This window comes from Pseudoalteromonas distincta (assembly GCF_005877035.1).
GTDB classification, from domain to species: Bacteria; Pseudomonadota; Gammaproteobacteria; order Enterobacterales; family Alteromonadaceae; genus Pseudoalteromonas; species Pseudoalteromonas distincta.
Map to the genome: position 1 here is coordinate 3,344,948 of NZ_CP040558.1, position 115,343 is coordinate 3,460,290.

Annotated in this window: 89 protein-coding genes and 3 rRNA genes (2 of these 92 running past the window's edge); 38 read left to right on the plus strand and 54 right to left on the minus strand. The window is 40.6% G+C overall.

Going from position 1 to position 115,343, the window contains the following annotated elements; all coding sequences use genetic code 11:
• On the minus strand, positions 1 to 2,924 hold the 5' portion of the coding sequence (locus FFU37_RS15050) for a S8 family serine peptidase (RefSeq protein WP_039486930.1). It extends 547 nt beyond the left edge of the window; only the first 2,924 of its 3,471 coding nucleotides appear in the window; its start codon is at positions 2,922 to 2,924; its stop codon lies beyond the left edge, outside the window.
• A 236-nt stretch (positions 2,925 to 3,160) separates the two neighbouring features.
• On the opposite strand from FFU37_RS15050, the gene FFU37_RS15055 reads away from it, so the two are divergent.
• On the plus strand, positions 3,161 to 3,631 hold the full coding sequence (locus tag FFU37_RS15055; RefSeq protein ID WP_007377300.1) for a DUF2721 domain-containing protein: 471 nt from the start codon (positions 3,161 to 3,163) through the stop codon (positions 3,629 to 3,631).
• 92 nt (positions 3,632 to 3,723) lie between these two features.
• Positions 3,724 to 4,176 (plus strand): c-type cytochrome, encoded by a 453-nt coding sequence (locus FFU37_RS15060; RefSeq protein ID WP_024595584.1) that lies wholly within the window; start codon positions 3,724 to 3,726, stop codon positions 4,174 to 4,176.
• An 88-nt stretch (positions 4,177 to 4,264) separates the two neighbouring features.
• Here the strand turns inward: FFU37_RS15060 and FFU37_RS15065 are convergent, their stop codons facing one another.
• Together FFU37_RS15065 and FFU37_RS15070 are read right to left on the minus strand one after the other, a co-directional pair.
• Entirely contained in the window at positions 4,265 to 7,387 is a 3,123-nt protein-coding gene (locus FFU37_RS15065; RefSeq protein ID WP_138489828.1) for an efflux RND transporter permease subunit, read from the minus strand.
• A 12-nt stretch (positions 7,388 to 7,399) separates the two neighbouring features.
• A complete protein-coding gene (locus FFU37_RS15070; RefSeq protein ID WP_039486935.1) occupies positions 7,400 to 8,578 on the minus strand; it encodes an efflux RND transporter periplasmic adaptor subunit in 1,179 nt (392 codons plus the stop codon).
• Between the two features lie 288 nt (positions 8,579 to 8,866).
• Between FFU37_RS15070 and FFU37_RS15075 the strand changes: the two genes are divergently transcribed.
• Positions 8,867 to 11,374: a zinc-dependent metalloprotease gene (locus tag FFU37_RS15075; protein ID WP_138489829.1), complete on the plus strand. Its 2,508-nt coding sequence runs from the start codon at positions 8,867 to 8,869 to the stop codon at positions 11,372 to 11,374.
• Between the two features lie 69 nt (positions 11,375 to 11,443).
• Here the strand turns inward: FFU37_RS15075 and FFU37_RS15080 are convergent, their stop codons facing one another.
• The 4 genes from FFU37_RS15080 to FFU37_RS15095 all read right to left on the minus strand — a co-directional run bounded on the left by FFU37_RS15080 (position 11,444) and on the right by FFU37_RS15095 (position 14,231).
• Entirely contained in the window at positions 11,444 to 12,232 is a 789-nt protein-coding gene (locus FFU37_RS15080) for a PhzF family phenazine biosynthesis protein (RefSeq protein ID WP_138489830.1), read from the minus strand.
• A 19-nt stretch (positions 12,233 to 12,251) separates the two neighbouring features.
• Positions 12,252 to 12,725 carry a pilin gene (locus FFU37_RS15085; protein WP_010554538.1) on the minus strand — a complete coding sequence of 158 codons (474 nt, stop codon included), beginning with the start codon at positions 12,723 to 12,725 and terminating at the stop codon, positions 12,252 to 12,254.
• Positions 12,722 to 13,546 (minus strand): hypothetical protein, encoded by an 825-nt coding sequence (locus FFU37_RS15090; RefSeq protein ID WP_138489831.1) that lies wholly within the window; start codon positions 13,544 to 13,546, stop codon positions 12,722 to 12,724. The genes FFU37_RS15085 and FFU37_RS15090 overlap by 4 nt, the downstream gene beginning before the upstream one ends.
• A 70-nt stretch (positions 13,547 to 13,616) precedes the next feature.
• Entirely contained in the window at positions 13,617 to 14,231 is a 615-nt protein-coding gene (locus tag FFU37_RS15095) for a PQ-loop repeat-containing protein (protein WP_039487033.1), read from the minus strand.
• Positions 14,232 to 14,520: 289 nt separating this feature from the next.
• Here FFU37_RS15095 and FFU37_RS15100 point away from each other — a divergent pair, with 289 nt between their 5' ends.
• Both FFU37_RS15100 and FFU37_RS15105 read left to right on the plus strand, forming a co-directional pair.
• Positions 14,521 to 15,654 (plus strand): PepSY-associated TM helix domain-containing protein, encoded by a 1,134-nt coding sequence (locus FFU37_RS15100; RefSeq protein WP_039486942.1) that lies wholly within the window; start codon positions 14,521 to 14,523, stop codon positions 15,652 to 15,654.
• Positions 15,655 to 15,703: 49 nt separating this feature from the next.
• Entirely contained in the window at positions 15,704 to 16,864 is a 1,161-nt protein-coding gene (locus FFU37_RS15105; RefSeq protein ID WP_138489832.1) for a tetratricopeptide repeat protein, read from the plus strand.
• Positions 16,865 to 16,893: 29 nt separating this feature from the next.
• Here FFU37_RS15105 and FFU37_RS15110 read toward each other — a convergent pair whose 3' ends face one another.
• The 4 genes from FFU37_RS15110 to FFU37_RS15125 form a co-directional block, all read right to left on the minus strand.
• The gene (locus tag FFU37_RS15110) at positions 16,894 to 19,710 is read right to left on the minus strand and encodes a TolB family protein (RefSeq protein ID WP_039486947.1); all 2,817 of its coding nucleotides are present in this window, start codon (positions 19,708 to 19,710) and stop codon (positions 16,894 to 16,896) included.
• A 122-nt stretch (positions 19,711 to 19,832) separates the two neighbouring features.
• Complete coding sequence (locus FFU37_RS15115) at positions 19,833 to 21,380, minus strand: PH domain-containing protein (RefSeq protein ID WP_039486950.1); 1,548 nt, start codon at positions 21,378 to 21,380, stop codon at positions 19,833 to 19,835.
• Complete coding sequence (locus tag FFU37_RS15120; RefSeq protein ID WP_039486952.1) at positions 21,373 to 21,906, minus strand: PH domain-containing protein; 534 nt, start codon at positions 21,904 to 21,906, stop codon at positions 21,373 to 21,375. Before FFU37_RS15120 ends, FFU37_RS15115 begins: the two co-directional genes overlap by 8 nt.
• A 36-nt stretch (positions 21,907 to 21,942) precedes the next feature.
• A complete protein-coding gene (locus FFU37_RS15125) occupies positions 21,943 to 22,791 on the minus strand; it encodes a D-hexose-6-phosphate mutarotase (protein WP_039486955.1) in 849 nt (282 codons plus the stop codon).
• Between the two features lie 427 nt (positions 22,792 to 23,218).
• Here FFU37_RS15125 and FFU37_RS15130 point away from each other — a divergent pair, with 427 nt between their 5' ends.
• From FFU37_RS15130 to FFU37_RS15170, 9 genes are all read left to right on the plus strand, one after another.
• Entirely contained in the window at positions 23,219 to 23,701 is a 483-nt protein-coding gene (locus tag FFU37_RS15130; protein WP_002960189.1) for a MarR family winged helix-turn-helix transcriptional regulator, read from the plus strand.
• A gap of 100 nt (positions 23,702 to 23,801) precedes the next feature.
• Positions 23,802 to 25,124, plus strand: a complete 1,323-nt coding sequence (locus FFU37_RS15135) for a porin family protein (RefSeq protein WP_002960190.1) — start codon at positions 23,802 to 23,804, stop codon at positions 25,122 to 25,124.
• A gap of 129 nt (positions 25,125 to 25,253) precedes the next feature.
• Positions 25,254 to 25,649, plus strand: a complete 396-nt coding sequence (locus FFU37_RS15140) for a YbaN family protein (RefSeq protein ID WP_002960192.1) — start codon at positions 25,254 to 25,256, stop codon at positions 25,647 to 25,649.
• A 124-nt stretch (positions 25,650 to 25,773) separates the two neighbouring features.
• Complete coding sequence (locus FFU37_RS15145) at positions 25,774 to 26,406, plus strand: PepSY-associated TM helix domain-containing protein (RefSeq protein ID WP_024596097.1); 633 nt, start codon at positions 25,774 to 25,776, stop codon at positions 26,404 to 26,406.
• On the plus strand, positions 26,406 to 26,915 hold the full coding sequence (locus FFU37_RS15150) for a DUF2271 domain-containing protein (RefSeq protein WP_024596098.1): 510 nt from the start codon (positions 26,406 to 26,408) through the stop codon (positions 26,913 to 26,915). Before FFU37_RS15145 ends, FFU37_RS15150 begins: the two co-directional genes overlap by 1 nt.
• Before the next feature lie 34 nt (positions 26,916 to 26,949).
• A complete protein-coding gene (locus FFU37_RS15155; RefSeq protein WP_002960196.1) occupies positions 26,950 to 27,795 on the plus strand; it encodes a DUF4198 domain-containing protein in 846 nt (281 codons plus the stop codon).
• 280 nt (positions 27,796 to 28,075) lie between these two features.
• Positions 28,076 to 30,604 carry a TonB-dependent receptor plug domain-containing protein gene (locus tag FFU37_RS15160; protein WP_370659856.1) on the plus strand — a complete coding sequence of 843 codons (2,529 nt, stop codon included), beginning with the start codon at positions 28,076 to 28,078 and terminating at the stop codon, positions 30,602 to 30,604.
• A gap of 204 nt (positions 30,605 to 30,808) precedes the next feature.
• Entirely contained in the window at positions 30,809 to 31,702 is an 894-nt protein-coding gene (locus tag FFU37_RS15165) for a DUF4097 family beta strand repeat-containing protein (protein WP_138489834.1), read from the plus strand.
• A gap of 121 nt (positions 31,703 to 31,823) precedes the next feature.
• The gene (locus FFU37_RS15170) at positions 31,824 to 33,713 is read left to right on the plus strand and encodes a monovalent cation:proton antiporter-2 (CPA2) family protein (protein WP_138489835.1); all 1,890 of its coding nucleotides are present in this window, start codon (positions 31,824 to 31,826) and stop codon (positions 33,711 to 33,713) included.
• A 128-nt stretch (positions 33,714 to 33,841) separates the two neighbouring features.
• On the opposite strand, the gene FFU37_RS15175 is transcribed toward FFU37_RS15170, so the two are convergent.
• The 8 genes from FFU37_RS15175 to FFU37_RS15210 form a co-directional block, all read right to left on the minus strand.
• Positions 33,842 to 34,426 (minus strand): hypothetical protein, encoded by a 585-nt coding sequence (locus tag FFU37_RS15175; RefSeq protein ID WP_138489836.1) that lies wholly within the window; start codon positions 34,424 to 34,426, stop codon positions 33,842 to 33,844.
• A gap of 469 nt (positions 34,427 to 34,895) precedes the next feature.
• The gene (locus FFU37_RS15180; RefSeq protein ID WP_138489837.1) at positions 34,896 to 35,609 is read right to left on the minus strand and encodes a hypothetical protein; all 714 of its coding nucleotides are present in this window, start codon (positions 35,607 to 35,609) and stop codon (positions 34,896 to 34,898) included.
• 139 nt (positions 35,610 to 35,748) lie between these two features.
• On the minus strand, positions 35,749 to 37,539 hold the full coding sequence (locus FFU37_RS15185) for an alkaline phosphatase (protein ID WP_138489838.1): 1,791 nt from the start codon (positions 37,537 to 37,539) through the stop codon (positions 35,749 to 35,751).
• Between the two features lie 11 nt (positions 37,540 to 37,550).
• Entirely contained in the window at positions 37,551 to 39,140 is a 1,590-nt protein-coding gene (locus FFU37_RS15190) for an alkaline phosphatase (protein ID WP_039486975.1), read from the minus strand.
• Positions 39,141 to 39,349: 209 nt separating this feature from the next.
• On the minus strand, positions 39,350 to 41,785 hold the full coding sequence (locus tag FFU37_RS15195) for a TonB-dependent receptor (RefSeq protein ID WP_033021164.1): 2,436 nt from the start codon (positions 41,783 to 41,785) through the stop codon (positions 39,350 to 39,352).
• A gap of 208 nt (positions 41,786 to 41,993) precedes the next feature.
• On the minus strand, positions 41,994 to 43,733 hold the full coding sequence (locus FFU37_RS15200) for a solute:sodium symporter family transporter (RefSeq protein WP_175413911.1): 1,740 nt from the start codon (positions 43,731 to 43,733) through the stop codon (positions 41,994 to 41,996).
• Positions 43,734 to 43,822: 89 nt separating this feature from the next.
• Positions 43,823 to 45,883 (minus strand): glycoside hydrolase family 31 protein, encoded by a 2,061-nt coding sequence (locus tag FFU37_RS15205; protein ID WP_138489839.1) that lies wholly within the window; start codon positions 45,881 to 45,883, stop codon positions 43,823 to 43,825.
• A gap of 107 nt (positions 45,884 to 45,990) precedes the next feature.
• Entirely contained in the window at positions 45,991 to 46,758 is a 768-nt protein-coding gene (locus tag FFU37_RS15210; protein ID WP_239022705.1) for a sulfite exporter TauE/SafE family protein, read from the minus strand.
• 180 nt (positions 46,759 to 46,938) lie between these two features.
• Here FFU37_RS15210 and FFU37_RS15215 point away from each other — a divergent pair, with 180 nt between their 5' ends.
• From FFU37_RS15215 to FFU37_RS15265, 11 genes are all read left to right on the plus strand, one after another.
• Positions 46,939 to 47,688, plus strand: coding sequence for a GntR family transcriptional regulator (locus tag FFU37_RS15215; protein WP_138489840.1), 750 nt, complete (start codon positions 46,939 to 46,941; stop codon positions 47,686 to 47,688).
• Positions 47,689 to 47,904: 216 nt separating this feature from the next.
• Positions 47,905 to 48,867: an aldo/keto reductase gene (locus FFU37_RS15220; RefSeq protein ID WP_138489841.1), complete on the plus strand. Its 963-nt coding sequence runs from the start codon at positions 47,905 to 47,907 to the stop codon at positions 48,865 to 48,867.
• Between the two features lie 9 nt (positions 48,868 to 48,876).
• Complete coding sequence (locus tag FFU37_RS15225) at positions 48,877 to 49,872, plus strand: TauD/TfdA family dioxygenase (protein ID WP_138489842.1); 996 nt, start codon at positions 48,877 to 48,879, stop codon at positions 49,870 to 49,872.
• A complete protein-coding gene (locus FFU37_RS15230) occupies positions 49,872 to 50,876 on the plus strand; it encodes a YeiH family protein (RefSeq protein ID WP_002960225.1) in 1,005 nt (334 codons plus the stop codon). Before FFU37_RS15225 ends, FFU37_RS15230 begins: the two co-directional genes overlap by 1 nt.
• 426 nt (positions 50,877 to 51,302) lie before the next feature.
• Positions 51,303 to 51,512: a cold-shock protein gene (locus FFU37_RS15235; RefSeq protein ID WP_024595869.1), complete on the plus strand. Its 210-nt coding sequence runs from the start codon at positions 51,303 to 51,305 to the stop codon at positions 51,510 to 51,512.
• Positions 51,513 to 51,697: 185 nt separating this feature from the next.
• Positions 51,698 to 51,907: a cold-shock protein gene (locus FFU37_RS15240; protein WP_007580429.1), complete on the plus strand. Its 210-nt coding sequence runs from the start codon at positions 51,698 to 51,700 to the stop codon at positions 51,905 to 51,907.
• A gap of 187 nt (positions 51,908 to 52,094) precedes the next feature.
• On the plus strand, positions 52,095 to 52,304 hold the full coding sequence (locus FFU37_RS15245) for a cold-shock protein (RefSeq protein ID WP_007580429.1): 210 nt from the start codon (positions 52,095 to 52,097) through the stop codon (positions 52,302 to 52,304).
• Between the two features lie 188 nt (positions 52,305 to 52,492).
• On the plus strand, positions 52,493 to 52,702 hold the full coding sequence (locus FFU37_RS15250; RefSeq protein ID WP_007580429.1) for a cold-shock protein: 210 nt from the start codon (positions 52,493 to 52,495) through the stop codon (positions 52,700 to 52,702).
• A 231-nt stretch (positions 52,703 to 52,933) separates the two neighbouring features.
• Positions 52,934 to 53,182 (plus strand): DUF3297 family protein, encoded by a 249-nt coding sequence (locus FFU37_RS15255; protein WP_002963088.1) that lies wholly within the window; start codon positions 52,934 to 52,936, stop codon positions 53,180 to 53,182.
• A gap of 168 nt (positions 53,183 to 53,350) precedes the next feature.
• On the plus strand, positions 53,351 to 54,256 hold the full coding sequence (locus tag FFU37_RS15260; RefSeq protein ID WP_138489843.1) for a homocysteine S-methyltransferase family protein: 906 nt from the start codon (positions 53,351 to 53,353) through the stop codon (positions 54,254 to 54,256).
• Positions 54,243 to 55,784: a BCCT family transporter gene (locus FFU37_RS15265; protein WP_138489844.1), complete on the plus strand. Its 1,542-nt coding sequence runs from the start codon at positions 54,243 to 54,245 to the stop codon at positions 55,782 to 55,784. The genes FFU37_RS15260 and FFU37_RS15265 overlap by 14 nt, the downstream gene beginning before the upstream one ends.
• A 162-nt stretch (positions 55,785 to 55,946) precedes the next feature.
• Here FFU37_RS15265 and FFU37_RS15270 read toward each other — a convergent pair whose 3' ends face one another.
• The gene (locus FFU37_RS15270; protein ID WP_138490047.1) at positions 55,947 to 56,363 is read right to left on the minus strand and encodes a MerC domain-containing protein; all 417 of its coding nucleotides are present in this window, start codon (positions 56,361 to 56,363) and stop codon (positions 55,947 to 55,949) included.
• A gap of 141 nt (positions 56,364 to 56,504) precedes the next feature.
• Between FFU37_RS15270 and FFU37_RS15275 the strand changes: the two genes are divergently transcribed.
• Together FFU37_RS15275 and FFU37_RS15280 are read left to right on the plus strand one after the other, a co-directional pair.
• Positions 56,505 to 58,916 carry a TonB-dependent receptor gene (locus FFU37_RS15275; RefSeq protein WP_138489845.1) on the plus strand — a complete coding sequence of 804 codons (2,412 nt, stop codon included), beginning with the start codon at positions 56,505 to 56,507 and terminating at the stop codon, positions 58,914 to 58,916.
• A 32-nt stretch (positions 58,917 to 58,948) separates the two neighbouring features.
• Entirely contained in the window at positions 58,949 to 60,349 is a 1,401-nt protein-coding gene (locus FFU37_RS15280; RefSeq protein ID WP_138489846.1) for a 5-methyltetrahydrofolate--homocysteine methyltransferase, read from the plus strand.
• Positions 60,350 to 60,472: 123 nt separating this feature from the next.
• On the opposite strand, the gene FFU37_RS15285 is transcribed toward FFU37_RS15280, so the two are convergent.
• The 5 genes from FFU37_RS15285 to FFU37_RS15305 all read right to left on the minus strand — a co-directional run bounded on the left by FFU37_RS15285 (position 60,473) and on the right by FFU37_RS15305 (position 66,818).
• Entirely contained in the window at positions 60,473 to 61,312 is an 840-nt protein-coding gene (locus tag FFU37_RS15285; protein ID WP_138489847.1) for an alpha/beta hydrolase, read from the minus strand.
• 104 nt (positions 61,313 to 61,416) lie between these two features.
• Entirely contained in the window at positions 61,417 to 62,724 is a 1,308-nt protein-coding gene (locus FFU37_RS15290; RefSeq protein WP_138489848.1) for a DEAD/DEAH box helicase, read from the minus strand.
• A gap of 159 nt (positions 62,725 to 62,883) precedes the next feature.
• On the minus strand, positions 62,884 to 64,074 hold the full coding sequence (locus FFU37_RS15295) for an alpha/beta hydrolase-fold protein (RefSeq protein WP_138489849.1): 1,191 nt from the start codon (positions 64,072 to 64,074) through the stop codon (positions 62,884 to 62,886).
• Positions 64,075 to 64,186: 112 nt separating this feature from the next.
• Positions 64,187 to 66,007 (minus strand): glutamine--fructose-6-phosphate transaminase (isomerizing), encoded by a 1,821-nt coding sequence (gene glmS / locus FFU37_RS15300; RefSeq protein ID WP_138489850.1) that lies wholly within the window; start codon positions 66,005 to 66,007, stop codon positions 64,187 to 64,189.
• 46 nt (positions 66,008 to 66,053) lie between these two features.
• Entirely contained in the window at positions 66,054 to 66,818 is a 765-nt protein-coding gene (locus FFU37_RS15305; RefSeq protein WP_138489851.1) for a DeoR/GlpR family DNA-binding transcription regulator, read from the minus strand.
• A gap of 153 nt (positions 66,819 to 66,971) precedes the next feature.
• On the opposite strand from FFU37_RS15305, the gene FFU37_RS15310 reads away from it, so the two are divergent.
• Positions 66,972 to 67,499, plus strand: coding sequence for a sugar O-acetyltransferase (locus tag FFU37_RS15310; protein ID WP_138489852.1), 528 nt, complete (start codon positions 66,972 to 66,974; stop codon positions 67,497 to 67,499).
• A gap of 297 nt (positions 67,500 to 67,796) precedes the next feature.
• Here the strand turns inward: FFU37_RS15310 and rrf are convergent.
• From rrf to FFU37_RS15335, 5 genes are all read right to left on the minus strand, one after another.
• A 5S ribosomal RNA gene (gene rrf, locus FFU37_RS15315) occupies positions 67,797 to 67,911 on the minus strand.
• A 150-nt stretch (positions 67,912 to 68,061) separates the two neighbouring features.
• Positions 68,062 to 70,951 (minus strand): 23S ribosomal RNA (locus tag FFU37_RS15320).
• A 299-nt stretch (positions 70,952 to 71,250) separates the two neighbouring features.
• Positions 71,251 to 72,786: ribosomal RNA gene (locus FFU37_RS15325) — 16S ribosomal RNA — on the minus strand.
• The 16S, 23S and 5S rRNA genes sit together here, the layout of an rRNA operon.
• A 611-nt stretch (positions 72,787 to 73,397) precedes the next feature.
• On the minus strand, positions 73,398 to 75,191 hold the full coding sequence (locus tag FFU37_RS15330; protein ID WP_138489853.1) for a choice-of-anchor I family protein: 1,794 nt from the start codon (positions 75,189 to 75,191) through the stop codon (positions 73,398 to 73,400).
• 83 nt (positions 75,192 to 75,274) lie between these two features.
• Positions 75,275 to 76,504, minus strand: coding sequence for an acyltransferase family protein (locus FFU37_RS15335; RefSeq protein WP_138489854.1), 1,230 nt, complete (start codon positions 76,502 to 76,504; stop codon positions 75,275 to 75,277).
• A 144-nt stretch (positions 76,505 to 76,648) separates the two neighbouring features.
• On the opposite strand from FFU37_RS15335, the gene FFU37_RS15340 reads away from it, so the two are divergent.
• Complete coding sequence (locus FFU37_RS15340; RefSeq protein WP_138489855.1) at positions 76,649 to 77,491, plus strand: LytR/AlgR family response regulator transcription factor; 843 nt, start codon at positions 76,649 to 76,651, stop codon at positions 77,489 to 77,491.
• Between the two features lie 28 nt (positions 77,492 to 77,519).
• On the opposite strand, the gene glmU is transcribed toward FFU37_RS15340, so the two are convergent.
• The 20 genes from glmU to rpmH form a co-directional block, all read right to left on the minus strand.
• Positions 77,520 to 78,878, minus strand: coding sequence for a bifunctional UDP-N-acetylglucosamine diphosphorylase/glucosamine-1-phosphate N-acetyltransferase GlmU (gene glmU, locus FFU37_RS15345; protein WP_138489856.1), 1,359 nt, complete (start codon positions 78,876 to 78,878; stop codon positions 77,520 to 77,522).
• Positions 78,879 to 79,182: 304 nt separating this feature from the next.
• The gene (locus FFU37_RS15350; RefSeq protein WP_004335277.1) at positions 79,183 to 79,605 is read right to left on the minus strand and encodes a F0F1 ATP synthase subunit epsilon; all 423 of its coding nucleotides are present in this window, start codon (positions 79,603 to 79,605) and stop codon (positions 79,183 to 79,185) included.
• A gap of 13 nt (positions 79,606 to 79,618) precedes the next feature.
• Positions 79,619 to 81,004: a F0F1 ATP synthase subunit beta gene (gene atpD / locus FFU37_RS15355; RefSeq protein ID WP_004335274.1), complete on the minus strand. Its 1,386-nt coding sequence runs from the start codon at positions 81,002 to 81,004 to the stop codon at positions 79,619 to 79,621.
• Positions 81,005 to 81,037: 33 nt separating this feature from the next.
• The gene (atpG, locus tag FFU37_RS15360; RefSeq protein ID WP_024597176.1) at positions 81,038 to 81,898 is read right to left on the minus strand and encodes a F0F1 ATP synthase subunit gamma; all 861 of its coding nucleotides are present in this window, start codon (positions 81,896 to 81,898) and stop codon (positions 81,038 to 81,040) included.
• 60 nt (positions 81,899 to 81,958) lie between these two features.
• Positions 81,959 to 83,500: a F0F1 ATP synthase subunit alpha gene (gene atpA, locus FFU37_RS15365; RefSeq protein WP_024597177.1), complete on the minus strand. Its 1,542-nt coding sequence runs from the start codon at positions 83,498 to 83,500 to the stop codon at positions 81,959 to 81,961.
• Positions 83,501 to 83,514: 14 nt separating this feature from the next.
• Entirely contained in the window at positions 83,515 to 84,048 is a 534-nt protein-coding gene (gene atpH / locus FFU37_RS15370) for a F0F1 ATP synthase subunit delta (RefSeq protein WP_004335267.1), read from the minus strand.
• Positions 84,049 to 84,064: 16 nt separating this feature from the next.
• Entirely contained in the window at positions 84,065 to 84,535 is a 471-nt protein-coding gene (gene atpF / locus FFU37_RS15375) for a F0F1 ATP synthase subunit B (RefSeq protein ID WP_004335264.1), read from the minus strand.
• A gap of 41 nt (positions 84,536 to 84,576) precedes the next feature.
• Positions 84,577 to 84,819 carry a F0F1 ATP synthase subunit C gene (gene atpE, locus FFU37_RS15380; RefSeq protein WP_008112128.1) on the minus strand — a complete coding sequence of 81 codons (243 nt, stop codon included), beginning with the start codon at positions 84,817 to 84,819 and terminating at the stop codon, positions 84,577 to 84,579.
• 60 nt (positions 84,820 to 84,879) lie between these two features.
• Positions 84,880 to 85,737 (minus strand): F0F1 ATP synthase subunit A, encoded by an 858-nt coding sequence (atpB, locus tag FFU37_RS15385; protein ID WP_024597178.1) that lies wholly within the window; start codon positions 85,735 to 85,737, stop codon positions 84,880 to 84,882.
• Between the two features lie 14 nt (positions 85,738 to 85,751).
• Positions 85,752 to 86,132 carry an ATP synthase subunit I gene (locus FFU37_RS15390; RefSeq protein WP_004335240.1) on the minus strand — a complete coding sequence of 127 codons (381 nt, stop codon included), beginning with the start codon at positions 86,130 to 86,132 and terminating at the stop codon, positions 85,752 to 85,754.
• A gap of 142 nt (positions 86,133 to 86,274) precedes the next feature.
• The gene (locus FFU37_RS15395; RefSeq protein ID WP_039488567.1) at positions 86,275 to 87,201 is read right to left on the minus strand and encodes a ParB/RepB/Spo0J family partition protein; all 927 of its coding nucleotides are present in this window, start codon (positions 87,199 to 87,201) and stop codon (positions 86,275 to 86,277) included.
• Positions 87,202 to 87,220: 19 nt separating this feature from the next.
• Complete coding sequence (locus FFU37_RS15400) at positions 87,221 to 88,006, minus strand: ParA family protein (RefSeq protein ID WP_004335235.1); 786 nt, start codon at positions 88,004 to 88,006, stop codon at positions 87,221 to 87,223.
• A 14-nt stretch (positions 88,007 to 88,020) separates the two neighbouring features.
• The gene (rsmG, locus tag FFU37_RS15405; protein WP_004335232.1) at positions 88,021 to 88,641 is read right to left on the minus strand and encodes a 16S rRNA (guanine(527)-N(7))-methyltransferase RsmG; all 621 of its coding nucleotides are present in this window, start codon (positions 88,639 to 88,641) and stop codon (positions 88,021 to 88,023) included.
• Positions 88,642 to 88,656: 15 nt separating this feature from the next.
• Positions 88,657 to 90,546 carry a tRNA uridine-5-carboxymethylaminomethyl(34) synthesis enzyme MnmG gene (mnmG, locus tag FFU37_RS15410; RefSeq protein WP_138489857.1) on the minus strand — a complete coding sequence of 630 codons (1,890 nt, stop codon included), beginning with the start codon at positions 90,544 to 90,546 and terminating at the stop codon, positions 88,657 to 88,659.
• 428 nt (positions 90,547 to 90,974) lie between these two features.
• Positions 90,975 to 91,424, minus strand: a complete 450-nt coding sequence (gene mioC, locus FFU37_RS15415) for an FMN-binding protein MioC (protein ID WP_024604761.1) — start codon at positions 91,422 to 91,424, stop codon at positions 90,975 to 90,977.
• 1,060 nt (positions 91,425 to 92,484) lie between these two features.
• Positions 92,485 to 93,849 carry a tRNA uridine-5-carboxymethylaminomethyl(34) synthesis GTPase MnmE gene (mnmE, locus tag FFU37_RS15420; RefSeq protein WP_138489858.1) on the minus strand — a complete coding sequence of 455 codons (1,365 nt, stop codon included), beginning with the start codon at positions 93,847 to 93,849 and terminating at the stop codon, positions 92,485 to 92,487.
• A gap of 395 nt (positions 93,850 to 94,244) precedes the next feature.
• Positions 94,245 to 95,882 carry a membrane protein insertase YidC gene (yidC, locus tag FFU37_RS15425; protein WP_024597181.1) on the minus strand — a complete coding sequence of 546 codons (1,638 nt, stop codon included), beginning with the start codon at positions 95,880 to 95,882 and terminating at the stop codon, positions 94,245 to 94,247.
• 8 nt (positions 95,883 to 95,890) lie between these two features.
• Entirely contained in the window at positions 95,891 to 96,166 is a 276-nt protein-coding gene (gene yidD, locus FFU37_RS15430) for a membrane protein insertion efficiency factor YidD (protein WP_004335219.1), read from the minus strand.
• A gap of 129 nt (positions 96,167 to 96,295) precedes the next feature.
• On the minus strand, positions 96,296 to 96,718 hold the full coding sequence (rnpA, locus tag FFU37_RS15435) for a ribonuclease P protein component (protein WP_004335217.1): 423 nt from the start codon (positions 96,716 to 96,718) through the stop codon (positions 96,296 to 96,298).
• A 7-nt stretch (positions 96,719 to 96,725) separates the two neighbouring features.
• Positions 96,726 to 96,860 (minus strand): 50S ribosomal protein L34, encoded by a 135-nt coding sequence (gene rpmH / locus FFU37_RS15440; protein WP_004335215.1) that lies wholly within the window; start codon positions 96,858 to 96,860, stop codon positions 96,726 to 96,728.
• Positions 96,861 to 97,378: 518 nt separating this feature from the next.
• On the opposite strand from rpmH, the gene dnaA reads away from it, so the two are divergent.
• From dnaA to gyrB, 4 genes are read left to right on the plus strand one after another with little or no spacing between them, the layout of a single operon-like run.
• Complete coding sequence (gene dnaA, locus FFU37_RS15445; protein WP_004335207.1) at positions 97,379 to 98,761, plus strand: chromosomal replication initiator protein DnaA; 1,383 nt, start codon at positions 97,379 to 97,381, stop codon at positions 98,759 to 98,761.
• 13 nt (positions 98,762 to 98,774) lie between these two features.
• Positions 98,775 to 99,878 (plus strand): DNA polymerase III subunit beta, encoded by a 1,104-nt coding sequence (gene dnaN, locus FFU37_RS15450; RefSeq protein ID WP_004335206.1) that lies wholly within the window; start codon positions 98,775 to 98,777, stop codon positions 99,876 to 99,878.
• A 15-nt stretch (positions 99,879 to 99,893) separates the two neighbouring features.
• Complete coding sequence (gene recF / locus FFU37_RS15455) at positions 99,894 to 100,988, plus strand: DNA replication/repair protein RecF (RefSeq protein WP_138489859.1); 1,095 nt, start codon at positions 99,894 to 99,896, stop codon at positions 100,986 to 100,988.
• Between the two features lie 12 nt (positions 100,989 to 101,000).
• On the plus strand, positions 101,001 to 103,427 hold the full coding sequence (gene gyrB / locus FFU37_RS15460; protein ID WP_024597183.1) for a DNA topoisomerase (ATP-hydrolyzing) subunit B: 2,427 nt from the start codon (positions 101,001 to 101,003) through the stop codon (positions 103,425 to 103,427).
• A gap of 44 nt (positions 103,428 to 103,471) precedes the next feature.
• Here the strand turns inward: gyrB and FFU37_RS15465 are convergent, their stop codons facing one another.
• Positions 103,472 to 104,800, minus strand: coding sequence for an IS4 family transposase (locus FFU37_RS15465; protein ID WP_039588252.1), 1,329 nt, complete (start codon positions 104,798 to 104,800; stop codon positions 103,472 to 103,474).
• Positions 104,801 to 105,004: 204 nt separating this feature from the next.
• On the opposite strand from FFU37_RS15465, the gene glyQ reads away from it, so the two are divergent.
• The 3 genes from glyQ (at position 105,005) to FFU37_RS15480 (ending at position 108,502) form a co-directional block, all read left to right on the plus strand.
• Positions 105,005 to 105,907: a glycine--tRNA ligase subunit alpha gene (glyQ, locus tag FFU37_RS15470; protein ID WP_004335201.1), complete on the plus strand. Its 903-nt coding sequence runs from the start codon at positions 105,005 to 105,007 to the stop codon at positions 105,905 to 105,907.
• A 1-nt stretch (position 105,908) separates the two neighbouring features.
• Positions 105,909 to 107,978, plus strand: coding sequence for a glycine--tRNA ligase subunit beta (gene glyS / locus FFU37_RS15475; protein WP_138489860.1), 2,070 nt, complete (start codon positions 105,909 to 105,911; stop codon positions 107,976 to 107,978).
• A 74-nt stretch (positions 107,979 to 108,052) separates the two neighbouring features.
• Complete coding sequence (locus tag FFU37_RS15480; protein WP_138489861.1) at positions 108,053 to 108,502, plus strand: early set domain-containing protein; 450 nt, start codon at positions 108,053 to 108,055, stop codon at positions 108,500 to 108,502.
• Positions 108,503 to 108,699: 197 nt separating this feature from the next.
• Here the strand turns inward: FFU37_RS15480 and tusA are convergent, their stop codons facing one another.
• The 3 genes from tusA to fadB form a co-directional block, all read right to left on the minus strand.
• Entirely contained in the window at positions 108,700 to 108,939 is a 240-nt protein-coding gene (tusA, locus tag FFU37_RS15485; protein WP_004335190.1) for a sulfurtransferase TusA, read from the minus strand.
• A 293-nt stretch (positions 108,940 to 109,232) separates the two neighbouring features.
• The gene (gene fadA / locus FFU37_RS15490) at positions 109,233 to 110,402 is read right to left on the minus strand and encodes an acetyl-CoA C-acyltransferase FadA (protein ID WP_024597185.1); all 1,170 of its coding nucleotides are present in this window, start codon (positions 110,400 to 110,402) and stop codon (positions 109,233 to 109,235) included.
• A gap of 4 nt (positions 110,403 to 110,406) precedes the next feature.
• Positions 110,407 to 112,566, minus strand: coding sequence for a fatty acid oxidation complex subunit alpha FadB (gene fadB, locus FFU37_RS15495; protein ID WP_138489862.1), 2,160 nt, complete (start codon positions 112,564 to 112,566; stop codon positions 110,407 to 110,409).
• Between the two features lie 192 nt (positions 112,567 to 112,758).
• Between fadB and FFU37_RS15500 the strand changes: the two genes are divergently transcribed.
• Together FFU37_RS15500 and pepQ are read left to right on the plus strand one after the other, a co-directional pair.
• Complete coding sequence (locus FFU37_RS15500; RefSeq protein WP_138489863.1) at positions 112,759 to 114,645, plus strand: transglycosylase SLT domain-containing protein; 1,887 nt, start codon at positions 112,759 to 112,761, stop codon at positions 114,643 to 114,645.
• 310 nt (positions 114,646 to 114,955) lie between these two features.
• Positions 114,956 to 115,343, plus strand: the 5' portion of a protein-coding gene (pepQ, locus tag FFU37_RS15505; protein WP_004335183.1) for a Xaa-Pro dipeptidase. Its footprint extends 935 nt past the window's final position; only the first 388 of its 1,323 coding nucleotides appear in the window; the start codon lies at positions 114,956 to 114,958; its stop codon lies beyond the right edge, outside the window.

The following is a 115,343-nucleotide window of genomic DNA, read 5'->3' on the forward strand; positions in this document are numbered from 1 at the left end:
GTTTCCATAGAAGTAAGCGTTACACTTGGAGATGCTCCAAATGTAGTTGAGCCTTCAATACTATCTGTCTGAGTGAATACACCTGTAACATATGAAGGGTAACCTACAGATGCTTTAAAGTTCATGTTTTCACCAAGTAATGAACCATCAACGTTTAGTAGCTCACTACAAGTTGAGAAGGTAATAGTATCTTCACCGGCTGAGTGATAAAGCGGAGTAACCCATGCTAACGAATCGTTACCAGCGCCATCAGTTTCACCAATTACTGTACGGCTACGGCCAGGGAATGCTGTTTCACGACCGCGGTCGTTATAGTTTTGCATAACTTGATCATAAACACCGTCATTATCAGTATCAACTTCTAATCTGTAGCCTGCTTGGAATACATGCGTTAATGGGTCGCGCAATTGGATAGACGATGTTACAAAAATACCAGAGTCACAAGAGCTATCTGCAAATGCAGAGAAAGTAGTCGCTAAAATATTAAACTCAGCTTCTTCTCGTGTTTTCTCTGTGCCTGTTGCAACAATGCTTTCTGCAAAAGGAGTAATGTCTGTTTGGCCGCTATTTTCAACAATAAGTGCCATTTCGTTATCAATGATTTGAGACGAAACGCTTAATTCTGTCGCAGCTTTTGGCATTGCATGATATACAACGTGTAAATCGTGGTCTGTATCAGTGCTTGCGTCATTAAATACCAATGCACCATCAAACTCTACTGAAGTAAGAGCAGCGCTTCTTGCAGCAATGTCGTCTGCACTAAATGGGTTTTCTAATTCCCACGCTGGTAGTTTTGTTGGATCAACAGTTAGCGTCACATCAAAGTTAATTGACTGACCTGCAGGGATTGTTACCGACTCAGGGAAATCCCAGCTAATTGCAGCTGTATCGTCATCATTTTGGTAGCGAGCTTCAGTACGCAGCGCATACGTTTTAGCATCTGATGAGAAGTTCTTAACAGTCACTGTTTTAGTTAGAGACTCTGTTCCAGCCATTGACACAAGGCCGAATGAAAGAGCCGCTTGTTTAGTATTAAACTGTGTATTATTAACCCATGCAGCAACTGGTAAGTTGACTGCTTTAGTTACATCAACCAAGCCTGAACCAATCATACTAATTGGAGCCAGTTCTGAGTCAGGACTGCTTGCTAAAGGCTCATTTGTTACATTTAAGTCAGCTGCATTCATTATTGTAGCTTTAATCTCAAATGCATTACGTTCAGGATGAGCTTCACGTACCATTGCAACAGCACCGGCTGTAATAGGGCCTGAAAAAGATGTTCCAGATACAGGAGCTAGCTGATCTTGCGTGCCTGCTGCTGCAACTAATATACTAGTACCAGGAGCAGTAATTTCTGGTTTTAATAAACCATCCATCGAAGGGCCACGAGAAGAGAACGTAGCTACTGCACCTGCTGTAGTTTTAATTTTTACATCAATATCAAATGTTGCCGTATCGCCTGCAGCTAATTGAGCTTTTAAAGCAGCACCTGCAGCAAAATTAATGCCTACACTTTTAATAGTTACATTGTCATCACTGCCACCCATTGGTGCAGGAGTGCCATCATCTGTGTTATTTGCAATCAGTACAAATTCAGCACCTTTCTTCTGTGCACTAAGTACTTTAACTGTAAATGCACATGCACCACGGTCAATTAAAACCGCTTTACCAGTAAAATCAACATCATCAGCAAAATCAACACAACCATCTTGGTTTGTGTCAGGGTACACTAAATCGATATCTGCACCTGTAATTACAAAGTCAGTTTGCGGGCCAAAGCCTGATGCTTGAATATTACCTTCAATACCAGCAACAGTACCTGTAGCAGTACCAACTTCAGTTGTAGGATGAGTCATTGCGCCTACTGATAACGCATTTGGTGTCGTGCTTGGGCCACCAATACGAAATGGATGATCACCATCATTACCGGCTGAAATAACCATATTCACACCTAAATCAACAGCACGTTGAATTAGGTATTGCGCACCACCACCTGTATATGTATCGCCAAACTCGCCACCTAATGACATGTTCATAACATCTACGCGGTCTGAAATATCACCATCGCCATTTGGATCCATTGCAGCTTCTAATGCCGCAGCTTGAGCGGCACTTGGACAGCCACCACCACAAACAGAGTAAACATATAATTCAACATCTGGTGCAATACCATTTACTGAGTTTGAAGAAGACGTACCATGATTCGTTGCATCACCTGTAGAAGGAGAATTTGCAGCATCATTTTCAATTGGATCAGCATCGTCACGAATAAAATCGTAACCGCCTTGTATAATACCTTGTGGCCAATCAACCGTTGTAGGATCAGCTTGAGCAGCCTCGTATGCTTCTACAGTACCCTCACCACCAAATGCTTTGTGGGTATAGTCAATACCAGTATCTAGAACAGCCACACGCTGACCTTTACCAGTTACAATACCATCAACAATTAAAGGCTTAGCATTAATATATTCAGACGTTGCAGCTACATGTAATTCGTAGTCAAACATCGGTAATACTTTAGCCACTCGTGAATCTTTAGCTATTTTAGCTAAGGCTTCTGGTGTCGCTTGCACAATTAATGTTGGTGCTAATATTTTTGTTTTACCAATTATTTTTGCATCAAAGTCTAAGCTACTAAGCTCGTTGGCCATCGTGTTTTGAAGCAGCTCAACGTTAGCAATCATTTCACGACTGCTTGACGCTTCATAAGTGCCAGAAGCCACAGCATCAACAGAAGTTGCTGCACGTAAAACAATCATATGTGCTGAAGGCTGTTTTTGCTCAGATGCTAACTCTTTCACCTGTTCAGCAGCTTGAGGTGCAATCGTTGCATTAGGTAAAGTTGCCGCATTAACAAAAGTAGCAAGAAATGCACTTGAGACTGCCGTAGCTATAGCAGTTTTTTTTATTATATTTTTAGCCATGAGTTCCCCTTGGATAGGTTATGTATTATTGTATTTGTATTAATCAAAATGATTATATTGTTGTACTGAATATAAAACTTTTGGTACAACCCAAGCAACACCTTGGTTACAAACACATGACATCAAATCCAAAAAACAAGAAAACATCACCCCAGCAAATTGATTTAAAACAATAAAGTTAAAAAATCATATTTGTGAACTAATGTAAACAACTCTAACTTTTTCTTGAGAAATGAATGAATAACGAAGTAATTAACATTTTAACCATGGCTAAAGTAATTCAAACGGCCGTTGCCCCTGTATTCTTAATCACGGGTATTGCTGCTACTTTAGGTGTTTTATCTAATCGTTTAGCACGAATTACCGATAGGGCACGTCAGCTAGAACGCAGACTAAAAGTAAGTACTGACGAGGACTTTAATAAATCACTCGCTACAGAGCTGCGCGCCCTTTTAAAGCGTTCTCGATGTATACATATTGCTTTTAGTTTAAGTGTATTAAGCGCACTACTTGTATGCGCTGTGGTTATGTTGTTATTTTTATCGCATATTCAATCTATAAACTTAGGCGTTACAATTGCCTGTTGTTTTGTAGCAGCAATGGCATTACTTATATGTGCATTTATGTCGTTACTTGGTGAGGTATTCTTAGCAACTAGAAGCATGCGTCGCGGGATGATATTTGCAGATATTGATATAAACGATTAAGTTTTAGTTAAATCTATCGTATTCACTTGAATAAATACGATGTTAGATACAAGATACCGAATTAAGAATTACAATTTTCAACAGGGGCAAACATGAAATTAAAAAAAGTATTAGCAACAATAGCACTGGCAACGTGTGCATTTAGCGTATCGGCAAATTCTGCATTTAAAGAGCCAAGTGACGCGATTGAATACCGCCAAGCAGCGTTTTCAATGATCTCAGTACAAATTGGTGACATGGGCGCAATGCTAAAAGGTAAAGTACCTTTTGACGCAGAGCAATTTAAAAAGCGTGCTAACAACGCAGCTGCACTTTCAAAAATGCCATGGGAAGCGTTTTACGAAGGAACAGATAAAGGCGACACAGCTGCACTTGCTGCTGTTTGGTCTGAAAACGATACTTTTATGAAAAAAGCAACTGCATTCCAACAATACGCAGATGAGCTAGCAGTAGCGGCTCAATCAGGCGATAAGGCCGTAATTGGTAAAGCTTTTGGCGCATGGGCTAAAGGCTGTAAAGATTGCCATAAGCAATTTAAAGATTAATTATTGTTGTAGCCAGTTTAACAACAATAATTAGATAATAAAAAGCACTGAGCGTTAATAACGGTCAGTGCTTTTTTATGTTTTTTATCTACGAGACTTTCACAGCTCGGCTTTTAAATGGGCGTTTAAATACGGCACCAATATCACCTAAAATAATATATAAACACGGTACTAATATAAGCGTTATTAACGTTGCAAACATAACAGCAAAGCCAAGTGCTACTGCCATAGGTATTACAAACTTAGCCTGCAGGCTTGTTTCAAACATAATGGGCAATACACCAGCAAAGGTAGTGATTGATGTTAATAAGATTGCTCTAAAGCGGGCACAACCTGCTTCTATTACTGCATGTTTAACGCTAACACCCTCGCGGCGAACTTGGTTTACGTAATCGGTCATTACTAGGGAGTCGTTTATAACAACGCCTGCAGCAGCAATTAAGCCAAAGCCCGACATTAAGCTCATATCTAAATCAAACCAGTAATGACCCCAAATAGCGCCAGTTAAGCTAAACGGAATAACCGACATTACAATAAGCGGTTGTGAATAGCTTTTAAGCGGAACAGCTAGCAGTATGTATACTAAAATCATTCCGCCAATAAAAAACATTATTTGCTCATTAGCTTGAGCTTGCTGCTCTTCAATGGCGCCACCAAGCTCTGATTTAACACTTGGGAATTCTTCAATTAGCTGTGGCAGTAAGTTTTCTTTTACTTGCTTAACCACTTCGCCTGGCTCAATTTGCTCTTCATCAATATTGCCATAAACATACACGGTACGGTAACCACCTTCGCGGCGTATATAGCTAATACCTGGCGTTTCTGTTAGCTCTACTACATCACCAAGAAGCACTTCTCGACCTTGCGGAGTAGTAACAATGGTGTGTTTAAGCGATGAAAATGCCTCTCGAGTCAGTTTAGGATAACGTACCATTACGCGTACTTCTTCGCCGTTTCGGATTACGCGCTGTGCTTCGCCACCATAAAAACTAGCACCCACTTGATTTGCAATACCTGCCAAATCTAAGCCTAAATCGTATGCAACTGGTTTAAGGCTCATTTGCACTTCTTTGCTTGCAGGATCTATGGTTGAACTTATATCAAACAACCCTTTTTGCTGTTGAAGTAATTGAATAAAACGACGACCCGCTTGATTTAAAGTATCTATGTCTGAACCATACAATAAATAGCCAAACTCGCCGCCACCATTACCACCGCCGCCACCAACATCGTCTTGAATAGTTAACGACTTAATACCAGCAATAGTCGGCATAGCCTCACGCCACCGTCGCGAAAGCTCAAATGCATTGTATGGACGTGAGTCTTCGTCAACCAATGGCGCAAGTAACTGCGACTCGGTTCTGCCTTGATTAAATACCAATACATCACGAATAATTTTTTGACCAAACTCACGTTCTGTTTCTTCATCGACTCTAAGTACCATAGCCTCTATTTCACGAATAGCGGCAATGGTTTGTAAGTCAGAAACGTTGTCGTTCATTTCAACTTGTATTTGTGGAAAGTCGTGCGGCACTTTAGGAGTTGGAACTGTACGTACTTTATTAGACGTAATAAGTGCAATACTGATTATAAACATTGCAATAAAAGCAAACAAAACAGTCCAGCGCCAATCAACACACTTAGCAATAAAACGTTTGTATGGGCCATTTACGAAACCAAAAAAGCGTGTATTGAAGCGATCGCGCCAGCCACCTTTTTTAATCGGCGAAAAGTGCGTATGAGCAATGTGAGCTGGCAGTATCAGCTTTGATTCAATCAAACTAAATACTAAACACAGCATTACTACAACAGCTATACCATAAAAGAAGGCACTTTCTGGCCCGCTCGACATTGTGAATGGTGCAAATACAGCAATCGTTGTTAACACACCAAAGGTTGCAGGGGTCGCGACTCGGTTAGCGCCACGCACAACATTTTCTACACCACCGCCGCTTTTTTCAACTTCGGTGTAGGCAGCTTCCCCTATCACTATGGCATCATCCACCACGATGCCGAGCACCATTATAAAAGCGAATAACGAAATAATATTAATGCTAATGCCAAATAGCGGCATCATCATCATGGCCCCTAAAAAACATACAGGTAAGCCAATCATTACCCAAAGCGCTAGTTTAAAACGCAAGAATAACGACAACATAATTGCCACCAAAATGGCACCTTGAAACAGGTTAGCTTTCATCATATCTAGGCGAGCATTCAGGTAGTAGGTCATATCCATTAATGGCTCTAATCGAATACCTGGCGGTAGCTGCTTATTTTTTTGATCAATATATGCTTTAACCGAATCCGCAACGGGAATCATGTTTTGCTCTTGCGTTGCTTTAACCGATAAATACACCGCGTTTTCGCCATTAAACTTAAAGTAGCGCTCACCTTCGATAAATTGATCTTTAATAACTGCAATATCTTGCAGTAAAACTTTAGCGCCATACTCGCCAATTTTTACCGGAATTTGCCTAAACTCTTCACCTGAGTAAAACTGATTCTCGACGCGAACAGAAATAACACCTGCGTCTGTTTTTAGCTGCCCCGCCGAAAAGTTAGCTGAGTAACGGCGTACCGCATTCATCACATCACTAAGGGTTAGATTATATTGGCGCAGCGTATCGGGCTCTATTTCAATTGCTATTTCATCTAGAGGAACATCGTTTACCACTAACGACACGTTAGATAACTGTAGTAACTCATCCTCTATTTGGTTTGCTATAGGCTTAAGCTCTGTAAGTGGTAAGTCAGCAACGAGCGTCATACCTATTACGTCTTGCCTAAACTCAACTTGACTTATGGTGACCGGTTCCATACCCGCCGGAAAAGTCGCAATACCATCAACACGCAACTTTACTTTATCAAGCACATCGGTAAGTTTTGCATCGGTGTTTATTTCCAGGCTGGCTGTACCGCCATTTCTAAATGCGCGATACACGCCTTTTTTAATTTCGGTTATATCTTTAAGTGACTCTTCAACTTTTATAAGAATACTTTCTTCTATTTCCTGAGGAGAGGCACCTGGGTAATTAGCCTCAATATTAATGTAGTTAATCTCTACATTAGGAAACATTTGACGCTGAATCGTAAAGTAACTTATAGCCCCCATAATAATGATAAAAAACATCATTAAATTAGCGGCTACTGAATTATTAGCAAAGTAGGCAATTAGCCCTGTTTGTTTTTGTTGTATTGACTCGCTCATAACTATTACACCCTACAGCTGTTGCGTGTTTGAAGTGCTCGTTTCTGAGCTTTCAGGTTTTGTAGCTACACCTGCAATTTTAACCTGCATTCCTTTTTGCGGGTATTCAGGTAGAGTAATAACAAGTTTATCATCGGCATTTAAACCACTGCTAATGTAAAAATACTCCCCCTCTTCACGAATAACCGTTACTTTACGTGGCTCTAGTTCTTGGTTTTCGTTTACTACCCACACAGTTTGGTTGTTAACTAAAGCTTGCGGTAAGCGGTAAATATTATTAAGCATTGCACCTGCAAAATTTACCTGTACGTAGCTGCCAAACTTAATGGCTGGTTGTATGTTTTTAAGACCGTATGGGTCTTCTATACGCACTACTAAACTACTCATACGCGTAGCGTTATCAACAATCCCTAGGTCGCGGTCAATTACACCTTCACGGGTGAAGCTGTTTAGGCCTTTTTGAATAATCGTTGCGGTAATACCTTTAATACGTTCTGGCAAAAAAACGCTATCGAACCCTGCGATAGGAATAATCACTTCAGCGGTCTCAATATTATTGAGTTCAGCAACTTGCGAACCCATAGTGACAAACTGTCCTACACCTATATTTCGGCTAATCACCAATGCGTCGTAAGGGGCTGTAACATCACAATTATCCAAATCACGTTGCGCGCGCTTTAATGCAGCTTGCGCCGACTTAACAGATGCTTGTGCACTGAGCACTTGAGGTTTACGTAAAAATAAATCTGTGCGCGCTTTACTTGGGAAGCGCTTGGCTTCGTCTTCGGCTACTTGAGCTTGAGCTTGTTCCTCTATTAAACCCGCTTGTGCGCGAGCAAGCTCGGCCTCTGCAACAAGTACTGCTGCTTCATAGTTGTCTTTTTCGATAGTGAATAAGGTTTCACCGCGAGCAACTATGCCACCGGCTACAAAATTAGGATGCCAACTTAACACCTCGCCCGACACCTGCGCCGAGAGCAGTGTATTTTCAAGAGGCTTTACTTCACCGTAGCTATTAATAATAACTTGATGATCGTTTGCAGCCACTGGCTCAACTTGCACTGTTGGACGAGTATCAATTACTTCTTTTTTTTCTGGCTCTTGTGCAATGGCATTTATTCCCATAAAGCCAACAACACCAACAATGAGCGCCACAAATGGAAAAACCCATCTAAGTGAATTTGTTTGCATATCCTATTATCCCCAAAATTCTATTAACGCCATAATACCAGAGCCATATGAAACATTAAGGTGACATTTGTAAGCAACTGTTACAAATGAATATATGCCACTGCTATTTAGTGCTATAGAATATAACTTCACATGCAGCTCACCTCATTCGTTATATTTTGTTACAAACTTTTATTCATTAATATCAGTTAATTAGCGTTAAACACTTAAATTTCATCGCGAAGATGTGCGAAATTAAATTAATTTACGTACAGTCCAATTAAATTAACAAATATTAAAAGTCTCAAAATGAAATTAACGACCATCACCCTTGCGCTTAGCTTAGCGTTTGGCAGCCATGCATTTGCAGCCGATAAAAAAGACGAAAAAGAGTCAAAAACACTTAGCGAAATGATCAAAGGACAAACCGAATTTGCCGGTATATTTAGCCTTTATCAAGACGAAAAAACCGGTAAGCACCTTATGGTGATTAACGAATCCCAACTCAATACGCCGTTTGTGTATTTTGCGCACACTGTCGATGGCGTTACAGATGCAGGCCATTATCGTGGTTCTTACCGCGAAACTAAGTTAATTGAATTTAGAAAATACTTTGACCGTATCGATATTATTAGCAAAACACCTCGCTACAAATTTGACGAACGCAGTGCAATTTCAAAAGCAAGTGATGCCAATATTAGTGAAGCGGTACTTGCGAGCATTAAAATAGAAAAAGAAGAAGACGGTAAAATAGCATTTAATGTAAATAAGTTATTTTTAAGCGAAGCACTTCATAAAGTATCACCTACACCAAATCCAGCAGATAAAAACGCTAAAAAACGCTTTAAAGTAGGTAAACTAGACGATAAAAAATCACGCATTATTAAACAACGTCCATATCCTAATAACTTAGACGTGGTTGTTGATTACGTATTTACTAACCCAAGCCCAACGGTACGTGGCTCAAATGCAGTAAGCGACCCGCGTAGCGTATCGGTAAAAGTTCAGCACTCGTTTGTCGCTCTACCTAGCAATAACTACGCACCACGTATGGATGATGCGCGCATTGGTTATTTTACAAATCAATTTGATCAAATGACATCTACCGATTGGGCACCTTATCAAGATGTTATAAAACGCTGGGACTTACAAAAGAAAGACCCAAGTGCAGCGCTTTCAGAGCCAGTAAAACCAATTACTTGGTGGATAGAAAACACCACACCCATTGAATGGCGCGATACTATTCGTGACGCTGTTTTAACGTGGAATACCTCTTTTGAAAAAGCCGGCTTTAAAAATGCCTTAGAGGTAAAAGTACAACCAGACGATGCAGACTGGGATGCGGGCGATATCAATTACAACGTACTGCGTTGGACTTCGTCACCTAAGCCTCCATTTGGCGGATACGGGCCAGCACTTGCTAACCCATTAACAGGCGAAATACTGGGCTCAGATATTATGCTTGAGTTTGTATTTATGAAAAACCGCTGGATTTACGACACACTTTTCACACAAGGAACAATGAGCCACGGTGAAACAACAAATACCGGCGAGCTAAATTGCTCTCTTGGGCATGAGATTCAACAAAATCTAATGCTTGCCAAAGGCCTTGCTAGCGGCGACAAAATTGAAGATAAAGAAATGCTTCGCCAAGGTCTAACGCAATTGGTACTTCACGAAGTTGGCCATACTTTAGGTCTTAACCATAATATGAAATCATCAATTTTGTGGGATGAAAAAGAAGTACACGACAAAAACAAAACCCAAGGCATAGTAACCGGTTCTGTTATGGATTATGCACCCGCTAACATTGCCCCAATTGGTGTGCAGCAAGGTGATATTTTTCAAACAAAACCTGGTCCTTACGATGATTGGGCAATTAACTATGGCTACAGCGTAGCGCTTGCAGATGAAACTGCTGAGCAAGCTCGACTTGAAAAAATACTTGCTCGTTCAAGTGAACATGCCCTTGCCTTTGGTAACGATGCAGACGATATGCGCGCACCAGGTCGCCATATCGATCCACGTGTAATGATTGGTGATTTGTCGTCCAACCCTGCTGCCTATGGCGCAGATCGTATGGCACTAATTAATAAACTATTTACTGAGCTAAAAGATAAAGCAACGGTTAAAGGTGAGTCTTACCAACAGCTTGTTACCTCTGCTAATAGCTTATTTGGTCAGTACCGAGCTCAAGCAGGTGTGGTTTCTCGCCAAATTGGTGGTGTGTACGTTGAGCGTGCTGTAGTGGGTGATGCAAACGCAGATAAACCATTTACACCGGTATCGCTTGAGCGTCAAACACAAGCAATGGATATACTCGCCAAGTTTGTATTTGCACCAGACGTACTACAAAACATGCAACCTCTTTATAGCTACTTACAGCTGCAACGTCGTGGCTTTAATCACTTTGGCAAAAATGAAGACCCTAAAGCACACCAAATGATTTTAGGAATGCAAAAGTCTGTACTTGCACAGCTATTACACCCAGCGGTATTACTGCGTATTTCTGACACAGCTCTGTACGGTAACGAATATAGCCTAACTCAGTTTATGGAAGATTTAACTGCCAGCATTTTTGTGAAAAGCAAAGACGCAAACTCTATTAGCCACAACTTACAAATTGAGTATGTTAACCAGCTAATCGCGATTGCAGGCCTTGGTAAAGCAAGCAAATACGATAACTTAGCTAAAACAGCAGCGTTATATCAGCTAACTCAAATAGCCGATATCAGTGTTGCTTGGGGTGCAGATACAGCAACTAAAGCGCATAAGAAATATATTGATCGCTTAATTGCAAAAGCGCTAGAAGCATAAAACACCTCTACTAATTGAGTAAACCAAGGCCACGATTTACGTGGCCTTTTTTATAACTTAATTCACAGTTCAAATATAAATAGTGCCTTTTAAATACCTTACAGCATGCCCGGTCAAAGTGACGGTTGTATCATCCACTTTGCAAATTAAATGCCCGCCTCTGCTTGAAGCCTGATAAGCGCTTAACGTAGTTTTACCCAATTGCTGCGCCCAGTAAGGTGCCAAGCCAGTATGAATTGAGCCCGTTACATAATCTTCGTCGCCACCGCTTGCAGGCCAAAAATAACGAGATATAAAATCATATTCAGCACTTGGAGCAGTGGCCACTACATCAAGTGGATAAAGCGTTTTTAAAAGCTCGGAGTTAGTTTTTAATTCAAGTATTTGATCGGCATTTTCATAAATAGCAAAGTAAGCTTGGCGATTTTTAAGCACTTTACTCGGTTGTATAGACAAGCCATCAAGTAATTGCTGCGGCACATTTTGTACCTCAATCGGTGCTTGCTTAGGAAAGGTCATTGCAAAGCTGCCATCAGCGTTTCTATTAACGATTAGCTCGCCCACCGCATCAGCAACAAAGCGAATTTTCGATATATTATGCTCTTCACATAAAACATAGGCAGCCGCGAGTGTGGCGTGACCACAAAAGTCGATTTCCATCAACGGCGAAAACCAGCGAATAACAAAACTTCCATCGTCTTGCAGGCAGGTAAAAGCAGTTTCAGATACGTTATTCTCAGCACCAATTTTTAGCATTAAATCGTCACTTAACCACGATTCTAGTGGGATCACTGCCGCATAGTTACCTTTAAATAACTCATTCGTAAACGCATCAATTTGATGAATAGCTAATTGCATTTTAATTCCCCAAACTATTTTATATACACGCTGAAGGTAAAATTTCTTTTGGTACTGTTGTTTTATTTTCGCCAACCGCTTGCATGCCAGTTACCGGCTCGTCAAACCCACATAACCACGCAATTGGGCTTGTAGGGCTTCCCGTTACAACAGCCGGTCTGAATGTTAAAACTGTATTTTGCAAAAGCTGTGAAGCTTTATTACCCAAGCTAATATGAATAGCACCATTATCAACTGTAATACCTGTTACTCGATTGCCAATCAAAAATTTACTTGCTGGTACACCTGCTTGTTCATTACTTGCTGGAAAACGCCTGTTTTCAAGATAATAAACCGTAACGTCTTCTCTAATGGCAGCTGCCATTGCAAGTGGGTCAACAAGTTCTGCTCGTTGTATATACTTACTGTATTGAGGTAGCGCAACCGCAGCTAAAATACCAATAATAGACACCACCACCATCAACTCTATTAACGTAAATCCTTTTGTTCTCATAGCACTTCTCCTAGCATAAATAGTGGTTGATAAGCTGCTTTCACAAATAAGCAAATAGACACAACAATGACCAAACCATAAACAATAACGAGCTTACTTATAAAGCTTTTAATATGTGTATTAAGTAACTTTAGCTGCTGCTTTAATAACGCTTTAAATTCTTCTTGGGTTTCTAAACCTAGCAGCTCGCATTGAGCTAAGTGCTGGGTTTGAGGTGTAGAGGCTTTAACACCCTTTTTATGATTACTTGGAAATAATAGCGTGGTAATTAAAGAGTTATGCTCATTAATTAATTGACGAGGAATAAGAAATTTAAATAAACCCGAAAAAGGCTTTAGCTCTGTGAGAGCACTTACATTTTTTAGCTTTAAAATAACGGTAAAAATAACACTCAGCAATAAAACGAGTAAAATAATTGGCACATACCAGTACGTAAAATAATCATCAAATACATGATTTAAAGAAACAGTATGCTTGCTATATATCTCAATAAAAGTAGGCACAACAAAAGACTGATACAACAAAGAGGATAAAACATAAATAACAAATACAATGGTTAAGTAACTAAGCCAGCCCTTGTTCTCAAACTTAAATTCGTTAACTAATTCCGGTAAACATTGATAATACGCAGCTTGCTTTTGCGATGTTGCTTCATCTTGAGATGCAATTTGCGCCACCAGATTATGCGCTAATTTACTATGCGACCCGCTATTGGCATACATATTTAAATGGGACTGTGTACTTAGCTTATCTTTTTGCTCTGTACTTAGTGTTTTAGAGCTATTAACACGGCAAATATAGCCAAACTGATTCCAATTCATACTTCATCCTTTTATTAGATAAAGTAATTTGCCATAAATTAGGCTAAATAGGAACTTAAGTAGCTTGTTTTTAAGCCATTACAGGTCGCATTCTATAGTATTGCATACAACCAAATTGCACAGCATTGGTAAGCAATAGCATAATAAACATAAGTAAGTGCGCCGTGCTTGGAGCAACTGTTGTAAGCTCAACAACTAAGCCGCAAATACCAGCAATAAACTGCAAGCTAAAGTAGCGCGCGCTTAAATTACTCACATTACCCGTACGCAATGTTTTATAAGTTTGCGGCATAACACGTACCGAACTCATCACAAGGCCAACATACGTTAAAGCGCTTAATACCGTTGCAGTATCAAGGCTTGAATTTAAAAGCAGTGAAAAAGGCAGTAACGAAAAACCTAGCATAGTAACCAGCTGTACACGTTCTCGTTTAGCTGCGTTGAAACGTGCAAAAAAATATAAAATAAGCCCGCTTAACACACCGGTTACAATAAATGGTAACGCAATATAATAGCGCTCAAAGAAAATGTTGTAGGTTATAAAATAAAGGCTTTGTGCTAATCCAAATGTCATCATTAATAGTGACAAACCAGAGACACTACGATTTTTTCGAATTTTGTTTAGTAATGGTAAAAAACTAAAAACCAAAATAAATGAAGACAATATAGGCAAATAATGCGCCAAAGCAACCTCGCTCGTTACATAAATGTTAATTAAAAACAGAAATAAAAACATTTAATAAACATCTGTTTTAAAAGGCTTTTACTATGAGCGCGGCATTGTAGAGCCGCGTAAATTTAACTCAACTAAATAAGATATTCTTATTTTAGGTACTGGCAAGCTAGGTATACAAAAACCGTAGAATTAAGTTCACGGTTTACCTATTTAAGGGGAAACCTACTCACAAACTATCAAATGAAAATGATAGTTGTTATCATGCGCAAGTCATTAGCTGCCATATATAAAACTATCTATGAGAAAAACTCTTTTTAAAATTCACAGTTGGATCGCTCTTATAGCTCTCATTCCCTTGATTGTTATTAGTATTACAGGAAGCGTATTAGTTTTTAAAAGTGAAATAGATGGCTTACTTATGCCAAGCAGTCACTATGTTGTAAAAGCACTGCCAGAGCGCATGCCAATCGACAAATTAATCGCAAAAACAGAGCTTGCTTACCCTGAGTATGTAGTAGGTAGTTGGGAGATATTTAACGATGATACTGCTGATCGGGTTTACTTAGTTAAACGCGGGACAGAGCAATGGTATAAGTTTCATTTAAACCAGTATACGGGTGACATTTTGTCAGAGCCTGTTGGTACCAGCCATTATTTTACTGATTGGTTTTTAGAACTGCATTACACCTTTTTACTTAACGACTTTAAAAACCTGCCAGGGCAAACAGGCACAGTACTAGGCTTCTTTTTTGCTCTGTTTTTATTGGTATTAGGTATTACAGGACTTATTATTTATCGTAAATTTTGGCAGCGCCTATTTAGTGTGCGCTGGCGTGCAACACTGCAAATTGTACTTAGCGACATTCATAAAATGACGGGGGTGATAGGGTCGCCCATCATTATTATTTTAGCTATCACAGGTGGCTACTTTAACTGGGCGGTGTGGTATCACGAAGTTATTGAACACGCTGAGGAAGAGCACTTTGTACTAACCAAAAACTTGCACAGTAGCGATATTTCGTTTCAACACATACTCGATGACAGTAAAAAGCAAATACCCACTTTTAATGGTACGTTTTTAGTTATGCCACTCGAGCCTGACGAAAATATCACCTTATTCGGCGAAGTCGATACAAATAACCCACTTGCAAGCGAATATGCCAATACGGTTAGCTACGATAAGCAAACAGGCGAACATTTAACTAACTGGGATATTCGCGAAGTTGGCGTTGGCTGGCAAGTAATTGATAGCTTTAGAAAGCTTCATTTTGGCTACTTTGCAGGGCTAATAAGTAAAATACTGTGGTGCGTAATTGGTTTAAGCCCAGTGTGGCTAGCAGGTACTGGTTTTTACTTGTGGTTTACCCGCCGTAAACGTAAAAAACAATCACAAAAAAATCGCTCAAGTAAACGCAGTACAGCAAGTGCTTGATTAATAACCCACCACATTGTAATGTAAAATTTAACAATGGAGTGGGTTTATGATGTTTTATAAAATAGCAGTCTGTATTACTTTTTTATATTTAGTTGGATGTAACACAACCAAGGTTCAGCAAGTAGAACAACAAATAGAGCTTGAACAACTATTAAACCATTCTTTGTTTAATAAACTCGACACTCCTTCTGAGTACAGTATTTTCGAGCTGCCAAATGCTGAAAAAGAAACGTTTTTAGCTTACGCCGAAAAACAAAAACAGTCTGAAATCCGTCATGACCGCATTATTTACAACTACCTCGAAAGCAACTTAGCTAACTTTAAATACCACGGCGATACACTTACTTCAGCCCAAGCCTTAAAACTTTCGCAAGGCAACTGCATTAGCTTAGCTGTTTTAACACAAAGCTATGCACAAGCTCTCGGATTAGAAACGAGCTTTCAAGAAGTAACAAGTCAGCCTGTATACGCAAAAGAAAATAATGTTGTTTATGTAGCAAGCCACTTTAGAACAAGAGTATACGCCCCAAAAGTAGAGAAAAAAGATGATAATATTGTTGAATTTTTCAGAGCGAGCACCTTAATCGACTACTTTCCTACCCGTCGCAGCTTTTATTCAAGCAGTGCAGATTATAACGATTTAGTTTCTAAGTTTTACAGTAACTTAGCTGCAACAGCGCTAGCAGACAAACAGCTGGATATTGCGTACTCACTTATTCTACAAGCAAACAAATACACTCCCAATGATCCTGAATTATTTAATATAGCGGGCATTTTGCATCGTCGGGCTGGTGATTTACAAAGCGCTAAAAACATCTATCAAACAGCACTTAGTAATAATGAAATAAGCATTAATTTAATCAGCAACTATCAGCTTTTAGCTAAAAAATTAGGCGACAAAGAGCTTGTTAAAGAGCTCACCTCACAATTAGTTAATAAAGAAAAAGACCCATACGAATTACTAGTAATCGCTAAAAACGACTTACAAGCTGGCCACGCTCATCAGGCTAAAGCGCACCTTGAGCAAGCTATTACTAAAGCGCCTTACATTGCTGAGTTATACTTGGAACTCGCAAAAGTTCGCTATCAACAAGGTAATATTAAACAAACACAAACCTTACTTGAGAAAGCTATTGAACTAGAACGTGATAACCAAAAAATCGATGTATATCAAGCTAAGTTACTGTCGTTACAAATGGACAAATAACTTAGCCAAACCGTGGTTAACTTTAAACGCTAAAGGGAGTAATAAAAGCTTAGCCACGCTCGCATTTCATCTTCAAAACTATCGCCTTCTACTCGCGACAGTCCCATATTAAATGTTAAGTCATTTATACCAGCAGGCCCCATTCCAAAACTAAAATCACCTTGGTGTTTTATCCCGTAACTTTGTGCATATACGGTGCCGTCGAGTTGATGTTGCTTATAATAAAGCCACGGCATGCCTTCTTTAAAGCTAAAGCCGCCACCGTAACCTTGATAGCGCTTTGCAGTTGCGCTATAAAAAGGCAGCTCAGATGAAAGTACATATTCACTATTTTGCTGCTGATTAATAAGATTTGAGCTAAAGCCACCTAATGCAAGGCTGCTGTCATCACGTTGCTTTAGAGAAAAATTTGCATAAAGAGGAATACCAAACGCTTTACCAAAAATTTTGGCGGCTAAATCGTAACCTTGCCAACTATTATTTTTACTACTGCCATCGTACCAACTCGCATAAAGGCTTTGGCCTATTACAAAGTCTTGACGATCATATTGCCAATTTTGGGCAACGCCTAAACGCGTCCAATTTTTATGGCTTTGTTTATAATCAGTGTAATTGTAGGCAAGCTCTGGCGTTAAACTTAACTGCCCAAATTTAACGGGGTAACTTATTGCAGCAAAACCACCACGGGCATCCATATCTGCATTTAGGCTTTGTTGATACTGCCGCGATGTATTTAAATTATAGTCAAATAGTGCAAGTTTCAGTTTTACATCAAGCGCATTATATTTTGCCTGCACATAACCACCGTGCAGTGCTCCATCGTGTAAATCAGTGCTATATCCCGCTTGCAAGTCGAGCTGTTTTAGTAAGTCGCTACTTTTAATGCTTAAATCTAACAAACTGGTAGAAGCCGAATAATACTGCGTTCCTAGTGCAAAAGTAGCGTGCTGTTCGAGCACGTTGTAATTTGTTTGCTGCGTTGTTTGGTGCGTATATATTTTAGCTTTTGGAAGCGTATGTTCGTTTACAATGAGCAGCGGTGCTTTTTTATTAGCTGAAAGTTCAGTAACTACACTGCTGTTTATAGCTTTTGGCAGTGTTTTTACATTTGGCCCATCTGCGGTTATCGAAAAATAGAGTAACGAGCCATCAGCCATTTCAATCGGGTGGGCAACTGCCTCTTGCCCCTGAGTTAACTTGCTGAGTGTTTTACTCTCTATGTTGTAGTTATAAATATCAGTAGCGCTATTTAAACCTGCAACTAAGTAAAGTGACTCGCCATTATGGCTAAAGCTAGGCTGACTTAAATATTGATACCCGTTTGGCATAGGTACTAATTGCTGCTTATTACCACCTACATCTTGTATATACAATTGCCAGTTTTCATTTAATGACGTTGATAAATAAGCTAATTTAGTTTCATCAGGACTGAGTATTGGGTAATCGTAAGTTGTCTCAAGGCTTTTTGTAAATAATGGTGTGATGGTTTGCGTATTGAGATCAACCTTCACTAATTCAGAGTAGCCATCTCTTATTTGCTCGCCATACAAGGTTTCACCGTTACTGGTTACGCTAAATCGTCGTATACCAGCAAGTTCGGTAAGCTGTGTAATATTTCCAGTGTCAGTGTTATAGCTAAATATATCAGACACTTTGTTATAAATACCCGACTCTTCATTGCTGTACGCATTAAAGTATAACGTTGTGCTATTTACCCATTGCGGGTTTGCAATACCGGCTCGGTTAATTTGATTAAGCACTTGTTTTTGTTCGCGCTTAAACACACTTGGCGCTGTATCGGGGATGTCCTGTGCATCGTTTTCGAGTAGCTCTTTTTGCGCTTTAGTAAACTCTTCTTGCGCCTTTATGTTGTCATCCGTGCTATAAATTATAAGCTTGGTATTACTCTCTTTATCTCGCTCAACAATCGCAATCTTACTACCATCTTTTGAAAGTGCTGGGTTACTTGCATATAAGTTAAGCTCAAGCCAGAGTTCACTATTAAGTAACACCTCCCCTTGCTCTATTTGCATTGCTTTATAGGTATATTCAGCTATAAATCGGCGATATAGCTTGGCTGCACTTTGCCCAAACACACCGCTAAATGCCTCATCAAAATCACGCGTTTTTACGCCTTGCATTCGCGTCCAAACACTATCGAGTGTTTGTTCTGAATAATTTTGCTCTAACCAATTTAAAAAGCGACTACCCATTAAATACGCCATTGAGCCGCCCATAAAGCCCTGCTCGCCATTTAATTGCCCATAGGTTGGCAAAGCACCTTGCTGAGCAAATTCTCGCAGTATTGACTCTGAGTAGTTATCAAATAAACGCCCACGGCCCGTCATTTTAGACTCAATCAATGTGGCATAACCTTCGGCTACCCAGCGCGGTGTATCACTGTAAGTTAAGTCGTATAAATCCCATATGCCACGTACTTTTTGCTGCCAGTCATTGCGTGTAGGCTGTGCTAAGTGCACTAAGTGAATATATTCATGCAGTACAAGTAACTGCTGCCAGCCAGCGCTGTTTGATATAACGGTGTCGGATTGTGGTGGGGTTGTAAAAAGTGCCATTACAGGATTATTTGAGGTAGGTAGCGCAAAGCCATTTGCCGCATTTAGGGGATCAAACACCACTACATCAACTGTTTTATCAAGTGCTCGGTTTTGCTGCTCAAGCACTTTGTTGCGTACTATTTCAAGCTCTGCTGCAGTTGATTTAGCAAAATCAGCATGCTCAACACTGTAGTGAATGTTGAAATGTTCGGTATGAATAGTTTGCCAATCGGCTGCAAAGCTCGGTGCTGCTAGTAATAAAGCTGATGCGATAAGTGTTCTTTTCATGAGCGTCCCTAAAATAATTCCTTAATACCATCTAGGGTATTATTAAATGTCTTTCATGGGCAGTAAGAAAGTGTAATAAAACATGTGAAAATGGGTATTTACACATGCTTTATTAGGGTAATTTACATCCAGCTGCGAGTATCTGACTCAATCTGCTTAATTGTAAAATCAATAATAAAGTCAGCATCTTGCTGCTTTATGTAGGGCATAAATGCAAAGCCTGAAGCAAGTTGTATATACAGGCTTTTTAAGCCAGATTTTCTCATTAAGTACGTACTTATACTGCGCGCACTTTGCGCTTTATAAAGCTCAAAAACACGGTAATGAACGCCAATCATACCTTTGCGTACAACCATGTAAAATCGGCCATTATCCTCATGCATGTAATAACCATGACGCTGATACGACAAAGTAACTAAGCCAGAAAACACCACCAAAACACCAAGGCTTATCAAAGTATTAATATCAGCAATAAAACAAAAGCCAAACACGAGTGCACTCGGTAGCAATGAATAAAAGCCTAAATTTTTATACAAAAGCGCTCGCTCTGCGCGCTTAAAAGCGAGTTTTTTACTATTAAACCACGGGTAAATCCATTGGCATACACTATCAACTTGTTCGCTATTTAATACAGGTAATACTAACGTTTGTTTATTTTTCTTAGCTGCAACACCTGCTGCTATTCCGCCGCTACTTGCTTGTAAACACTCAACGGTAAATCGCTTTAGTAATCGCCCCATTAGGTTTTGTTTAATAACAATAGATTGCACTTTATCCATGCTCATAGAAAGCTGATGGCGCTCTAACAAGCCAGCAATACGTTTAAACTTTTGACCTTTGAAATAAAGCTCAAAGTTATAAAAACGAATAAGCGACATAGTCACCGATAGCATTACAGCCACCACAACTAGCAAAACAATTAAGGTGATCATCGCAAAAGCAGCAGCACTTGCCAGCATACCAAGCTCTTGTTGGTAAAAGCCTTCTACTTTCGCAATAATTTGCTTCTCTAAAAAATCGATAATCAAGTTTATAAAAGGAGCAAAAGCAGCGATTGCTAAAATAGCCATATTCGACATCAAACCAAATTTGGCTATTTCTTTATTGCTAATGCTTAGGCTGTTTTCGATAGTGTCTGTTTCGCTTTGTTCAGTATTTGGTGCTTCTTGCTGTTGCTGCGCTTTAAAATCAAATATTTGTTTACGCATTTGCTGTGCATAATCTTTAGTGACACCTGGTAAAACAACTTCTTGCGACACACTGCCAGCGGCATCAAAAATACAATTAACTAAGTTTACGGGGGTAAAATAAAACGGCTCGGCAATATTAACGTTTTGCACACGGCCAAATTTAAGCGTAAGTCGCTCTTTTTTAAATACACCTTTGTTAAGCAATATTTCGTTGTCGCTACTAATACTAAACTTAAAATTTAAATAATATAAAAATGAGTAAACAAGTAGCAAAATTAGTGCAATACCGCCTGCAACCTGCGCCCAAAACAATTTATTTTCTACTTGAGTAACAAATACAACTAGCATGGGCAGTAAGTTTAAAAGGCCATCTTTTACAAAGCGCACACTAAAGTGCACAACAAAATATAAAAGTGCCCAGGGCGATACTTTTTGCCAGTAAATAGGGCTGGCTTTATCTTCGATAGTTGTATTACTCATCTACTAAAGCTGCCTGAGTAGTTGCGTCGTCTTGGCGGTAGTTTTGTACAAATTGGCGCATGTTTTTACAATCATCATGGGTTAGCCCGCTAATTTGTAAATCGGCACTTACACCGCCAGCGCTAAATAATTTAATGCTCGCAAGGCTAAGTTTTCGCTCTATTGGCCCTTGGTGTATTTCCATATGCTGTACACGCGCTAAAGGTAATACCGTTACTTGTTGCCAAATAACGCCTTTTTTAAAAGCAATGTCATGATTTCGCACTGCAAAACCTCGCAACCTCACACTTATTATGTTGTACGCCATAGATACGGCCACCAAAATTGGCATACCAATTAGCAAATATGTTTGTGCGTTATTAGCAAAGGCTTCATTAAAATAACAAACAGCAATAAGTGCTCCAATTAGCGGTATATAAAACAGAAGCGAGCTAAGCTGTGTATGTAATAAGGCTTTATCAGCCAATGGCTTAAAGCTAATATCACTATGCTTTGGTAAATCCATTATTTGTTGATTGTTAAACACTATTTGTCCCTATTCCTGCTTTTAATTATGGCTAGCTTACCAACTAATGGTGGTTATTAAGGTGTGGCTTTGTTTTGGCTCAAGCGTTACTTTATCTGTCAGAACATTAGCAGCCTCTAGACACAGCATTGTTTTATATTCATCGTCAGCAAAGTTAGATAAGCGTTTTGATTTTTCTATCCATGGGTTCCACAGCACACACGAACTTGAGTTTTCGCGGCTCACATTAATAACACCTTCTGGCGTATTAATGGCTTGTACTGCATTTGCTTGTGTATAAACCATGTCGGTTTCGCGATTAAAGCTTACAACATCATTTTGTACAAATGGCCCTTCACTAAACTCAATATATTGCGCGCCTTGCAAACCATCTACATGGGTATTTGTAATATCTGAGGTTGGAAAATAGGTATGCAATGCTTGAGTAAAGCTAAATGGCACACTTCCTAAGTTAGTGGTCGTTAAGCGAACCTGTAATTTATCGCTTAATATAAACTCAACTTTTAATGCGCACTGATGCGGCCAATACGTTGTATTAACAAGTTTCATGGGGAGCTTTAAACTAACTGTAATTTGCTCATCAGATTCGTGTACTTCATCAGCTTGCCACACACTTGTGCGCGCAAAACCATGGGCAGGCCAGCCATCATTAGCGTGTGTGCCAAACCACGGCCAACAAATAGGAATACCACCTCGAATACTTGCCCCTTCTTGATAAGTTTCGTCTTGTGATACCCATATAAGTGGCTTGTTATTTTTAGGGATAAACTCGGTAATTTGCCCACCTTGCAAAAATATTTTTGCGTCGCACTTTTCACTAGCTATTTTAATAAACTCAAGACCGGTTTCGCTTTGCTCAATGCTAACTGATGGCGATAATTTCATACCTTCCCCTATAATACTGATACTAAAGATTTTTAATATTTGTGCAGAAACAATAATGCATGCTTAAAGTATACGCTATTGATATTAAATATTGATTGCTGAATTTGTTCATTGCCGATTAATACATATACAGTAAACTCACAAACAATTACTTTGTACTAACAGCTGTAAATGAATAATACTAAAGTCTATACAATAAGACTTGCCAATTATTCACAACATACGTACTGTGCGCAACTTAATGCACACAAGGTGCTAAGAAAATTTACCAATATTTAAACAATATAATTTTACATTAGTTACTGCTCTAACTATTAAAAACCAATAAAAGCGGGCTAAAGTACAATATATTATTTGAATTCAATTTATTTGATGTGTAACATTTCGCGATTACGGCAAACTACCGCCCCATCGACGAGATAAGCAAATGCAAAAATATGACGAGTTATTGGTTTCTTTACGTAAAGTTATCCGCGCGATTGACTTACATTCTAAGCAGCTAAATAAAACTTCGGGTTTAACTGGCCCACAATTGCTTATAATGCAAGAAGTGCAAAAAACCGATGGAATAACGGCGAGCCGTATTGCTCAAAATGTAAATTTAAGCCCAGCAACGGTCACCAATATTCTCGACAGAATAGAAAGCAGAAACTTAGTAACACGCGTACGCAGTCAAATGGATAAACGCAGAGTGAGCTTATACCTCACCGATAAAGGAAAAGAGTTACTTGATAAAGCACCTCAGCCATTGCAAGAACACTTTATTGAAAAGTTTTCTGCACTTGCTGAATGGGAACAGAGCCTTTTACTCTCATCAATGCAGCGTGTAGCCGCAATGATGGATGCAGATAAATTAGATGCATCGCCCCTTCTAGAAGTTGGTGCGCTTACTCAAGCTCCTAAAGAATAAATAATAAAAAAAATACATAGTTTTTGTACTTACCCTAAACGTAAGGCGTTTTTTTACGTCTTGAATTTTTTATTTTTTAATCAAAATCTGAGCGGCAATTATGACTAAACTCTCAAAATTAACACTAGCACTAGTTCTAGGTGGTGTTACAAGTACTTCTTATGCGTCTGATGATCTAGACACGTTACAAAGCCAACTTAAGCAGTTAAAGCAACAAATGCAACTGCTTGAAAATAAGTTAGCTGATGAAAAAACAAAACAGCAAAAAATTAATGAGCAACACAAGCAAGAAGTTGCAAAAATTAGTAAAAAAGCTGATAACAAAGAAGTTGTTGTTGCTGCCGCCGAATCTGAGAAAAAAGACGAAGGCGTTAAAATTGGTGGCGCAGTGCGTTTTAATTACAGCACTAATTCATACGATGAAGACACTCAAGATCGTAGCGGCGACTTAGATTTCGAAGTATTTCGCATTAACTTATCTGGCGAAATAAACGATATTTCTGTTAATGGTGATTTTCGCTTTTACGATTACATGACCATTGTTAAGTATGCATACTTAGGTTACGAATTTACTGATGGCTGGGAAGCACAAGCTGGTATTGCACCTGTCCCTTTTGGTAATGGCCCATACAACTCACACAGCTACTTTTTTAGCACTAACTACTATGTTGGCCTAGAAGACGACTTTGATTTGGGTGTAACAGTAAACCGTAAACTAAAAGATAACTGGAAACTAGACCTAGGCTTTTTCAAAAATGATGAAGTAGGCGGCGTTGATGGCAGCTCTGAAGTTAACGAGCGTTACTCTTTTGATATAGTTGGTAGCCGTGCAACAACCGAAGGCACATACGATGCACCTGGCTCTCGCCTTGGTGAATACAACACATTTGCAGCTCGTACAGTGTACCAAATTGAGCATGGCGAAAACGCTAAAACCGATGTGGGTGTATCACTATTAAGCGGTGGCTTACATGATGGTAACGACCGTGCAGGTAACTACGGCGCATGGGCGTTCCACGTAAACAGCCAAATTAATAATTGGAATATTCAATTTCAGCACGGTGAGTACGACTACGACCTAGACGACAACAGCAACCGCTTTGTTGTAGGTGCGTTTGACTACTACGACACCGTATCAAGCGAAGCTACCATGACTAACTTTAACGTAGCTTACGATCTATCGGTTGATTTAGGCCCTATAACAGGCGTACAGTTTTACAACGATTACGGCATCATTTACGACAAATCTGACGACAGTGCAGATACATGGATGAACGTAACAGGTATGAGCGTATCAGCAGGCCCGTTATTTACGTACTTTGACTTTATTCAAGCACGTAACCAGCCATTTATTGGCGGAACAATTATTGGTGATGGCGATACAGAGCGTCGCTTTAACATTAACGTAGGTTACTACTTCTAGATAAGTAAAACCTATTTTATAAATTTAAAAGGGCAAACTTAGTTTGCCCTTTTTTATGTTTTTACACTTCGATTTTATAACTATTTGGCCTACAATCCAAAGTATCAGCCATTACTAAAAAGAGCCTAAGTGAATATAAAAGCAGTGTTTATTTGTTATAAAAACTTATGGTTTAAAGCACTTGGCTTAATACTTGTAGCCTTGGGCATTATTGGCATTGTGCTGCCGGTCATGCCTACCACTATATTTTTTATTTTAGCGCTCACTTGCTTTACTCGCTCATCACCCGCGCTTGAACAATGGCTGTTAAACCACCCTCGTTACGGTGTAACTTTGCAGCAATGGCAAGCCCATAAAGTAGTGCCTGTAAAAGCCAAATGCTACGCCGCCATTGGCATGTTAATTGGATTTACATTTTTACTGTATTCAGCCGCCCCTATTTGGGTTATTTATCTCGTTGCAGTAATAGAAGTATTGGTAATGATTTACCTTATTTTAAGACCTTCCAGCCCTCCTAAGCATTAAATATTCATTTTTTACCTGCTTACCGCCTTTGTTTTAAAGTTTTTATGTAAAGATAAGTAAGTAAATTTGTAATAGCTAATGCAAATCATTATCATGTTGTAAATTTAATTTATTTACTGTTTTTATGTCGTTTATTAACAAGCGGGCTTTGTATAGCACAAGCCGTGCTCTACATATTTATATTTCTACAGCTTTGTTTTTTTTGCTTATTTTATTTTGCGTTAGCGGCATTGTGCTCAACCATATTGATTGGCTTAAAAACGATAAAAATAATGGCCAAGTAACGGCGGTAATTCCAGCAGAGCTAGTTACCAAAGCGAATGAGCAGCTAAATACGCTGCCAACGCTTTACCCTGAAATAGAAGCTTACCTAGCCGAGCAATATGCACTTACAAAAGTAAAAAGCATTGAGTGGGAAAAAGAAGACGCGCTTGTCATGCTCGACTACCCACTGCCTGCTGGGTTTGCCTACGCAGAGCTTGATTTTACAACTGGCGAGCTAAATCTTGATTACCAAACAGGTGGCTTTTTAAGCCTTATTGGCGACTTACATAAAGGCCGCCACAGCGGTGAAGTATGGAGTTGGGTAATTGATATATCTGCCGTACTAATGATTTTATTTGCCATCACCGGCATGATTATTTTGTTTCAAAATAGAAAAAAACGCTTAGCAGGAATATGGATAACCGTACTAGGAGTGGCAACTCCACTGGTTATTTATTTATGTTGGGTTCCACAAATAAAAGGAGTGTCTTAATGGTTAAATTTAAATTATTTATAAGCGCCGCATTACTGCTCGTAGCTGCGTTTTTTCAAACAACGGCGCATGCAAAAACACCACAGCTAGAGGTTGAATTAACGCTTCCTGACTTAGAAGTACAACCGTATCACCGCCCATACGTTGCAGTTTGGCTTGAAACACCAGAGCGCAAACACGTTACAACGCTTGCACTTTGGGTGCAAAAAGCAGAATGGTTTAAAGACTTACGTCAATGGTGGCGTAAAGCTGGTAAAAGCGATGCCAACTTTGACGGCATTAGCGGCGCAACCAAGCGCGCGGGTACTTACACCATAAATTGGCAAGGTAATGATTTAGACGGTAACCCAGTAAAACCAGGTAAATACTTACTAAATATTGAAGTTGTACGCGAAGAAGGCGGCAGAGACTACACCCGCGTTGAGCTCGATTTAACTAAATCAGGCAAACTAACAATTGATGGTAAAAACGAGTTTTCTAAAAGCTTCGTCACTGTAAGCACTAAGTAGCTGCTACTTAATCATTTGAATTTAAGGAAATACAATGAAAATTAATTTATTAAAAACGGCATTAATCGGCGCATTGAGCTTATCTGCTTTAGTGTCAACTTCAGCAAGTGCACACGGACGTTGGTTACTACCTTCGCATACATCTTTATCAGGCGATAAAGCGCATTACGTAATGATTGACGCTAGTATCTCTAACGAAATGTTTGCACCAGACAAAGCCTTTAAGCCTAAAGAAAAAGGCGCCGAGTACGACGACACATTATTAATGGCACTTGCGCCTAATGGTGAGCCAGTAAGCGACACCATTCGTGCTTATTACTTAAAGCGTAAAAGCTCAGCTGCGGTAAGCTTAACAGAGCAAGGCACTTACCACATTGCAATGACCCAAAAGCCAATGTACATGACCTTCTATAAAAACGAAGAAGGTAAGCGCAAGCGTGTATTTGGTAAAAAAACAGAAGCCGAGTTACCTAGCAATGCAAAAGATGTAACCACAACGAAGGTTGTTTCAACAGTAGATACATTTGTAAGCCGAAATGGCACCTCAAAACCTGCACAGCTAGGTTTAGGCTTAGAGCTTAGCGGTCCAACGCATCCAAACGATTTATTTGTAGGTGAACAAGCACGTTTTCAGTTACTACAAGATGGTAAATCTGCTGGTGAAGGCGTTGAAGTAAGTATTTTAAAAGGCGACACACGCTACCGTAACGAGCGTGGCGAAGTAAAAGTAACGACCGATAAAGACGGTATGTTTACAATTACGTGGAAAGAGCCAGGCCTATACCTAATCGAAACCTCTAACAAGGTTACCGTAAATGAAGAAGGCGTAGATGCAGGACGTTATGCATTATTTACAACGCTTGAAGTTGCCCCTGAGTAATTTAAATTACTAAATTTAAAAAATTGAAAGGCCAAGCATTTGCTTGGCCTTTTTACGTCTTACTAACTTTTATCTAAAATCCCCTTGAATTCGCAACCATTCGACACAAGATTGCAACTACAACGATCCAAACGCCTATATCGCGCGTAAACAGTGACCTTACTTGTTAACAACTTAGAATATCTTAGATAGTTTTCATCTTTGCACTAGGGTAGTCGCTTCTATATGATGCGCTCCTTTTTAAAATCAATAGTCAGCAGCCCTCAAGGGAATCAACATCATGTTAAAGCCATTATCAGCCAAAAAAGTAGCACTTAGCCTGGCCGTTTCTTCTGCACTTAGTGCACCCTATTCTTCTGTATTTGCTGCAGAACAAGATGTTCAAGCCGAAAAAAGCATTGAAGTGATTTCAGTAACAGGTACTCGCCGTAGCTTACGCAGTATTGCCGAAAGCTCAGTACCTGTAGATATTATTACCAGCAGTGATATGCAAAGTACGGGTCAGCTAGAAATAAGCCAAATACTAGCAAACCAAGTACCTAGCTTTAACTACCCAAGTGCCACTATGGGTGATGGTACTGACCATGCAAAACCAGCTGTTTTACGTGGATTAGCACCCGATCACACATTAGTACTTATAAACGGTAAGCGCCGCCATGCCGGTGCGCTATTAAACTTAGCAGGTGTTGTTGGTCGAGGCTCTACCGCTGTTGATTTGAACATGATCCCAACCTCTGCAATTAAACGTGTTGAAGTACTTCGTGATGGCGCAGCCGCACAGTACGGTTCTGATGCAATTGCTGGGGTAATTAACATTGTACTTAAAGATGCCTCAGAAGGCGGCAGCGTTAGCGTAACGTACGGTAAATACGATACTCAAATGGCTGGCGTACCTCAGCTAGAAAGCACCTATGCAGATGCTAACGGCGACTTAGCGTTTAATACCGGTGGCGACAGAGAAGTAAACGACGGTGCAACACGCACTGTTAGTGCAAACTCTGGTTTTGCGTTATCTGATAACGGCTTTGTAAACGTATCAATTGAATACCGCGATAACGACTCAACGCAGCGCTCAGGCTTTGACCCACGCGAACAATACAGCCGTCTTGATGATGGCAGCCTAGACCCACGCGAATTTACTATCGATCGTTACAATCACCGTTTTGGTAAAGCTGACCTTGAAGATTACGCGTTGTTTTACAACATGGGTTACGATTTAGATAACGGCTTAAACCTTTATTCATTTGGTAGCTACTCAAAGCGTCAAGGTAATTCAGGTGGTTTTTACCGCCGAGCAAAAGACAGCCGTAACGTTTTAGAAGTGTACCCAGATGGCTTTTTGCCGCAAATTGAAACAGACGTACAAGACTACTCATTTGCACTGGGCTTAAAAGGCGAAACTAACGACTGGACATGGGATGTAAGTACCAACTACGGCCGCAACGACTTTGGTTTCGGCGTTGTAAATAGTATTAACACATCACTAGGTGCCGACAGCCCAACTGAATTTGATAACGGTGCACTGGTTTACGATCAGTTTTTAGTAAACGCAACGGCCAACACCACACTCGATTTAGGCTTACCCGATGACGTATTTTTTACCATAGGTACTGAATACCGCCACGAGAGTTACAAAATAGAAGAAGGCGAAGAAGCGTCTTACATCACCGCACTTGATAGCGACGGCAACCCAATTGCAGCCGGTGGCGCGCAAGTACTTGCTGGTTTTGGACCAGAAAGTGCGACTGACGAAAGCCGTCATAACATCGCTTTATTTGTTGAGTTTGATACCTACTTAACAGAAAAATGGAACGTCGTTTTAGCGGGTCGTTATGAAGATTACAGCGACTTTGGCGACACATTTACCTCTAAACTTGCTTCGCGTTACAGCATTACAGAAAACCTATCGCTGCGCGGTGCAATTAGCACAGGTTTCCGCGCGCCATCTTTAGCGCAAAGCTCGTACCGCCAAATCTCTACTGTACTTGAAAACAACCAACCATTTGAAGTTGGTTTATTCCCAACCGATTCAGCCGCAGCGCAAGCACTCGGTGCTCAGCCGTTAGATGCAGAAGAGTCAGTAAACGTTACTGCGGGCTTTATGTACACGCAAGGCAGCTTTAGCTTAACCGTTGATGCGTACCGTATTGATATTGATGACCGTATTGTATTGTCTGAAAACTTAGAGGGCGATGCCGTAGTAGAAATACTACAAAATGCCGGTGAGCTAAACACCGAAAGCGTACGTTACTTTACCAACGCTATCGACTCACGCACGCAAGGTGTAGATATAGTTGCCACTTATAACCTAGATTTAGACAACTTAGGTGATTTACGCCTAAACGTAGCAGCTAATTTTAACGATACCGAAGTAACACACGTAAACGACAACCCAAGCGAACTAAACTCACTAGGTGACGACTACGTAGTATTTGCACGTCGTGAAGTAGGTCGCTTTGAAGAAGGCACGCCAGATAGCAAATGGAACCTATCAGCAGTGTGGAACTTTAACGAATGGCAAACAACGCTTCGTGCCACACGTTATGGTGAAGTCGCTGATATTTCAACTACAGCTGATCGCGATGAATACCTAGACCCTAAATGGATCACCGACTTAGAAGTGGCATACCGTCCAGACGAATATTGGAAATTTGCCGTTGGTGCAAACAACTTATTCGATCAATACCCACAAGCCACCGTGGATAACATTGGTTACTCTGACTTTGGCCAAATATTCCCGTACACACCGTATGCACCTTATGGATTAGACGGACGTTTCTTATACGGTAATATTACTTACAGCTTTTAATTAGTTTACTAATAAAAGCAGAGCAATTATAAAAGGATGCATCACGCATCCTTTTATATTAATAATTAGTTATTTTAACCACTTATTAGTATTTCAACTTTCATAAAAAACCACCACCCTATATAAAACAACAACTTACATTTCGGCCTCATTTTTGCTCTATATTGTTTATATAAATACAAACAAAAATACAAAGGACTAAACATGAGCTCATCAACTGTATCTAACATTACAAAACCACTTTCGCTTATTGGCGGCATTTTATTATTAAGTGGCTGTGTATTTCATATATCGCCAAGCGTTGCCTCAGTAAAGCAAACTCAACAGCTATCACTGCCAAGCAATAATCTTGAATATTTAAATGTATTAAGCGGTGCAGGTAGCCTTGAAATAAAAGGCTCAAAAACGGCCACCAGCATCAGTGTTGATGCCACTATTTACACAGCCGACATTGAAGACGAATACGAGCTAACGCTGGAGCAAGACGGTAAACAGGCAAAGCTTGTTGCCCAAAATAAAAGCCGTAATGGTATTAGCTTTTACAGTGGTCAATCTCCAAGTATTAATTTAGTGGTTACTGTGCCAAGTAATCTAACTTTAGATATTGATGATGGCTCTGGCGACATTTTTATAAGTGCTATGCAAAGCAATATTGATGTAAAAGACGGCTCAGGAAATTTAACAATAAGCGGGGCTAAAAACCTAACTGTTGACGATGGATCAGGTGAAGTAACCCTTGAAAACATCGCAGGTAATTTAGAATTAACCGATGGATCTGGCAGTATTCACATTAACAACGTAAGCGGCAATGCAACTATTGACGATGGTTCTGGCGAAATGCACGTGAGCAACATAAGCGGTTCGCTAAACGTTGAAGATGGATCGGGTGATTTAGTGATAAGCCATATTAGCGGTGCAGTTAATGTTGATGATAACTCTGGTGACCTGCTTATTGAGCATATTGGTTCAAACGTAACAATTGAAGACGGTTCGGGTGATATTCGCGTTAATCATGCAAAGGGGCTGAGCATTACTGAGTCGGGCTCAGGCGATGTAAGTATCGATAATATTAGCGGTTCAGTAAAAGTAGCTGACTAACAGTATGAGCTAAAAATAACGTATTTTCAGCCACATGAATTATTGTATTTTATAAGAACCTAAGTCATTCTATTTATGCTCAAATACCTTGAGCATAAATAGAATGACTTAGGATAAACGCGTGTTAGAAATTGCTTTAATTTACTTAGCAGCAGCCATTGTAGCTGTCCCTATTGCTAAACGAGTCGGACTTGGCTCTGTGTTAGGTTATTTAATTGCCGGCATACTCATTGGCCCTTATGCGCTGGGTGTTGTGGGCGATCAAACCGATGTAATGCACTTCGCTGAATTTGGCGTAGTAATGATGCTGTTTTTAGTGGGCCTTGAACTACAACCTTCGCGTTTATGGACATTACGCCACTCTATTTTAGGGCTTGGCGGCTTACAGGTTGTGTTATCGGCAGCGGCTATATTTGCATTTTGTTATTGGTTTTTTGCCATGCATTGGCAAACCGCACTCGCCATTGGTTTAATGCTCGCACTCTCCTCTACCGCTATTGTACTGCAAAGCCTTGAAGAAAAAGGCTGGCTAAAGCAAGAAGCCGGACAAAACGCATTTTCAGTATTGCTGTTTCAAGACATCGCAATTATTCCTATTTTAGCCCTATTGCCACTGCTTGCATTTGCCCCGCAAACTAGCACAAAAGAAATCAGCGATTCAATTATTGCAAGCTGGCCTGTATGGCAACAAGTATGTGTATCGGTTGCGGTTATTGCCGCTATTATTGCAGGCGGTAAATATGTATCGGCCCCGTTATTTAGATACATTGCCCAAACACACATGCGTGAAATATTTACTATTTTTGCACTCTTTTTAGTAGTCGCTATTGCACTGGTTATGCAAAGTATTGGTTTATCGCCTGCTTTGGGCACATTTTTAGCGGGCGTTGTACTTGCCGAGAGTGAATTTAGACACGAATTAGAAGCCGATATAGAACCCTTTAAAGGCTTACTGTTAGGATTGTTTTTTATAACTGTTGGCGCATCAATTAACTTTGAACTGCTATTTAACGAGTTTAGTACCGTTATTGGCTTAGTGGTTTTACTTATTGTAGTTAAAGCCTGCATTTTATTTGCCCTTGCAGTTACCTTTAAAATTAACAGTAAACAGCAGTTATTATTTGCCCTAGCCCTTGCCCAAGGGGGTGAGTTTGCGTTTGTACTTTTAAGCGTTACCACCACCTTAAGTATTTTAACGCCCGAGCAAACCAGCCTTGTTACCTTAGTTGTGGCGGTATCAATGCTAATAGCGCCGTTATTACTTATGGTTTATGAGCAAATACAAAAACGCAGCAGCAGTGCTTTACCTGAGTTTGATAAGCCAGAGCAAATTAGCACCGCTAAGCACGTAATTATTGCGGGCTACGGACGTTTTGGTCAAATTATGGGGCGTTTACTGCACGCGCAAGGCTACGAAATTACCGTACTTGATCACAGCCCTAGCCAAATAGAATTACTACGCCGTTTTGGCAATACTGTATTTTATGGCGATGCAGCACGCCAAGAACTCCTTGAAGCCGCAGGCGCGCACACAGCGCAAATGCTGGTAATTGCAATTGATAACCCCGATAAAACTATTGAGATAATTAAGCTCGCGCATAAAAACTACCCGCAGTTAAAAATTGTTGCTCGCGCAATCGATCGCCGCCATGCGTATCAGTTACTTAATTTAAAAGTAGATGCGTTTAACCGCGAAACAGTCGACTCAGCTATTAACCTTGCCGTAGAAGCACTCGAGTTACTAGGTAACACTAAGCAAGATGCAGAACGTGCTGGTAAGCTATTTAGAGACCACGACCGCGCTGCAGTACTGCAACTTGCTGCATTATGGGGCGACGACGCCAGCTACGGCGTAGCCGTGCGCCAACGCATGGAAGATTTAAAACAAGTGCTGCAACAAGATAAACAAGCACAAAGCGATTTAAATACCTGCGACAGCGGCGATTGCGAAAACGGCTTAACAGAAGTAACGAGTAAACCTAAAAAGCCTGATGATGCTCATTTGGAGTAGTTTAAGGCTTTTATAGTTGTGCTGTTGGCAATAGCTGGCAGCACATAAACTTGAGGTTTGATTGCTAAACACTCTATTATGCCTATAGCTGTCACTGCGACGAACATTCAATTCCTAAATAATTTTTACTAATATTTTTGTTTTTTTAAATCCTCTTTCCAACGACGATAACCTCTTAAGAAGCTTTCAACATCAGTATTTTCACCGAATGAGTTATTATCTTTTTCTGAGTATTCTAGTAAGTATCGTTCCGCAACGGCCTGCAATGATTCCTTTTTATCTACAACCCATTTTAATTCAAAATCCATATACTTAGTAATCTTAGACACGTTTATACAATGATCGAACTGCTTATCTTTTCCGAAGAAATCTTCAGATAAATTAGTTTTCCCTCCGCTAATCATATGAGCTCTAAAACAACTTGCGACAACAATTAATAACTCAGGAGGTGGATAAAGCCCAGATTCTATGAGGTATAAAAAGCTGTTTAATGGATTACTTTCTACTTGTTCACGCTCAATTATATTATGTGATGAGTTTTCCCTAAGCATATTCCAGCTATGTTCAAACTCTGAATAGTATGGAAACTCATTATGTTTGTAAGAAGCTTTTAAAATTTCTCGCACTTCCTCCACATCTTCAAATGTATTTTTATAAGCGCCTTCAAAAAGAGCTTTCCCTTTCACTAATTCAGTTAACTCATCAATATCCATTTTTCACCCTAGTTTAAACACTAATAAAACAAGACAAATACAAACAGTAACTGTTGAAACATTCTCAACTCTCACTACGCTTAATAGTTTCATAATCAACTTTTCCATAAATAATTAACCTCTTTATTGGATTAGTTTCCATTATGATGTTTGGCTAAATATAGTCACGGACACGATACTAAATGATTGTCCGTTTAAGGAAGCAAAGAGCCATTAACTCCACTTAATATCATTGATGAATAAGGCTCTAGTCTTTTTTAGTATAAAGAGACTTTAAATCTTGGTCGTGTTCCGATATTAAGTAACCTATGTTTTATCAAAAAATAACCTTCGGCGGTAGGTTAACTTTGAAAATACGAGAAAAGGTATTTGATTAGGTTATAACTGTGGTAATAATTTAGGGGAGACCTTTATGTTTTGCTTGTAGCCCAGCACGGCTGGGCTAACTATGGACTACAACATTTAAAAACTAGTGGTGATGCCCGCCTTGAATAGCCTCGCCCTGCTGGTTATAAAAGCCAGTTGCGCCGTGTTCAATAAAACCAAGGTTTATCATTTTAGCTAAAAATGGGTCGCCTTCGTTATCGCCAATGTCGGCGTAATCGGTGGTTTGAAAGCGATCCCACTGTGCAAATTGAGCACTAATTAATGGCACATCAGTGCTTACATTATTAAGGCTAAGTAAGGTAGTTGTTTGGCTTTTTTTATTACTAATACTAAATGTTTTAACTAATTTTGAATGCGTAATAAAGGCAAGGTTAAAGTCGTTGCCATTTTCGCTCAGTGTATAGTTTTTTACTTCACCGCAGCCTGTGCCTTGTGTGCTTACTAGGGTCATTTTTTCGATTAAGTGGTTATCCACCAGCTGACTTTTAGCACTCCAATTTTGTACGCCGCGTACCTCAGATGGTTGGTATTCTATACCGCGTTGCTGGGCGTTAAAGTAACGTATTGGTCGTATTTGATTATTGGCTAAGTGCTGCCAAAGCTCGGTTATTACTTCACTTTGATGCGCTACTTGCTGATTGTTTCGCCAAAGGGTAAGTGACTCGCTACTTTGCTGCGCTTTATGGCTGTTGGTAATTTTATAATCCGCTTTTAAATGCTTGGCATCAATGTCACATTGCGAGGCAAAGCTACTTGTACTTACAAGCGTGGCAATTATTAATAACGCTTTTTTCATTTAGCTATCTCTTATTTATATTTCAAGTTTATGGCAATAACATACCGATTAAAAATGTCAGTTTAATGACAAAAACCCCGCACAGTATGCGGGGTTTTTTATTTAGATATATTTAACTAAATTTATAACTAGCCGGTATTTATTGCGCTAGTTTTTCGTCTGCTGTTTTTACAAAGTCAGCGGCAAAGTCCATTACATGGAACAAAAAGCTTTGCTCGTTTGTACCTGTTACCAAGTGTGCACCTGGTCCCATTGCATAAACGCCTACGTCTTCACCGGCATGTGTTTCTGAGCCCATTGGTACCAGTGCTTCTTGATGAAAACCAGGTGTTGTTGTATCAACATCAGTTAAATCAACACGCCCTGTAACAGGTGCAAACGCGTAACCTGCATCGGCATCGGTCTCGCTGCCTAGGTTTCTAAAACCACCACCATTGGTGTAACCAACCGTTGTATAAGGCATATCGTCGGCAGCTAAGCTTGGCTCAGTAGCGCCTACTGCAACCACTTTACCTAAAATTGGGTTACCGCGTTTAGGGTAACCGGCAATGGTAAATACATGGCTGTGATCGGCAGTTACAACTATTAATGTTTCTTCTGGGTTGGTGTTTTCCATCGCCACTTTAACGGCTTTGGCAAGCTCAATAGTGTCGTTTAACGCGTTATAAGCGTTACCCGCATGATGCGCGTGGTCAATTCGACCCGACTCAACCGTTAAGAAAAAACCTTGCTCGTTGTTATCAAGTACGTTTATTGCTTTTTCGGTCATTTGTGAAAGCGAAGGCTCGCCTGCTACATCGTTTGCACGGTCAGCTTCGTACTGCATGTGGGATTCGTTAAATAAGCCAAACACTTTAGTGGCGTCGTCACTTATTGCATCAAAACCGGTTTGATCCATTACGTACGTGCCATTTGGATATTGCGTTTTCCACTCTGCGGTTAAGTCGCGGTTATCTGTACGATCCCCTTCAACAGCACTTACTGCATCGGTTGAATTAAACGCGGCATCTTTTGGTAAAAAGTGACGACGACCACCGCCCATTACTACGTCAATACCGTCTACATCAACACCACTAAAGCGTGCTTCTAGGTTGGCTTCAAAGTTAACTAGTTGCGATGCAATGTCTTCACACGTTGCGGCACTTTCTGGCATATCGGAGATATCTTCCCAATTACGCTCTGCCGATTTAGCATACGTTGCAGCTGGTGTTGCGTGAGTAATACGCGCTGTCGAAATAATCCCTGTTGCTTTGCCTGCAATTTCAGCAAGCTCTAACGAGGTAACAAGTTCGTGCCCTTTGCCTGATGCACAATTACCACGTTCAACCGCTTCATCAATACCAATAACGCCTGCGTCGGTTTTAACACCCGATGCCATTGCGGTCATAGTGCCTGCCGAATCTGGCGTTTGCGCATCTACGTTGTATGTTTTTACAAAGCCCGAAAAAGGCATAGTTTCAAAGCTTAACTGGTGATCTTCACCCATTTCGCCCTCTAACTGCCCCGCTAAAATACGTGCTGCAGTTATGGTAGAAATACCCATACCATCGCCCACAAATAAAATTACGTTTTTAGCTTTGCCTGATTCAGTAACAATGTTGCTACTGGCTGTTTGTGCTGCACCTAATTTTGTTTGTGCTTCACTAAACCACGTATTGCTAGTGAGCGAGGCTAACTGCTCGGTAGTTAACGACGTTGCAGGTGCATTACACACTAAATTAGTTGAGTTAACTTCGTCGCTATCTAGCACGTCGTTATTATTGGTATCTGCGCCTACTTGCGTCTCTACACCACCATTAATACACTGCTCAGAGCCCACTGCAATAGCGTTATCTACTGCGATAATATTATTTTCATTTTTGTTATCGTCACTCGAGCAACCTGCTAGCGCGACCATTACTGCCAAAGAAAGTACCGTTAATTTGTTCATGTTAGCCGCCATTATTGCTGAGTTAGTTCAAGAGCTTGATTAATTAAATGAAATACAACGTTTTGTTCAATTACGCCCTGTGCTAGCTGAGCACCAGGACCTTTAGCATGTAAAGATATGTCTTCACCTGCGTGTGTTTCTGAACCCATTGGTACGGTTGCTTCTTGGTGAAAACCTGGGGTTGTTGTATCAACGCCATTTAGCTCAACACGCCCTGCTACAGCAGCACTTGTGTAGCTTGCATCAGCATCGGTCTCGTCGCCTAGATTTCTAAAACCTAAGCCATTTGCGTAACCTACGGTGGTGTACGGCATATCGTCGGCGGCTAGGCTTGGTGTAGTTTCGCCTACTGCAACTACTTGACCTAAAATTGGATTACCACGCTTAGGGTAGCCAGCAATAGTAAATACATGGCTGTGATCGGCGGTTACTAAAATAAGGGTTTCTTCTGGATTAGTGTTATCTACCGCTGCTTGCACGGCTTTAGCAAACTCAATGGTGTCGTTAAGCGCGTTGTACGCATTACCCGCGTGGTGCGCGTGGTCAATTCTTCCCGACTCAACCGTTAAGAAAAATCCGTTATCGTTTTTACCAAGCACTTCAATTGCTTTAGTGGTCATATCGGTAAGTGAAGGCTCGCCCGCTACATCGTTTGCACGGTCAGCTTCGTACTGCATGTGGGATTCGTTAAATAAACCAAATACTTTAGTGGCGTCGTCTGCTATTGCATCAAAGCCTGTTTGATCCATTACGTACGTAGCGTCTGGGTATTGTGTTTGCCACTCAGTCACTAAGTTGCGCTCGTCTGTACGGTCGCCTTCTATAGCGCTTACTGCATCTGTTGAGTTAGCTGTTTCGTCTTTTGGTAAAAAGTGACGACGACCGCCACCCATTACAAAATCAAGACCGTCTACGTCGGTCCCTACAAATCGTGCTTCTAGGTTTTTTTCAAAGTTAACCAGTTGCGATGCAATGTCTTCACAGCCGCCCGTTACGGCATCTTCTGGCATATCTGATACGTCTTCCCAGTTACGGTCAGCCGATTTAGCATATGTGGCAGCAGGAGTTGCATGAGTAATACGTGCTGTAGAAATAATACCGGTAGATAGCCCTTTAATTTCAGCCAATTCGGTCGCGGTAATTAGCTCGTTACCTGCCACTGTTGAACACACGCCACGTTCAATATCTTCATCTACACCAATAACGCCCACATCGGTTTTTACACCCGAAATAATAGCCGTCATCGTGCCTGCTGAATCAGGAGTTTGTGCATCTACGTTATACGTTTTAACTTGTGCAGAGTATGGGAACTCTTCAAAACTTAAATAACCTTCTTCGCCAGATTGGTTATTACGCTGCCCTTGTAAAATGCGCGCGGCGGTAAGTGTAGAAATACCCATGCCATCGCCCACAAATAAAATGACGTTTTTAGCTTTAGTGGCTTGTGTAGCCTGCGCTTGTGCTGTTTTTGTTGTTAGTTTAGTTTGCGCAGCGCTATACCAGCTGCTGTCTTTTTGACTTTGCGGTAGTACATCAGCATGGCTAACTGCGCTAAACGCAAATGTTAGCGCGATTGCCGCAGCAACTTTTTTAATTTTCATCCGTAATTCCCATTGTTTAGTGGTTATTTTTTGAAATGTGTAAACACAAAAAAGATCAACCGCTGCACTATAGAAAACAGATGTGACTGATAAAGGTAATTTTGATGAAAGTAAGGTGACTAAACTATTACAAAAATAAGTCACAAAAAAAGCGCAACGTGTTAAACGTTGCGCTTTTAAGGGAAATTATCGAGGGAGTTATTTAAATATTAAAAACGTGCTTTAAACGATACCCCAAAGTAGCGCTCTGCATCGCGCGGTATTTGGTAACGGAAGTTATCGCCACTGTAGGTTGTTGCGTAACTTTCGTCGGTTAAGTTTTTAGCAATAAGCGAAACTCTAAATGCATCATCTTTAAACGATAAACCTACACTTGCATTTAAAATACCGTAATCAGGTAATAATGCAGCTGGGTTAAACTCGCCTACATTATTTGGTAGGTCTGAGTATTGCTCATCGGTGTAAATGTAAGAGCTGTTTATGTGTACGTTAAAACCATGGTCGGTTTCAATAAAGTAATCAGCCGTTAGTGAGTATTTAAGATCTGGTGAAAATGGTACATCTAAACCTGAGCGGTCAGTACACGAGCCAGCGGCTACCTCTGCCGGACAATTAAACTCGTCAATTTCAGCTTTAATATAAGCAACACCACCGGTAAGCGTTAGCGACTCTGTTGCAGCCCACATAAAGTCAACTTCAACACCTTGCGTACTTACGTCGCCCGCATTGGTTAAGCGCGTAATACAGGTGCCGTCTGAACAGTCAAAATTGTTAGCTTGAAAGCCTTCAATTTCGGTTCTAAAAAGAGCCATGTTAAATACAAATTCGCGGCTTGCGTATTTGTAGCCTATTTCATAAGCGTCTGACTCTTCAGGTGCTATTTCGCGGCTGTCGTTATCTGGATTAAAGTTATAATAAATATTAAACCCAGGGCCTTTGTAACCTTGCGAGTAAGTACCGTATACCATTTGGCCATCGCCTAAATCGTATTGCATACCTAAACGGCCCGATACGTTGGTTTCTTCGGCTTTGCCTTCATCATCTGTATTAAGTGTTGCTGGGCGCACGCCTACACCGGTGCGGCCATATACATCATTACTTACACGGCGATGCGTGTAAGACACTTCATCGTCGGTGTAACGAATACCAAATAAAACGCGTAAATCTTCAGATAAATCGTAGGTACCATCGGCAAAGGCTGCCCAGTTATTAAATTCTGTGCTCATAAAAGCAGTGGCCGATACAATATCGTTTGCGTTACAGCTAACGCCTAGGCCTTGTGTGTAACCTTCTAAGTCAGCAAGTGCTGTATCAAGCTCATCGCCCGATAAGTTATTTTGCGCGTAAAAAGCCATTGCGCTATCAAGCTGGCCACCATTATTTTGGCAACTTGCATCACGGGTAAAGTTACGCTGTGAATCCATGTTCCAATAAAATAAGCCGGCAACATAATTAAATGGCCCAGCTAGGTTTGATGTAACTCTAAACTCTTGTGAAAACTGATCCCATTGCTGTGCACCAATATCATGTAACTGAAACGGCGCGCCAAATACCGGCTCGCTGCTGTCGCCAGCAATAGAGGTAAAGTCGCCTTCGCGGTATTCTGTGTTATCCCATGAACGCTGTGCTGTAATTGAAGTATACGTATAGTCGCCAATTGTTTTATCAACTTGCACCGAAAATGCGCTATGTTCGTCAATTGTGCGCGACTCGTAGTCATGGTCAACTTTGCGTTGGTCTAAGTCAATATCGGCTACGCCATCCACAATGCCGTTACTGTTTGGCGCTGCTTTTGAATCAGGATTACGACCACTTGGCAGGGCTTCTAAGTCGGCACAACAGTCGTCATCTGCGTTATAAAACTCAGCTATAAACTTTACGCTTAAGTCGTCCTCTGGCTCGTATTTAAATACAGCACGTGCACCTTCGCGGTCATAACCGTTTACTTTTTCGTTGTTGTAAACGTTATCAATGTAACCGTCAAACTTGCCTTTAAATACCGTTAAGCTAGCGGCTAAATCGTCGGTTAAACCGCCGCTTATAACACCTTTAAAACGGTATTCGTTATCTTGATAAAACGAGGTTTCTACGCTGCCGGTTGTGTCGTACGACGGATCTTTAGTGGTAATATTCACCACACCTGCTGAGGCGTTTTTGCCAAATAACGTACCTTGTGGGCCGCGCAATACTTCAATGCGGTCTACGTCGTATAAATCGGCAAATGCTTGACCCGAACGCCCAAGTACCACACCATCAACAACAGTTGCCACACTTGGCTCGGCAGCAATACTAAATGAAATAGTACCAATACCGCGCACTGTTAGCGCTGAGTTGCGTGTTGTGGTGCCTTTTCTAAAGCTAACCGAAGGAACAAGTGACTGTAAGCCTTCCATGTTATTAGCAAAAGCTGAATTAATTTGATCGCTATTAAGTACCGATACCGCAACAGGTACTTCGTTTAAGCTTTGCGTTCTTTTTTGTGAAGTAACGACTATTTTTTCAAATGTATCGTTTTTAGCTGTTTCTGTTTTTTGTTGTTCTTGTTCGGTTTGCTCTTGCTGCGCATGTACCTGCGTGCTTAATGCTAAACCGGTTGTCATTGCTAACGTGACTGCCAAGCTTAAGACGGACTTTTTAGCTCTCATGTCATTCTCCATATTGTGCGTGTGTGCTGTGTGGTACCGCGCTAGCAATTGTGTGGGTTGCTAAAAAGCGGTGTCAGTGTGTGATACTTTCCTTAAAGCTCTTGTATCTTATATAAGAGCTTTAAATTTAAACAAACTATCTTACTAATGCAATCATTATGTGAATAAAATGTAATTTTAAATTAAGTAATGAGGAATCAGCCGCATGTTATACGGCCTTTGGAATCCCAATATGCGCTAAGCTATTTTCGTAACGAACCTGCCAACGACGTACACTCCACCAGCTAAGCACTAAAACAGTAGACCAAACAACAACTAAACTTGGTACAAAGAACACACTGGTTCCACCAACCAATCCGAGCGGCGAAAACAATATATACAAGCTAACAATCAAGCCTACTAATACAATTGCGCAAGGTAATGCGTATTTCCAAGGATTAAGGTCTACCTCGGCTTTGCGTGTAAATTGCCATGGTGTTTTAAGTGGTTTGTAGTAACCAATACCCAACATTATTGCCAATTCAATTAAGAACAAAATGGCGTAAATATGAATAAAGTTAATGTCTACATCCCATACAAATTTAAGCAATGTATAGGCAATAATATGGAATATAATCGCGACTTTAGCGCCCAGTGCAGGCACTTTTCGAGTAAACAAACCAACCAATACAATTGTGATGACCGGAATGTTGTAAAAGCCTGTAAACACACGAATAATGTGCCATAAACCTTCAGGTGCAAACATCAATAATGGCGCAGTTATAAACGACAATATGGCAATAACAATACTGGTAATTTTGGCTACTTTTATAAGTTGGCTGTCTGTTACCTTATTTTTTTTCATTGGCTTATAAACATCTAAGCAAAATAAGGTAGCCGCGCTGTTGAGCAATGAATTAAATGAGCTAAATACAGCACCTAGCAATACGGCCAAAAAGAAGCCAGATAAATACTGTGGAAGCACTTCTTTTACCAAATGTGGGTAAGCTAAGTCGATAGTTGGCAGGCTTTCGTGTTTATAAAGATGGTAAGCAATAACGCCTGGGATCATCATCATAAACGGTACTAGCACTTTAAAGTACCCTGAAAACAACACCCCTTTTTGACCTTCAACTAAGTTTTTAGCGCCCAATGTGCGCTGGATCACATACTGATTAGTGCCCCAATAAAACAAATTAGCTAAGATCATCCCTGTAAAAATAGTGCCAAATGGCACGGGATCATCGCTACTACCAATAGCATTGAGCTTTTCTGTGTCGGTGTTTACTAGGGTGCTTAACCCTTCTGAAAAACTACCATCACCCAATGCAATTAAGCCCAGTGTTGGCACTAAAATACCAATGATAAGTAACCCAACACCATTAATAGTATCTGATACCGCAACCGCCTTTAAACCACCAAATACAGCATAAATAGCCCCAACTGAGCCCACTGTAACAATGGTCACAATTAGGCTTGATTGGTAGCTCATATTTAATAAGGTGGGTACATCAAAAAGTCTAAGTACGGCTATTGATCCTGAGTACAAAACAGAAGGGATCGTTATAAAACAATACCCTACCATAAATAAGATCACCGTCATGCGTCGTACGGTATCGTCAAAACGATCCCGTAAAAATTCAGGTAAGGTAGAAAACGCGCCCGCTAGATAACGAGGCAAAAAGATCAACGCCATAATAATGGTTGAGATCCCTGCGGTTACTTCCCACGCCATTGAGCTTAGGTTGTAACCATAGGCTGAGCCATTAAGGCCAATTAGTTGCTCGGCCGATAAATTAGTGAGGATCATTGACCCTGCTATAAATGTACCTGTTAACCCACGACCCGCTAAAAAGTAGCCATCTTGGGTGTTAACTTCCCCTTTGGTTTTTTGGTACGAGATATATCCTACTAACGCCATAAACGCCAAGCACGATAGCAGTGTCATGGTAATGTTCATACCTTCCATCTTGCGCCCCTTTTAGCTTACTTTACTCGGTAAAAAGTAAGCTAATATCTTTATTATTGTGTGTTGTGTGTGTTTTATTAAGCCGAGTTTTATTTAGGCCATGCTGTTAATTGGCTCATGTCTTGCTCTGTGTGTTGAACCTCTGGGCCAAGCATTAGGCTGTCGCCTTCGCGTACAAATACTGCCATCTCTTCAAGTGCGAGTGTGTGCTCGTAGTACTTACTCCCTTCGTAAACTTGTTTATCGGGGAAGCGAATCCAATTACCTTGAGGTAAGTAAAACTTAACTTTACCGTTTGGTACTACACACGGCACAACCAGTAATTTTTCACCGCACATAAATTGCTGATCAAAACTATGCGCCAGTACATCATCAGGAAATGCCAATGCCATGGCACGCTGAACCGGCAAGCCTGTTTGCTGCGCTTGCTCTGCACATGTTTGTAAGTACGGAATTAACTGGTAGCGTAATTTAAGTGCTGCAAATACCGCATCACTTGCTTGCTCGGTGTAAGACCACGGTTCGCGAGGACCAATACCGTGTAAGCGCATATGTGCGCTAAATACTGAAGCTTGTGCCCAGCGCACGTAAAGTTCTGCGTCGCGGGTGTCTTTGTAAAAACCACCAATGTCGGTTGCAAAAAATGGCCCACCCGACATACCCCACGCTAAACTGCCACGAATGCTTGCCGCTAAACCCTGCCAATCGGCTTGCGGGTCGCCGCCCCACTGTGCAGGAAAACGTTGGCTGCCCGTCCATGCTGAACGGCTAAACAAAAATGGCCCAGTTTTACAGTATTTTTCGGCGGCCTCAAAAACGCAGCGGTTGTACAACATGCTGTAAACGTTGTGTAGCCTAATACCGCTGTCGCCACTGTGCGATATCATATTGTCGTCTTCTAGCTGCTCGCCAAAATCCGCTTTTATCATATCTACGCCAAGCTCAAACAAAGGCTTATGCGATTCGAGCCAATATTCGTAAGCATCAGGGTGCGTAAAATCTAAAATACCCGACTCAGGTAGTGGCGTAAGTACTTCGCCAAATGGGCTTAAATCCCACTCGTATTGATACGCTTTACCTGTGCGTTTGTCTTTTATAAGCCAGCCATTTTCGGCCGCTTTAGCAAATAATGGGTTGTTTACCGAGATCATCGGGTATTCCCACACACAAATTTTAAAATCCATCGCTTTTAGTTCATCAAGCACCGGTTTTGGGTCTGCGTAGCGTGTTGGATCCCATTCAAAGGCAAAACGAGTGTCGGTGTCTTGCCATGCACGGCCATCAAGAGTAATTACATCGCACGGCATATTTTTAGCGCGTACTTCGCGGGCAACACTAAGTAATTCGTCAGCATCTTTGTAATACGCTTTTGATAAAATAACACCAAAGCTCCACTGCGGTGGTACCGGTGCAAAACCTGTTAGCTCGCAGTAACGGTTGATGCTTTGGGCTGGTGTTTGTTCTTGATATAAAAATACATCTAGCGCCTCATCTTCAACTAAACATACATATGCGCGTTGCGACCATAATGCATAACCTACACCATGGGTAACAGGCGCGGCTGTATGTACAAATAAATTCCAGCCTTCTGGGCTCCAAGCATACGGGGTATTTTTATAAGACTTTTCGGCGTTAACGCCTAGCGCATCGTGGTTGTATGAACGAATAAGTTGGCCGCGTTTATCAAGCTTGCCCCATTTTTCGCCAAGACCATACACGGCTTCGTCGTAGTTAAGCTCAAGGCTTAAAATCCAGCCGTTATCGGTTTTAGCCAGTGGCGGTAAACGGTGCTGGCGTACAAAGTGACCATCAGTTGCTGATTGCTGTACTAGCTCATCGTTTTTATACAGTTTGAAATGAAAAGGGTCGCTGTAAAATTCTAGGCGGTATTCGCCACCACTTACGCTGTAATCATTATTGTTTTTGCTAAGTGTGAGGGGGTATTCTGATGGGGTTGTGGTTAATATTTTAAATTGCTCGTCATGCGTAGTGCCTGCATTTAAACGTAAGCCAAACTGGCTTATCGTTACGCTAATATCACCAAACTGAGTGGGCAAAACCAGCACATTACCTTGCAACTTTGGCTGTGCGGTTAAGCGTGCTGGCTCTATTGCGTTCCAGTCTGGCTCACGTAATTCAAATGCATTCATGGGAGTTCCTTAACCAATTATTAGTCTTGTATAAGACACAAGTTAAATAATTGTAATCCCCATGTCAACGTAAATAAACTCAAGATGAATTATTTACATCGCGATTTTTAAAATATACCCGGCGCCGATGTTGCCACCAGCGATACACCACTTAGGCCAAGCAATGCAATTGCTATAATACGTACCCATTTAGCGTCAACGTAGGGCGTTAATTTACGAGCAAAATGCGTAACTAGCAACACTAAAGGAATAGCCACTGCAATTAAAAACATAATGTCGAGCCCAGGCAAAGTACCAAATAAAGCGATACCTACACGTACTAGTCCACCAATAGTAAATACCGCTAATAACGTACTGCGAATAGCTTCAATAGACCAACTTTGCTTATAACACTGAAACACAAGCGGCGGCCCTGAGGTTGAAAACAACCCACCAAGTAACCCACTTACTCCACCGGCTATTAAAAATGAACGAGGACGACTTTGTTTATTTGCACGCTCGCGGCCAATCAGCATTAAAGCGCAGCAAAGCAAAATGCTTACACCTAAAGCAAAATTTAAATAGTGTGTTAAATGCGACGACATATACTCAAGTAGCACAAAACCTAACAGCATTAGTGGAATACCGGTATACAACATAAGTTTTAGCTCGGGTACTTTTACCGAACTGCGGTTTTTAACGACCACGGTTGTTGAATTAACTAACCCCAGCAAACTCACTAAAAATGTAGTTGCCGTAAGTGGTAATACATCAAGCAACGTAAAGCTTGCAACCACCAGCAACCCAAAGCCAAACCCGCTAAGAGTTTGCATTACAGTGGCAAGGCTTAGGCACAGCGCCATAAGCAAAATGAGTTCAAAAGATATACTGAGCACTTTTAATTCCCTAAGGGTGAGCTATTGTAGTGTAACGATTTGTTTTTAGGCATAATGTATATTTTGCGCCTATTAAACACTACAGCAGTAGTTCACGTTTAATTGAGCTAGCGCAAATATGCGTAAAAGGTTTCACCTATGCTATAACTACAGGTGGATTAAATTTAATGGTAAATAATAATGAGTAACTCTATGTTTGATCACAAATTAAGTGGCCCAAGCTTGGCTTTTCAACCACTTTACTTACAAGTGGCTGATTATATTAAACAGCTCATTGTTGAAAGACGTTGGGTACCTGGCGAAGCACTACCAAGCGAATTTCGCCTTGCTGAAGAATTTAACGTAAGCCAAGGTACAGTCCGTAAAGCACTAAACTTATTAACCGACAATAAAATAGTAACTCGTCGCCAAGGCGTTGGTACGTTTGTATCAGAGCATACTGCGCAAGATGCCTTATTTAGGTTTTTTCCGTTACAAGCAGACGGTAAAGGTGCCGATTTGCCAAAGGCTGAACTGCTATCGGTTGAGCTTTGTGCAGCGCCAGTTGAAGTAATAGAAGCGTTACAACTCAATAAAAAAGACAAAGTTACCAAGCTTGTTCGTAGGCGTATTCTTGATAACGAATTTTGCATGAGCGAAACTATATACCTACCACAAAGCTACTTTCCTGATATACATCAAAGTAGTGATATTCCGCATACATTGTACCATTACTATCAGACCAAATTTAACCAAACTGTACACAAAACCCAAGACAGTATTAAAGCCGTACTTGCTACAATGGATGATGCCAAAATGCTTGCTATAAAAGCTGGCGATCCACTGCTGTTGGTATCACGCATTACCGAATCAATCGAAGGTAAACGTATTGAATACCGCCAAAGTAAATGCCGTAGCGATCATTACCACTATCAAATTGAACTTGATTAATTAAAAGCGTGTTTAGTGCTAAAAAACCACTTTAGCGCATAATAATTAAATATTTTTTAAAGGCAGCAAACGCTGCCTTTTTGCTGCCTGTAGGTTTTTTTAACTGAACCATTTACTGCTTTGCTATTAACACAGTATTGACACTGTTTGATTCGTATAATAACTTATGTCTTATACAAGACATAAGTCATTATGCATTTTTAACAGGAATTCCCAATGAGTTCATTAAATAATATCCCTCCAGTAGGGTTCGGTTTATGGAAAGTCGCGCAAGAAGATTGTGCACAAACGGTATACCAAGCCATTAAGGCAGGTTACCGCCATCTTGATTGCGCATCAGACTACGGTAACGAAGAACAAGTAGGCGATGGCATCGCCCAAGCAATAAACGATGGCTTATGTACCCGTGAAGAATTATGGGTAACATCAAAACTGTGGAATACCTTTCATGCACCAGAGCATGTTGGCCTCGCGATTGATAAAACACTGAGTGATTTAAAGCTAGATTACCTAGACTTATACCTAATTCATTTTCCGATTGCGCAAACATTTGTGCCAATAGAAACCCGCTATCCACCAGAGTGGTTTGTTGACCCTACGGCGCAAAACCCACAAATGGAGCTTGCAAAAGTACCTCTGTATTTAACGTGGCAAGCAATGGAAGAACAAGTACACAACAACAAAGCAAAACGCATTGGGGTATGTAATTACTCAAGCGCACTGCTTCACGATTTAATGACCTACGCAAATATCAAACCCGCTATGTTGCAAATTGAGTCGCACCCTTATTTAACGCAAGAGCGATTAGTAAGACTCGCAAAGCAGTACGATATTCCGGTTACTGCGTTTTCACCACTGGGTGCGCTTTCATACCTTGAGCTAGAAATGGCTGATAAAGCTGAATCAGTTCTTGAGCAAAGTGTTGTTAAAGCGGCTGCACGCAATCATGGAAAAACGCCAGCACAAGTAGTTCTTCGCTGGGGCGTGCAACGCGGCACTGCCATTATTCCTAAAACCTCAAAACTTGAACGCATGAAAGAAAATCTCGCACTGTTTGATTTTGAGTTAACAGAGCAAGAAATGGCGCAAATTTCTGCGCTTAACAGTAATCGCCGATTTAACGACCCTGGGCACTTTTGTGAAGCTGCCTTTAACCGTTTTCACCCAATTTACGATTAGGAATATATAATGTCAGCTACCGAAATTAACTACGCCTCAGTGCCAACTCAATTAACATTCGATGATTCGGTTTTTCCGTGCATTGTGGTTAATAACAATAACGCCAGCACCGTTGAAGAAGCGGTAGCTTTCATTCGCGCAAATAAAAGTGAATTGGCTAAAAAACTTCGCAGCTCAGGTGCTGTGTTGTTTCGCGGCTTTCCTATAAATAGTGCCGAAACCTTTGATACTTTTTCAGCCGGGTTTGACTACACAAACTTTACCTATAAAGAGTCACTGTCTAACGCGGTACGAATTAATTTTACCGAACGTGTATTTACAGCTAACGAAGCGCCAAAAGATGTAGAAATATACTTGCATCACGAAATGGCGCAAACGCCTATTTCGCCAAGTAAGTTGTTCTTTTTTTGTAAATCGGCCGCTGAAGAAGGCGGTGCTACACCTCTTTGCCGATCAGATAAATTATTTAGTGCGTTAAAAGAATACGACAGCAAGCTTGCCCATGACTTTGAACACAAAGGCCTAAAATATACCACCTATATGCCAGCCGCTGACGACGCAACATCAGGCCAAGGCCGAAGCTGGAAAAGTACGCTAAGTGTAGCAACCAAAGACGAAGCACATAATAAATTAACCGAACTTGGTTACGAGTGGGAATGGCTTGAAGACGGCTCACTAAAAGCCGTTACACCGGTACTGCCTGCGGTAGTAACTCTTGAAAATAACGTACAGGTTTTTTATAACCAACTGATTGCCGCTTACATGGGCTGGAAAGGTGTACGCGAAAACCCATCAATCGCCATTACTTTTGGCGATGGTAGTGCAATACCTAAAGCAGGACTTGATAAAATTGTTGAGCTTTCTAAAGTATTTACCTTTGATCTTGCATGGCAAGACGGTGACGTTGCTTTAGTTGATAACGAAATGGTTATGCATGGTCGTCGCCCTTTTACAGGTGAACGTAAGCGCCAAGTATTAGTAGCACTTACCGCAGCTAAAGCGTAATGCAGCGCTTAAGCAGTAAATTAAGCTGTAAAATATCACCTTTATGGCAAGGTGCCAGCATTGCTGCAATGACTGGCCTTGCCGCCTTATTTTTGAGTGAGCATTACGGCGCGCCAGCCATGTTGTTTGCTTTGTTACTGGGTATGGCAGTCTCATTTTTGTATCAAAGCGATAGCCCTTGCGCCAAAGGTATCGATTTTACCGGCACCACGGTTTTGCGTGTAGGTATAGTACTGCTAGGCACACGCATTGCGCTGGGAGATTTAGTAACACTGGGTTGGCAAACAGCACTTATGTTAGCGGGCGCCATATTTACCACTATTATTTTAGGTGTAGTGCTAGCGCGCGTATTTGGCTTACAAAAACGCTTTGGTGCCCTAACAGGTGGCTCGGTTGCTATTTGTGGAGCGTCTGCTGCGCTGGCTATCTCGTCTATTATGCCAAACAGCGAACATAAAGAACGCGATACCCTATTAACCGTTATTGGCGTAACAGCTATGTCGACTCTCGCTATGATCCTCTACCCTATTGTGGTTAATTATCTTGAGTTTGACGCCCATAATGCAGGCGTATTTTTAGGTGGCACAATACATGATGTAGCCCAGGTAGTGGGTGCAGGTTATTCGGTATCACCCGAGACAGGCGATATAGCAACCCTAACTAAGCTCGTTCGTATTGCTATGCTACTACCCGTTGTACTTATTATGATGGTCGTTATTAATCGCTCAAACAAAGGAAAACACGGAGAGTTACCTAAAGTACCTGGGTTTTTAATTGGCTTTGTAATACTTATGGTAATAAATAGCTGCTTTTCACTTCCTACAATAGTACTTGAAACTGCTAACGAACTTTCGCAGTTCTTTTTAATTGCTGCTATTTCAGCCATAGGTATGAAAACTAATTTAGGAAAACTAACCGAAGTAGGTATGAAACCCATTATTTTAATTGTGGCTGAAACACTTTGGATTGCGTTATTAATACTTGGATTTGTAATTTGGAGCTAAAGAATTACATTATTTAGGGTATATCTCAAAAAAATTTAGTAGGTAATTAGGTCATGTTTTAACCAATTAAAAGCTGTGTTTTGTCTACTCTAAAACTACGCACCAAAACAGGCTTAACGCATTGATAAAACAAAGCTTACCTTTATTTTAAAAGTATAAAATATCATCTTAATCATAACTAGTTAGTTAAAAAAACAACAAACAAATAAAGTACTTACTCTAAAATAAATTTACAATAGGGCTTGGTATATACTTTAATTTACTGTTATCCTGCCTCGCATCGGGTTGACAGAAAACCCTATTTATTTGTAAGTACCACGTTGTTTTAGTAATAATCCTTCGCGTTATCCTCAGTTAAATGTATGTTTTCTTCCTGTTAAATTGCCTAATTTAAGGCGCACTTTTATTAATCCTTAGGATACTATTATGTCTACAACTACAACTGGTACAGTTAAATTTTTCAACGAAGCAAAAGGTTTTGGTTTCATCGAGCAAGAATCTGGTCCTGATGTTTTCGCACATTTCAGCGCAATCTCTGGCGACGGTTTCAAAACTTTAGCTGAAGGCCAACGTGTACAGTTTACTGTTACTCAAGGTCAAAAAGGCCCACAAGCTGAAAACATCGTTAGCATCTAATTGCTTTCGTTAAATGGGTTAGCAATAACCCATTTTGAATACTAGTTTGAAAGAAGTTTTGTTTTATTTGTTAGTACCGAGTTGTTTTAGTAATAATCCTGCACGATATCCTCAAGTTAACTATTTTTTCCGGCTCAATCGCCTCTTTTCAGGCACACTTATATTAATTTTTTAGGATACATATTATGTCTAATACAACTACTGGTTCAGTAAAATGGTTTAACGAAGCAAAAGGTTTTGGTTTTATCGAGCAAGAATCTGGCGCAGACGTGTTCGCACATTTCAGCGCAATCTCTGGCGACGGTTTTAAAACTTTAGCTGAAGGCCAACGTGTACAGTTTACTGTTACTCAAGGTCAAAAAGGCCCACAAGCCGAGAACATTGTTAGCATCTAATTGCTACACAATTTAATGGGTTAGCAATAACCCATTTTGAATACTAGTTTGAAAGAAGTTTTGTTTTATTTGTTAGTACCGAGTTGTTTTAGTAATAATCCTGCACGATATCCTCAAGTTAACTATTTTTTCCGGCTCAATCGCCTCTTTTCAGGCACACTTATATTAATTTTTTAGGATACATATTATGTCTAATACAACTACTGGTTCAGTAAAATGGTTTAACGAAGCAAAAGGTTTTGGTTTTATCGAGCAAGAATCTGGCGCAGACGTGTTCGCACATTTCAGCGCAATCTCTGGCGACGGTTTTAAAACTTTAGCTGAAGGCCAACGTGTACAGTTTACTGTTACTCAAGGTCAAAAAGGCCCACAAGCCGAGAACATTGTTAGCATCTAATTGCTACACAATTTAATGGGTTAGCAATAACCCATTTTGAATACTAGTTTGAAAGAAGTTTTGTTTTATTTGTTAGTACCAAGTTGTTTTAGTAATAATCCTACGCGATATCCTCAAGTTAACTATTTTTTCCGGCTCAATCGCCTCTTTTCAGGCACACTTATATTAATTTTTTTAGGATACATATTATGTCTAATACAACTACTGGTTCAGTAAAATGGTTTAACGAAGCAAAAGGTTTTGGTTTTATCGAGCAAGAATCTGGCGCAGACGTGTTCGCACATTTCAGCGCGATCTCTGGCGACGGTTTTAAAACTTTAGCTGAAGGCCAACGTGTACAGTTTACTGTTACTCAAGGTCAAAAAGGCCCACAAGCCGAGAACATTGTTAGCATCTAACTGCTACACAATTTAATGGGTTAGCAATAGCCCATTAATATACTTATCTATATAATTTTTAGTCAAATATCGTCAAAATCCCCTTCTATACATATTTTCCAAGCGCCATCTCATTTGTATCCGCAACTCATTAATTAGTGCATTTTTAAACACATTTACTACTATCTCTCTTGAGCGAAAGCTTTGTATTGCCTACAATAGCGCATACTTCATTCAATATAGAATATGACCATGAACGACACTACCGCAAAACCTGCTTTACCAGATCGCCTTTCTATTAATCCACGTAGCCCACATCATGTGGAAGAAGTTTTTGAACACGATATTGGTATCACGTTCAACGGCAAAGAGCGTTTTGATGTTGAAGAATACTGCATCAGCGAAGGTTGGATAAAGTTTGCATCTCCAAAAGGGCTTGATCGTCGCGGACAACCACTTTTACTTACAAGAAAAGGCACTGTTGAAGCCTTTTATAAGTAAGCTAATACTACCTACTAAAAAAGCGACACCTTATTGGGTAGTCGCTTTTTTTGTGCCCTTTTAATAGGTTGAGCTTTTTTCATGCCCAACCTGATGAAGTTTCATTATGATTTTTTAAAAAATATGTTTGAATAGCGCCATATTATTTAGACATATAGAAGTCCATAAGTGAAAAAGGTAACAATTTTAGATGGCGGCATGGGACGTGAACTTAAGCGCATTGGCGCACCATTCTCACAGCCACTTTGGAGTGCACAAGCACTTATAGAAGCCCCACACTTTGTAGCACAAGCTCACCAAGGTTTTATAGATGCTGGCGCCGAAATAATTACGGTTAATAGTTATGCCTGTGTGCCCTTTCATTTAGGTGAACAACGCTACGAAAGCCAAGGCGCGTTACTCGCAGAGCAAGCTGCCCTTATTGCTAATAAAGCAGCAAATAATGCAAAGCAAAACGTACTGGTTGCAGGATCACTACCACCTGCATTTGGTTCATACCGTCCCGATTTATTTGAAAGTGAACGTGCTTTTACTATTTTAGATACATTATACAATGCGCAAGACGAGCATGTAGATTTATGGCTTGGCGAAACAATATCGAGTATTGAAGAAGCGCAAGTAATGGCAAGCGTACTTAAAGGCTCAACTAAGCCATGTTATTACGCATTTACCCTAAGTGACGAAGTAACTGAGCAGGCAACACTTCGTTCTGGAGAGCTGGTAACCGATGCCATAACGGCACTACTTGAGCAGCAAAACATTGCAGGTATTTTCTTTAATTGCTCTATCCCTGAAGTTATTGAGCAAGCACTGCGTGATACTAATAACGTATTAATTAAGCAAAATAAAAAAGTATCGTTAGGCGCATTTGCTAACAGCTTTACTCCTATTTCAAATGCTCACAAAGCAAATGAAGCAGTGCAAGACTACCGTGATTTATCTCCTGACGAGTATCTGGAATTTGCAAAACAATGGCATAGCCTTGGCGCAAATATTATTGGTGGTTGCTGCGGAATTAATCCAAGCCATATCGAAGCACTCGTACAATGGAGAAACGCCATTGAAAAACCTTAACTTTGAGCTGGCTATTCCTGCAATTACATTAGTGATTACCTTATTAGTTATCTCAACTTTATATCCAGAGCAGTCACAATTATTAGCAAGCAACGCCATGCATTTTGTAACAGGCTGGTTTGGTTGGTTAGTAGAGCTTGTGAGCTTGGCTTTAGTTGGTTTTTTATTTTGGTTAGCTTTTTCAAAGTACGGATCTATTAGATTAGGTGAAGAAAAAAAAGAGCACTCTAACTTTTCGTACGGCGGTATGATTTTTACCGCAGGTGTAGGTGCTTCTCTTATATATTGGGGAATTGGCGAGCCTATGTATTATTTGCAATCGCCACCACTTTTTGCCGAACCAAATAGCTACGCAGCAGCAGCTTGGTCTGTTACTTATTCTATTTTTCATTGGGGCGTGACTGGCTGGGCCATTTACTGCTTTCCGGCAATTCCGTTTGCGTACGCGTTTTACGTACAAAAAAAGCGTACTTTAAGACTTTCAACGCTTTGCGAACCGGTAGTAGGTAGCAATCCTATTATTACTAAAGCAATTGATTTACTTGCAATTTTTGGCACCCTCGCAGCTTTTGCAAGCTCGCTGGCGCTTACCGTATCTTTATTAAGTACTGGCGTTTCTGCATTATTAGGAATTAAAAACAGCTTATTACTCCAAGGCAGTATTATTTTATTATTTGTTTTAATGCTTGTTGCGGTAATGCTTGTTGGCTTTAAAAAAGGCATTAGTAAAGTGTCCGACTATACGGTTGTAGCAGCAATATGCTTTGCCTTGTTTGTATTACTTGTGGCTGACTCTCAGTTTATTTTAAATAACTTTACTGACTCAATAGGTGTCATGCTCGATAACTTTTTTAGAATGTCACTTTGGACCGACCCAGTTCAAAAAAGTGGTTTTTCGCAATCGTGGACTCAATACTATTGGTTTTGGTACTACGCTTATTTAATTATGATGGGGCTTTTTATTACCCGCATTTCGCGTGGACGTACTATTAAAGAAGTTATTTTGTACACTATCTCGATGGGTTCACTCGGTTGTGCATTCTTTATATCAATCTTTGGTGGTTATGCAGTATGGGCACAATTAATTGGTGGCTTACCTGTTCAACAATGGATGAGTGAAGGCGGTTTAACGTTTGCAGTAGTTTCACTAATTCAAACTCTACCATCGGGTAATATTGGCTTAGTATTATTTTTGATTATTCAATTTTTTTTAATGCTAACGACTATGTCAAGCGCAAGCGTTGCCACCGCTATGTTGACAACTAATAAACTAGAGCTAAATGGCGACCCCGATCATAAAGTTAAGCTTCTATGGGCTGGTGCAATTGCACTCATTAGTTTTAGCGTATTTTTATGCGGTGGTGGAATAGATACTATTAAGTCACTCTGCGTTGTAGCAGGCCTACCAATGATGTTTATTTACATGATCTTAGTAAAGCAATTAATGATGCAACTAAAGGGTGTAAATCAAATAGAAGCGCTTGAGCAGTATGAAAGTATAAATTCTGAAACGGTTAAAGTGAATTAGAAACATTTTAAGGCCTCATGTTATGAGGCCTTATTTACTATTACTGAGCATGTTACTACAGCATGAAAGAGGTCGCCTTTTAAAACAAAGAAGCCTTAGTATTTAAAATAAATCAGTATTAATTTAGCCGACGAGAGCCATACCACCAGCAACAACTAAGCGTTAAACCATTTGATCCAATTTGCTACCTGAACACGGGCAGTTGTCGTCATTCTGTTTAAGACATTGCTGATAATTAAACCAATGGGCCACAGCAATAAAAGCCGAGCCTATTAAGGTTAGTGCTTTTTCGGCTATTTCATGCCCTAGTAATACTGCGCATATCATAAAGGCTAGCCCAATAACGCCGCAGGCCATATAACGTAAACGTTTATGCTTTTTACAGCCTAAGCTTAATGCCAATAAACTGGTTGGCAGTACCGCCGCAAGAATCCATAAATGAAATTGTTCACTATCTATTTGCAGTACGGCAAAGCTTGGTAATAACGCTAAAATAACCGGGGTTGCAAAACAATGCACTGTGCACATTACCGATAACCCAATTGCTATACGATCCATAACACTTTGACTCGACTTCATTATTTCCTCAACTGAATCAGTGCCTCCAATCAAAAACGCTACTTTTAAGGAGGCTTTTTAATAACATAAGTTAATTACTGTTGATATATTATAACATTACTCGCATAATTGATATAATATAACATCTAACAAGGTAGTCAAATGAAACGTAGATCACAATTAGCTGTTCTCATAGCAGCTTTATTGCCGGCTAGTGTGCTGGCATCCACTATTGAAGGCGTTGTTTTAAACAACAAAGGTAAAGTAGTTACCAATGCAACGGTAGAAGTTGAAGGCTCAGACCTTAAAGTAACCACCGATGAAAACGGTAAATTTGTAATAGCAAAGCTAAACAATGGCTTAAAAGAGCTTCACGTTGTAGCCCCTGGTTATGCGCATCTTCATCGCGATATAACAATAACTAATGATGGAAACCAATCGGTTACTTTTAATTTAAAGCGCTCGCCTATTGAAGTTATTGATATTGAAGCAACCCCTATTCATATGTCGGCAATGGAATCTGCATCGCCTGTTAGTGTTTTATCTGGCGAACAACTAAGGCGCCAACAAGCCGCAACCCTTGGCGATAGCCTTGAAAAACTCCCAGGCGTTAATACAAATTTTCACGGAAAAGTAGCCAGCACACCTATTATTCGTGGCTTAAGCGGCCCGCGTGTACTCATTACTCAAAATGGCCTTGATGTAAGTGATGTATCGCGCGTTGGCCCCGATCACTCTGTTGCATCGGAGGCGTCTACCGCACAACAAATTGAAGTATTACGCGGCCCTGCAACACTGTTTTATGGCAGTGGCGCAATTGGCGGTGTGGTTAATGTAGTAGATAACCGCGTACCAACCGACAGCACAACACGCGGCGAATGGAACCTAGAACATAACTCGGTAGATAACCAAAAAGTGGCCTCGTTTAATGCCACCACAGGCACAGACTCGGTGGCTTTTTACGCCGATGCATTTTGGCGTGAGGCCGATGACTACGGGGTACCTGTAGCTGCCGATATAGATAGCGACGGTGAAGGCCATAGTAGCGATTACAAAGTTGAAAACAGTAATGAAGAGTCTGACGGTTTTACTGTTGGCGCTAGCTATTTAATGGATAACGGCTTTATTGGCTTAGCAGTAGAGCAATTTAATCGTCAATACGGTATTCCTGGTCATACGCACGGCGAGGAAGAAGAGGAAGAACACAGCGACGAAGAAGAAAGCGTATTTGCTGATTTAGAGCAAACTAAAGTGCAATTATTAGGTGAGTACAACCTAGATAATAAATGGCTAAACAAAGTTAACCTGCGCGCTGGCCATACCGACTACGAACACGCTGAAATTGAAGGTGGCGCTGTAGGCACCAAATTTAAAAACGAAACAAACGAATTACGCATAGACCTACTACATAACCAATTTAGCGAGTGGAATGGCGGCATTAGCTTTCATTACAAACAAAGCGATGTTGAAGCACAAGGTGAAGAGGCCTTTACGCCTCCATCAGAAACCGAAAGCTTTGCTGTAGCACTAATGGAAGAAAGGCACTTTGGGGATTTTTTAGTGCAGTTAGGTGGGCGCATAGAGAGTGTAACAATTGCAGCTGGCGACGTATTACTGCCAAATATTGACGCTCACGCACATGATGAAGCGCAAGAAACCGACGAGCATGATCACGACCACGAAGAAAGCGCAGAAACCACTCGCGTATTTGACGTAGAGCATGAATTTACACCAGTCAGTTTATCGGCAGGGGTAGTATGGGATTTTACATCTAACTATAATTTAGGACTTTCTGTATCGCGCTCTGAACGTGCACCTTCTGCCTCTGAATTGTTATCGTTTGGGCCGCATATTGGTACTGGCACCTACGAAGTAGGCGCACTATTTGATTTAGATGAAGATGGCCATTTAGGTTTATCTGATCAAGCAATTGACCTAGAAACTGCCAATAATATCGATTTAACCCTACGTAAAACTCAAGGCGATGTTGGCTTTATTTTAAATGCCTTTTACAACCAAGTAGATAACTACTATTACCAAATAGACACTGGTTTATACGCACAAAGTGGCCACGACCATGGCGATGAAGAAGAAGGCGCTGACGAACACGACCATTCATCAGAACTCCCTGTTTATTTATTTAAAACAGACGACGTAATTTTACACGGTTTTGAAGCGCAAATTGCGTGGCAATTAACCGATGAGTTTAAAGTAGATTTATTCTCTGATTACGTGCGTGCACGCCTTAAAGACGGCGGCGATTTACCCCGTACACCACCGCTTCGTTTTGGTAGCGAGTTAAGCTATCAAACAGATAAACTCAGTGCGCATATTCACGTTACTCGCTATCAAAAGCAAGACCGCACAGCCCCACAAGAAACAGCAACAGACGGCTACACATTGATTGATGCAAGCATCTCTTACGACCTTTCAGTATTAAACCAAGATATGTCTGTTTACCTGCGTGGCACCAACTTAACAGATACAGAAGCACGCGTGCACAGCTCGTTTGTAAAAGATATAGCACCACGTCCAGGGCGTAGCTTTGCGCTAGGCATTCGCGGTTATTTTTAAGCATTAAAAAATTATAATTAAGGGAAATAAACATGAAAAAACTATACAAATTAAAGCTTATTGCACTGGCTATTAGCACTACATTTATTACAGCCTGTGGCGATGCAGAAACTAAAATTGTAGAAAAAGATCCTATTGTTGTAGAAGACGAACACGATCATGACGATGATGATCACGACCATGATGATGGCTACACAATTGATTCATTAGGCAGATTAGCTGTGCTTGCAGGCAACAGCAACGAAGCCTGCTTTTATGACCTAGATGACAACGCTTTACTTGAAACATTTACCCTGACGAATGATTCAAACACGCTATCGTCATCACCTGATTTTCGTTATGCCGTTATTGCAAGCCGCGCACAAGATTACTTAGGCTTTATTGATGGTGGTTTATGGCGTGAAGACCATGGCGAGCACCTGCACGATTACGAGCAAAGCCCAGCGGCTAGCAGCTATGAGTTAACAAGTGGTAGTCGCCCTACACACTTAATAACTCACGACGGGCAATTAGCTGTTTTTCATGATGGTGATGCAGACTCAGGCACGGTTGCTTCTGTTGAAGTATTAACAGATAACGACATAACAAGTGCAACAGCAAGCCTGCCTAGTATTAGCTACGATATTAATATGCACGGTGTAGCAGAGCCTCGCAGTGAGCATTTATTATCAACACTTCGCCGTGATGACAGCGAAAGCACATCGGTTGCTAAAGTATTGCCAGACCAAGTAGGTGTTTATCATTTTCATGATGGTGAATACGAGCTTGAACAAACCTTAGAAGTTACGTGCCCTGATTTGCACGGCGCGGCACAAAACCACGACTACGTAGTATTTGGCTGTAGCGATGGCGTGTTATTAGCCCACCAGCACGATGATGAATACGAAGCTGAAAAAATAGCGAATATTGCTGCCGTTGGCGATTTACGCATTGGTAGTATTTATGGCCACGAAGATAGCGAGACCTTTATTGGCGTAGCGTCTGGCCATGGTGGCGGCGAAGCCGTAATTGTAACTATTAACCCTGTAACAGCACAAATGGAAGAACTAGAATGGCAACTAGCCGATGGCGCAAGTGCTGTGTCGTACTCTTTCTCTGCCCATGGCGAGCACTTTTTAATATTAGACAGCTTAGGCTTTTTAAATGTATTTAGTGCACACGACCATGATGGCGAAATGCATTGGGAGCTTGAAGGCCAAGTTGATATTACCGAGCAAGATGTATCAACCATGCCAGAGGGTATGAGCTTTAGCATGACAGTGGCGCAAAATGGTCAGTTTGCTTACGTTGCCGACCCGATTGCTCAGCACGTTGTGCAAGTACACCTTGAAGACTTAGAAATTGAAAGTGAGCTAGAGCTTACTTTTGCTCCTAGTGCAATTACTTGGTTGGGTATTGCGCAAGAGGAGGAAGAAGACGATCACGACCATTAAGTTAATAAAAACTTGAGTAACTAGCTCACTCTTTAATTACATATTAAAAAATAAACCCATCATTAGCCAAGCTAATGATGGGTTTTAAATAACAATTTTTCTAACGTCAGTAATTTTACTGTATTACTCACTTACAGTGCTATACACCCAATCAAGCCCTTGTATTGCTGTAGTAGGAAATGCTGTTGCATGGCTAGCCCCTTCAATAACAACACTTTTTAATTGTATTTTATCACTGTTAAGTGCATTAATTTTTTGCACCAATTGCTTGGCACCCTCAACCATATTTTGCCCTTCACCAAAAGCTGGTGTTTCCTTTTCACCCACCGAAATATAAACCTTAATAGCTGTTTTTGGCCTGTGTACCTTAAACTTTAACAATGCATTATTATTAAACCAAATAGACGGGCTACCAATAATATAATGGCTAAATAAATCCGGTTCTGTAAATAAAATAGTGGCACCAAATAAGCCGCCAAGCGAGTTACCTATGTAGGTTTTTTGTGTATGACTGGCACGGTAGTTTTGCTCAATATAAGGAAACACAGTGTTTTTAATAAACTTAATGTGTCCTTGCGCATTACCTGTTTGTTTTTTCCAATCTTTTGTAAAGGTAGGTGTGTAGTCTCTAATTCGACTAGCTGATCCAATAGACCCTTTTTCATAACCAATGGCGACAATAATTGCTTGCTGCATTTTTCCGGTATTCATAGGAAATCGTGTTGCCCCTGCCACTATAGGAAACGTGTACGGCGCATCGGTTAAGTAAATAACTGGATATGTTTTATCCGGCTTATTTTTATATGACTTAGGCAATTGAATGTAAACAGAGTAAACACGCTTACTAGAAGGTTCTGTTAGTTCAATAACGCTACTTCTAGGAATTTCGTAAGGCGTATTTGCACTTAATTTAAAACAAGTTAATACACAAAGCAGTAATAACAGCTTGGTTGGTAACTTCACTTAATTTCCCTTTATAAACTATAGCTACACTTATATGCGCCTAGACAGCAAAAAAGGCAGCGCCTCACAGAGGTAGCTGCCTAGTATAAAGTGATTATAAAACTTTACTTAGAACGGTTTCGCCAACCACTCCATACATCATCTACATCATCGGCTTTATTTTTTTTCTTTTTCTTGCCTGTACCTTCTGGTTTTGCCATTGGCTTTTCATTTTTAAGCGCATCAGCAGCATCAAGATTAGCTTGGTTTACAGCAAAACCGGTTACTTCTTCACGCTCTAAACGTAGCTTGTTTTTCTTCTCGATTATTTTAAAGTGATGCAAATCTTCATAATCAACCAATGAAAGCGCTAAGCCAACTTCACCAGCACGGCCGCTTCGGCCAATACGGTGCATATAATCAGAAGGGCTGCGTGGTAGGTTAAAGTTTATTACCACTGGTAGCTTTTCAATATCTAAACCACGCGCAGCAATGTCGGTGGCAATTAGCACCTCTATTTCGCCGGCTTTAAATTTTTCTATTACGCGAGTACGCTCAGTTTGGCCTTTATCACCATGAAATACTTGTGCGTTCACGCCGCGTTTTTCAAGCTTGGCCGCTAAATGCTCACAGTCTTTTTTAGCGTTTACAAAAATAAGTGCTTGGCGCCATTTATGCGCTTTAATTAAATGCGCTAAAACCGTAGTTTTTTCGCCTTTATTAACTGTAAATACGCGCTGTACTAAGGTGCTTTCGTCTTTGTTTTGTACTTGTATTTCAACTGGGTTATTTAGTAGTTCTTGCGTTAATAGCTTAACTTGCTCAGGGAAGGTTGCTGAAAACAACATGGTTTGTTTTTTAGCAGGCATTAACGCTAAAAGATCAGCCAGCTCTTCGGTAAAGCCAAGGCTTAGCATACGGTCGGCTTCATCAAGCACTAAGGTCGTCACTTTATCGAGCTTAATCGCATTGCTTGAGATTAAATCGAGCAAACGCCCTGGCGTTGCAACAATAATATCGGCGCCGCCGCGTAGAGCCTGCATTTGTGTATTAACCGACACACCACCAAACACGGCCACAGTTTTAATTGCGCCATTAAAGTTAGCAGAATACGATTTAACGCTATCGGCCACCTGCGTAGCAAGCTCACGCGTCGGTACTAAAATAAGCCCCGTTACAAAATTACCTTTGCTGGCAGTATTTTTAGCGCCCTGCTCTAAAAATAGGGTTTGTAGCATAGGTAAAGCAAACGTCGCTGTTTTACCTGAGCCAGTATTTGCCCCCGCAATTAAGTCACTTCCCGTCAAAATACTCGGAATTGCTTGTGCCTGAATAGGTGTAGGTTGTGTGTATTCAAGATCAGACAATCGAGCAATTAGCTCTGGAATTAGGCCAAGTTCGTTGAAATTACTAGGATTTGCGGCTGAGGTCATAAAATTTGCGGGCTCATTACTAAAATAGCCTGCAATTTTAGCGTATTTATTACCCGTTAAGTAGGGGTTAGTGATTTTAATGTGGTTTTAGAAAAAGAGAAAAGCTGTTACTCCCTTTTCTCTTTAAATATATAACAATCGAGTTGGATTAAAAAGTGGTTATGTTTCGTCTTTGCCTAAAGCTATTTGTAGTCTAGCTTTTGTTTCTTTTAAGTAATTTATATAAGGGTATGAGTCATCTGCAATTGCTAGAGCAGATTCCATCTGTTCAAGCGCTTGGCGAGTATCACCCTGCATTTCATAGCCATAAGATAAGGCTGAAAGCGCATCGACTGATTTTGGGTAGTTTTTTATATTGTACTTAAACACCTCTATAGCGCGGGTAAACTGCTTGCTGCCCGTTAAGTTATAACCGAGTGATCTAACAGCGCGGTCTGGTGGAGATATCTGTTCGCCCCATTGCTGAGATAACTTTTTATAATAAGCATTAATAGATTCTATATCATCGCTTAAAGCACTCATGGGCATTTGTTTAGGCAAAAATAAGTTGTGATAGGCATTAAATGCACCAGCAACGGAAGTCAGGTTATGCGAGACACCGTCAAACGCATCACTAAAGAAGCGTAGCTCTCGCACTTTATGCGATTGCAGTGATTGCTGTAATTCATCGTACCTTTCGCGCATTATCCCGGCTTCTTCGCCAACATTGATATAAACGTAGTTATTCAGGTCTTTCGTTTTAGCTATAAACGATTTTGTACTTTTTACCGATGCGCCATAGTTCCACCAAACGGCAGGGCTGTAAGCAATATGCGCTTGGAAAAGCTCAGGGTTAGCTTGCATAGTATAAAGTGCAAACACGCCTGCTGCTGAGCCCCCAGCAATCACATTAAAGTTATGCGTACGATAGTTTTTATTAATTAAGGGCATAAGCTCTTGCTCAATAAATGCTAAAAACTTTGCTGCACCACCGCCTTCACCTACCGGGCCTTGTGGCTCTTTATTAACTGTGGGGTATAAATCTCTTAAGCGATTGGTGTTTTCAATAGCGACAATAATAACCTCAGGCGCACGATTATTATTTTGCAGTCGATCAATTACAGCACTTATAAGCGGTATGTTACCCGCGCCATCTAGGCGATAAATAACTGGATAAACTTTGTTTGGATTAGCTTGGTAACTCTTTGGAAGTTGAACTACAACGGTACGTAGCTCATTTAAAATTACTGAATTGATAGTATGCGTTTGTTGCGTATAGCTAATGGTTTGCTGTTTTAAATCAGGCTCTGCAAGTGTGTTATTAGAAACTATAAATAAGCTACATATAAAAATAGCAGTGAATAAACGCATAGCTAATCCTTTAGAAAATAGTGTGTTATTTAATCTAACAGGCTTTGAGGTACAAAAAAAGGCGCATTGAGCGCCTTTTTATCTTTAACAGGTAATTACCAACCTATTGATTTTACTCAACCGTAACAGATTTAGCTAAGTTACGAGGTTGGTCAACGTCGGTACCTTTAATTACCGCTACGTAGTACGACAGTAACTGTAATGGCAGTGTGTAAACAATTGGCGCAATAATGTCGTCAGTGTGGTTTACGTTGATAACACGCATTGTATCGTCTGACTCAAAGTGTGAATCTTTATCTGCGAATACGTAAATAATGCCGCCACGTGCGCGTACTTCTTCTACGTTTGATTTAAGCTTTTCTAATAACTCATTGTTTGGTGCTACAACAATAATTGGCATGTCAGCATCAATAAGTGCGAGTGGGCCATGTTTTAGCTCGCCCGCTGCGTAGGCTTCTGCGTGAATGTACGAAATTTCTTTAAGCTTAAGCGCACCTTCCATTGCGATTGGATATTGTGAGCCACGACCTAAAAACAGTGAGTGATGCTTGTCGGCAAATTCTTCTGCAAGGTCTGCAATGCCATCTGCAAGCAGTAATGTTTCTTCAAGCTTAGCAGGTAGTACTTTTATAGCATTTACAATAGCACTTTGATCAAGCTGTTTTTCTTGAGCTATAGACGCAGTAAGCATTAACAAACCAACTAATTGCGTTGTAAATGCTTTAGTAGAAGCCACGCCTATTTCAGCACCAGCTTTGGTCATAAAGGCAAGGTCTGATTCGCGTACAAGCGATGAACCAGGTACGTTACAAATGGTCATTGAGGCCATGTAACCTTGCTCTTTAGCTAGGCGTAATGCAGCTAGCGTATCGGCAGTTTCACCTGATTGAGAAATAGTAACAAGTAAGCTATTTTCATGAACAAACGACTGACGGTATCTAAATTCAGAAGCTATTTCTACATTACAGCTAACGCCTGCAAATTGCTCAAGCCAATAACGTGCAACCATACCTGAATGGTAAGACGTGCCACAGGCAATAATTTGCACGTGTTTTACGTCTTTAAATATTTGCTGAGCGCTTTCGCCAAACGCATCAATTGCTACGCGATCGTCGTTTAAACGCCCTTCAAGCGTATTACGTACTGCAAGTGGCTGCTCGTAGATTTCTTTTAGCATGTAGTGGCGGTAATCGCCTTTGCCTGATGCATCTTGCGTAATGTTTGACTCAATCACTTCACGCTCAACTGCGTCGCCGTTTTCGTCAAAAATTTCTACTGTATCACGTGTAATACGCGCTACATCGCCTTCTTCTAAAAAGATGAAGCTACGAGTAACAGGTAATAGTGCTAACTGATCAGACGCAATAAAGTTTTCGCCAAGGCCTAAACCAATAACAAGAGGGCTACCTGAGCGCGCTACAATGATTTCGTTGTCGTTTGCTTTATCAAATACAACTGTACCAAAAGCGCCTTCAAACTGTTTAACAGCAGCTTGTACTGCTGCAAGTAAACTAGTGTGCTGCTTACGAAGCTTATGAATTAAGTGCACCATTACTTCGGTATCGGTTTCAGATAGGAACTCGTAACCTTCTTCTTTAAGCGATGCGCGTAAGCTAGCGTGGTTTTCAATAATACCGTTGTGCACGAGTGCTAGCTGGTTGTTTGATACATGCGGGTGTGCATTTGCTTCTGTAACGCTACCGTGTGTTGCCCAGCGTGTGTGTGCAATACCTGTATGACCGCTAACGCCTGCTTTTTCTAGAGCTGCTTCTACGTTTACTACTTTACCTACTGCTTTAACAGTATTAAGTATGTTGCCATCAAGCAATGCTACGCCTGCTGAGTCATAACCACGGTATTCAAGACGTTTAAGGCCTTCAACTAAAATTTTGTTTACTGGACGTTCTGCAACTGCCCCAACTATTCCACACATAGTGTCTCCATTAATTTTTTAATTCTAGTAACTCACTTTGTAGTTACTATTCAATAATCTCTGCGCAAATTAGTTTTACACCACACGCCTCAATTGCTTTGCGCTTTTCGTCTGCCAAGCCATCGTCGGTTATTAATGTGGTTACTATTTTCCACGGTAATTCTAAATTTGGTATTTTTCGGCCAATCTTGTCGGATTCAACCATTACGATTACTTCACGTGCCGCTTTTGCCATTACTTGGCTCAAACCAACTAACTCATTAAAGGTTGTTGTGCCACGCTTTACATCTATACCATCAGCACCAATAAATAGCTGATCAAAATCGTAAGAGCATAATACATTTTCGGCAACTTGCCCCTGAAACGACTCAGAATGCGGATCCCACGTCCCACCGGTCATCAAAAGTGTTGGCTCGTTCTCAAGTGCTAATAAACGACTCGCTACTTTAATTGCGTTTGTCATTACAACTAGCCCGCGCTTATTTGCAAGCTCAGGGATCATCGCAGCAGTAGTACGCCCGCTATCAATAATAACGCGGTTATGATCTTTTATAAGTTTTGCTGCAGCCTTTGCTATTGCGACTTTGCGCTTTGAATCTATTTCATCGCTAACAATTTCTTTAGGCAATGCAATAGCACCCCCATAGCGGCGAAGTAATAAGCCACTTTTTTCAAGCGAGGTTAAATCTTTTCGAATGGTTACTTCAGATGTTTGAAACTGCTGTGCTAACTTTTCAACAGCCACTTCACCTAGCTCATTAACTTGAGCCAATATATTATGGCGACGCTGCTGTGTGTTTCGTTTAGTCATAAAGTAAGATATTAAGTTTCGTTTCGAAAGATATGCAAGTTTAAACGAAACAAGTTAAATGGCAAGTGAATGAGTAAAAATAAAGCAGCTTTCTTCAAGTAATAATAAAGGTAAAATAGTCGTAGTATCACTTAACTAAACAAAGAACCCTTAATGCAAGTATTTAACAGCTTAGATAAAACGCTTTTAGCTCTACGCAAACAAACTGGTGAGATATGCCGCCTATTTAATAAAAGCCCGAGTAAAGGTAATTTAAAACGTATTAAAGAATTGTTTTTGCAATGCGGTGAAGGGGTAATTATAGAGTCAGGGTTTCATTGTGATTATGCTAATCAAATAGTTATTGGTGATCGTACTTTTATGAATATTAATTGCACACTTCTCGACTCGCCATTAGCCAATCACTCAATCACCATAGGTGATGACTGCTTAATAGGCCCGAACGTTCAGCTTTTAGCTGTGTCACATGCTACTAATCCAGCAGAAAGGCTTAATAAGGAAAACTTTGCAGCACCTATCGCGTTAGGCAATAACGTATGGATTGGCGCAGGCGCTATTATTCTTGCTGGAGTTAATATAGGCGAAAATAGTATTGTGGGTGCAGGATCTGTAGTAACTAAAAATGTAATGGCTAATACCGTAGTAGCGGGTAATCCAGCTCGTGAAATAAGAACACTATAGTTATTACCGATGTGATGTTAGCGTCGGGAGTCACTACGCTCGACCGACCTACGTGGTGAGTTTAAATGAGTGTGTATCTTACTTTTCTGCAGACGTAAAAAGCCCGACTATTTCTAGTCAGACTCTCTACAATTTGAAGCCTTGTGATGTCGTAGTGCCCACAGCGGTGGAGAGCCACAGTGAAATGCTACACTATCTTTGTGTCGCGATATGAGTGTGTATTAATTGCGCGTATTTCACTTTTCTGCAGACGTAAAAAAGCCCGACTATTTCTAATCGGGCTTTCTACAATTTGAAGCCTGGTAATGTCCTACTTTCACATAGCAAATGCTACACTATCATCGGCGCTGTTTCGTTTCACTACTGAGTTCGGCATGGAGTCAGGTGGGTCCAAAACGCTATTGTCACCAAGCAAATTAGGGCGTTAATTCGTATCTCTACGCATTAACTGAATTTGGAAAATATCTGATAATATTTTTTAAGTCTTTCTAAGTAATATCTACTTTAGTTATATTAACTTCTTCGCTTGTTTCACTATCACATAAAACGCGTTTGGCGTTGTATGGTTAAGCCTCACGGGTAATTAGTACAAGTTAGCTTAATGGCTCACACCACTTCCACATCTTGCCTATCAACGTTGTAGTCTTCAACGGCCCTTCAGAGACTTTAAAAGTCTAGTGAGAACTCATCTCGAGGCCTGCTTCGCGCTTAGATGCTTTCAGCGCTTATCAGTTCCGAACGTAGCTACCGGGCAATGCCATTGGCATGACAACCCGAACACCAGCGGTTCGTTCACTCCGGTCCTCTCGTACTAGGAGCAACCCCTCTCAATTCTCAAACGCCCACGGCAGATAGGGACCGAACTGTCTCACGACGTTCTAAACCCAGCTCGCGTACCACTTTAAATGGCGAACAGCCATACCCTTGGGACCGACTTCAGCCCCAGGATGTGATGAGCCGACATCGAGGTGCCAAACACCGCCGTCGATATGAACTCTTGGGCGGTATCAGCCTGTTATCCCCGGAGTACCTTTTATCCGTTGAGCGATGGCCCTTCCATTCAGAACCACCGGATCACTATGACCTACTTTCGTACCTGCTCGACGTGTCTGTCTCGCAGTTAAGCTGGCTTCTACCATTACACTAACCGTACGATGTCCGACCGTACTTAGCCAACCTTCGTGCTCCTCCGTTACTCTTTAGGAGGAGACCGCCCCAGTCAAACTACCCACCAGGCACTGTCCGTAACCCCGATTCAGGGGCCAACGTTAGAACATCAAAACTACAAGGGTGGTATTTCAAGGTTGACTCCACAACAACTAGCGTCGCTGCTTCAAAGTCTCCCACCTATCCTACACATGTAGGTTCAATGTTCAGTGCCAAGCTGTAGTAAAGGTTCACGGGGTCTTTCCGTCTAGCCGCGGGTACACAGCATCTTCACTGCGATTTCAATTTCACTGAGTCTCGGGTGGAGACAGCGTGGCCATGGTTACACCATTCGTGCAGGTCGGAACTTACCCGACAAGGAATTTCGCTACCTTAGGACCGTTATAGTTACGGCCGCCGTTTACCGGGGCTTCGATCAAGAGCTTCTCCCTAAGGATAACCCCATCAATTAACCTTCCGGCACCGGGCAGGTGTCACACCGTATACGTCATCTTGCGATTTTGCACAGTGCTGTGTTTTTAATAAACAGTCCCAGCCACCTGGTCACTGCGGCTCCCGTCCGCTTAGAGAGCAAGTCTCATCACAGATAGGAGCGTACCTTCTCCCGAAGTTACGGTACGATTTTGCCTAGTTCCTTCACCCGAGTTCTCTCAAGCGCCTTAGTATTCTCTACCTGACCACCTGTGTCGGTTTGGGGTACGATTCCATATAATCTGAAGCTTAGAGGCTTTTCCTGGAAGTATGGCATCAACAACTTCATCACCGTAGTGACTCGTCTCGTGTCTCAGTCTTAACAGCAACCCGGATTTACCTAAGTCGCCAACCTACTCACTTTCACATGGACTACCAACGCCATGCTTGTTTAGCCTGCTCCGTCCCCCCATCGCAATTATATCGAGTACAGAAATATTAATCTGTTTCCCATCGACTACGCCTTTCGGCCTCGCCTTAGGGGTCGACTTACCCTACCCTGATTAACATGGGATAGGAACCCTTGGTCTTCCGGCGTGGGAGTTTTTCACTCCCATTATCGTTACTCATGTCAGCATTCGCACTTCTGATACGTCCAGCATACCTCCCGGTACACCTTCAACCGCTTACAGAACGCTCCCCTACCACTCAGAATAAATTCTGAATCCGCAGCTTCGGTGCATAGTTTAGCCCCGTTACATCTTCCGCGCAGACCGACTCGACCAGTGAGCTATTACGCTTTCTTTAAAGGATGGCTGCTTCTAAGCCAACCTCCTGGCTGTCTGGGCCTTTCCACATCGTTTCCCACTTAACTATGACTTTGGGACCTTAGCTGGCGGTCTGGGTTGTTTCCCTCTTCACGACGGACGTTAGCACCCGCCGTGTGTCTCCCGGATATTACTTTACGGTATTCGGAGTTTGCAAAGGGTTGGTAAGTCGGGATGACCCCCTAGCCTTAACAGTGCTCTACCCCCGTAAGTATTCGTCCGAGGCTCTACCTAAATAGATTTCGGGGAGAACCAGCTATCTCCCGGTTTGATTAGCCTTTCACTCCTAGCCACAGGTCATCCCCTAACTTTTCAACGTTAGTGGGTTCGGTCCTCCAGTTGATGTTACTCAACCTTCAACCTGCCCATGGCTAGATCACCGGGTTTCGGGTCTATACCTTGCAACTAGTCGCCCAGTTAAGACTCGGTTTCCCTACGGCTACCCTATTCGGTTAACCTCGCTACAAAATATAAGTCGCTGACCCATTATACAAAAGGTACGCAGTCACCCAACAAGTAGGCTCCTACTGCTTGTACGTACACGGTTTCAGGTTCTATTTCACTCCCCTCACAGGGGTTCTTTTCGCCTTTCCCTCACGGTACTGGTTCACTATCGGTCAGTTGGGAGTATTTAGCCTTAGATGATGGTCCACCTATATTCAGTCAAAGTTTCACGTGCTCCGACCTACTCGATTTCACTTAAAATGTCTTTTCATGTACGGGACTATCACCCTGTATCGTGGCACTTTCCAGAGCCTTCCATTAACACATAATAAGCTTAAGGGCTGTTCCGATTTCGCTCGCCGCTACTTTCGGAATCTCGGTTGATTTCTTTTCCTACGGGTACTTAGATGTTTCAGTTCTCCGCGTTCGCCTCGTTAACCTATGTATTCAGTTAACGATACCTGCAAGCAGGTGGGTTTCCCCATTCGGAAATCCTAGTCTCAAGCGCTTTTTACTAGCTTGACTAGGCTTATCGCAAGTTAATACGTCCTTCATCGCCTCCAACTGCCAAGGCATCCACCGTGTACGCTTAGTCACTTAACCATACAACCCAAACGGGTCTTTGTTTTGTGACAGTTTAACTTCGCCAGAAGTTAATATTGAATACTAAAGTAGATACCAATCAATCAACGTAAAACGTTAATTAAATGGCACTGAATGGTACTGCTACCATTCTTTTTTTACTTTTGAAAACTCTTGATAAATAACAATGTTATTTATCAGAATTTTATTATCAGCTTTTCCAAATTTTTAAAGAGCATATTAATTAGTTATCCCGAAGGACACGCACTAATTAACAATCATCTGTGTGGACACTACGAACAAATAAGTTCTAAATCGTATAAGGAGGTGATCCAGCCCCAGGTTCCCCTAGGGCTACCTTGTTACGACTTCACCCCAGTCATGAATCACTCCGTGGTAAACGTCCTCCCGAGGGTTAGACTATCTACTTCTGGAGCAACCCACTCCCATGGTGTGACGGGCGGTGTGTACAAGGCCCGGGAACGTATTCACCGCGTCATTCTGATACGCGATTACTAGCGATTCCGACTTCATGGAGTCGAGTTGCAGACTCCAATCCGGACTACGACGCACTTTAAGTGATTCGCTTACTCTCGCGAGTTCGCAGCACTCTGTATGCGCCATTGTAGCACGTGTGTAGCCCTACACGTAAGGGCCATGATGACTTGACGTCGTCCCCACCTTCCTCCGGTTTATCACCGGCAGTCTCCTTAGAGTTCTCAGCATTACCTGCTAGCAACTAAGGATAGGGGTTGCGCTCGTTGCGGGACTTAACCCAACATCTCACAACACGAGCTGACGACAGCCATGCAGCACCTGTATCAGAGCTCCCGAAGGCACCAAACCATCTCTGGTAAGTTCTCTGTATGTCAAGTGTAGGTAAGGTTCTTCGCGTTGCATCGAATTAAACCACATGCTCCACCGCTTGTGCGGGCCCCCGTCAATTCATTTGAGTTTTAACCTTGCGGCCGTACTCCCCAGGCGGTCTACTTAATGCGTTAGCTTTGAAAAACAGAACCGAGGCTCCGAGCTTCTAGTAGACATCGTTTACGGCGTGGACTACCGGGGTATCTAATCCCGTTTGCTCCCCACGCTTTCGTACATGAGCGTCAGTGTTGACCCAGGTGGCTGCCTTCGCCATCGGTATTCCTTCAGATCTCTACGCATTTCACCGCTACACCTGAAATTCTACCACCCTCTATCACACTCTAGTTTGCCAGTTCGAAATGCAGTTCCCAGGTTGAGCCCGGGGCTTTCACATCTCGCTTAACAAACCGCCTGCGTACGCTTTACGCCCAGTAATTCCGATTAACGCTCGCACCCTCCGTATTACCGCGGCTGCTGGCACGGAGTTAGCCGGTGCTTCTTCTGTCAGTAACGTCACAGCTAGCAGGTATTAACTACTAACCTTTCCTCCTGACTGAAAGTGCTTTACAACCCGAAGGCCTTCTTCACACACGCGGCATGGCTGCATCAGGCTTGCGCCCATTGTGCAATATTCCCCACTGCTGCCTCCCGTAGGAGTCTGGGCCGTGTCTCAGTCCCAGTGTGGCTGATCATCCTCTCAAACCAGCTAGGGATCGTCGCCTTGGTGAGCCATTACCTCACCAACTAGCTAATCCCACTTGGGCCAATCTAAAGGCGAGAGCCGAAGCCCCCTTTGGTCCGTAGACATTATGCGGTATTAGCAGTCGTTTCCAACTGTTGTCCCCCACCTCAAGGCATGTTCCCAAGCATTACTCACCCGTCCGCCGCTCGTCAGCAAAGTAGCAAGCTACTTTCTGTTACCGCTCGACTTGCATGTGTTAGGCCTGCCGCCAGCGTTCAATCTGAGCCATGATCAAACTCTTCAATTAAAAAGTTTTATGTCTTTCGACAGCTCAATGAATTCTGAATTTATTTTAATATCTTTCGATATTGAATTGACTGTGCCGAATAATTACCGAAATAACTATTCTGTTGGTCACTCAGTTTTCAATTGAGACTCTAATTTGTTTGCCTCGCTACCTAAGTAGCTTGGCTGTTAGAACTCAATCTGTACGAGTGCCCACACAGATGATTGCTTTATATTGTTAAAGAACGTTTTGAGTCGCTTTAGCGTCTCAAGGGATGCGAATAATACACCCTTTATTTTTTGAGTCAATACTTTGTTTTAAATTTTCTTTTGGAAGATTTAAAACTGAAGTTTTATTTAACTCTGTGAGTAGTTCGTGCCTTGCTATGCTTCGGCGTTTCCCGTCTCAGTGGGGTCGCATTATAGGGAGATTCGAGCGGGGGTCAATGTTTTATTTCAGCTTTTTGACAATTAAATGAATTTAGTATGAAAGCTATACAAATAAAGGGCTACAGGATACTTTTAGTTTAAAAAACACGCACAACATATGTATCTATTGATGAGGTATTAGTAAGGTTTAAACTAAGCTGTATGTTAAACAAACAACACACAGCTTTATTTTAAATTAAAGGTTTATTTAGATGCTATTTCCCATACGGCAATGGAGCCTGATATTTCATTTCCAACGATTAAGAGTGGGTTTCCTGTAGCACTCTGCTCTGCTGGAACGAATTCCATTCCTTCAGGCGCTAAATCGCCTGTAATATTAGCGTCTTTAATTAAGCCTCTATTATAGAAGTAGTCTTCAAACTGCACATTATATGGATTGGTAATATCATAAACCATAATCCCACCCATACGCTCAAGCCCTATAAAAGCAAATGTACGATCGTCAATTTTACCAATAGTCAGCGCTTCTGGCTCTGCGCCTTTATCATCTGAGCGTGAGTCACCTTTGTTTTCATCTTCATTGTTGTTAAATGCTTCACCATGCACAGATGCTGTAATACGACCTATATCATCGCCTGAATCAAACACCACCAGCCCATTGCTGTCCCAAATGGTAAACGAACGTGCACCATAAGCATAAAGCGATTCGTATTGACCATCATTATTAGTATCGCCTTTTATTGTTGTTACTTTTAAGCGACCAATATCGTTATCGTCGTTATTTAAGTAATCAAAATTAGCTGCAAGCGTTAAGTCTTCAACGCGGCTCTCATCTATATAAGCTAAGCAGCCATCGTCTTTATCGTAATCAAGTCCGCCCTTTGCTATACAGTCTGCTTCATCCGTTGTATCAAAAAAGTATTCTCTTGCGTCACCTTCGTTGGCAGTGACTATAAAGTTAGCGCCTTTCCAACTAAAGCTTGAGATAGTATCGGGCTGGTACATACCATAGAGCCCTGGGTATGATTTAAAATTAACGCCGCCATCTTTATCTGAGGCATCAAGTTGTAAGCTTGACCAATCTTTAAAGCCTAAGCCCTTTAGCTCAAGGCTGTTTTCTTGTAGGTTAACTATTGCAAGTGCATTGTTTTCTTGAATAGATACATAAGCATATTTGTTATCTTTAGAAATGCTAACGTACTCGGGTTCTAAATCCATAGCTACTGTAGTATTTATTAGATTACCGTTAATAGTACGACCATTTGGGTTTGCAAAAAGGACCCCTTGCGCTTCTAGTTCGGCTTGTTTGTTGTTATAGGCTTTAAAATCAATATTTATTGCTGTATCGGCTATTACATTATTTGTTATATCGATAATACTAATAGAACCTTCAGGATCTACGCTGTAGTCGCCACTTGGTTCACCTTCGTTAGCAACCACTGCCTTTGCGCCATCATGGGTGAACGTCACCATGTCTGGTAAAAATCCGACTGTAACATTTTTAATAAATACAGGTGAGTCGCCGCTTATATCGTAAAAAGCAATTTGACCTGCATCACCCGTGCTTTCAGCAGCCATTGCGACCGCTAGTAAATTATTACTTTCATCAATAGCAATGCTGTTTGCATCGCCTTGGGTATGCTCGTTTAAAGACAACGTAATAACGGACGTTAAATTTGTGGCGCTGATAACCCCTTCGTTATCTTTAACGAGTGCGGCAGTATCAAAGGTATCGGCGGGTAAAATATTAATAACAGCGTCATCGCCTGAACTGTTAATAGCATAAATCCATTTTTTAGATGCTTGGTATGCAACTATTTCAGCGGCACCTTCTGGACTTTGTGCATTTAATACTCCTCTTCCTACCAGGCTAATATTTAATACTGAATTAGCATTTACACCATTTATCCCATTAGCTCCAGTTGTGCCTTGTTCTCCCTGTAATCCTTGAGAGCCGTTTTGGCCATCGTCACCATCAAGTGAGCAACCAGTAAGAACAGATATAAGTGACAGCGCAATAATTGATTTTTTAAACATGTGATTTTCCTTAGTATTGTATTTGCTAAATATCAACACACAGGCATGACAAGATTATGGCAGTTTTAATACAGCCCCTTAGCCTAAGTAATTAGCTTATACGCTAGCGGAGTTATTAAAATTAAAGCGGCCGTATAACCAAGCATTTTTACAGTCGGGGAATAATCTCGTTTAATTACAACCCCTAGCAAAGGTCTAAGTACATCAATACGTGTAATACCCCATGTAATAACGCCGCAAAAAGACCAAGTCCCTGTAATAATGATGAATGGTTCAGCAACAGGCCCTAAACTTAAAGGCTGTAGTAAAAAACACAAAATAATCAAAATGCTTTGATGCAATAAATAAAAGGGAAACACCCATACATTGAGCTGTTTTAAATAGTAAGTATTAAAATTTAAAAATCGGTGAGCGAGCGCAAGTACAAAAAATACACCTACAACACGTTGAATATTGTAGCTAGCGCTTAAAATAAAATGAGGAAGAGTAAACACCTTCTGATAACTTAATATTATAAGTACAAACAAAACCGCAAAACTCAAAGCTAGTAATACTAATTTTTTATTTAAGCAGTTCCAAAAGTAAGTGTTTTTAGCAAGTATGTATCCTGCGAGTAGCAGTATTAAGCCGTTAGTCTCTCTAATTGAATCGCCAGTTAAGTAATGGCTTGTAAATAGTGTGGCAATAGTGAGCAAGGTAATTAAAAACCCAAATGACACACCCCCCTTAACAAATGTTTTTAAAGGCGCAATAAAGGGCAAGCGTGTAAAAAGAGTTAAAACAATAATGATCAGCATAAATTGCCACAACGAGCGCAAATACCACAAGTGATTTACATCCACATTCGGCCACACTCCAGACTGATAATTATCAAAAAGCGTATTGTTAGTCTCTATAAAAGCTAAATAGAATTGCCAATAACTAATATCAATAACATCGTGCTGCGACATTTCTGCAAACAACTGTAAAGGCACTATTAACCATAAACCCACCAGCAAGGGTAATAGTAAAAAAATAGAGCGGTATAAAGTGAAATGTAACCAAGACTTAAAGCTGCGTACTTTATCAATCATAAAACGCAGTGCTACGCCCGATATAAACCAAATGAGCAACATGCGCCAAGGTGAAAACACCAACATTAAATATTCAACATACTGTGATGTATAATTACTTTTAAAATGAAATCCCCAGTTTTCGCTATACAACATGCCAATGTGATAAAAAATTAGCGACGCAAATGCGATTACCCTAAGCCAATCAAGATAATATTTACGCGAATTAACTAATGAAGGTTGTTGTGTTTGAGTGCTCATGCTTTTATTACTTTATGAATTTTATGCGTTATTCATACCTAAAGCTCTCGCTAAAACTATCTATAAGTGCTTATATTACAAGCAATAGTGATAAAAGGTGGTATACAGGGATAAGCGTGCCACGTCAGCAATAAGCATACATTTATGAACCTACAGCACTTTCAACGTTTTCAAAGCATTTACGCATCAGTATTACTGTGTGCTTACGTATTAATTAATAATACAGTAAACGCTACAACCCAAATAATGGAAGCCCAAAGAGAAGGGGCTTTAACTTTTTTAATGTGGGAGCCATTTGTTTGGGAGTATTCAAGTGCCTTGAGTACTTTGCTTATATTCCCTATTTTAATTTGGTTTTTAAGACACTTATCTTTTAATTGGCAAAATATTACGGCCTCATTAGGTATGTACTTTGCTGCTTCTATTATATTTAGCGTGTTACACGTTGGTATTATGGTAGGGGTTCGTAAATTCATATATTTGTTGAATGATGGGTCTTACAACTTTGGACTTAGCTGGTTTGAGCTTATTTATGAATACCAGAAAGACGCTATAAGCTTTGTGTTTTTCATCGTACTTATCAAAGTATATCGATATGTGGTGCAGCAGTTACTAGGTGAAGCTTCTTCAATTGAAGAAAGTGAGCAGCAAACAACATCGACCATAAACCGCCTATTAGTTAAAAAGCTCGGAAAAGAATTCATTATAAAAATAGAGGATGTTGATTGGCTTGAATCGTCGGGTAATTATGTAAACCTACATATAGGCTCACGTATATATCCGTTAAGGGCAACGCTTACAGCATTAAGTAAACAACTTGAAGTACAGGGGTTTTGTAGAATTCACCGCAGCCATGGCGTAAAACTCGATAAAGTGGAGTCTATTACACCACTATCCAGTGGCGACAGTGAAATAAAATTAACTACAGGTAAAGTACTAAACCTATCTAGACGCTATAAAGAGCAATTTAAACTTCAACTAAAATAAAAAAGGCTACCTAAGTAGCCTCTAATTGTTATTTTTTAACTGGGCGTTTCCAACCCGTTAAATTACGCTGTTTAGAGCGTGCTATTGCTAATTGGTCATCTTCAACGGTACTGGTGATCACAGAGCCTGCACCAATTGTTGCAGTTGCACCTATATTTACTGGGGCAACGAGTGATGAATTAGAGCCAATAAAAGCATTATCGCCAATAATAGTTTTTGATTTATTAACACCATCATAGTTGCAGGTAATAGTGCCAGCGCCAATATTCACCTTTTCGCCAATTTCAGCATCACCTAAGTAACTTAAGTGGTTGGCTTTTGAGCCTTTGCCTAAACGGGTTTTTTTCATCTCAACAAAGTTACCAATGTGTGAGTCTTCTTCCATTACAGCGCCAGGGCGAAGGCGAGCATAAGGGCCTAGCGTACATTTAGCAGCTACGCTTGCATCTTCAATTAGGGTATTAGCCTTTATTACCACGTTATCGCCTATGGTACAGTTTTTAAGTACACAGTTAGGGCCAATTTGTACATTGTTACCAAGGGTTACATCACCTTCAAAGATAACGTTTATATCAACTAATACGTCTTCGCCTGTTTTAACATTGCCACGAACATCTATACGGGCAGGGTCGGCAAGTGTTGCGCCATTTAACATTAACTCTTCTGCTTGCCATGCTTGGTAAGCGCGCTCTAAGCCTGCAAGTTGTACGCGGTTATTTGCGCCTTCAACTTCCATTGCATGATCTGGTTGCGCTGAAGTGATCTCTACGCCTTCACTGTGAGCCATTGCAACGATATCTGTTAAGTAGTACTCGCCTTGTGCATTATTGTTAGATAAGTTACCTAACCATGTTTTTAATAGCTTACCGTTAACAGCCATAATGCCTGTATTTACTTCGTTAATAAGTAACTGCTCTGAGCTTGCATCTTTTTGCTCAACAATACCGACTAACTTACCACCAACACGAAGCATGCGACCATAGCCATTTGGGTTTACCAAATTTACCGTTAATACCGCTAAACCATTTTTAGGTGTTGCAGCTAATAAACGCTCTAGAGTTGATTGTTTTGTTAGCGGTACATCGCCGTATAAAATCAATACTGTGTCTTCATCGTTAATATGAGAGTTGGCTTGCGCTACTGCGTGGCCAGTACCGAGTTGTTCTGCTTGAAGTACCCAATTTACATCGTTATCGGCAAGTTGTTGTTGTAATAGATCGCCGCCGTGTCCGTAAACTAAGTTTGTAGTCGTTGCACCTAATGCCATCGCATTATCAATAACGTGCTGTACCATTGGTTTACCTGCAACATTGTGCAAAACTTTAGGTAGAGCAGAGCGCATACGAGTACCTTTACCCGCAGCAAGAATAACAGTTGTTAGAGCCATTAAAACAATTTCCTTTTTCCGTTGTTTTAGCTAAATAAGTTTTATGTTTGTGCAGAAGATTACGTAAATCACTTCTTGTGCAGATACTCAGTAGGTTAGTTTATTCGTACTGAATCTTGACTGAAAAACACACTTAATTGGATGACGTTATTGTAGCGAGGATTGGTGAAGGATATAAGTGATAAAGCACAGATAAGAGTCTGATAGACCTGTTATTTAACAATTATAAATAAGCGATACACCATGTTTAAATTACAGACACAAAAAAGCCCACATAAAGTGGGCTTTTCAAAACCGGATAGGCTTACTTGTGACGTAATTGCTGAATTACGCGTAACTGAGCAACTGCTTCTGCCAGTCGCGTAGCCGCTTGTTGATAATCAAACTCAACAGCTGACGAATTCGCCATATGTTCTTCAGCTTCACGTTTAGCTTTTTGTACAGAATCTTCATCTAAATCTTCACCACGAACCGCAGTATCTGCAAGAATCGTGATGTGATTTGGTTGAACTTCTAATGTACCGCCAGCAACATATAACACATCTTCGTGACCATATTGCTTAACTAAACGTACCATACCAGGTTTAAGGGCAGTTAGTAGTGGAGCATGACCTAGGTTTACACCCAGCTCGCCTTCACTACCAGATACTTGAATCGATTCAACAAGACCAGAGAACAAGCTCTGCTCTGCGCTTACTACGTCAAGATGTACAGTCATAGCTGTCATACTACCCTCCTAGTTACATGCCTTTGGCTTTTTCTTGAGCTTCTTCGATAGAGCCAACCATGTAAAACGCTTGCTCTGGAAGCTCATCAAACTCGCCGTTTAAAATGCCTTTGAAGCCAGCAATTGTATCTTTCAGTGATACGTATTTACCTGACGCGCCTGTAAACACCTCTGCCACGAAGAATGGCTGAGATAGGAAACGTTGGATTTTACGTGCACGAGATACAAGTTGCTTATCTTCGTCAGAAAGCTCGTCCATACCTAGGATTGCAATGATGTCTTTAAGTTCTTTGTAACGCTGAAGAACTGTTTGAACGCCACGTGCTGTATCGTAGTGCTCTTGACCAATTACTTGTGGGTCAAGTTGACGTGAAGATGAATCAAGTGGGTCTACCGCTGGGTAGATACCAAGTGATGCGATATCACGTGAAAGTACTACTGTTGCGTCTAAGTGAGCAAAGGTAGTTGCTGGAGATGGATCTGTTAAATCATCCGCAGGTACGTATACCGCTTGGATTGATGTAATTGAACCAGTCTTAGTTGAAGCGATACGCTCTTGAAGCACACCCATTTCTTCAGCAAGTGTAGGCTGGTAACCTACCGCTGATGGCATACGACCAAGAAGTGCAGATACTTCTGTACCAGCAAGTGTATAACGGTAGATATTATCTACGAAGAAAAGCACATCGCGACCTTCATCACGGAACTTTTCAGCCATAGTAAGGCCTGTTAACGCTACGCGTAAACGGTTACCTGGAGGCTCGTTCATCTGACCGTATACAAGCGATACTTTATCAAGTACGTTTGAATCGTTCATCTCATGGTAGAAATCGTTACCCTCACGTGTACGCTCACCAACACCTGCGAATACTGAGTAGCCGCTGTGCTCGATTGCGATGTTACGGATAAGTTCCATCATGTTTACAGTTTTACCAACACCGGCACCACCGAATAAACCAACTTTACCACCTTTAGCAAACGGACATACAAGGTCGATAACCTTGATACCAGTTTCTAAAAGCTCAACTGAACTTGATTGCTCTTCGTATGAAGGCGCTGCACGGTGAATAGACATACGGTCTTCTTCGCCGATTGGACCCGCTTCATCGATTGGCTCACCAAGTACGTTCATGATACGACCAAGTGTTGCTTTACCAACTGGAACTTGAATCGATTCACCTGTATTCATAACTAAAGCACTACGACGTAAACCATCAGTAGTACCCATAGCGATAGTACGCACTACACCGCCACCTAGCTGTTGTTGAACTTCTAAAGTCAAACCAGCTAAATCGCCATCTGTTACTCTTAGTGCGTGGTATACCGCTGGCACGCTATCTTGTGGAAATTCAATATCCACAACGGCGCCGATAATTTGGACGACCTTACCTAAACTCATGTCTATTCCTCTCGTTAATCTTTACCCGAAGCATTAAACTGCTGCTGAGCCAGAACAAATCTCACTAATTTCTTGTGTGATTGCTGCTTGGCGAGCCTTGTTATAAACAAGCTGTAGCTCGTCCATAAGGTCACCTGCGTTATCAGTTGCAGCTTTCATTGCAACCATACGAGCAGCCTGTTCTGAGGCAGCATTTTCTACCACACCTTGGTATGCTTGAGACTCAATAAAGCGTACTAACAAAGACTCTAAAATAGCCTCTGGGTTTGGCTCGTATAAGTAATCCCATGTGTGAGCAGATACTTCTTCTTCAGCTTTTGGCAAAGGGAGTAACTGATCTATAATTGGCTCTTGCTTCATGGTATTAACGAATTTGTTATATACCAAGAATAAACGGTCTATTTTGCCTTCAGAAAATGCATCAAGCATAATTTTTACAGGACCAATAACGTCTTGTACTGAAGGTTTATCTCCTAGGCCCGCTTTTTTAGCGAGTAGTTGACCACCAAAACGTTGAAAGAAGCCTGCTGCCTTACTACCTAAAGTAGCAAATTCAGCATCAACACCTTTCTCTTTCCACGCTTTAACATCAAGTGCAACTTTCTTAAACTCGTTTGAGTTTAAACCGCCACACAGACCACGGTCTGTAGAGATAACAATATAACCAACTCGTTTCACTTCACGTTCTTTTAAGAACGGGTGAGTAAAATCAAGATTTGCTTGAGCAACACGACCAATTACTTCACGTAATTTATTAGCGTATGGACGGCTTGAAGCAACGCGTTCTTGCGCCCTTTTCATTTTAGACGCAGCAACCATTTCCATTGCGCTAGTGATCTTTTGAGTATTTTTAATACTCCCGATCTTGCTTTTAATCTCTTTTCCGCTGGCCATGACTCTCTCTCCGAATCAAGGTGTGCTTTAGTTTCCTAAAGCGCACCATTAATAACTAAATTACCAAGTTTGCGTAGACTTGAACTTCGTAAGAAGTTCTTTAAGCTGCGCTTCGATCTCGGCATTCAAGTTACCAGTTTCATTGATTTGAGCCACAAGCTCTGCGTATGTGCTAGTTGCATACGAAAGTAAAGCTGCTTCAAAGTCACCGATTTTCGAAATTTCGATGTCTTGAAGGAAGCCTTTTTCAGCAGCAAATAACGACAAAGACATTTCAGCAACAGACATTGGCGCGTACTGTTTCTGCTTCATTAGCTCTGTTACACGCTCACCATGCTCAAGTTGAGCACGAGTAGCATCATCAAGGTCAGACGCGAACTGCGAGAACGCAGCTAATTCACGGTACTGAGCTAAGGCTAGACGAATACCGCCACCTAGTTTCTTAACGATTTTAGTTTGTGCAGCACCACCAACACGCGATACCGAGATACCAGCATTTACTGCCGGACGGATACCTGAGTTGAATAAGTCAGTTTCTAAGAAGATCTGACCATCGGTGATAGAGATAACGTTAGTCGGTACGAACGCAGAAACGTCGCCGCCTTGAGTTTCAATGATTGGCAATGCCGTCAATGAACCAGTTTTACCTTTCACTTCACCATTAGTGAACTTTTCAACGTAATCTGCGTTTACACGCGATGCACGCTCTAAAAGACGAGAGTGAAGGTAGAATACGTCACCTGGGTATGCTTCACGGCCTGGTGGACGCTTAAGTAGTAATGAAATTTGACGGTAAGCAACTGCTTGCTTAGACAAATCATCATATACGATTAATGCGTTTTCACCACGGTCACGGAAGTATTCACCCATAGTACAGCCCGCGAACGGTGCTAAGTACTGAAGTGCCGCAGATTCAGAAGCAGATGCAACAACTACGATAGTATTTGCTAGTGCACCATGCTCTTCTAATTTACGAACTACGTTTGCAATAGTAGATGCTTTTTGACCAATCGCAACGTACACACACTTAACGCCTGTGTCTTTTTGATTGATGATTGCATCGATTGCTAGTGCAGTTTTACCTGTTTGACGGTCACCGATGATAAGTTCACGTTGACCACGACCAACTGGAATCATCGCATCGATAGATTTATAACCAGTTTGAACTGGCTCATCTACTGATTTACGCTCGATTACACCTGGTGCAATTTTTTCTACAGGTTCAAACCCGTCGTTATCTAAAGCGCCTTTACCATCGATCGGAGCACCTAGTGTGTTTACAACACGACCAAGTAGACCAGGACCAACAGGAACTTCTAAAATACGACCAGTTGTATATACTTTTACGCCTTCAGTAAGGTCAGCGTACGGACCCATTACTACTGCACCAATTGAGTCGCGCTCAAGGTTTAGTGCGATAGCATAACGGCTGCCAGGAAGCTCAATCATTTCACCTTGCATACAGTCAGCAAGACCGTGGATGCGGATGATACCGTCAGTAACAGATACAATAGTACCTTCGTTACGAGCTTCACTTACAACTTCGAACTTCTCAATACGTTGTTTGATCAGATCTGAAATTTCAGTGGAATTAAGTTGCATGCTCTTTTTCCCAATTACGATTGTAGTGTTGTAGCTAAGCGGCTTAATTTACCGCGAATAGTACCGTCGATTACAGTGTCGCCAGACCTAATAATAAGTCCACCAACCACTGACGCGTCTTCACTACAATTCAGCTTAACTTTGCGTGCGAAACGTTTTTCAAGTGCCGCTACCAATGACTCTTGTTGCGCAGCAACAAGAGGAGTTGCAGAAATCACATCTACTTCGATTTCTTTATCGTATTCTGCTTTAAATTCAGCAAATAACTCAGCAACGTCAGGTAGAGCTGTCAAACGTCCATTTTCAGCCATCACCTTAACTAGGTTCTGACCTTGTTCGTTGAGCTGCTCAGCACAAAGTTGAATAAATAATTCAGCTTGTGCAGTAGCTGTAGGCATACCTGCTAAAGCAGATGATGCTTGTTCATTGCTGGCTACGTGGCCTGCAAAGAACAACATATCATTCCAGCTTTCTAGAGTGCCTTTCTCAACGGCAAGTTCAAAAGCCGCTTTAGCGTATGGGCGAGCGATAGTAGTCAAATTAGACATGCTCATACCCTCCTAATTACAGCTCAGCGACAAGTTTTTCAACGATGTCACTATGTGCGGCTTGATTAATTTCACGCTCTAAAATACGTTCTGCACCAATCACTGCCAGAGTTGCTACTTGCTTACGTAGCTCTTCTGTTATGCGATTACGTTCAGACTCAACTTCAGAGTGCCCTTGAGCAATGATACTTTCACGCTCTTGCTGACCACGAAGTGTTTCTTCGTCAACAATTAGCACTGCACGCTTTTTAGCTTGATCAATGATATCAGCCGCTTGAGCTTTTGCATCTTTAAGCTGTTCAGCAGCTTTCTTTTGCGCAAGTTCTAAGTCTTTTTCGGCTCTATCAGAGGCAGCTAAACCATCTTCGATTTTTTTCTGGCGAGCTTCAATTGCACCGTTTAGTGGTGGCCATACGTATTTCATACAAAATAATACGAACACCGTAAACGCAATCAATTCACCGATAAGAGTGGCGTTTAAGTTCACAACCGCTCCTCCTTAAATAGTAAGCTGTTCAAAAAATAAAATTAAAGTACGAACAACAATACCATAGCGATACCAACACCAATCATTGCTACAGCATCGATTAGACCAGCAAGAATAAACATCTTAACTTGTAGCGAAGGTGCAAGCTCAGGTTGACGCGCACATGCTTCAAGGAATTTACCGCCCATGTTACCAAAACCGATTGCAGTGCCGATTGCACCAAAACCGATTAGTAAAGCTACTGCGATGTATTTTAAGCCGTTTAATAATTCTAAAGCTTCCATTTATTTCTCCAAAGTTTCAATTGTAAAGTTAAAAGTAAAAGTAAAATTGTAAATATAAAATTAGTGATTATCTGAGCTAGCCATGCTTAGGTATACGATTGTTAGCATCATAAATACGAATGCTTGCAATACAATTACTAAGATGTGGAATACAGCCCAAACAAAATGCAATGGTAATTGCATAAATCCGATAGCGCCGATCAAGATGAAAATCAATTCACCTGCATATAAGTTACCAAACAGACGTAGCGCTAATGAAAACGGTTTAGAAACCAGCGCAATCAGTTCAAGTAATAAGTTAAACGGGATTAAAAGGATTTGTAGTGCAGTATTATTTGAACTAAACGGGTGAAGTGTTAGTTCTTTAATAAAACCACCGATTCCTTTTATTTTAATTGAGTAGCCTATCATTAAAATAAATACACCCAGCGCTAGCGCTGCAGTCATATTAATGTCAGTCGTTGGTACAATTTTCATGTACACATCGTGTGAATCCATACCAAACGCAGTTTCACCAACAAAACCAGCCAATGCAGGTAAAAAGTCAACCGGTATTAAATCCATTAAGTTCATTAAAAATATCCAAACGAATATTGTTAATGCTAATGGTGCAATAAGCTTGCTTTTACCATGGAAAGTATCACGTACGTTGTCACCAACAAACTCTACTACCATTTCAATGAAACATTGAAATTTTCCAGGTACACCTAGTGTTGATTTTTTAGCGGCACTACGAAAGATCCATAAAAATATAAGACCTAAACCGATAGACCATGCGAGGGTATCTATATGCCATGTCCAGAAACCACTATCCGTACATGCTTTATTGAAGGCGAGACCTGTATCGGTCGAACACATCTTAGCATTGGTCAAATGGTGCTGGATATGGCCAGATAGAGTAACTTCTTCTGCTGCCATGTTATATCCCAAAGTTAATGTTTAAAAAAAACGGGTGCGAACAATCCAGTAAAGAGCGCCAGTATATAAGTACTAAAAAAGGGTAATAAAATTACCGGAAAATGCTTCAGTACTAGCGCAAACAATACAATTGTTAGCATAAATTTTAATCCGTTGCCGCGTTTCAACGAGGCATACGCTTGATTTGCTCGACTTGCACCCATATGTCTGAATGCATAAAGACCAAATACAAAGTGCGGAAGTACTGCGACAACTCCACCAGCGAGTGATGAAAGCGCGGCATTGACTCCCGAACTAAAACAAATAATTACAGCAGCAACTAATGCTACAACACCCTGAAGGCAAATTAACTTTAATACGGCAAGTCGATATGGACTCGCTAACTTATCAGTCACGTTTAGTTAACCTTTATTGCGTTCTAATTGTTAGGGTGTGAAAACTGGCGAAATTATACTTAATCCTGCCAGTTTTGCAACTTGAGTAGACGCTTTGTAACACGAAATAGCTACAAATGTCCCTTTTTAGACATGTAGAAAACTAATGGTGGGTATTGTCTTGATTAATGCGATTTAAAATGCCGTCAAGTTCGTCCAAATTAGTATAAGAAATAACAAGCTTACCTTTGCCTTTTTTGTTGTAATTTATTTCTACTTTGGCACCTAGGTTTTCAGCGAGTTGTTGCTCTAACTGTTTAACATCTGGATCTTTTTCAGCTATTTCTTTAGCTGGCACTGGTTCTAAAATTGAACGAACTAACTTTTCGGTTTCACGAACAGTTAGTGCTTTAGCGACAGCTAAACGAGCAGCATCTGATTGTGCTTCTCCCTCAAGGGCTAATAAACAACGAGCGTGCCCCATTTCAATGTCGCCATGCTCTAACAGAATTTTTACATCACTGTTTAAATTATTTAAACGAAGTAAGTTAGTTACTGTAGTACGTGATTTGCCAACCGCATCTGCTACTTGTTGATGTGTTAGTTCAAATTCATTAAGTAAGCGATTTAACGCAACCGCTTCTTCCATGGCATTTAAGTCTTCACGTTGAATATTTTCTATTAGCGCAATAGCAACTGCAGCTTCATCTGGTACGTCTTTAATAATACAAGGTACTGTTTCAAGCTTAGCTATTTGCGCTGCACGCCAACGACGCTCACCGGCGATAATTTCAAAACTATTTTGTGCAATAGGGCGCACGACTATAGGTTGAATAATACCTTGTGAGCGAATAGAACTAGCAAGCTCTTCTAGTGCCTCTTCGGACATGTCTTTACGAGGTTGATATTTACCAGAGTGTAAAAACTCGATTGGGAGTTTTTGTAATTCACTGTTATTTGGCCCAGCCGCATTTTTTACAGCTTCAGTCACGTTTGATGTGTCTTGTTCCTTGCTTGCGCTCGGTGTAGGCTTTGACGAACTTAAAAGTGCATCGAGTCCTCGGCCTAAACCTCGTTTTTTAGCAGACATGTTATTTTTTACCTCAAAGTTAGGCGACAACGGACGCTGTTTTTTCTTTTCTACGTAACATTTCACCAGCGAGTGCTAAATATGCTTTAGCGCCACTTGATGCCCGGTCATAATACATAGCAGGTGTACCAAAACTAGGTGCCTCTGCTAAACGAACATTACGCGGGATCACCGTACGGTATACTTTGTCGCCAAAATGTTGTTTTAATTGTTCTGATACGTCATTCGCTAAACGGTTACGCGGATCGTACATAGTACGAAGTATGCCTTCAATTTGTAAGCTAGGGTTTACTAACTTAGCAAGCTGCGTAATCGTATCCATTAATGCGGTTAACCCTTCAAGTGCATAATACTCACACTGCATAGGCACTAAAATAGAATCAGCTGCGGCCATTGCGTTAACAGTTAACATATTTAAAGAGGGTGGACAGTCGATAAAAATAAATTCGTACTGATCCTGAATTTTTTCAAGTGCGTTACGTAAACGCACTTCACGGGCAAATAATTCCATCAATTTAACTTCTGCAGCGGTTACATCACCGTTTGCAGCAATCATATGGTATTCGCCAGACGTTTCTTTGATAATAACGTCTTCTATAGGTTTATCTTCAATAAGTAAGTCGTAAATAGTTGGTACGTCGCCGTACTTATCTACGCCACTTCCCATAGTCGCATTGCCTTGCGGATCGAGATCAATTAACAGCACTTTACGTTTCGTTGCAGCCATAGACGCAGCGAGGTTTACAGCGGTTGTAGTTTTACCCACTCCACCTTTTTGATTTGCTAATGCGATGACTTTTGCCACGGTGTCTCTGATCCCTAGTCTTTAGAAAGAATAATTAAATGTCGTTGTGCATCTAACTTAGGTACTTCTAATGCAATTTTTTGCTCAAACTTAACGCCAGTAGGTAATGACTCTAGCTCTTCACTAGGGAACACACCTTTAAGCGCTATAAATTTACCCGAATGATCAATTAAGTGCGAACACCAGTCAACCATATCTTGTAATGAAGCAAATGCACGACTGAGTACGCCATCTAATTTAACACTTGGCTGATATTCTTCAACTCTTGACTGAACAGGTGTTACGTTATCAAGACCAAGCTCATGTTTAACATGCATTAAAAAGCGAACGCGTTTACCTAGACTATCTAGTAACACAAATTGTGTGTTAGGTAATGCAATCGCTAATACAATACCCGGAAGGCCAGGCCCTGTGCCAACATCAATATAATGATGACCGGGTAAGTGAGGTGCAACAACTAAACTATCCATAATATGCTTAATCATCATTTCTTCAGGTAAGCGTACCGAAGTTAAATTATAAGCTTTATTCCACTTATCTAATAACTCGACGTAACGAACTAGCTGTTGCTGTTGTTTTTCCGTTAGCGCAATATCAGTTTGCGCTAACAATGTAGTTAATTGTTGCTGTAACACTATGTACCCTTCTCGTTACGCAGATTTGCGTAATAAGCCTTGCTTCTTCAGATACACTAATAATAGCGAAATCGCTGCTGGGGTGATACCAGAAATACGCGATGCTTGGCCAATAGTGTCTGGACGTGACTCAATAAGCTTAGCAACAACCTCATTTGATAAACCTGATACAGTTTTGTAATCAAACTCTTTTGGTAAAATTGTTTGCTCATGACGAAGCTGCTTATTGATCTCATCTTGTTGACGCGCAATATAGCCTGCGTACTTAGTATGGATCTCAACTTGTTCAAGTGCTGCTACGTTTGTAAATTCAGATCCTAAACCGTCAATAGCCATAAGATCGTTATAACGAATCTCTGGACGACGAAGTAATTCTTCTAAACTTGCTTCACGTGTAAGCGGTGTTTTCAGTAATGCATTTACTTGATCTACAACGGCGTGATCTTTATGAATCCACGTATCTTTAATGCGTTGCTTCTCTTTTTCGATTACTTCCATTTTTTCGTTAAATGCCTGCCAGCGTTCATCATTAACTAAACCTAGTTCACGGCCTTTTTCAGTTAAACGAATATCAGCATTATCTTCACGAAGTAATAAACGGTATTCGGCACGGCTAGTAAACATACGGTACGGTTCTTTCGTACCCAGTGTTGCTAAGTCGTCAATTAATACACCGACGTAAGCTTCATCGCGACGTGGCGTCCAAGATTCTTTACCTTGCACTTTTAACGCAGCATTCATACCTGCAATTAAGCCTTGTGCACCCGCTTCTTCATAACCGGTAGTGCCGTTAATTTGACCCGCGAAAAATAAGCCTTCGATAAATTTTGTTTCTAAAGACTGTTTTAAATCACGTGGATCAAAGTAGTCATATTCTATTGCATAGCCTGGTCGACAAATATGTGCATTTTCAAAACCAGAAATAGATTGCACAATCTCAAGTTGTACATCAAACGGTAAACTAGTAGAAATACCATTTGGATATAATTCGTATGATGTTAAGCCTTCAGGTTCAACAAATATTTGGTGCTTATCTTTATCCGCAAAACGTACAATTTTATCTTCAATTGATGGGCAGTAGCGTGGACCAATACCTTCAATAACACCTGAGTACATAGGTGAGCGATGTAGGTTTTTACGAATAACATCATGTGTTTTTTCGTTTGTGTAAGTGATGTAACACGGTATTTGTTGTGGGTGATCTGATTGTTTACCCATAAATGAAAATACAGGTGTTGGCATATCACCAGGTTGTGCTTCCATTTTTGTAAAATCAACAGTACGTGCATCAATACGTGGCGGAGTGCCTGTTTTTAAGCGATCTACTCTAAAAGGGTGTTCGCGTAAACGTTCAGCCAATGCAATTGATGGTGGATCACCAGCACGACCACCTTTGTAATTTTCTAAACCAATATGTATTTGGCCACCTAAAAAAGTACCCACGGTTAAAACAACACTTGGAGCACTAAAACGTAAACCCATTTGAGTTACTACGCCAGTAACACGATCGTTTTCAACAATAAGATCATCACATGATTGTTGAAAAATCTTAAGGTTATCTTGATTTTGTAATGTTGTTTGAATAGCTGCTTTGTACAAAGCGCGATCTGCTTGTGCTCGAGTTGCACGAACAGCAGGTCCTTTTGAAGAGTTTAGTGTGCGAAATTGGATCCCGCCTTTGTCAATGGCCTGTGCCATTGCACCGCCAAGCGCATCAATTTCTTTTACCAAATGACCTTTGCCAATCCCACCAATCGCTGGGTTACAAGACATTTGACCAAGGGTATCCATATTGTGAGTCAGTAGCAGGGTATTCATCCCCATACGGGCAGCTGCTAATGCGGCTTCAGTGCCAGCATGTCCACCACCTACTACGATAACGTCAAAATTTTCGTGAAAAATCATTAATGGGATCCTACTTAAATCAAACCGGTAAACTTCAAAAGGGAGCGTATTCTACCTAGAAATTGGCAGAAGATAAATGATTAAACAAAGAGCAAGATCTAAGTATGTGATCTCTAATAATATAAAGGATCTTTTAAAGAGATCTTTTATTACTATTACTACTACTGATCAGCTTTTCTGTTGATAAGGTTTAGATCTTCATTTAAAACATGAAATTAGATCAGATCTAAAGGTGTTAATATGATCGGATCATCCAGCAAATAAGCTCTGATCAAAAAGGCACCTTATGCACAGGGCTGAATCAGTTGGATCTTATCCCATGGATAAGCATGCTTTAAAAAGCAGTTTATTCAATCTTTATCCACAAAATCTATTAAATTATTAGTAAATTGTGGGTAACTTTATATATAACTTTTTACTTGATCTATCTATTTTAAGCCTGTTTTGGTTATCCAAGAGTCTAACCATGCTAATGCTGTGTCTTCTGGTAGTGCTTCATCGAGAATATTAAGCTCTAAGCGTTCTGCTACTTTTATAGCGCCTTTTTGAGATAATAAGGCATCTATATTACGTCCAGCTTGGTTATAAGTGTCATAACTGGTATCACCTAAAGCTATTACTGAGTATTTTAATTCTGATAAATCATTAGCTTGAGTCACATCTTCAACAAAGCTAATAAAGTTTTCAGGATAATCACCTGCACCATAAGTAGATGTGCAAATTAACCAAATGGTATTTTGCTGATCAATATCGCTAAATTCAGGTTGATCATGTAGTTGTGTAGTAATACCAAGGTTATTAAGCGCGTCGCTTAGTTGCTCTGCAACATACTCGGCTGATCCCATTTGGCTGCCAACAATAAGATTTACTGAACTCATGAATATTAGTGATCACATTGGTTTTAATTGCTGCCTATGATAACTGAGTGTGAGTAACAGTAAAGTTAAGAGTGCTTTTTTGTATAACTATTTTTGTGCTAATTTTACTCTTATTTGAAAGCGCCTCCTTAAGTTGTTGATATTATAAGGCTTAACAAAATATCTTTAAATGTAATCTTCTGATCAAGTTGTTGATAACAGTGGGGAAAGCTCTGTTTAAACACACCTTTTAGGTTGTTTAATAATCGCTAAGTTATTGATATTACTATTTAGTGAAAGACTTAATTATAAATCTAGGCATAAAAAGCACAAGGTGATCATAATGTGGATATAAAGGTTGTTGATAACCTTAAATTTAGATCGAAAATAATTTTATTAAATGATCTAATTGGGCTGATCTAACGAAATTAATTAAAAATAAGCTTATAAACAGATAATTTTTAATAGATCATTAGGTTTTTCTCTGCGAGGTGGCTCAATTTACTATTTATTTGAGCTAAAAATTAGGTTTTGTGGATAAGTGATCTCAATATATTTAATTTAATGCGTATTTATAGCTGCTTTTTTTATGTATTTTGCTGGTGGATTAGTAGATCAAAAGTTTGATGCACTCAAATCTCGAGTCATTTTACTAAAAAGCCGCAGTGATCGTCTGTTCATATGTTGTATAAAGTTGGTTTTTTAGAGTGTTGATCTTCACGTTTTAGCTCTTAAATTGAGCAAATAACATCAGTTTTTATGAGCTAGGTAATTATAAAAAAGCTATTTATAACTAACTTTTGTGTGGAGGATAACGATTTTAAAACGTATTTTTGTTTGAAATATGTATCGGTTTTGACCTTAAAATGGGTGTTACTTGCGCTATTAATACCTTACTTAAAGGCTCTTTTCACTGTCTAATCTACATAATCTAGCTGGTAATAATTATCGCTTTGGGTATGATTTTATTGCCAGAACTGGCTGGGATTGACGGTATAAATACATATTTTATAGTGAATATTTTACATAAAAAAGAGCACCTAAGTGCTCTTATAATAAACATATATCTGTAATAAGGTGCTTATTTACCAATACAAAATGAGCTAAATATCTTGCCAAGTAAGTCGTCTGAGGTAAATTCACCGGTTATTTCGTTTAAATACTGCTGTGTTAAACGCAGTTCTTCAGCCAATATTTCACCAGCAATGTGCATTTCTAATTGTGTTTTACCTGTTTCTAAATGATACGCAGCACTCTCTAGCGCATCCAAGTGGCGACGGCGCGCCATAAAGCCACCCTCTGTTGCGCCTTGAAAGCCTATACAGGCTTTTAGATGCTCGCGAACAAGTTCAATACCGTCAGCATTTTTAGCACTTAAGCTGATGACCGGGTATTGTTGCTCTTGCTCCATTCCGACTATATCACCCGACAAATCAGCTTTATTTCTGATGACCGTAACCCCCATACCTTCTGGTAATTTGGCCATAAATTCAGGCCAAATTTTATGCGGGTCAGTATCTATAGTGTCAGTGCCATCAAGCATAAATAAAACGCGATCGGCTTGGTTTATTTCATCCCACGCCCGCTCAATACCTATTTGTTCTACTCTATCTGGGCTCTCTCGTAGGCCTGCAGTATCTATAATATGCAGTGGCATACCATCTATATGTATATGCTCTCGTAGTACGTCGCGAGTGGTACCGGCTATTTCTGTTACGATTGCAGCTTCACGACCGGCTAGGGCGTTTAGTAGGCTTGATTTACCGGCATTTGGGCGACCAGCAATAACAACACGCATACCTTCGCGCATGATGCTACCTTGTTTTGCTTGATTGGTTACGGTATTAAGCTGGGTAATAATGGCGTCTAAGTCGCCTGATACCTTACCGTCTGATAAAAAATCAATTTCTTCATCAGGAAAATCTATTGCCGCTTCTACATACATACGTAAGTGAATTACTTTTTCTACAAGCGTTTCTATGTGTTTAGAAAATTCACCTTGGAGAGACTGTAGGGCGCTTTTGGCAGCTTGTTCGCTTGTAGCATTAATTAAGTCGGCGATGGCCTCTGCTTGTGTTAAATCAAGCTTGTCATTTATAAATGCCCGCTCAGAAAACTCACCAGGCTTTGCTAAACGAACGCCCTCTATTTTACTAATTTCTTTAAGTAGCATATCAAGTACTACAGGACCGCCGTGGCCTTGTAATTCAAGTACGTCTTCACCAGTAAATGAGTTAGGACCTGCAAAGTAAATGGCAATACCTTGGTCAAGTTGCTCGCCAGCTAGGCTTTTAAATGGCACGTAATCGGCGTAGCGAACTTTAGGAATTTTACCTACTACTTTTTCGGCGACACTTTTAGCAAGGCTGCCTGAAACGCGAATAATACCAACACCACCACGTCCGGGGGCAGTTGCTTGTGCTGCAATTGTATCTTGATTGATCATGCTATTAATTTGCCAACGATGAGTAACTTTATGGCGGTATTGTAACCTATGAAATAAACACTCGCGAATACTCTGGTGAAAAACAGGCAATAAAAAAGGCGACCGAAGTCGCCTTTATATAAGTAATATACCCAAGCCATCTCAAGATGCGAGTTTCAGTTGGAGTTAAAAGCTATTTAGGCAAGGCATTGATTGAGAATAATAGTAGTTCTATTGTTAAAATCAATAACGCAGTATAAATCGCTTTTAAACCAACCCTTTGGGCGTTTCACAGGTACTTAATTTCATCGTTTTTACTTTTTAAAAGGGACTGCCATTCTTGCAAAGTAACGCCTTGATCTTAAGCCCCTGTGAAACGCTGAATTTTGCATCTTGATGTGGCTTGGGTATAGGCGCTAGCCTCTTACTTTAATTCCTTTCTTTTCCATGCCACGGTAGATGATTAACATCTGGACAATAGAAATAAGGTTAGACACTAACCAGTAAAGAACTAAACCCGATGGGAACCATAAGAAGAATACAGAGAAGATAACCGGCATAAAGGTCATCATTTTTTGCTGCATTGGATCAGTTACCGTCATAGGCTGAAGTTTTTGCGTCACAAACATACTCGCACCAAATAAGATTGGTAATACGTAGTACGGGTCTTGTGCAGAAAGGTCTGTTAACCAAAAAATAAATTCAGCATGGCGAAGTTCAGTTGACTCTAAGAATACGTAGAACAAGGCTAAGAAAATTGGCATTTGTAGCAAAATAGGGAAACAGCCACCCATTGGGTTAACTTTTTCTTTTTTGTACATTTCCATAGTTGCTTGGCCGAACTTTTGACGGTCGTCACCAAACTTTTCTTTAAGAGCTGCCATTTTAGGCTGTAGCGCACGCATTTTTGCCATTGAAGTGTATTGCGCTTTAGTAAGTGGGTACATTAACGATTTAACGATAATAGTGATGGCAATAATTGCTACACCCCAGTTACCTAAAATGCTATGTAGCCATTTTAGCAATACAAATAAAGGTTGCGAAATAAACCATAACCAACCGTAATCTACAGTTAAGTCTAAGTCTGGGTGAATCGCTTCAAGAATATCTGACTCTTTCGGACCCATATAATAAGTAGCAGTTAGTGTTTGCTCACTACCAGCTTGAATATTTACAGCGGGATCTTTAGCACCAATAATAGCGGCATTACTTTTTGTAATTAAGCTATAAATTGTATTTGTTTGATCCTGCATTGGAACCCAAGCACTTACAAAGTAATGTTGTATAAATGCAACATAACCACCTTGCGTGTTTTTGTTTAGGTTTTTATCAGCCATATCTGAAAAACTATACTTTTCGTATGGTTCTTCGTCAGTACCGTATGCAGCACCTAAATAGTTTTGATCAACCATGCTACCTTTTTCTTGTACGGTACGCTTAATTTGCGTGTATAGCTGTACTTGAAGAGGTGCGCTGGTAGTGTTGTTGATTTTGTATTCTAAGCCTACGTCATACTGACCTTTTTTGAATACGTATGTTTTAGTAAAACTAACACCATTACTATCAGTAAACTGAAGTGGAACGCGAAGCTCATCACCCGTTAAGGTATATGATTTTTGTTCGGTACTATAAGTAGGGCGACCGTTAGCTGACGCGTCAGGGCCATTTAAGCCAATTAAGCCACTTTGTGAAAAGTATTGTTTGCCACTATCAAGCTGACCAAGAAGCATATAAGGTGTTTCACTTCCTTTAGTTTCTTCGTATTGAAGAAGGTCTGTTTCAACAATGTCACCGCCTTTGGTGTCAATTTTAACTTTAAAAACGTCAGTTGTGATTTCAATAACTGAACGTTTAGCTAAAGTTGCTGAAGCGGGTAAACCTGAATCTGACGATGAAGGAATATAATCATCCGACTCTGGTGAATTTGCTTGTAGTGTTTGTGTTGTGGCACTTGGATCGGCTTTAGGCTTGTTGTAATCATTATCCCATTCTTGGAACAATAAAAACGACACTAGCATTAGGCCAATTAATAAAAACGTGCGTTGCGATTCCATAACAGCTCTTATTTCTCGTGTTGGTGGTTAATATGGGTTAATTTTTCAGGTACGGGGTCGTCTCCACCTGAATGTAAAGGATGGCATTTTAATATGCGTTTTAAAGCTAACCAACTACCTTTTATAAATCCATGCAAATTAATTGCTTGAATTGCATAATGTGAGCAGCTTGGATTAAAACGACAATGCGGACCTAACAGCGGGCTAATCCACTTTTGATAACCGCGGATAAATAACACTAAACAAATCTTAGGAAAAGCAACAAGTGGTTTAATTAACCTCATGATGTTTATGCCCCTACTTAAGTTTAGTGAGATAGATATCATGTATTTAAAGACTCAATTAGAAATTTTAAATGCATGATTAAAAGGTGAGCTAAAGATACATTAATTAACCCTGCAATTCTATTGCAATTAGGTTTGTTTATTAGATTTAGCTGATTTGTTTGGGCGTTTCTTAAAAGGTGGCGGTTTAGGTGCACCTGGTTTACAGCGTTCGTTAATTTTTCGCCATAATTTAGTAAGTTGTTTGGTTAATTCTTCATTAGACTGTTCATCAATACCACTTTTCACCATAAGCACAATATCAATATTATCGATGCTGTGTTGATTTAAACGAAAACTTTCGCGAGCGAGACGTTTAATACGGTTTCGTTGGCATGCCTTTTTTACGCGTTTTTTAGCAACAGTAAGACCTAACCGAGGTTTTTCTTGGTCATTTGGTTTAGCTAATAGAGTAAAGAAAGGAGTTGCAGCCCGAGCGGGTTCATTAAATATGCGAGAGTAATGCGAGGGAGTTAACAGACGTAACTCCCTGCCAAAGCTAAAGTCTTCCACTTATAAATTAAGCAGAAAGAACTTTGCGGCCTTTAGCGCGGCGACGTGCTAATACTTTACGGCCATTTACAGTTGCCATGCGAGCACGGAAGCCGTGTGCACGTTTGCGTTTTAAAACGCTAGGTTGAAAAGTTCTTTTCATAACAATCTCATCCGATCGGTTAAAGTTAAAACATCCTATACAGGTCGCGATCCTGGCATAGGTGCCATTGCGAGCGCGAGATATTATAGAGTAAGTAACGTAAAGTCAATCATAATTACGTTCGTAGTATATAGCCTACTTATGGTCCATAAAGAGATCATGTAGGGCGATCTGATAGGATCATCATAAATAAGAAGTTTTCCACAGCCCCTGTATAAAAAGTGAATAAAAGCGGGGGAAAAGAAAATTGGATCGTAAATTTGGTTCGCGATCTTGGTGTTATTTTGTTATGATCTCCTCTTCGGAACTAAAATAAAAACTGTTTTAAATCAGGTTGTTAATGATTTTATACATCGATATCAACAATTTTATAAAAATCAATCTTTTACTTGTGGATAAAGTGCCTTCATAATACGCGGTCTTGGGTCGCTTATTGGACCATTTGAACGCAATAAATGTATGATTTATAATCATTAATGATGTGCGGGAATAAAAATTATATCTCTGGGAGTTTAACTGTGTATCTGTCGGTTTGGCAAAGTTGTTTATATGTATTGCAAGATGAGCTGCCTTCGCAGCAATTCAGTATGTGGGTAAGACCACTACAAGCAGAAAGTACCGAAGATACCTTGACGATTTATGCACCTAATCGCTTTGTGCTTGATTGGGTAAGAGAAAAGTACCTAAATAGAATTAACGAATTATTAGTAGAAATTTGTGGTGTTGAAGCACCAAAACTACGTTTTGATGTAGGTAGTAAGCCTTTATTAAATGCTCAAGCTGCACCGGTTATAGAAACACAATCAGCACCACAAGCTTCTACAAAACAACAGCCTCGTGAGCAAAAGCCTGTTGTTGAACCTGCACCTAAGTCAGGTTACAAATCTAACATTAAAGAAAACTATACCTTTGACAGCTTTGTTGAGGGTAAGTCAAACCAATTAGCAAAAGCAGCGGCTACTCAAGTAGCCGATAATCCTGGCTCTGCTTTTAACCCTGTATTTATTTACGGTGGTACTGGTTTAGGTAAAACTCACTTATTACATGCAGTAGGTAACGGCATTATGGCAAACAAGCCAGATGCTAAAATTGTTTACATGCATTCAGAACGCTTTGTTCAAGATATGGTAAAGGCACTACAAAATAATGCGATAGAAGAATTTAAGCGTTATTACCGCAGTGTTGACGCATTAATGATTGATGATATTCAATTTTTTGCTAATAAAGAGCGTTCACAAGAAGAGTTTTTTCATACCTTTAATGCATTGCTTGAAGGCAACCAACAAATTATTTTAACCTCTGACCGTTATCCAAAAGAGATTGAAGGGGTCGAAGACCGTCTTAAATCACGTTTTGGTTGGGGATTAACAATCGCGATTGAGCCACCAGAGCTTGAAACTCGCGTTGCTATTTTGATGAAAAAAGCACAGCAAAGTAAGATTAACTTACCACATGAAGTTGCCTTTTTTATCGCCAAAAAATTACGTTCAAATGTACGTGAACTAGAAGGCGCACTTAATCGTGTAATCGCTAATGCTAATTTTACAGGTCGTCCAATTTCGATTGATTTTGTAAAAGAAGCACTACGCGATTTACTTGCCTTGCAAGATAAGCTGGTTACGATAGATAATATTCAGCGCACCGTTGCTGAGTACTACCGAATTCGAGTGTCAGATCTATTGTCTAAGCGCCGCAGCCGCTCTATAGCAAGGCCACGCCAAGTTGCCATGGCATTATCTAAAGAATTAACTAATCACAGCTTACCTGAGATTGGTGACGCATTTGGTGGACGCGATCATACGACCGTATTACACGCATGTCGTAAGATAAAATCACTACGTGACGAAAGCCACGAAATTAAAGAAGATTACCAAAACTTAATAAGAACATTGTCATCTTAGGGCTGACTTTATTATGCAAATAACAATATCAAGACAACAATTTTTAAAGCCATTGGTGCAAGTGTCGGGTGCAATAGAGCGCAAACACACGCTACCAATCTTATCTAACGTTTTGTTAGTGGTAGAAAACGGACAACTTTCAATGACGGGTACTGACCTTGAAATTGAATTAGTTTCTGGCGTATTTGTAGGTGATGATATTGCCGATACAAAACTAACGTTACCCGCTAAAAAGTTACTCGATATTTGTAAAAGTCTACCAGATGGTTCAGACATTACTTTAAGCTTGCAAGAGCACCAATTACTTTTAACCAGTGGTAAAAGCCGTTTTTCATTAACGACTTTATCTGCTGATGATTTTCCTAATTTAGAGCAGTGGGATGGTGAGGTTGAATTTCAACTAACTCGTTTAGAGCTTCGTAAGTTACTTGAAAGTACGCATTTTTCGATGGCAAATCAAGACGTACGTTATTACTTAAACGGTATGTCGTTTGAAGTAGATAATACAGACATAAAAACAGTAGCAACAGATGGTCACCGTTTAGCTATTGCACAAAAGCAATTAACGCAATCGCTTAATACTCAACGTCAATTAATTATACCTCGCAAAGGAGTGCAAGAAATTATGCGCCTTATGGTAGCTGACGACGAATTGGTTACAATTCAGTTTGGTGCTAACCATATTCGTATCATTGATATTGAGTTTACATTTACAAGTAAGCTAGTTGATGGACGCTTTCCTGATTACCGTCGTGTATTACCACGTGGTGGTGACAAAGTAATTACAGCTAACCGAGAATGGTTACGAAATGCGTTTCAACGAGTGTCTATTTTATCGAATGAAAAATTTCGTGGTGTACGCTTAAACCTATCAAACGGTTTATTAAAAATTACTGCCAATAACCCAGAGCAAGAACAAGCTGAAGAAGTTGTGGAAGTAAGTTACGAAGGCGCGGACCTAGAAATAGGATTCAACGTGTCTTACGTATTAGATGTACTAAACACATTAAAAACAGAAGACGTACTATTTACATTAGCCGACTCAAACAGCAGTGCATTAATTGAAGGTGCAGGCGATGAAGAAGCAATGTACGTTGTTATGCCTATGCGTTTATAAGACTATAAATACATAATGAGCTTAAGTCATTTGAGCCTCAAATATTTTCGTAATATTGAGGCGCTGACGCTAGAACCAGTCAACGGCGTTAATATAATTTATGGTGAAAATGGCAGCGGAAAAACCAGCCTTTTAGAGGCTATATATTACCTTTCTCATGGCAAATCTTTTCGTACTCCAAAACACAAAAGTATTATTGCACACCAGCAAGAGCAATTTGTAATTCACGGGCGTAAAACAATACACGATTTATCAATTCCAATTGGTATTAGTAAAACGCAAACGGGTGAGACCAATTTAAAAATTCAAGGTAAGGTGAGCCGTAAGATATCAGAACTCGCTCAACTTATGCCTGTACAAATTATTACACCAGAGAGTTATTCTTTATTTTTTGGTGGACCTAAAGAGCGCAGAAAGTTTTTAGATTTAGGTTTGTTCCACGTGGAACATGAGTTCTTTTTCTTGTGGCAATCATTTAATAAAGTACTTAAACAACGTAATGCATTGTTAAAAACTAAGCCCAAGAATTATTTTGACCAAATTAAGTTTTGGGACAAAGAATTTGTTAGACTGGCTGAAGAAATAAATAAATTAAGATTGGCGTATATAAGTAGGTTTAAGCAGCAATTTTTTGATAAAATGTGTGCAGAATTGACGCTTGTACGTGATTTAGAAATGACCTTTAGCGCAGGCTGGAAAGAGACTGAATCTCTTGCAGATGCGTTAGAGCAAAACTTTGAGCGAGATGCTCGCCAAGGGTTTACAAGTAGAGGCCCTCATAAGGCCGATTTTAGTTTTAGTGTCGCTGGCAACAGTGTGGAGAATACATTCTCACGCGGTCAATTGAAGCTATTATTGTATGCGTTGAAAGTTACGCAAAATAGCTTAATTGAGTCAGAGACAGATAAGCAATCTATATTGCTAATAGATGATCTACCTTCAGAATTAGGCGAAGATACAAAAGAGAAAGTGGGACAATTACTTGCTCACTGCAGTTCTCAAATTTTTATCTCTTCAATTTTATCTGAAAGTATTTCTGCTGTGGTGGAACCCATGCAACGAGAACTACAAATGTTCCACGTGAAACATGGCAACCTAATAACAAGATAAGTGGGATTAACCATGTCTGAGAATTATGACTCGTCGAGTATTAAAGTACTTAAAGGATTAGACGCAGTAAGAAAGCGTCCTGGAATGTATATTGGGGACACCGATGATGGCACAGGCTTACACCACATGGTGTTTGAGGTCGTTGATAACTCGATCGATGAAGCCTTAGCAGGTCATTGTGATGATATTTATGTAACGATTCACTTAGACGGTTCTGTCTCAGTTAGAGATAACGGTCGTGGTATCCCAACTTCTATCCATGAAGAAGAAGGCGTATCTGCAGCCGAAGTTATTATGACGGTACTTCATGCCGGTGGTAAGTTTGATGATAACTCTTATAAAGTATCAGGTGGCTTACACGGTGTTGGTGTTTCTGTTGTAAATGCACTTTCAGAAAAACTAAAACTGACTGTTCGTCGTGAAGGTAAGCTTCATGAGCAGTTTTATACTATGGGTGTTCCAGATGCACCTTTAGCTGTAATTGGTGACTCAGAAACAACTGGTACAGAATTACGTTTTTGGCCAAGCGCTGAAACATTCACAAATTTAGATTTTCATTACGACATTTTAGCTAAGCGTTTACGCGAGCTTTCATTCCTAAACTCAGGTGTGAGCATCATCTTAAATGATGAGCGTGAAGAAAATAAATCTGACCACTTTAAATATGAAGGCGGTATTCAAGCTTTCGTAGAGTACTTAAACCGTAATAAAACACCTATACATAAAGGTGTGTTCCATTTTACTCACGAACGTGAAGAAGATGGTATTAGTGTTGAAGTATCAATGCAGTGGAATGATGCATACCAAGAAAACATTTACTGTTTCACAAATAATATCCCACAACGTGATGGTGGTACTCACTTAGCCGGTTTTAGATCAGCGCTAACACGTACACTTAATAACTACATGGAAAAAGAAGGCTTTAACAAAAAAGCTAAAACAACCAGCAATGCTACCGGTGATGATGCCCGTGAAGGCTTAACGGCTGTTGTTAGTGTTAAAGTTCCTGATCCTAAGTTCTCATCACAAACTAAAGACAAGCTAGTATCAAGTGAAGTTAAATCTGCGGTTGAACAAGCAATGGCTGAAAAATTCACTGAGTTTTTACTAGAAAACCCAACTGATGCCAAAATTGTTGTAGGTAAGATTATTGATGCCTCACGTGCACGTGAAGCGGCGCGTAAAGCCCGTGAAATGACACGACGTAAAGGTGCAATGGACTTAGCAGGCTTACCTGGTAAGCTAGCTGATTGCCAAGAAAAAGACCCAGCCCAATCTGAACTATATATAGTGGAAGGGGACTCTGCTGGCGGATCAGCCAAGCAGGGACGTAACCGTAAAAACCAAGCTATTCTTCCGCTTAAAGGTAAAATATTAAACGTAGAAAAAGCACGTTTTGATAAAATGTTATCTTCGCAAGAAGTAGCAACACTAATTACTGCATTGGGATGTGGTATTGGTCGTGACGAATATAACCCTGAGAAATTACGTTATCACCGTATCATCATCATGACCGATGCGGACGTGGATGGTTCTCACATTCGTACGTTACTACTAACATTCTTCTATCGTCAAATGCCTGAAATTGTAGAACGCGGTTATATTTATATTGCTCAACCACCACTTTATAAAGTGAAAAAAGGTAAGCAAGAGCGTTATATTAAAGATGATCCTGCATTAGTAGAATACTTAACGTCGCTTGCACTTAATAATGCTGCTTTATATCCAAGTGCAGATGCTTCTGCGCTAGAAGGTGAAGCGCTTGAGAAAGTCGTTCACGATTACCAAAATACAGTTAAAGTTATTGAGCGTTTAAAGCGTAAATATCCTAACACGGTAATGGAACGCTTAATCTACCAAACAGAGTTGAAAACTGATGACCTTTCTGACGAAGCTAAAGTAATTGCTTGGACAAAAGAGTTAGTTGATGACCTGATTGCACGTGATGAAGATGCAACTATTTTCCATGCAGGCACAGAGTTTGACGCTGAGCGTAATATGTATTACCCGGTTGTGAATATTCGTCAGCACGGTGTTGATAAAGCACATGTACTTCATTATGACTTTATTGCATCACGTGACTACCAACGCATTGCTGTGACTGGTACTAACATTGCAAACATCCTAAAAGAAGGTGCTTATATTCAACGTGGTGAGAAAACAAAACCTGTTGATAACTTTGTGGATGCTTTGGAATGGTTGATCACAGAATCTAAGCGTGGGATCTACATTCAACGCTATAAAGGACTGGGTGAAATGAACCCAAGCCAGCTTTGGGAAACGACAATGGATCCTAGTGCTCGTCGTATGTTACAAGTAACGATTGAAGATGCTGTTGGCGCGGATCAATTATTTGCCACCTTAATGGGTGATCAAGTAGAGCCTCGTAGAGAGTTTATCGAAACTAACGCTCTACGCGTAGTTAATCTAGACGTGTAAAAATATTACTTACACCGAAAAAGGAGCCTAATGGCTAATGCCAGTCAGTTAAGCTGACTGGCATCTTTCTTTTTATGGGGATACTTAGATGGTTTTGGCTTAACCCATCGGGGATATCTTCTATCCTCTCGTCTAGCTGGAAGCTTAAATAAGACCAGTGTATCGAGTAAGTGCTGCCAGTGTATTGGAATGTTCCCTGGGCTCATTATAGATACTGACGAGAAATACTGAATGACAGCCATCGAACTGCTAGAGAAACTAAGCTGGTTAGGCCATATCCCTGTGACTGTCGCCGCCATCGTCATTATTCTTCGTATTAAATTATAGGCGAGTAACACGGCCCATAGCTCCTGACGCACCATGTCTGGACGCTTACTTCTTAAATGGTATGCGCTATCAAGCATGGTTTGTTTGATTTCTCTAAACCCAAGTTCTATCTCCCAACGATGACAATATAATTCAACAATTTCATTACCTGGATAACGCAATCTATCCGTCATCGAGGTTAATATACGGTAGCTTTTGCCCTTTATTGTTTTGCTGATTAATCTCGCTTTAATCGTTTCAGGAACATCGGGAAAGTTTTTTTGTGCATGCTTTGTGGTTTTCAATTCAATGATATGGTCATTTTTACCCGCGCTGGAGATGATTTCATACTGTAAGTCGGGCCTTGCTGGTATCAGCCAGTGCCTCATCTCCCCAGTTTGATGCCAACGGTTTAACAGGCCTAAAGAATAATATCCTTTATCAAACATAGTCAGTGAATTATCTGGTGTACGTTCAATTAAACGCTCAGCTAATTTCATCTCGTTGGTTTTATAGTTATCAAACTCGCTACTGAGAAGTTGATGGCTGGTCAATTCCATATGACAGACCATGCGTATTTGAGGAAAGGCTGTATCACCGTATTGGTTGCTACCTGAAGAGAAGGCTTTACGATTATCAGGCGTGTCGGCTGTTCGCCACACAACACCGTCAACAGCTAATAGGTTCAAACCATTCCATGTTTCGAATGACTGTTGCTTATACATTGATTGAGCAGATTTATTGAAAACGTGTTTAACGGAATCATCACCTAACCTTTGTCTAGCCTGTACCATCGCACTTGGAGCAACGAGTTGGTTCTTGCCAGGTAACATGATATCTAGCTTATTAGCGATATTCCAAACTGATTCTTTTCGAAACAATGCCATGCCAATAACTGACCACAAAACGGCTTCAAGCGGTAATCTTCGCTTACGAACGGTTGCAATCCCTGCTTGTTGAAAACCTTGTTCAATGATTTCAGGGTCAAGAATTTCTGATAATTTTTCAAAGGTATGGTATCGGCTGCTTTCTTCAAGTGTTGCTTGCAGTGCTTGTTCTATATTCACAAAAAAATCCGTAGTTAGTTTCCTAACTACGGATTTTGCATGATCGTTTGGATCGGTCAACCGGTCATTTTCTTAACTGATCGGCATTAGCCTAATGGCTCCTTTTTTATTTTTTCAATTACACAAACTGCTTAAAACCTGAGTGTACACACGGTATACTAAGGGTAATTTTCACGCTACTTCTTAGATAGTAAAAAGCCAAATATGCAAAAATATGACGTAAAAACCTTTCAAGGTTTGATCCTGGCTTTACAGGATTATTGGGCGCAGCAAGGCTGTGTCATTATTCAACCACTTGATATGGAAGTGGGCGCCGGGACATTTCACCCGCAAACATTTTTAAAGTCTATTGGTCCAGAGCCAATGTCGAGCGCGTACGTTCAGCCGTGTCGTCGTCCTACGGATGGCCGCTATGGTGAAAACCCAAATCGCCTACAACATTACTACCAATTCCAAGTAGTTTTAAAGCCATCGCCAGATAACATCCAAGAGCTTTACTTAGGCTCATTAGCGGCAATGGGTATTGATACCCTTACTCACGAAGTTCGCTTTGTAGAAGATAACTGGGAATCACCTACGCTAGGCGCATGGGGCTTGGGATGGGAAATTTGGTTAAACGGCATGGAAGTAACGCAGTTTACCTACTTTCAACAAGTGGGTGGCTTAGAGTGCTCACCAGTAACAGGCGAAATTACTTACGGCCTAGAGCGTTTAGCAATGTACATTCAAGGCGTAGATAGCATTTACGACCTAGTATGGGCAGACGGTCCACTAGGGCGCGTAACATACGGCGACGTGTTCCATCAAAATGAAGTAGAGCAATCTACTTATAATTTTGAACATGCAAACGTAGAAGACTTATTTGCACAGTTTGATAAGTGTGAAGCAGAAAGCCAAAAGTTAATTGAAGCTAACTTACCACTACCTGCATACGAGCAAGTAATGAAAGCATCGCACGCATTTAACTTACTAGACGCACGCCATGCAATTTCGGTAACCGAACGTCAGCGTTATATTTTACGCGTTCGTGCGTTATCAAAAGCGTGTGCACAAAGTTACTATGACAAACGTGAAGCGCTTGGTTTCCCGCTGTGTAAGGATAAGTAAAATGTCAGCACAAAATTTATTAGTAGAAATTGGCACTGAAGAGTTACCACCAAAAGCACTGCGTAAACTAGCAGAAGCCTTTGCTGCAAACTTAACTCAAGAGCTAGAAACATTAGAATTAGCACACCAAGGCGTAAGCTGGTATGCATCGCCTCGTCGTTTGGGTTTACAAGTAAAAGCGCTTGAAGCTAAGCAACAAGACAAAGAAGTTGAAAAGCGTGGTCCAGCAACAAAGGCAGCGTTTGACAGTGAAGGTAACCCAACAAAAGCAGCAATGGGTTGGGCACGTGGTTGTGGTATTGAAGTAAAAGACGCACAAACACTTGAAACCGATAAAGGCGCTTGGTTATTGCACATTGCTAAAGTAGCAGGGCAAGAAACTAAAACCCTAATGACAGATGCTATCACTAAAGCGTTAAGTAAATTACCAATCCCTAAACCAATGCGTTGGGGCGCGAATAAAACACAATTTATTCGTCCTGTGCATACAGTAACTATTTTATTTGGTGATGAGCTACTTGAAGGCGAAATTCTTGGTAAGCAAATAACTAACCAGCTTCAGGGTCATCGTTTTCATCACCCAGAAAAAATTAGCATTAACCATGCAGATGACGTTTTTGACGTACTTAAATCTGCTTACGTTATTGCTGATTACGAGCAACGTAAAGCGCAAATTCGTGCACAAATAGAAGAGGCTGCAAGCGCAGTTAACGCTGTTGTTGCAATGGATGAAGATTTACTAGAAGAAGTAACATCACTTGTAGAGTGGCCAGTTACTTTAACGGCAACATTTGAAGAAGCATTTTTAGATGTACCAGCCGAAGCGTTAATTTACACCATGAAAGACGATCAAAAATACTTCCCGTTATTAGATCAAAACGGCAAACTTTTAAATAAGTTTTTGTTTGTATCTAACATCGAAAGTAAAGATCCAAGTGTGGTTATTTCTGGTAACGAAAAAGTAGTGCGCCCGCGTTTAGCCGATGCACAGTTCTTCTTTGAAACAGATAAAAAGAAAACCCTAGAAAGCCGATTAGAGTCGCTTGATAGCGTATTGTTCCAAAAGCAACTTGGTACGCTTAAAGATAAGTCTGAGCGCATTAGTGAGCTTGCAGGCTATATTGCTGAGCAATTAGGTACTGATAAAGACCTAGCACAGCGTGCAGGCTTATTAAGTAAAACTGACCTAATGACTGAAATGGTTATGGAATTTACCGACGTGCAAGGTGTAATGGGAATGCATTACGCTCGCCACGATGGTGAAGCCGAAGATGTAGCCGTAGCGCAAAACGAGCAGTACATGCCACGCTTTGCAGGGGATAACTTACCAACAAACTTAATTAGCTGCGCAGTAGCGATTGCTGATAAGTTTGACACGCTGGTGGGTATTTTTGGTATAGGCCAAGCACCTAAAGGTGACAAAGACCCATTTGCTCTTCGTCGTGCTGCTATTGGTGCACTGCGCATCATGGTAGAAAAAGAACTACCACTTGATATTTTAGACCTAGTAGCTAAATCGCAAACATTGTTTGGCGACAAGTTAACTAACTTAAATGTATCAACTGACGTATTTGAATTTATGCTAGGGCGCTTCCGTGCTTGGTATCAAGACGAAGGTATTGAAGTAGACGTAATTCAAGCAGTGCTTGCACGTCGTCCGACTAAACCTGTTGATTTTGACCGCCGTGTTAAAGCCGTAAGTCACTTCCGTACATTAGACGCAGCAGAAGCGCTTGCAGCGGCTAATAAACGCGTAGGTAATATTCTGGCTAAAAACGACATTACCAGCCAAGGTAGTGTTGATGAGAGCTTATTAAGCGACGACGCCGAAAAAGTATTGGCATCACAAGTAGCAAAATTTGCCACTGACCTTGCGCCACTTTACGCAGATGGAAACTACCAAGAAGCATTAAGCCAATTGGCGGGTATTCGTGAAAGTGTTGATAACTTTTTTGACAACGTAATGGTTATGGCCGACGATGAAGCTGTTAAGCAAAATCGTCTTGCGCTATTAAGCCAGCTAAGCGGATTGTTTTTAGGTATTGCAGATATTTCTGTTTTACAAAAATAACACCGATTAGCAATTTTAAAAGCCAGCGTTTTGCTGGCTTTTTAGTTTTCACTGTATGCAAAGGATACCCATTGATGATTTCTATGAAACGAATTTTAACCTTAGCAATTGCTGGTTTACTTACTGCCTGTACAAGCCAAATTTCGATTAATGATGTTTTACCACAGCAAGAGCTTGACCGCACAATTTACTTACGTGGCGACTTTACATTGTGGGATGCAGAACCCCAGTATCAGTTTGCGCCAGTTGGCCCTGCGCTTTATCAAACACAAGTTAAATTTTCGACCCCAGGTAAAGTGTACGAATTTAAAATAGCCGATGCCGATTTTAGTGAAGGTTACAACTGTGGTTACAGCGATGCACAACCAGCAGGGCAAAAACTAACACTCGGCCAGCCAGCTATCGCAGACTGTAATACTATTTATAACTACTTTAGTTTCACACCAGCAATAAAAGGCACGTACATAGTAAGTATTGATTACAGTGACTACGATAAGCCACAAGTGACGATAACGAAGAAGTGATTTTTAGCTATTTAATAGCCCTAGTGGGTTGATGGACTTGTGACAAGGACGTTGTAGGATTTATTCAGCATTAACACCAAGGGGGGTTCGTAGTTTGGGTAGAGTGAAGCGAAACCCAACATGTGTGGCGAACAAAACTATTTTGGTGGTTATTAAATACGTTGGGTTTCGTAAAACTCAACCCGACCTACGTGAGTTTAAAGTCCTTTCTTCACCACATATCTATACGGTGCTTCTTCTGCATCTTTAGCCACCAGGGTGTGATCCATAAACGTACAAAAACTCGGAATGTCGCGAGTGGTTGATGGGTCATCAGCAGTTATTAATAACGTTTCACCATCGTTCATTTTACGAATAGCAGCACGTACCATCATTACTGGCTCTGGGCAGCGAAGGCCTATGGCATCTAATTGGTGATCGGGATTATCAAAGCTCATAATAAATTGGCCTGTTTAATTAAAGTGATTGCTGTGTACGCGAGTGCTTAGGTATAGCAATTAATAAGTTTGGGAGTTTAACGCAATTTTATGTGTAATTTAACTATTTTACTTAATGCTTTTAGCAGTTTCAAAATGCTTTATTTAATAATACGCCCGATCACATAATTACGCTGTTACATGCTTGTTTGATAAAAGGACGTTTTTATAAATTGAAGCTAATAAAAAAGGCGAACTGAATAAAATCAGTTCGCCTTTTTAATCACCAAGATGGTTTTACATGTTTAAACTAATTAGTCTTGAACACGTTCAAATACAGTTGCAATGCCTTGGCCTAAACCAATACACATAGTTGCTAAACCGTATCGTACATTTTTGTCTTCCATTAAGTGAATAAGCGATGTGCTAATACGCGAACCCGAACAACCCAGTGGGTGACCAAGTGCGATTGCGCCGCCATTTAAATTCACTTTTTCGTCAACAACATCCATTAACCCTAAATCTTTCATTACAGGTAATGATTGTGCTGCAAAGGCTTCGTTAAGTTCTACTACACCTAGGTCATCAATTGTAATACCGGCTTGAGCAAGTGCTTTTTTACTTGCTGGTACTGGGCCGTAACCCATAATTGATGGATCGCAACCAGCGACTGCCATTGCTTTAATACGCGCACGAATTGGCAAACCAAGCTCTTTTGCTTTTTCTTCGCTCATTACTAACATTGCAGATGCGCCGTCAGAAAGTGCAGAAGACGTACCGGCTGTTACCGTACCCGATGCAGGATTAAATACAGGGCGAAGCTTTGATAGACCTTCTACTGTTGTTTCTGGGCGAATTACTTCGTCGTCTTCAACTAAGATAAGCGAACCATCTGCATCGTGACCTTCCATTGCTAAAATTTCGCGACGGAAGCGGCCTTCAACAGTTGCAGCTTGTGCACGTTGATGTGAACGGTAAGCAAATTCATCTTGTTGCTCACGGCTAATGCCATGAAGCGTTGCAAGGTATTCTGCTGTTAAGCCCATAGAGCCAGACGCTTGTGCAATTGATGTTGCAAGGCCTGGATGAAAGTCGTTGCCGTGAGTCATAGGTACGTGACCCATGTGCTCAACACCACCAATTAGGTAAGTGTCGCCAGCGCCTGTCATTATTGCGCGTGCTGCGTCATGCAATGCTTGCATAGAAGAGCCACATAAACGGTTAACCGTAACAGCAGGAACGCTGTGCGGAATACCGGCAAGCAATGATGCGTTACGTGCTACGTTAAAGCCTTGCTCTAATGTTTGCTGTACACAACCCCAATAAATATCGTCAATTGATGCTGGATCAACTGCAGGGTTGCGATCTAGTAAGCCTTTCATTAAATGTGCGCTTAAGTCTTCTGCACGTTTATGTTTGAATACACCACTTTTAGAGCGACCCATTGGTGTGCGGATACAATCTACAATTACTGGATTATTCATGATATTAACCTTCCACCTTATAGAAAACACGACCTTCTTCGGCCCACTTGCGAGTTTGTTCAGATACTTGGTAAATCGCACCTAGGTGAGCGTATTTGTCTGCTGCTGCAACAAAGTTAGCTAAACCAGTTTGATCTAAGTAACGGAACGCGCCGCCTCTAAATGGAGGGAAACCAACACCGTAAACTAATGCCATATCTGCTTCTTGCGGTGAGGCAACAATACCTTCTTGCAAGCACAGTAGCACTTCGTTGATCATTGGAATCATACAACGGTCGATGATTTCTTGTTTATCAAATTCTTTTGGTGCGTCTGTAATTGGGCTTAGTAGCTCAATTGCTGTCTCGTCATGAGACTTTTTAAGACGACCGCGACGATCTGTTTCGTACTTGTAAAAACCGGCTTTGTTCTTTTGACCAAAACGTTTTTCGTTGGCAAAAATAGTCACAGGGTCTTTATCAGCACGAGCCATACGCTCAGGGAAACCGTCAGCCATTACGCCAGTACAATGGAACGCTGTATCAATACCTACAACATCAAGTAGGTAAGCCGGACCCATAGGCCAGCCAAATACGTTTTCCATTACTTTATCTACTTTTGCAAAGTTAGCGCCTTCAACCACTAATTTGCTAAAACCTGCAAAGTAAGGGAATAAAACACGGTTTACAAAAAAGCCTGGGCAATCGTTAACAACAATTGGCGATTTACCTAATTTAAGCGCGTAATCAACTACAGCATTAATTGTTTTATCTGAGGTTTTTGCGCCACGGATAATTTCTACTAATGGCATTTTTGGCACAGGGTTGAAAAAGTGCATACCACAGAAATTTTCTGGCTTATCTAGCGCTTGTGCTAGTAAATCAATACAAATAGTCGATGTATTTGAAGTAAGTACAGTGCCTTCTGGCATGTTCTTTTCAAGATCAGCGAGTACTGCTTGCTTAACTTTAGGGTTTTCTACAACGGCTTCAACAATGATGTTGGCACTTTGTAGGTCTGACTCGTTAAGTGTTGGCTTAATTTTGCTAAGTGTTGCCAACATTTTTTCCATTGGCATGTGGCCACGCTTAACTTTTGCACCTAACAATTTAGATGCTTCACCCATACCTAAATCAAGCGCATCTTGTTGGATGTCTTTCATTATAATAGGTGTGCCTTTATAAGCAGACTGGTATGCAATACCGCCACCCATAATACCAGCACCTAATACTGCGGCTTGTTTGATTTCTACATCGCTGTGCTTAGCAAATTTACGTGCTTTACCTTTAATGTATTGGTCAGCTAGGAATATACCAGTTTGTGCAGCTGCTTCTGGTGTACGTGCTAATTTAGCAAAGTTAGCGTTTTCGATTGCCATTGCTTCATCGCGAGTACAGTTTGCCGCTGCTTTAATAGTACGTACAGCCATAACCGGTGCAGGATAGTGGCCTTTGGTTTTACCCATTACCATACCTTCTGCCATAGCAAAGCTCATGCCTTGCTCAACACGGTTTAATTTAAGTGGCTGTAGTTTTACGTTGCGTTTTGCTTGCCAATCTAGCTTGCCAGCAATCGCCAGTTCAAGTGTTGATACACTTGACTCTAGAAGTTTGTCAGCACTAACTACCGCGTCAAACGCACCTACTTTAAGGGCATCTGCTGCGCGGTTTTCTGCGCCTGAGGTAATCCACATCATCGCGTTATCGGCGCCAATGATACGTGGTAAGCGCACTGTGCCACCAAACCCTGGCATTATGCCAAGTTTAACTTCTGGTAGGCCCATTTTAGCTGTTTCGCTTGCCACACGATAATCGGTAGCAAGTGCCCACTCACAACCACCGCCAAGTGCCATACCGTTTATAGCGCTTAGAGTTGGGAATGGTAAATCTTCAATTGCATCAAAAACGTCGGTTGCGTTTTTGATCCACACTACTAATTCTTCTTCAGGTTTAGTAAATGTAGGTAAAAATTCGAAGATATCGGCACCAATAATAAAGTGGTCTTTATCACTGGTAAAAATCATGCCTTTGATATCAGTATTGGCGGCTAATTCTTTTAATGCTGCTGCGCAATCTGAAAGAGTTTTTTGAGATAGTGTGTTTACAGAACCTGCAACACAAAACTTAAACTCGGCGATGTTTTCCTTCAGGAAGCTAACTTCAAAGGAATCGCTTTTATATAACATTATTATTCTCCCTAGTTGACGAACTAAGACTGGTACGATGAGTTTGCATTTCAATCAGTGTGCTTGCTTTAAATTAAAAATGCAACGAAAAATTTAACTCGGTTACAATCGACTGGTTAAAATATAGCTGGTTTGGTGCTAAGGTGGTTGAAAAGTTTTTATTCACAACTTTAATTTTTATTAAAGGACATTATGAAAAAATATTTACTAAGTGTTGCGGCAGCTGCATTCATTTTTCCTCTTCATTCTGCCGAGGCAAGTAACGATAACGATGCATTTTTAGATGCCGAAAAAAAAGTAAGGTACGGCAGTTACCAAGACTTTAAACAAGCGGTTAGTAACCTAAATCATCCGTTAAAACCTTATGTTGAAAAAACGTATTGGCAACGCCATCCGAGCATTAAACATCAGGCAGAAATAGAAGAATATTTAAATATATACCAGCATACGCCGCTTGAGTGGCCGGTGCGCAAAGCATGGTTAGAATATTTAAAAGATAACAACGAAAAGGCGGCGTATATCCGCAACTATCGTGAAACGTCTAATGCGGAGCTTACTTGTACTTATTTAGATTTTCAGCTTGATTTAGGTGCGCCCGAAAAGGCAATTCTAAATCAGGTGACCGACTTATGGGCCGTTGGTAAATCGCAACCTAATGGTTGTGATAGTTTATTTTCTACGTGGCGTAAAAAAGGCTACATGAAAGAAGAAACGGTTTGGAAGCGTGTAACACTTGCTGCACAAGGCGGGACGCAAAGCTTATTACCTTACTTAAAAACTTTATTGCCAAGTAAGGATCGTTACTTAGCTGATTTATATCTAAAAGTGCGAAAAGATCCAAGCACGGCAGCTGGATTATATCGATATAAAAATAAGTCGGCTAAAGAAGGCCAAATAGCAATTTATGGTGTTAAGCGTTTGGTTTGGCGCGATAAAGAGCTTGCTTTAAAAGCATGGGAAAAACTAGAAAAAATATTTAAGTATAGTGATGAAGAAAAAGCGGATGTGTATTACACCTTTGCATTGTCACTTGCCTCTAGCGGGCATAAACAAGCGAGCTTTTGGCTAAATAAAGTGCCAAAAGAGCGACTAGACAGCAAGCTTATTCAGTGGCAACTGGGCAATATGCTCAAAACCCAAGATTGGGAGGGGATTGCTGCATTCTTTACAGGTAAAGAAAATTTAAGCCTTGGTCAGCAATATTGGTTAGCCTATAGCTATGCACAACGTGGCGAGCAACAAAAAGCAGACGACATTTGGAAGAAAGTAGCGGCTAATCGTGATTATTATGGCTTTTTAGCCGCAGCACGTTTGGGGTTGCCCGTTGATTTAAATAATCAGCCTTTAGCAGTCGATAAGGTACTTGTAGATAAAGTGAGTAATGCACCAGGCTTTAAGCGTGCAAAAGCACTTTATGATATTGAGCGCTTTACGTCGGCGCGCCGTGAATGGAATTACTTAACGGATACCTCTAGCGATGAAGAAAAGCTGGCAGCATCACAGTTATCTACCGATTTAGGTTGGCACGACAGTACTATTTTTACTTTAGCAAAAATTAAAGCGTGGGATAATGTAGAGCAACGTTTTCCGTTTGCGTTTCAAGATGTTTTTGAGCGCTACAGTAAACGTAGCAAGATAGATGTTGCTTGGAGTATTGCTATTGCAAGGCGCGAAAGCTCTTTTGCGCCAGATGCACGCTCGCATGCTAATGCGCGTGGTTTAATGCAGTTATTACCAAGTACTGCTGAGTATGTAAATAAAGGCAGTGTGACAAGTAGTCGTTTATATCAACCTAAAACAAATATTAGATTAGGTACTAGTTACTTACAGTACTTAAAAAAGAAAAACCATGGCAATGAAGTGCTGGCAACAGCTTCTTATAATGCGGGTTATCACCGTATAAAGCGTTGGTTACCTGATGACGCTATTCCGGCTGAGTTATGGGTAGAGCTTATTCCGTATCGCGAAACCCGTGATTACGTAAAAAATGTATTTGCGTACAGACAGGTTTACCATACAAGAATGGGCCGAGAAGGTAATGTATTAGCGCCGCTACTTCAAATGAAAATGGGCGGTTGAATATATGATACCAATCGAGCAATAACTTAACACGATAGGTATAGGTATTAATAAGGGGGATGTTTACATGTTAAATATCCCCCTTTTTTGAGCGCTTAGGGTAATACCACTTTTATTAAAAACATGATCATTCTAGCGTATTAAATAACTCAATAACTGCGTTAAAAATTATTTATATAGAACAACTATGTATCATAATTTTAGCCTTGTTATTAAGCTATTTTCTTATCGCTATAATAGATCATTAATTTAATGCAATTGGTATAAGTGATAGACTCATAGCAAGTTAAATTTAACAGATGGATTAACAATGGATAAATTAGCCGTTTTATACGCCGAACATATTGCAACACTGCAACAGCGTACTCGTACAATTTGTAATAGCGAAGGGTTAGAAGGATTAGTAATTCATTCAGGCCAAGCTAAGCGCCAGTTTTTAGATGATATGTATTATCCATTTAAAGTTAATCCACAGTTTAAAGCGTGGTTACCGGTTATTGACAATCCTCATTGCTGGATTGTGGTAAATGGCAGCGACAAGCCAAAACTCATATTTTATCGTCCAGTAGATTTTTGGCATAAAGTACCAGACGAGCCTCGCGACTTTTGGGCTGAGTACTTTGATATAGAGCTACTACTTCAGCCTGATCAAGTAGAAAAGTTATTACCATACGATAAAGCTAAATATGCTTACATGG

Excerpts from the sequence above, each read along its gene's own strand:
- FFU37_RS15055 (WP_007377300.1), top strand. The coding sequence starts at position 3,161 with ATGAATAACGAAGTAATTAACATTTTAACCATGGCTAAAGTAATTCAA.
- FFU37_RS15060 (WP_024595584.1), top strand. The coding sequence starts at position 3,724 with ATGAAATTAAAAAAAGTATTAGCAACAATAGCACTGGCAACGTGTGCA.
- FFU37_RS15065 (WP_138489828.1), bottom strand. The coding sequence starts at position 7,387 with ATGAGCGAGTCAATACAACAAAAACAAACAGGGCTAATTGCCTACTTT.
- FFU37_RS15070 (WP_039486935.1), bottom strand. The coding sequence starts at position 8,578 with ATGCAAACAAATTCACTTAGATGGGTTTTTCCATTTGTGGCGCTCATT.
- FFU37_RS15075 (WP_138489829.1), top strand. The coding sequence starts at position 8,867 with ATGAAATTAACGACCATCACCCTTGCGCTTAGCTTAGCGTTTGGCAGC.
- FFU37_RS15080 (WP_138489830.1), bottom strand. The coding sequence starts at position 12,232 with ATGCAATTAGCTATTCATCAAATTGATGCGTTTACGAATGAGTTATTT.
- FFU37_RS15085 (WP_010554538.1), bottom strand. The coding sequence starts at position 12,725 with ATGAGAACAAAAGGATTTACGTTAATAGAGTTGATGGTGGTGGTGTCT.
- FFU37_RS15090 (WP_138489831.1), bottom strand. The coding sequence starts at position 13,546 with ATGAATTGGAATCAGTTTGGCTATATTTGCCGTGTTAATAGCTCTAAA.
- FFU37_RS15100 (WP_039486942.1), top strand. The coding sequence starts at position 14,521 with ATGAGAAAAACTCTTTTTAAAATTCACAGTTGGATCGCTCTTATAGCT.
- FFU37_RS15105 (WP_138489832.1), top strand. The coding sequence starts at position 15,704 with ATGATGTTTTATAAAATAGCAGTCTGTATTACTTTTTTATATTTAGTT.
- FFU37_RS15110 (WP_039486947.1), bottom strand. The coding sequence starts at position 19,710 with ATGAAAAGAACACTTATCGCATCAGCTTTATTACTAGCAGCACCGAGC.
- FFU37_RS15115 (WP_039486950.1), bottom strand. The coding sequence starts at position 21,380 with ATGAGTAATACAACTATCGAAGATAAAGCCAGCCCTATTTACTGGCAA.
- FFU37_RS15125 (WP_039486955.1), bottom strand. The coding sequence starts at position 22,791 with ATGAAATTATCGCCATCAGTTAGCATTGAGCAAAGCGAAACCGGTCTT.
- FFU37_RS15130 (WP_002960189.1), top strand. The coding sequence starts at position 23,219 with ATGCAAAAATATGACGAGTTATTGGTTTCTTTACGTAAAGTTATCCGC.
- FFU37_RS15135 (WP_002960190.1), top strand. The coding sequence starts at position 23,802 with ATGACTAAACTCTCAAAATTAACACTAGCACTAGTTCTAGGTGGTGTT.
- FFU37_RS15145 (WP_024596097.1), top strand. The coding sequence starts at position 25,774 with ATGTCGTTTATTAACAAGCGGGCTTTGTATAGCACAAGCCGTGCTCTA.
- FFU37_RS15150 (WP_024596098.1), top strand. The coding sequence starts at position 26,406 with ATGGTTAAATTTAAATTATTTATAAGCGCCGCATTACTGCTCGTAGCT.
- FFU37_RS15155 (WP_002960196.1), top strand. The coding sequence starts at position 26,950 with ATGAAAATTAATTTATTAAAAACGGCATTAATCGGCGCATTGAGCTTA.
- FFU37_RS15160 (WP_370659856.1), top strand. The coding sequence starts at position 28,076 with ATGTTAAAGCCATTATCAGCCAAAAAAGTAGCACTTAGCCTGGCCGTT.
- FFU37_RS15165 (WP_138489834.1), top strand. The coding sequence starts at position 30,809 with ATGAGCTCATCAACTGTATCTAACATTACAAAACCACTTTCGCTTATT.
- FFU37_RS15175 (WP_138489836.1), bottom strand. The coding sequence starts at position 34,426 with ATGGATATTGATGAGTTAACTGAATTAGTGAAAGGGAAAGCTCTTTTT.
- FFU37_RS15180 (WP_138489837.1), bottom strand. The coding sequence starts at position 35,609 with ATGAAAAAAGCGTTATTAATAATTGCCACGCTTGTAAGTACAAGTAGC.
- FFU37_RS15185 (WP_138489838.1), bottom strand. The coding sequence starts at position 37,539 with ATGAACAAATTAACGGTACTTTCTTTGGCAGTAATGGTCGCGCTAGCA.
- FFU37_RS15190 (WP_039486975.1), bottom strand. The coding sequence starts at position 39,140 with ATGAAAATTAAAAAAGTTGCTGCGGCAATCGCGCTAACATTTGCGTTT.
- FFU37_RS15195 (WP_033021164.1), bottom strand. The coding sequence starts at position 41,785 with ATGAGAGCTAAAAAGTCCGTCTTAAGCTTGGCAGTCACGTTAGCAATG.
- FFU37_RS15200 (WP_175413911.1), bottom strand. The coding sequence starts at position 43,733 with ATGGAAGGTATGAACATTACCATGACACTGCTATCGTGCTTGGCGTTT.
- FFU37_RS15205 (WP_138489839.1), bottom strand. The coding sequence starts at position 45,883 with ATGAATGCATTTGAATTACGTGAGCCAGACTGGAACGCAATAGAGCCA.
- FFU37_RS15215 (WP_138489840.1), top strand. The coding sequence starts at position 46,939 with ATGAGTAACTCTATGTTTGATCACAAATTAAGTGGCCCAAGCTTGGCT.
- FFU37_RS15220 (WP_138489841.1), top strand. The coding sequence starts at position 47,905 with ATGAGTTCATTAAATAATATCCCTCCAGTAGGGTTCGGTTTATGGAAA.
- FFU37_RS15225 (WP_138489842.1), top strand. The coding sequence starts at position 48,877 with ATGTCAGCTACCGAAATTAACTACGCCTCAGTGCCAACTCAATTAACA.
- FFU37_RS15230 (WP_002960225.1), top strand. The coding sequence starts at position 49,872 with ATGCAGCGCTTAAGCAGTAAATTAAGCTGTAAAATATCACCTTTATGG.
- FFU37_RS15235 (WP_024595869.1), top strand. The coding sequence starts at position 51,303 with ATGTCTACAACTACAACTGGTACAGTTAAATTTTTCAACGAAGCAAAA.
- FFU37_RS15240 (WP_007580429.1), top strand. The coding sequence starts at position 51,698 with ATGTCTAATACAACTACTGGTTCAGTAAAATGGTTTAACGAAGCAAAA.
- FFU37_RS15245 (WP_007580429.1), top strand. The coding sequence starts at position 52,095 with ATGTCTAATACAACTACTGGTTCAGTAAAATGGTTTAACGAAGCAAAA.
- FFU37_RS15250 (WP_007580429.1), top strand. The coding sequence starts at position 52,493 with ATGTCTAATACAACTACTGGTTCAGTAAAATGGTTTAACGAAGCAAAA.
- FFU37_RS15255 (WP_002963088.1), top strand. The coding sequence starts at position 52,934 with ATGAACGACACTACCGCAAAACCTGCTTTACCAGATCGCCTTTCTATT.
- FFU37_RS15270 (WP_138490047.1), bottom strand. The coding sequence starts at position 56,363 with ATGAAGTCGAGTCAAAGTGTTATGGATCGTATAGCAATTGGGTTATCG.
- FFU37_RS15275 (WP_138489845.1), top strand. The coding sequence starts at position 56,505 with ATGAAACGTAGATCACAATTAGCTGTTCTCATAGCAGCTTTATTGCCG.
- FFU37_RS15280 (WP_138489846.1), top strand. The coding sequence starts at position 58,949 with ATGAAAAAACTATACAAATTAAAGCTTATTGCACTGGCTATTAGCACT.
- FFU37_RS15290 (WP_138489848.1), bottom strand. The coding sequence starts at position 62,724 with ATGACCTCAGCCGCAAATCCTAGTAATTTCAACGAACTTGGCCTAATT.
- FFU37_RS15295 (WP_138489849.1), bottom strand. The coding sequence starts at position 64,074 with ATGCGTTTATTCACTGCTATTTTTATATGTAGCTTATTTATAGTTTCT.
- glmS (WP_138489850.1), bottom strand. The coding sequence starts at position 66,007 with ATGTGTGGAATAGTTGGGGCAGTTGCAGAACGTCCAGTAAACAAAATT.
- FFU37_RS15305 (WP_138489851.1), bottom strand. The coding sequence starts at position 66,818 with ATGACTAAACGAAACACACAGCAGCGTCGCCATAATATATTGGCTCAA.
- FFU37_RS15310 (WP_138489852.1), top strand. The coding sequence starts at position 66,972 with ATGCAAGTATTTAACAGCTTAGATAAAACGCTTTTAGCTCTACGCAAA.
- FFU37_RS15330 (WP_138489853.1), bottom strand. The coding sequence starts at position 75,191 with ATGTTTAAAAAATCAATTATTGCGCTGTCACTTATATCTGTTCTTACT.
- FFU37_RS15335 (WP_138489854.1), bottom strand. The coding sequence starts at position 76,504 with ATGAGCACTCAAACACAACAACCTTCATTAGTTAATTCGCGTAAATAT.
- FFU37_RS15340 (WP_138489855.1), top strand. The coding sequence starts at position 76,649 with ATGAACCTACAGCACTTTCAACGTTTTCAAAGCATTTACGCATCAGTA.
- glmU (WP_138489856.1), bottom strand. The coding sequence starts at position 78,878 with ATGGCTCTAACAACTGTTATTCTTGCTGCGGGTAAAGGTACTCGTATG.
- FFU37_RS15350 (WP_004335277.1), bottom strand. The coding sequence starts at position 79,605 with ATGACAGCTATGACTGTACATCTTGACGTAGTAAGCGCAGAGCAGAGC.
- atpD (WP_004335274.1), bottom strand. The coding sequence starts at position 81,004 with ATGAGTTTAGGTAAGGTCGTCCAAATTATCGGCGCCGTTGTGGATATT.
- atpG (WP_024597176.1), bottom strand. The coding sequence starts at position 81,898 with ATGGCCAGCGGAAAAGAGATTAAAAGCAAGATCGGGAGTATTAAAAAT.
- atpA (WP_024597177.1), bottom strand. The coding sequence starts at position 83,500 with ATGCAACTTAATTCCACTGAAATTTCAGATCTGATCAAACAACGTATT.
- atpH (WP_004335267.1), bottom strand. The coding sequence starts at position 84,048 with ATGTCTAATTTGACTACTATCGCTCGCCCATACGCTAAAGCGGCTTTT.
- atpE (WP_008112128.1), bottom strand. The coding sequence starts at position 84,819 with ATGGAAGCTTTAGAATTATTAAACGGCTTAAAATACATCGCAGTAGCT.
- atpB (WP_024597178.1), bottom strand. The coding sequence starts at position 85,737 with ATGGCAGCAGAAGAAGTTACTCTATCTGGCCATATCCAGCACCATTTG.
- FFU37_RS15395 (WP_039488567.1), bottom strand. The coding sequence starts at position 87,201 with ATGTCTGCTAAAAAACGAGGTTTAGGCCGAGGACTCGATGCACTTTTA.
- mnmG (WP_138489857.1), bottom strand. The coding sequence starts at position 90,546 with ATGATTTTTCACGAAAATTTTGACGTTATCGTAGTAGGTGGTGGACAT.
- mioC (WP_024604761.1), bottom strand. The coding sequence starts at position 91,424 with ATGAGTTCAGTAAATCTTATTGTTGGCAGCCAAATGGGATCAGCCGAG.
- mnmE (WP_138489858.1), bottom strand. The coding sequence starts at position 93,849 with ATGATCAATCAAGATACAATTGCAGCACAAGCAACTGCCCCCGGACGT.
- yidC (WP_024597181.1), bottom strand. The coding sequence starts at position 95,882 with ATGGAATCGCAACGCACGTTTTTATTAATTGGCCTAATGCTAGTGTCG.
- yidD (WP_004335219.1), bottom strand. The coding sequence starts at position 96,166 with ATGAGGTTAATTAAACCACTTGTTGCTTTTCCTAAGATTTGTTTAGTG.
- rpmH (WP_004335215.1), bottom strand. The coding sequence starts at position 96,860 with ATGAAAAGAACTTTTCAACCTAGCGTTTTAAAACGCAAACGTGCACAC.
- dnaN (WP_004335206.1), top strand. The coding sequence starts at position 98,775 with ATGCAAATAACAATATCAAGACAACAATTTTTAAAGCCATTGGTGCAA.
- recF (WP_138489859.1), top strand. The coding sequence starts at position 99,894 with ATGAGCTTAAGTCATTTGAGCCTCAAATATTTTCGTAATATTGAGGCG.
- gyrB (WP_024597183.1), top strand. The coding sequence starts at position 101,001 with ATGTCTGAGAATTATGACTCGTCGAGTATTAAAGTACTTAAAGGATTA.
- glyQ (WP_004335201.1), top strand. The coding sequence starts at position 105,005 with ATGCAAAAATATGACGTAAAAACCTTTCAAGGTTTGATCCTGGCTTTA.
- glyS (WP_138489860.1), top strand. The coding sequence starts at position 105,909 with ATGTCAGCACAAAATTTATTAGTAGAAATTGGCACTGAAGAGTTACCA.
- FFU37_RS15480 (WP_138489861.1), top strand. The coding sequence starts at position 108,053 with ATGATTTCTATGAAACGAATTTTAACCTTAGCAATTGCTGGTTTACTT.
- tusA (WP_004335190.1), bottom strand. The coding sequence starts at position 108,939 with ATGAGCTTTGATAATCCCGATCACCAATTAGATGCCATAGGCCTTCGC.
- fadA (WP_024597185.1), bottom strand. The coding sequence starts at position 110,402 with ATGAATAATCCAGTAATTGTAGATTGTATCCGCACACCAATGGGTCGC.
- fadB (WP_138489862.1), bottom strand. The coding sequence starts at position 112,566 with ATGTTATATAAAAGCGATTCCTTTGAAGTTAGCTTCCTGAAGGAAAAC.
- FFU37_RS15500 (WP_138489863.1), top strand. The coding sequence starts at position 112,759 with ATGAAAAAATATTTACTAAGTGTTGCGGCAGCTGCATTCATTTTTCCT.